At 62.1% G+C, this 110,047-nt stretch carries 118 protein-coding genes, 4 tRNA genes, 1 other RNA gene and 1 pseudogene (2 of these 124 only partly in view); 56 read left to right on the top strand and 68 right to left on the bottom strand.

The genetic code is table 11. The features are described from left to right. From DXY03_RS01205 to DXY03_RS01195, 3 genes and pseudogenes are all read right to left on the bottom strand, one after another. Positions 1-2,405 carry the 5' portion of a GH116 family glycosyl hydrolase gene (locus tag DXY03_RS01205; RefSeq protein WP_115008777.1) on the bottom strand. Its footprint begins 94 nt before the window's first position, so 2,405 of the gene's 2,499 nt are visible here — the first part of the coding sequence; its start codon is at positions 2,403-2,405; its stop codon lies beyond the left edge, outside the window. Positions 2,406-2,492: 87 nt separating this feature from the next. Then, positions 2,493-2,735 carry a hypothetical protein gene (locus tag DXY03_RS01200; RefSeq protein ID WP_114988399.1) on the bottom strand — a complete coding sequence of 81 codons (243 nt, stop codon included), beginning with the start codon at positions 2,733-2,735 and terminating at the stop codon, positions 2,493-2,495. Beyond that, positions 2,732-3,682: pseudogene (locus tag DXY03_RS01195) on the bottom strand (sulfotransferase). The gene DXY03_RS01200 and the pseudogene DXY03_RS01195 overlap by 4 nt, the downstream one beginning before the upstream one ends. A 155-nt stretch (positions 3,683-3,837) precedes the next feature. Here DXY03_RS01195 and cbiE point away from each other — a divergent pair. Next, entirely contained in the window at positions 3,838-5,121 is a 1,284-nt protein-coding gene (cbiE, locus tag DXY03_RS01190; protein ID WP_115008776.1) for a precorrin-6y C5,15-methyltransferase (decarboxylating) subunit CbiE, read from the top strand. Here the strand turns inward: cbiE and DXY03_RS01185 are convergent. The 4 genes from DXY03_RS01185 to pheS form a co-directional block, all read right to left on the bottom strand. Continuing rightward, on the bottom strand, positions 5,105-5,548 hold the full coding sequence (locus DXY03_RS01185) for a DUF192 domain-containing protein (RefSeq protein ID WP_115008775.1): 444 nt from the start codon (positions 5,546-5,548) through the stop codon (positions 5,105-5,107). The two genes, cbiE and DXY03_RS01185, sit on opposite strands and share 17 nt — an antisense overlap. A gap of 6 nt (positions 5,549-5,554) precedes the next feature. Next, positions 5,555-6,232 carry a winged helix-turn-helix domain-containing protein gene (locus tag DXY03_RS01180; RefSeq protein WP_115008774.1) on the bottom strand — a complete coding sequence of 226 codons (678 nt, stop codon included), beginning with the start codon at positions 6,230-6,232 and terminating at the stop codon, positions 5,555-5,557. Then, positions 6,229-7,137, bottom strand: a complete 909-nt coding sequence (locus tag DXY03_RS01175; RefSeq protein ID WP_006851915.1) for an NAD(+) kinase — start codon at positions 7,135-7,137, stop codon at positions 6,229-6,231. The genes DXY03_RS01180 and DXY03_RS01175 overlap by 4 nt, the downstream gene beginning before the upstream one ends. 80 nt (positions 7,138-7,217) lie before the next feature. Further along, positions 7,218-8,225 (bottom strand): phenylalanine--tRNA ligase subunit alpha, encoded by a 1,008-nt coding sequence (gene pheS / locus DXY03_RS01170; protein WP_115008773.1) that lies wholly within the window; start codon positions 8,223-8,225, stop codon positions 7,218-7,220. Positions 8,226-8,296: 71 nt separating this feature from the next. Here pheS and surE point away from each other — a divergent pair, with 71 nt between their 5' ends. Beyond that, positions 8,297-9,106: a 5'/3'-nucleotidase SurE gene (gene surE / locus DXY03_RS01165; RefSeq protein WP_114988405.1), complete on the top strand. Its 810-nt coding sequence runs from the start codon at positions 8,297-8,299 to the stop codon at positions 9,104-9,106. Here the strand turns inward: surE and DXY03_RS01160 are convergent. Then, positions 9,091-9,651, bottom strand: a complete 561-nt coding sequence (locus DXY03_RS01160) for a DUF3611 family protein (RefSeq protein WP_006849623.1) — start codon at positions 9,649-9,651, stop codon at positions 9,091-9,093. The genes surE and DXY03_RS01160 overlap by 16 nt on opposite strands. A 54-nt stretch (positions 9,652-9,705) precedes the next feature. Between DXY03_RS01160 and DXY03_RS01155 the strand changes: the two genes are divergently transcribed. From DXY03_RS01155 to DXY03_RS11980, 5 genes are all read left to right on the top strand, one after another. Continuing rightward, positions 9,706-10,647 carry a bifunctional riboflavin kinase/FAD synthetase gene (locus tag DXY03_RS01155; RefSeq protein WP_115008772.1) on the top strand — a complete coding sequence of 314 codons (942 nt, stop codon included), beginning with the start codon at positions 9,706-9,708 and terminating at the stop codon, positions 10,645-10,647. Positions 10,648-10,781: 134 nt separating this feature from the next. After that, complete coding sequence (locus tag DXY03_RS01150) at positions 10,782-11,840, top strand: thiamine phosphate synthase (protein WP_115008771.1); 1,059 nt, start codon at positions 10,782-10,784, stop codon at positions 11,838-11,840. Positions 11,841-11,843: 3 nt separating this feature from the next. Beyond that, complete coding sequence (gene thiS / locus DXY03_RS01145) at positions 11,844-12,062, top strand: sulfur carrier protein ThiS (RefSeq protein WP_115008770.1); 219 nt, start codon at positions 11,844-11,846, stop codon at positions 12,060-12,062. Positions 12,063-12,080: 18 nt separating this feature from the next. Next, positions 12,081-13,025 carry a DUF1517 domain-containing protein gene (locus DXY03_RS01140; protein WP_115008769.1) on the top strand — a complete coding sequence of 315 codons (945 nt, stop codon included), beginning with the start codon at positions 12,081-12,083 and terminating at the stop codon, positions 13,023-13,025. A 98-nt stretch (positions 13,026-13,123) separates the two neighbouring features. Further along, positions 13,124-13,282, top strand: coding sequence for a hypothetical protein (locus tag DXY03_RS11980; RefSeq protein ID WP_170951347.1), 159 nt, complete (start codon positions 13,124-13,126; stop codon positions 13,280-13,282). Positions 13,283-13,286: 4 nt separating this feature from the next. Here DXY03_RS11980 and larB read toward each other — a convergent pair whose 3' ends face one another. The 5 genes from larB to era form a co-directional block, all read right to left on the bottom strand. Next, positions 13,287-13,961, bottom strand: coding sequence for a nickel pincer cofactor biosynthesis protein LarB (gene larB / locus DXY03_RS01135; RefSeq protein ID WP_115008768.1), 675 nt, complete (start codon positions 13,959-13,961; stop codon positions 13,287-13,289). Continuing rightward, positions 13,958-14,311, bottom strand: a complete 354-nt coding sequence (locus DXY03_RS01130) for a TIGR03792 family protein (protein ID WP_371637529.1) — start codon at positions 14,309-14,311, stop codon at positions 13,958-13,960. Before DXY03_RS01130 ends, larB begins: the two co-directional genes overlap by 4 nt. A 90-nt stretch (positions 14,312-14,401) precedes the next feature. Beyond that, on the bottom strand, positions 14,402-15,607 hold the full coding sequence (gene trmD / locus DXY03_RS01125; protein WP_115008766.1) for a tRNA (guanosine(37)-N1)-methyltransferase TrmD: 1,206 nt from the start codon (positions 15,605-15,607) through the stop codon (positions 14,402-14,404). Between the two features lie 6 nt (positions 15,608-15,613). Continuing rightward, positions 15,614-16,075 (bottom strand): phycobiliprotein lyase, encoded by a 462-nt coding sequence (locus DXY03_RS01120; RefSeq protein WP_115008765.1) that lies wholly within the window; start codon positions 16,073-16,075, stop codon positions 15,614-15,616. A 37-nt stretch (positions 16,076-16,112) separates the two neighbouring features. Then, on the bottom strand, positions 16,113-17,048 hold the full coding sequence (era, locus tag DXY03_RS01115) for a GTPase Era (protein ID WP_115008764.1): 936 nt from the start codon (positions 17,046-17,048) through the stop codon (positions 16,113-16,115). A gap of 75 nt (positions 17,049-17,123) precedes the next feature. On the opposite strand from era, the gene DXY03_RS01110 reads away from it, so the two are divergent. Continuing rightward, positions 17,124-17,645: a hypothetical protein gene (locus DXY03_RS01110; RefSeq protein ID WP_115008763.1), complete on the top strand. Its 522-nt coding sequence runs from the start codon at positions 17,124-17,126 to the stop codon at positions 17,643-17,645. A 71-nt stretch (positions 17,646-17,716) separates the two neighbouring features. On the opposite strand, the gene DXY03_RS01105 is transcribed toward DXY03_RS01110, so the two are convergent. From DXY03_RS01105 to DXY03_RS01085, 5 genes are all read right to left on the bottom strand, one after another. Then, positions 17,717-18,448, bottom strand: coding sequence for a Bax inhibitor-1 family protein (locus tag DXY03_RS01105; protein ID WP_114988417.1), 732 nt, complete (start codon positions 18,446-18,448; stop codon positions 17,717-17,719). Between the two features lie 68 nt (positions 18,449-18,516). Beyond that, positions 18,517-19,512 carry a PhoH family protein gene (locus DXY03_RS01100; RefSeq protein ID WP_115008762.1) on the bottom strand — a complete coding sequence of 332 codons (996 nt, stop codon included), beginning with the start codon at positions 19,510-19,512 and terminating at the stop codon, positions 18,517-18,519. An 8-nt stretch (positions 19,513-19,520) separates the two neighbouring features. Continuing rightward, positions 19,521-19,928, bottom strand: coding sequence for a 30S ribosomal protein S16 (rpsP, locus tag DXY03_RS01095; RefSeq protein ID WP_115008761.1), 408 nt, complete (start codon positions 19,926-19,928; stop codon positions 19,521-19,523). A 79-nt stretch (positions 19,929-20,007) separates the two neighbouring features. Next, positions 20,008-21,477, bottom strand: a complete 1,470-nt coding sequence (ffh, locus tag DXY03_RS01090; protein ID WP_115008760.1) for a signal recognition particle protein — start codon at positions 21,475-21,477, stop codon at positions 20,008-20,010. Between the two features lie 68 nt (positions 21,478-21,545). Beyond that, positions 21,546-23,546, bottom strand: a complete 2,001-nt coding sequence (locus DXY03_RS01085; RefSeq protein WP_115008759.1) for an ARC6/PARC6 family protein — start codon at positions 23,544-23,546, stop codon at positions 21,546-21,548. Between the two features lie 101 nt (positions 23,547-23,647). On the opposite strand from DXY03_RS01085, the gene pdhA reads away from it, so the two are divergent. Next, positions 23,648-24,733, top strand: coding sequence for a pyruvate dehydrogenase (acetyl-transferring) E1 component subunit alpha (gene pdhA, locus DXY03_RS01080; protein WP_115008758.1), 1,086 nt, complete (start codon positions 23,648-23,650; stop codon positions 24,731-24,733). Positions 24,734-24,778: 45 nt separating this feature from the next. Here pdhA and DXY03_RS01075 read toward each other — a convergent pair whose 3' ends face one another. Further along, positions 24,779-25,708 carry an RpoD/SigA family RNA polymerase sigma factor gene (locus DXY03_RS01075; RefSeq protein WP_115008757.1) on the bottom strand — a complete coding sequence of 310 codons (930 nt, stop codon included), beginning with the start codon at positions 25,706-25,708 and terminating at the stop codon, positions 24,779-24,781. Between the two features lie 179 nt (positions 25,709-25,887). Beyond that, positions 25,888-27,363: an NAD(P)H-hydrate dehydratase gene (locus DXY03_RS01070; RefSeq protein ID WP_244272181.1), complete on the bottom strand. Its 1,476-nt coding sequence runs from the start codon at positions 27,361-27,363 to the stop codon at positions 25,888-25,890. Positions 27,364-27,461: 98 nt separating this feature from the next. Between DXY03_RS01070 and mnmA the strand changes: the two genes are divergently transcribed. Beyond that, positions 27,462-28,613: a tRNA 2-thiouridine(34) synthase MnmA gene (mnmA, locus tag DXY03_RS01065; protein WP_115008755.1), complete on the top strand. Its 1,152-nt coding sequence runs from the start codon at positions 27,462-27,464 to the stop codon at positions 28,611-28,613. On the opposite strand, the gene lnt is transcribed toward mnmA, so the two are convergent. Beyond that, positions 28,565-29,980, bottom strand: coding sequence for an apolipoprotein N-acyltransferase (gene lnt, locus DXY03_RS01060; protein WP_115008754.1), 1,416 nt, complete (start codon positions 29,978-29,980; stop codon positions 28,565-28,567). The genes mnmA and lnt overlap by 49 nt on opposite strands. Before the next feature lie 53 nt (positions 29,981-30,033). Between lnt and DXY03_RS01055 the strand changes: the two genes are divergently transcribed. Genes DXY03_RS01055 through sodX form a run of 4 tightly spaced genes read left to right on the top strand, consistent with a single transcriptional unit; the run spans position 30,034 to position 31,913 of the window. Beyond that, positions 30,034-30,363 (top strand): phasin family protein, encoded by a 330-nt coding sequence (locus DXY03_RS01055; protein WP_006850663.1) that lies wholly within the window; start codon positions 30,034-30,036, stop codon positions 30,361-30,363. Between the two features lie 51 nt (positions 30,364-30,414). Next, the gene (locus DXY03_RS01050; protein WP_115008753.1) at positions 30,415-31,014 is read left to right on the top strand and encodes an FKBP-type peptidyl-prolyl cis-trans isomerase; all 600 of its coding nucleotides are present in this window, start codon (positions 30,415-30,417) and stop codon (positions 31,012-31,014) included. A gap of 42 nt (positions 31,015-31,056) precedes the next feature. Further along, positions 31,057-31,530 carry a superoxide dismutase, Ni gene (gene sodN / locus DXY03_RS01045; RefSeq protein ID WP_115008752.1) on the top strand — a complete coding sequence of 158 codons (474 nt, stop codon included), beginning with the start codon at positions 31,057-31,059 and terminating at the stop codon, positions 31,528-31,530. Positions 31,531-31,580: 50 nt separating this feature from the next. Beyond that, positions 31,581-31,913, top strand: coding sequence for a nickel-type superoxide dismutase maturation protease (gene sodX, locus DXY03_RS01040; protein ID WP_115009235.1), 333 nt, complete (start codon positions 31,581-31,583; stop codon positions 31,911-31,913). On the opposite strand, the gene DXY03_RS01035 is transcribed toward sodX, so the two are convergent. From DXY03_RS01035 to DXY03_RS01010, 6 genes are all read right to left on the bottom strand, one after another. After that, the gene (locus tag DXY03_RS01035; protein WP_115008751.1) at positions 31,896-32,564 is read right to left on the bottom strand and encodes a hydantoin utilization protein A; all 669 of its coding nucleotides are present in this window, start codon (positions 32,562-32,564) and stop codon (positions 31,896-31,898) included. The genes sodX and DXY03_RS01035 overlap by 18 nt on opposite strands. A gap of 53 nt (positions 32,565-32,617) precedes the next feature. Beyond that, positions 32,618-33,505 (bottom strand): indole-3-glycerol phosphate synthase TrpC, encoded by an 888-nt coding sequence (gene trpC, locus DXY03_RS01030; protein WP_115008750.1) that lies wholly within the window; start codon positions 33,503-33,505, stop codon positions 32,618-32,620. A gap of 40 nt (positions 33,506-33,545) precedes the next feature. Beyond that, a complete protein-coding gene (lpdA, locus tag DXY03_RS01025; protein WP_115008749.1) occupies positions 33,546-34,988 on the bottom strand; it encodes a dihydrolipoyl dehydrogenase in 1,443 nt (480 codons plus the stop codon). After that, entirely contained in the window at positions 34,985-35,818 is an 834-nt protein-coding gene (locus tag DXY03_RS01020) for an RNA methyltransferase (protein WP_115008748.1), read from the bottom strand. The genes lpdA and DXY03_RS01020 overlap by 4 nt, the downstream gene beginning before the upstream one ends. A 26-nt stretch (positions 35,819-35,844) precedes the next feature. Next, complete coding sequence (locus DXY03_RS01015) at positions 35,845-36,093, bottom strand: hypothetical protein (protein WP_114988434.1); 249 nt, start codon at positions 36,091-36,093, stop codon at positions 35,845-35,847. Positions 36,094-36,125: 32 nt separating this feature from the next. Continuing rightward, positions 36,126-36,209: transfer RNA gene (locus DXY03_RS01010), tRNA-Leu, on the bottom strand. Positions 36,210-36,358: 149 nt separating this feature from the next. Here DXY03_RS01010 and murA point away from each other — a divergent pair. The 5 genes from murA to DXY03_RS00990 all read left to right on the top strand — a co-directional run bounded on the left by murA (position 36,359) and on the right by DXY03_RS00990 (position 40,728). After that, positions 36,359-37,660: a UDP-N-acetylglucosamine 1-carboxyvinyltransferase gene (murA, locus tag DXY03_RS01005; RefSeq protein ID WP_115008747.1), complete on the top strand. Its 1,302-nt coding sequence runs from the start codon at positions 36,359-36,361 to the stop codon at positions 37,658-37,660. A gap of 33 nt (positions 37,661-37,693) precedes the next feature. Further along, positions 37,694-37,776: transfer RNA gene (locus tag DXY03_RS01000), tRNA-Leu, on the top strand. Between the two features lie 13 nt (positions 37,777-37,789). Next, a complete protein-coding gene (locus DXY03_RS12415; RefSeq protein ID WP_179948700.1) occupies positions 37,790-38,971 on the top strand; it encodes an aspartate aminotransferase family protein in 1,182 nt (393 codons plus the stop codon). Continuing rightward, a complete protein-coding gene (locus tag DXY03_RS12410) occupies positions 38,972-40,186 on the top strand; it encodes a folylpolyglutamate synthase/dihydrofolate synthase family protein (protein WP_179948699.1) in 1,215 nt (404 codons plus the stop codon). 38 nt (positions 40,187-40,224) lie between these two features. Beyond that, positions 40,225-40,728, top strand: coding sequence for a pentapeptide repeat-containing protein (locus DXY03_RS00990; protein ID WP_244272179.1), 504 nt, complete (start codon positions 40,225-40,227; stop codon positions 40,726-40,728). A gap of 3 nt (positions 40,729-40,731) precedes the next feature. Here the strand turns inward: DXY03_RS00990 and DXY03_RS00985 are convergent, their stop codons facing one another. Genes DXY03_RS00985 through DXY03_RS00975 form a run of 3 tightly spaced genes read right to left on the bottom strand, consistent with a single transcriptional unit; the run spans position 40,732 to position 43,766 of the window. Further along, positions 40,732-42,081, bottom strand: a complete 1,350-nt coding sequence (locus DXY03_RS00985) for an FAD-binding oxidoreductase (RefSeq protein WP_115008745.1) — start codon at positions 42,079-42,081, stop codon at positions 40,732-40,734. Positions 42,082-42,099: 18 nt separating this feature from the next. Continuing rightward, the gene (locus DXY03_RS00980; RefSeq protein ID WP_115008744.1) at positions 42,100-43,377 is read right to left on the bottom strand and encodes an amidohydrolase family protein; all 1,278 of its coding nucleotides are present in this window, start codon (positions 43,375-43,377) and stop codon (positions 42,100-42,102) included. After that, positions 43,377-43,766, bottom strand: a complete 390-nt coding sequence (locus tag DXY03_RS00975; protein WP_115008743.1) for a DUF4359 domain-containing protein — start codon at positions 43,764-43,766, stop codon at positions 43,377-43,379. Before DXY03_RS00975 ends, DXY03_RS00980 begins: the two co-directional genes overlap by 1 nt. Before the next feature lie 84 nt (positions 43,767-43,850). Between DXY03_RS00975 and DXY03_RS00970 the strand changes: the two genes are divergently transcribed. Beyond that, positions 43,851-43,923: transfer RNA gene (locus DXY03_RS00970), tRNA-His, on the top strand. 3 nt (positions 43,924-43,926) lie between these two features. Here the strand turns inward: DXY03_RS00970 and DXY03_RS00965 are convergent. Both DXY03_RS00965 and DXY03_RS00960 read right to left on the bottom strand, forming a co-directional pair. Continuing rightward, the gene (locus tag DXY03_RS00965) at positions 43,927-44,973 is read right to left on the bottom strand and encodes a DUF1611 domain-containing protein (protein ID WP_170951926.1); all 1,047 of its coding nucleotides are present in this window, start codon (positions 44,971-44,973) and stop codon (positions 43,927-43,929) included. Between the two features lie 35 nt (positions 44,974-45,008). Further along, positions 45,009-46,097, bottom strand: a complete 1,089-nt coding sequence (locus DXY03_RS00960) for a dipeptide epimerase (RefSeq protein WP_170951964.1) — start codon at positions 46,095-46,097, stop codon at positions 45,009-45,011. A gap of 74 nt (positions 46,098-46,171) precedes the next feature. Here DXY03_RS00960 and miaB point away from each other — a divergent pair, with 74 nt between their 5' ends. From miaB to ftsZ, 5 genes are all read left to right on the top strand, one after another. Then, positions 46,172-47,566, top strand: coding sequence for a tRNA (N6-isopentenyl adenosine(37)-C2)-methylthiotransferase MiaB (miaB, locus tag DXY03_RS00955; RefSeq protein ID WP_115008741.1), 1,395 nt, complete (start codon positions 46,172-46,174; stop codon positions 47,564-47,566). 51 nt (positions 47,567-47,617) lie between these two features. Next, on the top strand, positions 47,618-48,670 hold the full coding sequence (locus DXY03_RS00950; protein WP_115008740.1) for a D-alanine--D-alanine ligase family protein: 1,053 nt from the start codon (positions 47,618-47,620) through the stop codon (positions 48,668-48,670). Positions 48,671-48,693: 23 nt separating this feature from the next. Then, positions 48,694-49,104, top strand: coding sequence for a hypothetical protein (locus DXY03_RS00945; RefSeq protein WP_114988446.1), 411 nt, complete (start codon positions 48,694-48,696; stop codon positions 49,102-49,104). Continuing rightward, on the top strand, positions 49,092-49,937 hold the full coding sequence (locus DXY03_RS00940) for a cell division protein FtsQ/DivIB (RefSeq protein ID WP_244272177.1): 846 nt from the start codon (positions 49,092-49,094) through the stop codon (positions 49,935-49,937). The genes DXY03_RS00945 and DXY03_RS00940 overlap by 13 nt, the downstream gene beginning before the upstream one ends. A 117-nt stretch (positions 49,938-50,054) precedes the next feature. Further along, positions 50,055-51,164, top strand: a complete 1,110-nt coding sequence (gene ftsZ, locus DXY03_RS00935; protein ID WP_115008739.1) for a cell division protein FtsZ — start codon at positions 50,055-50,057, stop codon at positions 51,162-51,164. 41 nt (positions 51,165-51,205) lie between these two features. On the opposite strand, the gene ffs is transcribed toward ftsZ, so the two are convergent. Continuing rightward, positions 51,206-51,303, bottom strand: an RNA gene (gene ffs / locus DXY03_RS00930) — signal recognition particle sRNA small type. Positions 51,304-51,346: 43 nt separating this feature from the next. Here ffs and panB point away from each other — a divergent pair. Then, complete coding sequence (gene panB / locus DXY03_RS00925) at positions 51,347-52,162, top strand: 3-methyl-2-oxobutanoate hydroxymethyltransferase (protein WP_115008738.1); 816 nt, start codon at positions 51,347-51,349, stop codon at positions 52,160-52,162. Here the strand turns inward: panB and hemW are convergent. Beyond that, positions 52,074-53,279, bottom strand: coding sequence for a radical SAM family heme chaperone HemW (gene hemW, locus DXY03_RS00920; RefSeq protein WP_115008737.1), 1,206 nt, complete (start codon positions 53,277-53,279; stop codon positions 52,074-52,076). The two genes, panB and hemW, sit on opposite strands and share 89 nt — an antisense overlap. A gap of 39 nt (positions 53,280-53,318) precedes the next feature. Between hemW and DXY03_RS00915 the strand changes: the two genes are divergently transcribed. The 6 genes from DXY03_RS00915 (at position 53,319) to DXY03_RS00890 (ending at position 58,436) form a co-directional block, all read left to right on the top strand. Next, a complete protein-coding gene (locus tag DXY03_RS00915) occupies positions 53,319-54,476 on the top strand; it encodes a PIN/TRAM domain-containing protein (protein ID WP_115008736.1) in 1,158 nt (385 codons plus the stop codon). Between the two features lie 24 nt (positions 54,477-54,500). Beyond that, positions 54,501-55,169 carry an ATP-dependent Clp protease proteolytic subunit gene (locus DXY03_RS00910; protein WP_114988632.1) on the top strand — a complete coding sequence of 223 codons (669 nt, stop codon included), beginning with the start codon at positions 54,501-54,503 and terminating at the stop codon, positions 55,167-55,169. A 53-nt stretch (positions 55,170-55,222) separates the two neighbouring features. Then, complete coding sequence (locus DXY03_RS00905; RefSeq protein WP_006851781.1) at positions 55,223-55,825, top strand: ATP-dependent Clp protease proteolytic subunit; 603 nt, start codon at positions 55,223-55,225, stop codon at positions 55,823-55,825. Positions 55,826-55,887: 62 nt separating this feature from the next. Continuing rightward, positions 55,888-56,883 (top strand): ketol-acid reductoisomerase, encoded by a 996-nt coding sequence (gene ilvC / locus DXY03_RS00900; RefSeq protein ID WP_114988451.1) that lies wholly within the window; start codon positions 55,888-55,890, stop codon positions 56,881-56,883. A gap of 119 nt (positions 56,884-57,002) precedes the next feature. Next, entirely contained in the window at positions 57,003-58,025 is a 1,023-nt protein-coding gene (gene cbiB, locus DXY03_RS00895; protein ID WP_115008735.1) for an adenosylcobinamide-phosphate synthase CbiB, read from the top strand. 153 nt (positions 58,026-58,178) lie between these two features. Next, a complete protein-coding gene (locus tag DXY03_RS00890; protein WP_115008734.1) occupies positions 58,179-58,436 on the top strand; it encodes a hypothetical protein in 258 nt (85 codons plus the stop codon). 105 nt (positions 58,437-58,541) lie between these two features. On the opposite strand, the gene DXY03_RS00885 is transcribed toward DXY03_RS00890, so the two are convergent. The 8 genes from DXY03_RS00885 to hisF form a co-directional block, all read right to left on the bottom strand. Further along, positions 58,542-59,513 carry an O-antigen ligase gene (locus DXY03_RS00885; protein ID WP_170951925.1) on the bottom strand — a complete coding sequence of 324 codons (972 nt, stop codon included), beginning with the start codon at positions 59,511-59,513 and terminating at the stop codon, positions 58,542-58,544. Positions 59,514-60,634: 1,121 nt separating this feature from the next. Then, positions 60,635-60,721: transfer RNA gene (locus DXY03_RS00880), tRNA-Ser, on the bottom strand. A gap of 25 nt (positions 60,722-60,746) precedes the next feature. After that, a complete protein-coding gene (locus DXY03_RS12525) occupies positions 60,747-61,148 on the bottom strand; it encodes a hypothetical protein (RefSeq protein WP_244272175.1) in 402 nt (133 codons plus the stop codon). 29 nt (positions 61,149-61,177) lie between these two features. Then, entirely contained in the window at positions 61,178-61,702 is a 525-nt protein-coding gene (locus tag DXY03_RS12520; RefSeq protein ID WP_244272173.1) for a ComEC/Rec2 family competence protein, read from the bottom strand. A 168-nt stretch (positions 61,703-61,870) separates the two neighbouring features. Next, entirely contained in the window at positions 61,871-62,761 is an 891-nt protein-coding gene (gene glyQ, locus DXY03_RS00870; RefSeq protein ID WP_115008732.1) for a glycine--tRNA ligase subunit alpha, read from the bottom strand. Positions 62,762-62,803: 42 nt separating this feature from the next. Beyond that, positions 62,804-63,154 (bottom strand): hypothetical protein, encoded by a 351-nt coding sequence (locus DXY03_RS00865; RefSeq protein ID WP_114988475.1) that lies wholly within the window; start codon positions 63,152-63,154, stop codon positions 62,804-62,806. Positions 63,155-63,233: 79 nt separating this feature from the next. Then, entirely contained in the window at positions 63,234-63,935 is a 702-nt protein-coding gene (gene ubiE, locus DXY03_RS00860; protein WP_115008731.1) for a bifunctional demethylmenaquinone methyltransferase/2-methoxy-6-polyprenyl-1,4-benzoquinol methylase UbiE, read from the bottom strand. Further along, positions 63,932-64,702 carry an imidazole glycerol phosphate synthase subunit HisF gene (gene hisF, locus DXY03_RS00855; RefSeq protein ID WP_115008730.1) on the bottom strand — a complete coding sequence of 257 codons (771 nt, stop codon included), beginning with the start codon at positions 64,700-64,702 and terminating at the stop codon, positions 63,932-63,934. The genes ubiE and hisF overlap by 4 nt, the downstream gene beginning before the upstream one ends. A 56-nt stretch (positions 64,703-64,758) precedes the next feature. Between hisF and DXY03_RS00850 the strand changes: the two genes are divergently transcribed. From DXY03_RS00850 to DXY03_RS00840, 3 genes are read left to right on the top strand one after another with little or no spacing between them, the layout of a single operon-like run. Further along, positions 64,759-64,974: a DUF2862 domain-containing protein gene (locus DXY03_RS00850; RefSeq protein WP_114988478.1), complete on the top strand. Its 216-nt coding sequence runs from the start codon at positions 64,759-64,761 to the stop codon at positions 64,972-64,974. An 11-nt stretch (positions 64,975-64,985) separates the two neighbouring features. Further along, positions 64,986-65,939: a chlorophyll synthase ChlG gene (gene chlG / locus DXY03_RS00845; protein WP_115008729.1), complete on the top strand. Its 954-nt coding sequence runs from the start codon at positions 64,986-64,988 to the stop codon at positions 65,937-65,939. Then, complete coding sequence (locus DXY03_RS00840; RefSeq protein WP_115008728.1) at positions 65,936-67,987, top strand: transglycosylase domain-containing protein; 2,052 nt, start codon at positions 65,936-65,938, stop codon at positions 67,985-67,987. The genes chlG and DXY03_RS00840 overlap by 4 nt, the downstream gene beginning before the upstream one ends. Positions 67,988-67,996: 9 nt before the next feature. Here DXY03_RS00840 and DXY03_RS00835 read toward each other — a convergent pair whose 3' ends face one another. Continuing rightward, complete coding sequence (locus DXY03_RS00835; RefSeq protein ID WP_170951924.1) at positions 67,997-69,334, bottom strand: 16S rRNA (cytosine(967)-C(5))-methyltransferase; 1,338 nt, start codon at positions 69,332-69,334, stop codon at positions 67,997-67,999. A gap of 3 nt (positions 69,335-69,337) precedes the next feature. Further along, the gene (locus DXY03_RS00830; protein WP_244272171.1) at positions 69,338-69,634 is read right to left on the bottom strand and encodes an MGMT family protein; all 297 of its coding nucleotides are present in this window, start codon (positions 69,632-69,634) and stop codon (positions 69,338-69,340) included. 167 nt (positions 69,635-69,801) lie between these two features. Here DXY03_RS00830 and trmH point away from each other — a divergent pair, with 167 nt between their 5' ends. Continuing rightward, positions 69,802-70,491, top strand: coding sequence for a tRNA (guanosine(18)-2'-O)-methyltransferase TrmH (gene trmH / locus DXY03_RS00825; protein ID WP_115008725.1), 690 nt, complete (start codon positions 69,802-69,804; stop codon positions 70,489-70,491). 63 nt (positions 70,492-70,554) lie between these two features. Next, on the top strand, positions 70,555-70,728 hold the full coding sequence (locus tag DXY03_RS11975; protein WP_170950570.1) for a hypothetical protein: 174 nt from the start codon (positions 70,555-70,557) through the stop codon (positions 70,726-70,728). Between the two features lie 2 nt (positions 70,729-70,730). Here DXY03_RS11975 and DXY03_RS00820 read toward each other — a convergent pair whose 3' ends face one another. Beyond that, the gene (locus DXY03_RS00820) at positions 70,731-70,946 is read right to left on the bottom strand and encodes a hypothetical protein (RefSeq protein ID WP_114988483.1); all 216 of its coding nucleotides are present in this window, start codon (positions 70,944-70,946) and stop codon (positions 70,731-70,733) included. 19 nt (positions 70,947-70,965) lie between these two features. Continuing rightward, positions 70,966-71,838, bottom strand: coding sequence for an ABC transporter permease (locus DXY03_RS00815; protein ID WP_170951923.1), 873 nt, complete (start codon positions 71,836-71,838; stop codon positions 70,966-70,968). A gap of 61 nt (positions 71,839-71,899) precedes the next feature. Here DXY03_RS00815 and DXY03_RS11970 point away from each other — a divergent pair, with 61 nt between their 5' ends. Continuing rightward, positions 71,900-72,046 carry a hypothetical protein gene (locus DXY03_RS11970; protein WP_170951922.1) on the top strand — a complete coding sequence of 49 codons (147 nt, stop codon included), beginning with the start codon at positions 71,900-71,902 and terminating at the stop codon, positions 72,044-72,046. Positions 72,047-72,074: 28 nt separating this feature from the next. On the opposite strand, the gene lepA is transcribed toward DXY03_RS11970, so the two are convergent. After that, positions 72,075-73,895 carry a translation elongation factor 4 gene (gene lepA, locus DXY03_RS00810; protein WP_115008724.1) on the bottom strand — a complete coding sequence of 607 codons (1,821 nt, stop codon included), beginning with the start codon at positions 73,893-73,895 and terminating at the stop codon, positions 72,075-72,077. A gap of 71 nt (positions 73,896-73,966) precedes the next feature. Here lepA and DXY03_RS00805 point away from each other — a divergent pair, with 71 nt between their 5' ends. Beyond that, positions 73,967-74,287, top strand: coding sequence for a multidrug efflux SMR transporter (locus tag DXY03_RS00805; RefSeq protein ID WP_136987605.1), 321 nt, complete (start codon positions 73,967-73,969; stop codon positions 74,285-74,287). A gap of 3 nt (positions 74,288-74,290) precedes the next feature. Here DXY03_RS00805 and DXY03_RS00800 read toward each other — a convergent pair whose 3' ends face one another. Continuing rightward, a complete protein-coding gene (locus tag DXY03_RS00800) occupies positions 74,291-75,799 on the bottom strand; it encodes a malate:quinone oxidoreductase (RefSeq protein ID WP_115008722.1) in 1,509 nt (502 codons plus the stop codon). An 80-nt stretch (positions 75,800-75,879) separates the two neighbouring features. On the opposite strand from DXY03_RS00800, the gene DXY03_RS00795 reads away from it, so the two are divergent. The 4 genes from DXY03_RS00795 (at position 75,880) to DXY03_RS00780 (ending at position 77,568) form a co-directional block, all read left to right on the top strand. Continuing rightward, positions 75,880-76,125 (top strand): NifU family protein, encoded by a 246-nt coding sequence (locus tag DXY03_RS00795; protein WP_011128549.1) that lies wholly within the window; start codon positions 75,880-75,882, stop codon positions 76,123-76,125. Further along, the gene (locus DXY03_RS12795; RefSeq protein WP_115008721.1) at positions 76,122-76,283 is read left to right on the top strand and encodes a gamma-glutamylcyclotransferase family protein; all 162 of its coding nucleotides are present in this window, start codon (positions 76,122-76,124) and stop codon (positions 76,281-76,283) included. The genes DXY03_RS00795 and DXY03_RS12795 overlap by 4 nt, the downstream gene beginning before the upstream one ends. Positions 76,284-76,528: 245 nt before the next feature. Further along, complete coding sequence (locus tag DXY03_RS00785) at positions 76,529-77,251, top strand: GAF domain-containing protein (protein WP_115008720.1); 723 nt, start codon at positions 76,529-76,531, stop codon at positions 77,249-77,251. An 83-nt stretch (positions 77,252-77,334) separates the two neighbouring features. After that, positions 77,335-77,568, top strand: coding sequence for a hypothetical protein (locus DXY03_RS00780; RefSeq protein WP_115008719.1), 234 nt, complete (start codon positions 77,335-77,337; stop codon positions 77,566-77,568). Between the two features lie 1,378 nt (positions 77,569-78,946). On the opposite strand, the gene DXY03_RS00775 is transcribed toward DXY03_RS00780, so the two are convergent. Beyond that, on the bottom strand, positions 78,947-79,345 hold the full coding sequence (locus DXY03_RS00775) for a glycine zipper 2TM domain-containing protein (protein WP_244272169.1): 399 nt from the start codon (positions 79,343-79,345) through the stop codon (positions 78,947-78,949). Positions 79,346-80,264: 919 nt separating this feature from the next. Between DXY03_RS00775 and DXY03_RS00770 the strand changes: the two genes are divergently transcribed. Beyond that, entirely contained in the window at positions 80,265-80,975 is a 711-nt protein-coding gene (locus DXY03_RS00770) for a hypothetical protein (RefSeq protein ID WP_115008717.1), read from the top strand. A 546-nt stretch (positions 80,976-81,521) separates the two neighbouring features. Here the strand turns inward: DXY03_RS00770 and DXY03_RS00765 are convergent. Further along, the gene (locus DXY03_RS00765) at positions 81,522-82,688 is read right to left on the bottom strand and encodes a phage integrase N-terminal SAM-like domain-containing protein (RefSeq protein ID WP_136987604.1); all 1,167 of its coding nucleotides are present in this window, start codon (positions 82,686-82,688) and stop codon (positions 81,522-81,524) included. A 71-nt stretch (positions 82,689-82,759) separates the two neighbouring features. Here DXY03_RS00765 and DXY03_RS00760 point away from each other — a divergent pair, with 71 nt between their 5' ends. Further along, positions 82,760-83,941, top strand: coding sequence for an aminotransferase class V-fold PLP-dependent enzyme (locus DXY03_RS00760; RefSeq protein ID WP_115008715.1), 1,182 nt, complete (start codon positions 82,760-82,762; stop codon positions 83,939-83,941). Positions 83,942-83,973: 32 nt separating this feature from the next. On the opposite strand, the gene DXY03_RS00755 is transcribed toward DXY03_RS00760, so the two are convergent. The 3 genes from DXY03_RS00755 to yidD are packed head-to-tail and all read right to left on the bottom strand — an operon-like array spanning position 83,974 to position 86,066. Further along, positions 83,974-85,479, bottom strand: a complete 1,506-nt coding sequence (locus DXY03_RS00755) for a UDP-N-acetylmuramoyl-L-alanyl-D-glutamate--2,6-diaminopimelate ligase (RefSeq protein WP_115008714.1) — start codon at positions 85,477-85,479, stop codon at positions 83,974-83,976. A gap of 36 nt (positions 85,480-85,515) precedes the next feature. Then, a complete protein-coding gene (locus DXY03_RS00750; protein ID WP_115008713.1) occupies positions 85,516-85,788 on the bottom strand; it encodes a glutaredoxin family protein in 273 nt (90 codons plus the stop codon). Further along, positions 85,788-86,066 carry a membrane protein insertion efficiency factor YidD gene (gene yidD, locus DXY03_RS00745; RefSeq protein ID WP_115009231.1) on the bottom strand — a complete coding sequence of 93 codons (279 nt, stop codon included), beginning with the start codon at positions 86,064-86,066 and terminating at the stop codon, positions 85,788-85,790. The genes DXY03_RS00750 and yidD overlap by 1 nt, the downstream gene beginning before the upstream one ends. Positions 86,067-86,142: 76 nt before the next feature. Here yidD and rpsD point away from each other — a divergent pair, with 76 nt between their 5' ends. Together rpsD and DXY03_RS00735 are read left to right on the top strand one after the other, a co-directional pair. Beyond that, a complete protein-coding gene (gene rpsD, locus DXY03_RS00740; RefSeq protein WP_011363781.1) occupies positions 86,143-86,751 on the top strand; it encodes a 30S ribosomal protein S4 in 609 nt (202 codons plus the stop codon). Between the two features lie 27 nt (positions 86,752-86,778). Continuing rightward, the gene (locus DXY03_RS00735; protein ID WP_170951921.1) at positions 86,779-87,432 is read left to right on the top strand and encodes a DUF4079 domain-containing protein; all 654 of its coding nucleotides are present in this window, start codon (positions 86,779-86,781) and stop codon (positions 87,430-87,432) included. Here the strand turns inward: DXY03_RS00735 and DXY03_RS00730 are convergent. After that, complete coding sequence (locus DXY03_RS00730) at positions 87,429-87,995, bottom strand: nucleoside triphosphate pyrophosphatase (RefSeq protein ID WP_115008712.1); 567 nt, start codon at positions 87,993-87,995, stop codon at positions 87,429-87,431. The genes DXY03_RS00735 and DXY03_RS00730 overlap by 4 nt on opposite strands. Between DXY03_RS00730 and DXY03_RS00725 the strand changes: the two genes are divergently transcribed. From DXY03_RS00725 to DXY03_RS00710, 4 genes are read left to right on the top strand one after another with little or no spacing between them, the layout of a single operon-like run. Then, positions 87,994-88,437, top strand: a complete 444-nt coding sequence (locus tag DXY03_RS00725; RefSeq protein WP_115008711.1) for an Npun_F0494 family protein — start codon at positions 87,994-87,996, stop codon at positions 88,435-88,437. The genes DXY03_RS00730 and DXY03_RS00725 overlap by 2 nt on opposite strands. Before the next feature lie 23 nt (positions 88,438-88,460). Continuing rightward, positions 88,461-89,930 (top strand): cobyric acid synthase, encoded by a 1,470-nt coding sequence (locus DXY03_RS00720; RefSeq protein ID WP_115009229.1) that lies wholly within the window; start codon positions 88,461-88,463, stop codon positions 89,928-89,930. Next, positions 89,927-90,166, top strand: coding sequence for a 2Fe-2S iron-sulfur cluster binding domain-containing protein (locus DXY03_RS00715; protein ID WP_115008710.1), 240 nt, complete (start codon positions 89,927-89,929; stop codon positions 90,164-90,166). The genes DXY03_RS00720 and DXY03_RS00715 overlap by 4 nt, the downstream gene beginning before the upstream one ends. Beyond that, a complete protein-coding gene (locus DXY03_RS00710; protein WP_115008709.1) occupies positions 90,163-91,389 on the top strand; it encodes a chloride channel protein in 1,227 nt (408 codons plus the stop codon). The genes DXY03_RS00715 and DXY03_RS00710 overlap by 4 nt, the downstream gene beginning before the upstream one ends. Here the strand turns inward: DXY03_RS00710 and cbbX are convergent. From cbbX to DXY03_RS00645, 13 genes are all read right to left on the bottom strand, one after another. Next, positions 91,343-92,248 (bottom strand): CbbX protein, encoded by a 906-nt coding sequence (gene cbbX / locus DXY03_RS00705; RefSeq protein ID WP_115008708.1) that lies wholly within the window; start codon positions 92,246-92,248, stop codon positions 91,343-91,345. The two genes, DXY03_RS00710 and cbbX, sit on opposite strands and share 47 nt — an antisense overlap. Next, positions 92,232-92,483, bottom strand: a complete 252-nt coding sequence (locus DXY03_RS00700) for a 4a-hydroxytetrahydrobiopterin dehydratase (protein ID WP_115008707.1) — start codon at positions 92,481-92,483, stop codon at positions 92,232-92,234. The genes cbbX and DXY03_RS00700 overlap by 17 nt, the downstream gene beginning before the upstream one ends. Positions 92,484-92,517: 34 nt before the next feature. Continuing rightward, positions 92,518-93,657: a CO2 hydration protein gene (locus tag DXY03_RS00695; RefSeq protein ID WP_115008706.1), complete on the bottom strand. Its 1,140-nt coding sequence runs from the start codon at positions 93,655-93,657 to the stop codon at positions 92,518-92,520. Beyond that, the gene (locus DXY03_RS00690; RefSeq protein ID WP_115008705.1) at positions 93,654-95,144 is read right to left on the bottom strand and encodes an NADH-quinone oxidoreductase subunit M; all 1,491 of its coding nucleotides are present in this window, start codon (positions 95,142-95,144) and stop codon (positions 93,654-93,656) included. Before DXY03_RS00690 ends, DXY03_RS00695 begins: the two co-directional genes overlap by 4 nt. A gap of 10 nt (positions 95,145-95,154) precedes the next feature. Then, a complete protein-coding gene (locus DXY03_RS00685) occupies positions 95,155-96,999 on the bottom strand; it encodes an NAD(P)H-quinone oxidoreductase subunit F (RefSeq protein ID WP_115008704.1) in 1,845 nt (614 codons plus the stop codon). Between the two features lie 111 nt (positions 97,000-97,110). Next, positions 97,111-97,647, bottom strand: a complete 537-nt coding sequence (locus DXY03_RS12785; RefSeq protein WP_115008703.1) for a BMC domain-containing protein — start codon at positions 97,645-97,647, stop codon at positions 97,111-97,113. 53 nt (positions 97,648-97,700) lie between these two features. Beyond that, positions 97,701-97,952 carry a carboxysome peptide B gene (locus tag DXY03_RS00675; RefSeq protein WP_011363752.1) on the bottom strand — a complete coding sequence of 84 codons (252 nt, stop codon included), beginning with the start codon at positions 97,950-97,952 and terminating at the stop codon, positions 97,701-97,703. Beyond that, positions 97,952-98,263 (bottom strand): carboxysome peptide A, encoded by a 312-nt coding sequence (locus tag DXY03_RS00670; RefSeq protein ID WP_006850911.1) that lies wholly within the window; start codon positions 98,261-98,263, stop codon positions 97,952-97,954. The genes DXY03_RS00675 and DXY03_RS00670 overlap by 1 nt, the downstream gene beginning before the upstream one ends. Before the next feature lie 2 nt (positions 98,264-98,265). After that, positions 98,266-100,011: a carboxysome shell carbonic anhydrase gene (locus tag DXY03_RS00665; RefSeq protein ID WP_115008702.1), complete on the bottom strand. Its 1,746-nt coding sequence runs from the start codon at positions 100,009-100,011 to the stop codon at positions 98,266-98,268. Positions 100,012-100,018: 7 nt separating this feature from the next. Then, entirely contained in the window at positions 100,019-102,379 is a 2,361-nt protein-coding gene (locus DXY03_RS00660) for a CsoS2 family carboxysome shell protein (protein WP_115008701.1), read from the bottom strand. A gap of 101 nt (positions 102,380-102,480) precedes the next feature. After that, the gene (locus DXY03_RS00655; RefSeq protein WP_006043651.1) at positions 102,481-102,822 is read right to left on the bottom strand and encodes a ribulose bisphosphate carboxylase small subunit; all 342 of its coding nucleotides are present in this window, start codon (positions 102,820-102,822) and stop codon (positions 102,481-102,483) included. A 59-nt stretch (positions 102,823-102,881) separates the two neighbouring features. After that, positions 102,882-104,297 carry a form I ribulose bisphosphate carboxylase large subunit gene (locus DXY03_RS00650; RefSeq protein ID WP_011363747.1) on the bottom strand — a complete coding sequence of 472 codons (1,416 nt, stop codon included), beginning with the start codon at positions 104,295-104,297 and terminating at the stop codon, positions 102,882-102,884. Between the two features lie 71 nt (positions 104,298-104,368). Next, positions 104,369-104,680, bottom strand: coding sequence for a BMC domain-containing protein (locus DXY03_RS00645; protein WP_006169870.1), 312 nt, complete (start codon positions 104,678-104,680; stop codon positions 104,369-104,371). A 329-nt stretch (positions 104,681-105,009) separates the two neighbouring features. Here DXY03_RS00645 and DXY03_RS00640 point away from each other — a divergent pair, with 329 nt between their 5' ends. Further along, complete coding sequence (locus DXY03_RS00640) at positions 105,010-105,618, top strand: non-canonical purine NTP pyrophosphatase (protein WP_170951918.1); 609 nt, start codon at positions 105,010-105,012, stop codon at positions 105,616-105,618. 19 nt (positions 105,619-105,637) lie between these two features. Here the strand turns inward: DXY03_RS00640 and DXY03_RS00635 are convergent, their stop codons facing one another. Then, positions 105,638-106,423, bottom strand: a complete 786-nt coding sequence (locus DXY03_RS00635; protein WP_115008700.1) for a BMC domain-containing protein — start codon at positions 106,421-106,423, stop codon at positions 105,638-105,640. 118 nt (positions 106,424-106,541) lie between these two features. Between DXY03_RS00635 and DXY03_RS00630 the strand changes: the two genes are divergently transcribed. The 4 genes from DXY03_RS00630 to bchL form a co-directional block, all read left to right on the top strand. Beyond that, the gene (locus DXY03_RS00630; protein WP_115008699.1) at positions 106,542-106,919 is read left to right on the top strand and encodes a hypothetical protein; all 378 of its coding nucleotides are present in this window, start codon (positions 106,542-106,544) and stop codon (positions 106,917-106,919) included. Between the two features lie 111 nt (positions 106,920-107,030). Further along, positions 107,031-108,308, top strand: coding sequence for a ferredoxin:protochlorophyllide reductase (ATP-dependent) subunit N (locus tag DXY03_RS00625; RefSeq protein WP_115008698.1), 1,278 nt, complete (start codon positions 107,031-107,033; stop codon positions 108,306-108,308). Between the two features lie 4 nt (positions 108,309-108,312). Continuing rightward, complete coding sequence (locus DXY03_RS00620) at positions 108,313-109,887, top strand: ferredoxin:protochlorophyllide reductase (ATP-dependent) subunit B (protein WP_115008697.1); 1,575 nt, start codon at positions 108,313-108,315, stop codon at positions 109,885-109,887. Between the two features lie 150 nt (positions 109,888-110,037). Beyond that, on the top strand, positions 110,038-110,047 hold the 5' end (the start) of the coding sequence (gene bchL / locus DXY03_RS00615) for a ferredoxin:protochlorophyllide reductase (ATP-dependent) iron-sulfur ATP-binding protein (protein ID WP_115008696.1). The gene runs 881 nt beyond the window's last position; 10 of the gene's 891 nt are visible here — the first part of the coding sequence; the start codon lies at positions 110,038-110,040; the stop codon falls past the right edge of the window.

Genomic DNA, 110,047 nt, shown 5'->3' with positions numbered 1-110,047 from the left:
AATGTGTTCACCGCAGTGATCGCCTCAGGGGTGCGGAACTGCAGACCACCGGAATACACCTGCTCGACAACCGCTGAGCAGATCGCTTGCGCCGTCTGCTTGTCTCCCATCAGGCGGTAGTAGCTAGCGATCCCGAAGTTGATCCCCGTCCACACTTCGAGCGGGTGGGTGCCATTGGGATCCAAGGGCGTGCCATCGCGGCGCAGGCCGTTGGCCACACCGAGGGATCCACCATCGAAAGCCTCGAAGCAGGACTCCTTCACGGCCTTCAAGGTGCTGCGGCTGTTGTTGTCACTCACCACCGGCGGCAGGCCCAGGAGCCGTGCGTAGAAATCGCCGCAGAGCTGATCGGCCATCACCACCGGCGTGCCGCTCTCGGCATCAATGTCGTAGTACTCGCCGTTCCAGAGCAGCTTGTCGAAATTGCCTCGGGATTGCTCCAGCCAACCGCTGAATTCCCTTTGCTCAGCGGAGGTATCGAGCCCAGTGCTGAGCTGAAGCGTCTGGGCAATGGCCAGGGCAGCCTCAAGCGCAGCAATCCAGAGGGCACCGCAGTAGGCACTGACCCCTTTGAGGGGCCAGTCGTCGAAGGTCTGGTCCGGAGCACCACCGTTGTCGGGCAGGCCGTCGTTGTTCACGTCGAACGTCTTCAGGTAGCGCAGCGCCTCCACGGCCGCCGGCCAGCAATCGGCGAGGAAGCGGATGTCTTCACCACTGGGGCCGAGCTTGAACGTGCGCCACACCTGCAGCACAAAATCACTGCCGAGGTCCTTCCAGAGGTTGCAGTCCTGATAAGCGGTGTAGTTGGTCGCATCCCAGGGGATCTCGTTGGGAGCCCCCAGGTCGTGGGGGGTGGCTCCTTTCACCTTGCGGTCAGCCTCCACCCGGCCCTTGCCCTGGGTGAAGTACCAACCGATCGGGCGCTGGGTGGCATCTGCGGCCGGAATCGCCCGGGCAAAGCTGCGCAGCACGGCCTTGTCGAGTTCCGGCCAGAGCTGCAGCAGGGCCAGGGATCCGTAGAGACGAACGTCAAGACTTTCGTACCAGGCGTAGTCGAGGCACTCGAGAACGCCGAAACGACCGTAGGGATCCTCCGGTGATGCCGCACTCCAGAGACTGCCGCCACTGCAGAGGTCGTAGAGCTCATTGAACAGAGCCATCCGCAGCGGTTCCGGCAGGTCCTGGCGTTGCAGCACCGGCTGCTGCCAGGCCTCGATCTGCTGTCGCCAACTGCGCCAGTCACGCAGCGCTTCAGCGGCAATGGCAACCGCCTGGTTGGCATCCGCAGCGAAGAAATCGGTGTAGCGGCGCAGCGCCTGGCTGCCGGTGGCAAAAGCCGTCACAGGCAGATCCCAGCTGATCACCAGCGGAATCTCAATGCTCTGCCCAGGGGCCAGCTGACACTGCACCGCCAGCGCAGCACTGAGGGGATCGTCGGATCCACTGCGTCGGTCGTTGTTGCTTTCAGGGATGGAGCCATCAGCACTGAAGCTGTCCCACAGCTCACGCCCATCACCGCTGGGATTCCAGCGACTGCAGCGCTGGATCGTGACACCGGGCTGCTCGGCTGTGGCAATGCACCACTGGCCCTCACCTTCGGCAACGGGGTTGGAGACGTTGCCCTCCAGCACCACTCCCTTGAGGGAGCCATGGTCAATGCAACGGTTGCGATGGCCGGTGGTGCTGCCGATGGCCGGGGCGTAGTTGTGCTCGGGGCTGCCGTCATCGCGGAAGTGAACCTCCGCCGAGGCATCGGTGTTGGTGAACCAGCCGGTGGTGTTGCGCCAACTCAGCAGCAACGACAAATCAAGAGGCTGATCGGTGGGATTGCGCAGCGTCCAGACGAACACCGCCACCGGGTAGCTGGTGCGCTGGTAATCACCCGGCAGGATCGGGCTGAAGGCCTCACAACGCACCTCGGCGTCATACACGCCCTCATAGCTGGTCCAGCTGAGGGGGTAACGGGCGGAATAGGTGCCGGTGCTGCGATCCGGCGTGCTGGCCGGGTACCACTCCCAGGTCTTTAGCGGCTGGCCAGCCTCCGGCCGCGAGGCATCCTGATCCGGCTGAACCGCCAGGGCGTGGGCCCGCTTGCCGCGGCCATTCCCTTCAAACAGAGCGAACTGGCAATCGGGCAGCACCCCAAACCAGTGCTCGCCACCATCGAGGTGCCAGAGGTTGATGTTGCCGTCGGGTGCCCGCCCGAAGCAGCCAGCTCCGAAGCCCCCCAGCGGCATGCCGTGGTTGGGGCCGTCGTCGAGGTTGCTGGCATAGCGAACCGTGTAGGGCTTGTCCCAGCCCAGGCCGAAGGGTCGGCTCCAGGAGGCCTCCGGTGGCTGCCAGCCCTTGGCTTGCTTTCCGCGACCCAGCAGGGAGTTCAGAGCGGACCAACCGAACGAAGCCATGCAGGGGCCGAGAGTCGCCCCAGATTGCCAGGTTTGACGCGATCAGCCAGCCGTTGCGATCAGCCTGCAGACATCAGCCCGCAGACATCAACCTGCAGAAAGTGGTGAGGGATTGTCTTCGGCATCCAGCAGGGCATCCAACGTGACCGCCGTGCGGACCAAGGCTTGATAGCGATGCAGGCTGCGGCGGTTCTGATCCAGCCAACGGCCAGGGGCCGTCCCCTCCAGGTCGGGCTGATCGGGATCGAGCAGGGGCAAATCGTCCTGCTGAGCAATCAAGGCAATCACAAGCTCGTGCAAGCGTTGGCGACGATCGTGGGCTGGGGTCATGCCTCCTCCATCAGGTCGTTCAGGCGCTGTTCCGACGCCAAGGGCAGGGTCACCGGATCAGCGGTGTAGCTGCGGGCCTGGGCAATCCGAGCCGACAGCGGGGCCTGCGCGACTGGCCAGCTGCTTAGCCCGAGTTCGTCATAGATCCGTTTCAGCGCAGCGAGGGGGTGGCGGATCAACTCCTCATAAGGCAATTCAACCAACTGCCCCGCAGGAATCCGGTGCCGAGACGCCTCAAAGGCCTCAAGCAGCTTGCGATGGGCCGCCACCGTTTCCTCCACCTGGGTGACGGCATCGGGCAGGGGCTGAAGCCCCACCAGTGAACCCAACCGCTGCTTCACCTGAACCAGCGAGCGGATCTAATCCTGCCGATCACGCCACAGGAGCACAAAGCGCGCCCTGGGGAAGTGGCGCAGCACCAACTCCACCCGGGCGGAATGAGCGCTGTTCTTGATAAGAAGTCCCGCCTTCCCATGCCCGTCATGGAGCCAGGTGAGCTTGGTGAAGTGCAGCCACTGCCGCTCGAAGGCAGCGGAGGAACCCAGAACATTGCGCCGGAAGAACCAGGGATAGGCCAGGGGGAAGGCCATGCCCGCCATGTTGGTGTCGATGCTGAGTCGGGCCAGACCGAGCTCATCCTCCTGGGGGTCATTCGGACCCCACTGCACCGCATCGATCGGCCGCTGCCGCGTCATCCACGCTTGGAGTGCCCAGCGAATCCAGGGTTTGAGCAGCAAGGCCACCTGCGGCGCCATGGTGAGCGAATTGCGGGCCGTGGCCAGCGTGGGGTCACAGGCCAGCAACTGATGCAGATAGGTGGTGCCACTGCGCCAGTGGCCAATCACCACGATCGGGTCGTCCGGCAGTTCAGCCTTCCTCAAGCGGCGAGCCCACAGCCACGACTGCAGCCAAGCCAGGGGCTCCACCAGCAGCCCACTGAGTCCCATCAAAAGGCCCACCCTCCAGCAGGAGAGGGCCGGGCGACGCAGCTGCAAGCCTCGAAGCAGCACCGCAGGACGCAGAAAGCCCCCGGCCACCAAGCGATCCACCAGCAGATCACCCCCTGCCATGGCCCCACAAACCCTCACACCAGAATGACGGGATGATCGATGTGATCGGCACCGACGCCGGGGCACCCGCCTCGTTGCCCGCTCCACAGCAGACGCTGCTGCGGGCGGCGGCCGTGATTGCAGCACCGCAGCGGTTGAAGGCTGCTCTGCAGAACTGGCTGGGGGACGCCAAGCCCGAGCTGATCAGCAGCGATGACCCGCGGGCTCTGGTGGACAGCCTGCAATCGAGGGCGGCTGAGCAAGCTGTAGTGGTGCTGGCCAGCGGCGATCCGCTCTGGTTCGGCCTGGGGCGCATCCTTTGCGACCGCATCGGGGCAGAGCGGCTGCGGTTTCATCCCGCCCCCACATCGCTACAGCTGGCCTTCTCCCGCATCGGGCGCCCCTGGCAGGACGCCGACTGGGTGAGCCTGCACGGACGGGACCCCGAAATCCTGGCCAGCACTCTGCAGAAGCGACCCGCAGCCCTGGCGGTGCTGACGGATCCGAACCAGGGGGGCGCCGGCACCGTGCAGCAGATGTTGCGCAGCAGCGGCCTGGAGGCCAGCACGGATCTGTGGCTCTGCGAAAACCTCGGCCACCCCGATGAACGGGTGCAGCTGATCGCCCCACACGCCGCACTACCAACAGATCTGCAGCCGCTGCTGATTGCACTGCTGATCGCCCGCGAACCGGCCGCACCGGATCCGCAGCAACTGCCCTTGTTCGGGCTCGATGACGGGCTCTACCTGCAGCACAGCGATCACCCCGGATTGATGACCAAGCGGGAGGTGCGCATCCAACTCCTGGCCGAACTCGCCTTGCCGCCGCAGGGCGTGCTCTGGGATCTGGGGGCCGGCACCGGCAGCGTTGGTCTGGAAGCGCTGCGCATGCGCCCAGGTCTGCAACTGCTGGCGGTGGAACGCCGCGCCGGTGGCGCGCAACTGATCCAACGCAATGCACAACGACTCGGCGTCAGCCCTGCGGCGGTGCTGGAGGCCGACGCCACCACGGTGCTGAACGGCGGGCTCCCGAGCCAGCTCAGCCAGCCCGACCGGGTTCTGCTCGGGGGCGGGGGCGCCCAACGGGAGCGCTTGCTGCAGGAGGTGCTGACGCGACTGCGATCTGGAGGTGTTGTGGTGATCCCCCTGGCGAGCATCGAGGCCTTGGCCAGCGTTCGGCCGCTGCTCGAGAACGCTGGGTTGGCCGTGCGCGTGCAGCAACTGCAGGCCTGGCGGGGACAACCTCTGGGGGATGGCACCCGCCTGGCTCCGATGAACCCCACCTTGATCGTGACGGGAACGAAGCCGGCTCAAGCTGGCTTCACGGGAAAGACTTGAGCGGGGTGATCCGAACCGGATCGCCGATGCCAATGCCAAGCCGCTGCGCCTCTCCGGCACCGATCTCAATCACCGCATCAACGAAATCAGCCCGTCCATTGCCATCGGCATCGGCGGCGAAGGAGCGACAGGGCAGGGCAGCACAGGTGGGAACGGCAGGCACCAGATCGAGCACCCGCCCATCGCGCACAAAGATCATGTCCAGAGGCGCAAGGGTGTTGAACATCCAGAAGCGCTGCGGCTGGGGGGTTGCAAAGGGAAACCACATCCCGCGCAAGGGCGGCAGAGCCGGCCTCTGCATCAAGCCCAGCCGCTGCTGCTCCGGACTGCGGGCCACCTCGAGATCAATGCAACGCTGCTGTGCCACGCACCAGCGGACCTCAACCGGCAGCCATTGCGGCGGTGACTCAGGGGGAAGAGCATCCATGGCCGCTCAAGCCTCCGGCAACACCTGCCCGAGGCAATACCCCCGGCCGCGCACGGTGTGCAGCAAACGGCGTTCTCCACCGGCCTCCAGCTTCTGGCGGAGATAGCGCACATACACCTCCACAACATTGCTGCTGGAACGCTCCCCCTGCCACACCTCCTGAAGCAGCAGCTCGCGGCTCAACACCTGGCCGCGCCGCCGCAAGAGCACCTGCAACAGCATGAATTCCCGGGCCGTCAACGCCACCACACGGTCTCCCCGCCGCACCGTTCGGTTGGCGGGATCGACACTGAGATCGTCCAGCTCAAGCAGCGCCGGTCGCTGCCCCGAGCGCTGTTGAATCGTGCGGTGCAGGCGCAGACGCAACAACAGATCGCTGGGCCCGATCTCCGAGAGCCAGAAATCATCGGCACCGCTTCCCAGGCAGGCGGCGCGAGCCTCAACGCTGTCGCGTTCCAGATCCAACAGGATCGGCATGGCCCCGAAACGGCTGCGCAGGTCTTGAATCAATGCGGCCTGATCGGCCGCCAGCACAGCGGCCACTGGAGATTCACCCGGTTCAGGGGCATGGGCCGAGGGCCCGGCACTGAGCCAATCGAGGGTGGCGTAGCCCGATGCAGCCAGACGGGGCGCCAGCGACACCGCCGAAGGGCCTGCCAACAGCAACAGGGGATCAGCGTTCATTCCCGCTCGGGCTTGGCGATGTGGGGCAGGCCCCAACCCAATTTGTTGCGCAGCACCTGGAAGAACTCATGGTCGGCGAGGCGCACAAAGCGCACGGGGTGATCGCTGCGACGGATCAGCACCCGATCTTCCGGCCAGACGTAGCAACCGGCACTACCGTCCACCACCATCATCAGCCGCTCCGGCGTGGCTGGAAAAATCGTGACGGGTTCACGGTCGCTGAACACCAGGGCGCGGGAGGCCAGGGAATGGGGCGCGATCGGGGTGAGTTGCAGCACCGGACAATCCGGCGTGATCACCGGCCCACCGGAGCTGAGGGCGTAGGCCGTCGAACCCGTCGGCGTGGAGAGGATCACACCATCAGCGGCAATATCCACCGGGGCGTGGCGGCCGATGGCGATCTCGAAGTGGCACATGCTCGTGAGCGGCTCACGGTGCAGGGCCATCTCGTTGAGAGACAGCGCCTCCCAGCGGCGCTGATCACCCCGCATCACGCTCACCACGAGGTTGCTGCGTTCCTCGATCGTCCATTGCTGGGTGAGCACCACATCGAGGGCGCGATCCAGATCATCGAGATAGGCCTCGGCCAGAAATCCCAGGTGGCCGGTGTTGATCGTGAGAATCGGAATCCCCACTGGGGCGGTCTGCCGCGCGGCGGAAAGCACCGTGCCGTCACCCCCCAGCACGATGGCCAACACCATCGATTGATCGAAGCCCTTGGGCACACAGGCGCTGTAGCCGCGCAGGCGCAGGTGCTGATCGGGGTTGGCAAAGCCCACCATGCCCCCGGAACTGCTGGCCCGCTCCACGGCATGGCCGGCAGCCTCCAGGCGCTGCTGAATCGTGTCCGCCGTCTGCACCGCCAGCGGCTTGCCGTCATTGACGATCAGTCCGATCCGGGGCACTGATCCACGACGGGTAGAGGTCAGCCTCAGCCTATGGGACGCGCGAGAACAGAACGCCGCTCAGTAACGAAGGTTCCCGATCAGAACTGCTCGAGGAAGCGCAGATCGCTGGTGTACAGCCGGCGGATGTCGTCAATGCCATGGCGCACCATGCAGAAGCGCTCCACCCCAAGGCCCGCGGCAAAACCGCTGTAGCGCTCCGGATCGAGGCCCAGCCCTTCCAGCACGGCGGGATCCACCATGCCGCAGCCCATCACCTCCAGCCAGCGGCCGCGCCACTGCACATCCACCTCGGCGGAGGGCTCGGTGAAGGGGAAATAACTGGCCCGGAAACGCACCGGCAGGTTACCGAAGAAGGCCTTGAGAAAGGCCATCACCGTGCCGCGCAGGTGGCTGAAATCGAGCCCTTCATCAATGGCCAGCACCTCCACCTGGTGGAACACCGGCGAGTGGGTGGCATCAACGGCATCACGGCGATACACCCGTCCGGGAGCCACGATCCGCACCGGCGGCGGGTTCTCTTCGAGGTGACGGATCTGCACCGGGGAGGTGTGGGTCCGCATCAGCAGGTCACCACCGAGATAAAAGGTGTCTTGCATGTCCCGGGCCGGATGGTCCTCGGGGATGTTCAGCGCAGTGAAGTTGTAGTGATCCCGCTCCACCTCAGGCCCCTCGGCCACGCTGTAGCCGAGGCCCAGGAACAGATCGACGATCTCTTCAGTGGTGGTGATCAGGGGATGGCGATGGCCCATCGGCACCCCGGAGGCCGGGGCGGTGACATCGAGGCTTTCCCTGGCGATGCGCTCCGCCATGGCCGCCTGCTTCACGGCCTGCAGCCGCTCTCCCAACAGCGACTGCACCTGCGTTTTCAGCACGTTGGCGCGCTGACCCACCAGGGGACGCTCCTCACCGGGCAACTTGCCCATCGCCCCGAGCACACCGGAAATGCGCCCCTTCTTGCCCAGCAGCCCGACCCGCAGTTGCTCCAGCGCAGCGGCATCGGCCGCCTCGGCGATCTCCGCCGCGGCCTGCTGCTCGAGGGCATCGAGTTGATCGGTGAGCTGCTGCAGGGTGACCGGTGCGCTCACAGGGATGGAACATACAGCTGCCGACTGTAAGCAGCCGTGCCGCTTAGGTTCACCTCAGTGCGTATAACCTCATGGCCCCGCTGCGGATCCTGATCAGCAATGACGATGGGGTCTTCGCCGACGGCATCCGAACCCTGGCCGCCGCAGCGGCAGCCCGCGGCCATCAGGTGACGGTGGTCTGCCCGGATCAGGAACGGTCGGCCACCGGCCATGGCCTCACCCTGCAGACCCCCATCCGCGCCGAGCGGGCCGATGAACTGTTCGCCCCAGGGGTCACCGCCTGGGCCTGCAGTGGCACCCCCGCCGACTGCATGAAGCTGGCCCTGTTCGAACTGGTGAAGGAGAAGCCAGACCTGGTGCTCTCCGGCATCAATCACGGCCCCAACCTGGGAACAGATGTGTTCTGCTCCGGCACTGTTGCCGCAGCGATGGAAGGCACCCTGGAGGGCATTCGTTCCCTGGCGGTGAGCAGCGCCTGCTTCCAGTGGCGTCAGTTTCAGGCGGCCGCCGACCTTGCCCTTGAGGTGAGTGAACAGGCCATCGCCGACCAGTGGCCCGACAACCTGCTGCTCAACCTCAACATCCCCCCCTGTGCCCGGGAGGAGATGGGAGCACTGCGCTGGACCCGTCTCTCGATCCGGCGCTACGACGAGCAATTCAGCCGTCGGGAAGACCCCCGTGGCCGCGCCTACTACTGGCTGGCCGGAGAAGCCGTGCAGGATCTGGAATCAGCCGGAGAAGGCCCAAGGGATTGGCCCAGTGATGTGGCCCAGATCCACGCCAATTCCCCCTCACTCACACCGATCCAGCCCGACCTGTTCTGGCGGGGCCCCCTCAGCGGACTGCCGCAGCTCAAGCTCAAGGATCAACTGGTGCGGTAAACCCGCTGCAGCAACCAGAGGGAGAACAACACCCCGATCAGGTGGGCGAACAGCACCTGGGTGTTGCTGAGCACAGACAGCATTTCCAGGGAGGTGATCGCCAGGTTGTCGGCCATGCCGCGGCCGCCGATGGCAATGCCCGGAGTCTGCATTGAGGCCTGCACGAACAGGCTGCCGGCGAGGGCCTGATAGCCGATGGTGGCGAAGGTGAGACCCAGAAGATCCGCCAACAGCCCCCGTTTGATCAGCCGCGCCACTTCGCCCCGACTGGGACGGGCCGCGCTGTCGATGGCCCGACCGGTGCGAACGATCAGCCAGCCCTGCCAGAGGCTGAACAGCAGCACGAGGAAGGCCAGGGATGTGAGCGAAAGGCCAGGCCCCAGACCCACGGCACGTTCGGAATTGCGGGCCAAGCTGCCGCCGATGTTGTTGAACAGCAGAACGCCCACCACAACGATGCCGAGAACCACCTGGATCCAGAATCGGATCCATCCCATCCGACGCACGCCGAACGACAACTTCTGGAAATCGAGGCGGTCTGGCATGCCCTGGTGCTCGGTCGTTCAAACTTGCCACCAAAGCGCCCCTTCTGCACCTCTTTGATTCCGCTCTGCTCTCCAGAGGAAGCCCGTCGGCCCACTGCCCTGGCGCTGGGGAGTTTCGATGGCCTGCATGCCGGCCATCGCCGCGTGATCGCCGAGGCCATCCAGGACAGCCCGGACGATGCCGTTGCCTCGGTTGTGAGCTTCTGGCCGCATCCCCGTGAGGTGCTGTTCGGGGAGGCACGCCTGAGGCTGGATCTACCCAGCGAAAAACTCACTCTGCTGGAACCGCTGGGGATCCAGCAGCTCGTGCTGGTGCCCTTCACCCGCGAGCTGGCTCAGCTGAGTGCGGAGGACTTCGTGACCAGCGTGCTGCTGAACACACTTCAGGCCCGGCGCATTGCCGTGGGCACCAACTTCCGCTTCGGTCATCAGCGGCGCGGTGACGCCGAAATGCTGGAACGGCTGGCGGCTCGCAGCGACGTTGAGGTGAAGGTGGTGCCGATTGTTGAAGACCAAGGGGGCCGGATGAGCAGCAGCCGCATCCGCGCGGCCCTCGACCAGGCCGACCTCACCACCGCCAAAGCCTTGCTGGGCCGGGCCTACCGCTTTCAGGGACGGGTGGTGCGGGGCCGAGGCCTGGGGCGTGAACTGGGCTGGCCCACCGCCAATCTCCAGGTGGATGGCCGTAAGGCCTTGCCAGGCCTTGGCGTCTACGCCGCTTGGGCCCAACTGGATGGGGATGGCGATCGGCTGCCAGCCGTGATGAACCTCGGGCCCCAACCCACGATCGATCCCACGTCCCCTTCAGCCGTGGAGGTGCACCTTCTGGATCAGAGCCTGGAACTGGGAGGCCGGCAGCTGGGCGTCGAGCCGGTGCAGCGCTTGCGCGGCCAGACCAAATTCAGCGGCCTCGAGGAGCTCAGCAGCCAGATCGGCCGCGACGCAGCCCAGGCCCGCACGATCCTTCAGACCGGTTCTCAGGCCGCGGTCGGATAGGCATTCACCAGCCCCCAGACGATGAACACGCCGATGCCGCCGAGAAGGACGATTCCCCAGACCAGAACGTGCATGGTGCTCTCAGAACCACCGTTCTCCATGACCTACGCCGAAACCGTTGCCCACAGGGTGCCATGAATCCAACCCCAAGCGATGCATACCTGGATCCACGGGTGGCACGCCTGATCGACGCCAACCTCGACCGTGCCCGGGAAGGCCTGAGGGTGGTTGAGGACTGGTGCCGCTTCGGGCTGGAGCAACAGGATCTGGTGGTGCGCCTCAAGGACTGGCGTCAACGCCTGGGTCGACTCCATCACGACACCTACAAGCAGGCCCGCTCCACCAGCACCGACACCGGCGCCGGACTGGAGCATCCGGCCCAACTCGATCGCCACAGCCCCGACCATGTGGTGGCGGCCAACTGCGCCCGGGTGCAGGAGGCGTTGCGGGTGCTGGAGGAGTACGGCCGCACCATCGATCCTGCGCTGGCCGCTGAAGCCGCAGCGATCCGCTATGGGCTTTACGACCTGGAGGTGACCTGCCTCAACGCCACCCTGGGAGCACGGCGACGCAACAAACTCAAGGACGCTCACCTCTGCCTGATCACGACCCCCTGCGATGACCTGAGCGATCGGGTGGAGGCCGCCCTGCGGAACGGCGTGGGGATGGTGCAGTACCGCTGCAAAGCGGGGAACGACCGCGAACGCCTGCGGGAGGCGCAGCAGCTCAGGCAGCTCTGCAACCGCTTCGGGGCGCTGTTGTTCATCAATGACCGTGTGGACCTGGCCCTGGCGGTGGATGCGGATGGGGTGCACCTGGGCCAGGACGACATGCCCAGCGAGGTCGCCCGCGATCTCTTGGGCGTTGATCGTCTGCTGGGCCGCAGTACCCGCAGCATCGATCAGGTTCATCAGGCTCAGCAGGAGCCAATCGACTATCTCGGATTTGGCCCGATCCATTCCACGGCCGTCAAACCCGAGCGGAAGCCTGTTGGTGTGGAGCTCCTGGCGCAGGCCACTGCGATCAGCCAACGCCCCGTCTTCGCCATCGGTGGAATCACCTCGGCCAACCTGCCGGCACTGCTCACGGCAGGTGGCCAGCGCGCGGCCGTGATCGGCGCGATCATGCACGCAGATGACAGCGGTCTGGCCTCGCGGCAACTGCTCCAACAGCTGGACCACGCCACGTTCTGAGCCATGCCTCTCACCCTGATGGTCAACGGTGAAACCCGCGTGCTGGATTCAGCACCGGATCCCGCCAGCCTGGCGGCGGTTGTTGCCTTGCTGGCCAACAACCCCCAGCTGGTGGTGGCCGAGCACAACGGTGTGATCGCACCCCGCAGCCGCTGGGACAGCATCGTTGTGAAGGATGACGACACCCTTGAGATCGTCACCATCGTTGGTGGTGGTTCCTAGAGTCGCCGGATCAATGCTGTGGGCGCTGCTGTGGCCACTCCCCGACTGTTGACACGATCCCGACGACTGCTCGCATCGCTCCTGTTGCCGCTGGTGATTGTGGGGCTCTGCCTGTTCCAGGCACAGCCGGCTGATGCCGCCCGCGGTGGGCGCATGGGAGGGGGCAGTTTCCGCGCTCCTTCGATGCCGCGATCCGGTGGGAGTTACCGGGGTGGCAGCTACGGCGGTGGCTACCGCGGCGGCGGGATGGGCTTCCCCTTCCTCATCCCCATCTTCGGCTTCGGTGGGGGCGGGCTGTTTGGTCTGCTGATCCTGATGGCTGTCGCAGGCGTGCTGGTGAACGCCCTTCGTGGCGTTGGCAATGCCCCCTCGATCGGTGGTGCTGCTGCAGCGCCGGCCATACCGCGCAACGTGAACATGATTCAGGTGCAGGTGGGCCTGCTGGCCAGTGCCAAATCCCTGCAGGAGGATCTGCGCTCCTTGGCCGCCTCTTCAGACACCAGCAGTTCCTCAGGTCTGCAGAGACTGCTGCAGGAGACAACCCTGGCCCTGCTGCGCCAACCGGACCTCTGGGTTTACGCCAATGCCGAGAGCGGCAGTGTTCCCTTCAGTTCGGCTGAATCGACGTTCAATCGCCTCTCGATGAACGAGCGCAGCAAGCTGGACGCTGAGCTCACCAGCAACGTCGGCGGACAGCGGACCACGGACACGAGCAACAGCACTGGAGACGCTGATGCCACCAACGAATTCATCGTTGTGACCTTGCTGGTGGCCTCCACGGCATCGGCCAAGCTCGCCGGAGCCGACACCGGAGAAGATCTGCGCCAGACCCTGCGCATTCTTGGTTCCACAGCCTCCAGTGAACTCATGGCCCTGGAAGTGATCTGGCAACCGGAAGGTCGCGGAGATGTGCTGAGCGCCAACGACCTGGTGACGGCTTACCCCAACCTCCAACACCTCTGAGATGCCAGAGCAATTCGTGGCTCATCTACAGGTTTTCTGAGTATTTCTCCCCAGCAATCAGGCCTAGCTTGGCCTGATCAGATTGCGCACCTCCAGCGTTGGCTCCCGACCCCCGCTCCATGCAATGGCAACAGGACGGTGAGCTGGCGCGGGCTGATCTGGATGCTCTTGTGCATGCGCTTCAGCAGGTGGAGTGCGATCACAACAGCGCTGAGCTGCAGCGTCTCGGCCAGATCGATCCTTCCGCTGCGGCTTGAAGCCTCAGCTTGCAGCGTCCGGGGCACAGCCCCTGAGCATCCGCAATGCAGCCATGGCTGCGCCGTAGCCGTTGTCGATATTCACCACCGTCAACCCTGGGGCACAGCTGGCGAGCATGCCTTCCAAAGCGGTTCGTCCCCCTGCACTGATTCCATAGCCAACCGAAACCGGGACGCCGATCACCGGTTGCGGCACCAGACCAGCCAGCACCGTCGGCAACGCACCCTCCATTCCCGCGCAGGCGATCAGGATCCGCGCTGTGGCCAGACGGGGCAGTTGATCCAACAAGCGGTGCAATCCAGCCACCCCCACATCCATCACAGGATCCACGCCGATGCCGTGGCAACGCAGGGCCAAGCTGACCTCCGCCACCACCGTGCGATCACTGCTGCCTCCGCTGAGCACCGCCACCGCAGCCGGTGACGCAGGCACAGGAGGCAATACACCCAGGGTGAGGCAGCGAGCGTCGGCATGCAGCTCCACCGCTGGCAACGCCTCACACACCCGTGCCGCCTTTTCGGGATTCACCCGGGTCACCAAACCCAGTTCTCCTGCAGCGGCAAAGCTTTCAAGGATGGCGATGATCTGATCGGCTGTCTTGTGTTCCCCCCACACGGCCTCGACCATGCCCAAGCGCTGACGGCGCCGCAGATCGAGGCGAGCATCCGGGGTGGTCACTGCGGCAACAGTTCCCCTTCAAATACCAGCGGGAATGGGTTGCCCTGGCGCTGTCCTGTTTGCTCGCGGGCCAAGGTCTCGAAGCGCTCCTGAACCGTCTCTACCTCAGCCATGGAGATCGATTTCCATGCCTTACGACTGCTCCAACGAATCAGCAGCGTTCCCTCTTCGGTGGCCGGATCCCAGAACAGATCACGGCCCAGAAAACCCGGCTGTTGCTTCAGCCAAGGCTCCCAGCTGCCGCGTTCCGCCGCCATCCACTGCTCACGGCTCTCCCGGGGGACCTGCAGCCGCAGGTGCTCCACCACAGCCACCACGTCAGCACGTGTCGGGTCGGACTCTGCTCGCACCTCTGTCTCCGAAAGCCCGCCCAACAACAGAACCAATGCCAAACAAGGTGCAATGACCCTAAGCAGAACAGACCTGAGGCGACGCACGGTTCAGCTCCGCTGCAGCAGGGCCACAGCCTGGCAACTGATGCCCTCTTCCCGTCCCTCCGGACCCAAGCCTTCATTGGTGGTGGCCTTCACACCCACTGCATCGGGGGCGATACCGATCGCAGACGCCATCCGGCTGCTCATCTCGGCGATATGCGGCTTGAGTTTGGGGCGCTCGGCGATCACCACCGCATCGATGTTCACCACCGACCAGCCGCGCTCCTTCACCAGCTTCACCACCTGATCCAGCAGCTTCAAGCTGTCGGCCCCTTTCCATTGGGGATCGGTGGGGGGGAAATACTTGCCGATGTCACCGAGGGCAAGGGCCCCAAGCAGTGCATCCATCACCGCATGCACCAGCACATCAGCATCGCTGTGGCCATCAAGGCCAAGACCATCGGGATGGTCCAGGGTCACACCCCCCAGGATGAGGGCCCGTCCGGGCACCAGCCGATGGATGTCGTATCCGTTGCCGATGCGCAGCTCCATGCCGGGATCTGAAGGGTCATTCATTGTCGCGGTCTGCCAGCGTGCAAACAGATCGGGCCGCCGCTCGCGGGTGCGCTGCTCCCGCTGCTCCTGGCGCCATCGAGCGATGGCACCATGGTCGCCACTGCGCAGCACATCCGGAACGGTCATGCCGCGGAAGTCGGCGGGGCGGGTGTAATGCGGGTGTTCCAGGAGGAGTGCACTGTGGCTTTCCTCCACCAGGGAATCGGCGGTCCCCACCGTGCCGGGCAGCAGGCGCACAACACCGTTGATCACCGTCATCGCCGGCAGCTCACCACCGGTGAGGACGAAATCACCCATCGACACCTCCTCATCGGCCAGGCCGCGAATCCGCTCGTCGAAGCCCTCGTAGTGACCGCAGAGAAAAACCAGTTGATCGTGGTCACTGGACCAACGCTGCAGATCCGCCTGCTGCAGGGGACACCCCTGCGGTGACATCAACAGCACCCGGCTGCGGGGACTGCGGGGAATCGCCTCCATCGCGGCGAACACCGGCTCGGGCTTGAGCACCATGCCGGCACCGCCCCCGTAAGGCTCGTCGTCCACCTTGCGATGGCGATCCGTGGCGAAGTCCCTGGGGTTGTGTAGATGCAACTCGGCAATGCCCGCGTTGAAGGCACGACCGATCACCCCCAGCTCCAGCAGAGGAGCAAACGCCTGCGGCGCCAGGCTCACCACATCAAGGCGGTAGAGGGCCATGCCGCCTCAGGCCGCGGGTTTGGACACCCTGCGGATGTCCGTGCAGAAACTGCCCTGCACCGGTGTTCCCTGGGCATCCACCGCCGTAGTGCTGCGCAGGCGCAGGTTGGCCCGCGTGAACCAGATCCGCTCCTGAACCTGCACGCCGTCAGCCAAGCTGAGATTCAACTCCATGCTGCCGTCAGGCCAGAACCTCCAGTTGCCTGGGGAATCACCATCGAGGATCAGCTGTCCATCAGCGGCGAAGGTGAGGGTGCTGCTGGTTCCACCAGGGGCCTGCACCTGCAGTTGGCCGAGAGCCCCCTGCTCGCTCACGCAGCGAACGGTGAGTTCACCCCGTTCGCTGCTGTGCCACTCGTCATCACCACCGGCAGCCAGCTCAAAGCAACTGCGCAGACTCATCCACTCCCCGTCGCAGAGGCTCAGAAAGGAGCCAGGGTCTTCCGGGGGAAAGGCTTGTTCACTCATGCGCCCATCATCTCAGCCGTGGGGCAGGCATTTCTCGTTATTGATCCCCCGTGTAACCCAGCTCCGCCAAGCGGGCCGGTTTGCTGCGCCAATCAGGCACCACCTTGACGAACAGCTCCAGATACACCGGGCCATCAATCAGCACCTGCATCTGCAGCCGCGCCCCCTGGCCGATCGTCTTGAGCATCGCCCCGGCTTTGCCGATCAGGATCCCCTTCTGACTCTTCCGTTCCACAAGAACCGTGGCTAACACGGCCGTGCGACCCGCACCCTTGCCCTTGGCCGGCAACTCCTCAACGCGATCAATGGTGACGGCAACGCTGTGGGGCACCTCCTCTCGCGTGTGCAGAAGCACCTGCTCGCGAATGAGTTCTCCCAGAAGTACCCGCTCCGGTTGATCACTCACCATTTCGGGCGGATACAGCTGTGGCCCCAAGGGCAACTGAGCCGCCATCGCTGCTGTGAGCTCCGCGCAGCCATCGCCTGACAGGGCGCTGCAGCGGTGCACCGGCCAATTCGTCTCCTGCAGCAGGGCGGCATAGGCCTCTTCCGCTTCAGAGCGGTGTTCCTCCGCCAACTTGTCCCACTTGTTCAGGGCCACCAGCACCGGCAGGGACTGCTGCTGCAGCAGATTCACGATGAAGGCATCACCACGCCCCGGGCGCTCGCAGCCCTCCAACAGCAACACCACCAGGTCCACTTCACCGATGGCACTGCGGGCACTCTTCACCAGCCGTTCCCCCAGCAAGTGGTGGGGTTTGTGGATGCCAGGCGTATCCACCAGAACCATCTGGGCCACCTCCGTGGTGAGAATGGCCCGCAAGCGGTTGCGGGTGGTCTGGGCCACGGGCGATGTGATTGCCACTTTCTCCCCCACCAGCTGATTCACCAGCGTGGATTTGCCCACGTTCGGGCGACCGATCAGTGCGATGAAGCCAGAACGGTAATTCTCTGGCAGTGGAGTTGCGTGCATGCTCTAAGTCTGCGCCGCCATTGGATCGACCCGTTGAATCGACCCATAGCCTTAGGGCAGGAATTGAACAGGTCCATGGCGGATCAGCAACCCACCTTCCAGCAGGCCATGGAAATCACAGCGGCCTGGCTGCAGCAGTGGGACAACGAGGAGATCAGCGATGAGGTGCTGGCCGACCGCATCGGTGAAATGGTGGCCAGCCGCGATGGTGCCCGGGGATTTTTCGTAGTGAGCCTGGCGGGCGAGAGCGTGCTGATGGATCGTTTGCCCGATGCCGTCGTGGGGCAACTGCGGGGCGCCGGGGCTGGCGTTGTGGATCTGAGCGTCCGCAATCTGGCCATGAGCACCGCCATGGCCGTGCATCACCGGCGGTCGGGAGATGAGGCCCAGCAAGCCGGCTCGGAGAGGGTCAGCAGCCGTTGCATTGAACTGCTCAGACTGCTGGAACCAGCGGAGGTGAAGGAGCGCCTGGAGCAACTGCTGGCCGCAGCCCTCGACAACCGCGGTGAGGACGTCGCCTTCCTGGAGAAGTGGGGGTACGACGCCGAGCAGAAACAAGCCATCGGAGACAGCGTCTATGCCGTGGCTGAGGGCTAAGCCACAAAAAAAACCCCGGACAGGCCGGGGCGAAGGTTGATTCGATGCGTTGGCATCGTCAGTCGCGAAGGTCAGTCGCGACGACCGCCACCGTTGAGCACGATGATCAGGCGCAGGATGAAGATGAACAGGTTGATGTAGGTGAGGTACATGCTCAGGGCACCTGCCAGGTATTGGTCATCGCGGTAGGAGCGGGGCATCGTGTAGAAGTCGACGAAGGCGGCGCCCACGAAGAGAACGGTGCCGAATCCGGCGATCATCAGCTCGAAGCTGGTGCCATGGAACATGGCAGGGGCAAAGATGCCGCCGATGAACTGGACGACCATCGCCAGGATCAAGCCGATCAATCCAAGACCCACCACTCCGGAGAGCGCCTGGCCAACGGAATCGCTCATGCGACGGCCAACGATCGAGGCAATCACGAAGGTGATTCCGGTGGCCAGTGCGGCGGTGCCGACTGCACCCACACCCGCAACGGCTCCCGCCAAAGCCACGAGACCACTCAGGGTGAAACCGGTGATCAGGCTGTAGACCGACAGCAGCGGCAAGGCTGTGGCGTTGTTGCCCTTCAAGGCGACGTTCTGCGCCACGAAGAACAGCACCAGGTTGCCGATCACAGCCACCCAGAACAGGGGCATGAACAGCGGTGTGGCCATCATCGAAAGACCACCAATCACCCCGATTGAGGTGAGCACCATGCCGCCGCCGACGTAGGGCAGCGCTTTATTGACGACGTTGGGGCCGACGAGGGCGCTCGATTGCGCCTCGCGGATCGCCTCCTGGAAATTGCTGCTTGCTGGCATGTCGACCAGGTCACCAAAGACTCATCACATCCTGCCAGCGGTGACAAGGGATTGGGGTGTGGATCTCCCTATCGACGCTGAACTTTGGGCGTTTTGCGTTCGTCCCGGCGGGCATAGGCCTCCACCACCCGCTGCACGAGGGGATGGCGCACCACATCCGCAGCGGTGAGGCGGCAGACCGCAACCCCTTCAACGCCCTCCAACACCTCGGACGCCTCCACCAAACCGCTCTGCACGGTGGACGGAAGATCCACCTGGGTGATGTCTCCGGTCACCACCATTCGCGAACGCTCCCCCAGGCGGGTGAGCACCATGCGCATCTGAGCCGGCGTGGTGTTCTGAGCCTCATCAAGGATCACAAAGGCATCGCTCAGGGTGCGGCCTCGCATGTAAGCCAGGGGAGCGACCTCGATCACGCCCTTCTCCAACAGCACAGTGGTTTTCTCCGCTCCGAGCAGGGAGTGCAAAGCGTCGTAGAGCGGACGCAGATAGGGGTCCACCTTCTGCTGCAGGTCGCCCGGCAGGAAGCCCAGGCGCTCCCCGGCTTCAACAGCCGGCCGGGTGAGAATCAAACGCTCCACCTTGCGTTCGGTGAGCATCCGAACCGCGAGAACGGTGGCGAGAAAGGTTTTGCCGGTGCCGGCAGGACCGAGGGCAAAGGTGAGGTCGTGGCGCTCCATGGCGTCCACGTATTTCTTCTGGCGCAGAGTGCGCGGGCGCAGCAGGTTGCCCTTCTGGCTTTTCGCCAACACCTGCTCGCCCATGGCGGCATGGTCATCGCCGCGGCCGGTGTTGAGCGCTCCCAGCGCTGACTGGAGGTCCACCGGTGACACCGACTGGCCGTCCTGCCAGATCGGGCGCACCAATTCCACAACCGCAGCAGCCCTCTCAATCTGCATTGGCCGCCCGGTGATCACCAGTTGAAGACCCCGCAACACCATGGAGGCTCCTGTCAGAACTTCCAGGCGATGCAGGGTTGTTTCCGCTTCACCGGCGAGGGCCAGTGCAGCATCGGGATCAGGCAGGTCGAGAACGAAACGGCCGCGTTCGCCGTCGTCAGACACCGGAATGATCAGCCCTCGGTGGATTCGGATTCTGAGGAATCAGAGGCTGCAGCTTCTGCAGCCTTCGCCTCAGCAGCTGCAGCCTTGGCCTCAGCAGCCTCCTTGGCGGCTTGCTTGGCATCAGCTTCACGCTTGGCCGCTTGCTTGGCCTTGCCCACGGTCTCTGCAGGACGCACGGTCTTTTCCAGAAGACCGCCGCGCTCGAGCAGCGTGCGAACCACATCTGTGGGTTGGGCACCCTGACCCAGACGCTCACGGATGGCCTCGGTGTCGAGGCGCGTTTCCTTCGTCCGCGGGTTATAGAAGCCCAGCTCCTGCAGGGGACGACCGTCCCGACGCGAGGTGCTGTTGCAGGCCACGAGGCGGAAGCTCGCTTCCCGCTTCTTGCCAAACCGCTTCAGGCGGAGCTTGATCATCGTGGCCCTGGAATGAAGGAAAAGAGGTGGTCCGGCGAAGCCCAAAGGCCCGCCAAACAACCACCATACCGTTCCGCCCTCACAGATCCCCGAAGCCCTTCTTCTTCTTGGCGGGTCGCTGCCGCTTCGGTGGTCCACCGCGACCGGGACGACCTCCACCCCCGGGCATGCCACCCATTCCAGGCATTCCTGGCATTCCGCCCATGCCCGGCATGCCACCCATCCCGGGCATGCCTCCCATGCCGGGCATGTTGCCCTGGCTCATCTGCTGCATGAAGCCGCGCATTTTCTGGAAGTCGGCCAGCACCTTGTCCACATCTGCGGCCTGATGGCCGCTGCCGCTGGCAATCCGGCGACGCCTTGAGGGTTGACTCGCCAGGAGGTCGGGATTTTCCCGCTCCTGCTGGGTCATCGAGCCGATCATGGCCTCGATGCGCTTGAGCTGCTGCTCCCCCTGCTTGAGCATGCCGTCATCGATCTTGTTCATGCCCGGGATCATTTTCATCAGACCCCCCAGCGAGCCCATGCGCTTGATCAAGCGCATCTGCTTCACGAAGTCCGAGAAATCAAACGTCGCCTCCTGCAGCTTCTTCTGCATCTTTTCGACGTCGGCGAGTTCGACCTCCTTCTGGGCCTTCTCCACCAGCGTCAGCACATCACCCATGCCGAGGATGCGGCTGGCCATCCGTTCGGGATGGAACGGCTGCAGGGCCTCCACCTTCTCTCCGGTGCCGATGAACTTGATCGGCTGACCGCTCACCTTGCGGATCGAAAGGGCGGCACCACCGCGGGAATCACCATCAAGCTTGGTGAGCACCGCTCCGGTGATGCCCACCTGGTCGTGGAAGGCGCGGGTGAGTTCGGCCGCTTCCTGACCGATCATCGAATCCACCACCAGCAGCACCTCATCGGGCTGCACAGCAGTGCGGATCCGCACCATCTCCTCCATCATCTCGGTGTCGATCTGGAGGCGACCGGCGGTGTCGACCAGCAGCGTGTCGAAGCCTTCCTCTTTCGCCTTGGCCAGACCAGCGGCTGCAATGTCTTCCGGTTTGGCCTCAGCACCGAGGCTGAACACCTCCACATCGATCTGAGCACCGAGCGTTTTCAACTGCTCGATGGCGGCTGGTCGGTAAACGTCGGCGCCCACCATCAGGGCTCGTCGCCCCTGATCCTTGAGGTGGAGGCCCAACTTGGCCGTTGCGGTGGTTTTACCGGCACCCTGAAGGCCGGCCATCAACACGACGGTGGGAGCTTCAGCTGCCTTGGCCAGAGGAGCGTTATCGCCCCCCATGACCTCCACGAGCTGTTCATGGACCACCTGGATGAACTTCTGATCCGGGCTGACCCCGCGCACCACCTCCGCACCAACGGCTTTGTCGCGGACCTCAGCCACGAACTCCTTCACCACCGGCAGGCTGACGTCGGCTTCCAGCAAGGCCCGACGGACGTCCTTCAGGGCTCCATCGACGTTGGTTTCGCTGATGCTGTCTTGGCCACGCAGCCCCTTGACCGCATCCTCAAAACGGGCTGAAAGCTCGTCGAACATCGGCGTTACGCCCCTGGATCAATGGGGTGATCGTAAAAAGCGACGGTCAAACAACCCGGGCAAGCAACTCATGAGCCCGGGATGTAGTCGTGCAAACGCCATTGGGTTCCATCTCTGCCGAGCACGTAAGTCACGCTGAAATCAGTCGGTGCCGTCTCATCAATGACGGTTCCATCAGCAGCCTGAAGGCGATCGCTGTAGGCCACCTGGGCCAGCAGTTCAATCCTCTGAGGCTTGCGGTCGACCACCTCGATGCTGGTGATGGAGGCATCAATCGACTTGGATCGCCCTGCAGCCTGATCAGCTTCCCTCTCCTGCTCCACGCGCTTCACCAGGGGCTCCCTGGCCACGACGGAAAGATCTGCCGGCTCACCGGAGAGCATCAACGCCTTGGCATCAAGCCATCCCTGGAGCAACGCCTGAAGCTCAGCTTGGGTGGGGGCCTCACTGAGCAGTGGTTCTGTGGGCGCTGAAGGCTCAAGGTCGGGCTTCAGGCTCGCGATGGGCTCGTCATCCACCGGAGACGAAGCAGCATCGAGCTCCTGCGTCTCGTCAACCTCGTCGCCAGCCTGCTGCTCAGCGGAGAGTGAAGCGGTTTCCGGCAACAGCGGTGCAGGATCCCAGTTGCGTCGAACCAGGCCGAAACCCGCAACGGTGATCCCAACCAGGGCCACAGCGGCAGCAGCGGGGCGGAACCAACTTTGCTGCCAGAAACGTTGTTGCCAGAGACGTTGTTGCCAGAACGGCGTGGCATCCGCGTCTTCGAAGTCAACGTCCTGGTCTAATTCAGCTGCGTCGCTCGAGGCCGCAAGGGATGCATCGCCTGCCGTTGCCCAGGCCAGGCTGATCTCTTCAGCACCGATCTGGCGCGACGCCTTGCGATCGAGACGATCAACAAAACCCTGCACGTCACGATCAGCGAACCAGGCATCCAGATCAGCACCGGAGGCATCGACGTCGCGATATCCCGGCAACACATCGCGTTCAAGCCAGGCCCGGCAGTACTCGCATTGCGCGGCCAACCGATCGCCAGGGTGGTTCAAAAACCAGGCCTGAAGATCCGGATCTCTCAGGACGGCGAAATGCCGATCCGCATCTTTGACGTTGCCCAACAGCAGATCCAGGCAGCCAAGCAGCGGCATGGGATCGAGGTCGGCATTGGCAAGCGTCTGCAGCCGGTCGCGGGCCTGCTCGAGGAACTCAGGCTTGCGCCGCGAGAACCCTGCTGCGGTGAGAGCCAGAACCGTGAGGAAACCGGCATCGGCTGCGCCCCCCTCAAACCAGCGGCTGAACAGATCGATCTGCTCCTGAACGGTGAGGAAGCGGCGGATCTGATGGAAGAACGATTCGAAATCCTCCTGGCTGAGGCTGCCGGGCTGATCACCATCAGCATCGGTGGCCTCCAGGCCACCACGGGCCACAACCAGCTCATCCAACAGCGTCAACCCCCGTTGATGGGAGTCCTGATCGCCGAGATCACGGCTGAGCAGATCCAAAATCCTGAAGGGAGTCAGCCCTTGCAAGGCGTCTTCCAACTGGCGCTGCTGGTCGGGGAGCTTGCCCATCCGTTGTTGCAGCTCAATACCGTCGATCAAAAGTTGGGCCGCCGACTCATAGCGCCGTTGGTCCTGTTCCTCCACGGCAGCATCGCGGCAGGCCAGGGCAGCCAGGAGCGTCAGGTCTGCTTCACGGCCACTGCCGAGGGCGGGGGCCTGAGGCGGTTGGAGACCCTGCCGCGCCAACTGAAAGGCCTCGAGAGCGCCATTGGCCTCCCAAAGCAGCATCAGGCCCGCCACCTCACTGCTGGTGGGAAGGTCCAAGCCCACCGTGCCGTTGGGATGGGATTCACTGAGGCGCAACAGGGCTGCTTCGTACTCGGCCCTGTCAGCGGGATCGGTCAGCAGATCGGCGGAGCGGCGCAGCAGATCGGCCCTTATGAGCAGAACCTCGTGGGTGAAGCCCTGATCCGGAGGACTGTCACAGCGGCTTTCCAAGCGGCGCAGAATCGCCTCTGGCGCTGCCGATGGACTGACGCCCAGAAGTCGGAAATGATCGATGGGCAGATCCAACAGCGCCGCTGCGAGGAGACGCGGATCTTAGTCAGTGTCAGGGGTTTTGCCCATCGCTCGTCGGTTGGCCCTTAAAGTTGATTGCAATCCCTTAGGTGGACATGGGTCAGGACCTCGCTGTCGATTCCGCTCCGATTGGCACTGCGACTGCTGGTCCCCATGCCGAACGGCTCTCCAAATTGGTGACGGCACAACGGGCCAGCGTGGACCGGGAGACCGGTCTGGAGCTGTACCGAGACATGACCCTGGGCCGGCGCTTCGAGGACAAATGCGCCGAGATGTACTACCGGGGCAAGATGTTTGGCTTCGTGCACCTCTACAACGGTCAGGAAGCGGTGAGCACCGGTGTGATCGGTGCGATGAAGCGTCAGCACGACTGGTTCTGCAGCACCTACCGCGACCACGTGCATGCCTTGAGTGCCGGCGTGCCGGCCCGCGAAGTGATGAGCGAACTCTTCGGCAAGGAGACCGGTTGCAGCAAGGGTCGTGGCGGCTCAATGCACCTGTTCTCCAAGGAGCATCACCTTCTGGGCGGGTTTGCCTTCATCGCTGAGGGCATTCCCGTGGCACTTGGATCTGCCTTCACCAGCCGCTACAAGCGCGACGCCCTCGGTGATGCCTCCAGCAACGCCGTGACAGCAGCGTTCTTCGGCGATGGAACCTGCAACAACGGTCAGTTCTTCGAGTGCATGAACATGGCGCAGCTGTGGAAGCTGCCGATCATTTTCGTGGTCGAGAACAACAAGTGGGCCATTGGTATGGCCCACGACCGGGCCACCAGTGACCCGGAGATCTGGCGCAAGGCCAGCTCCTTCGGCATGGCCGGAGAAGAAGTGGACGGCATGGACGTTCTGGCGGTGCGGGCAGCGGCCCAACGCGCGGTGGAACGGGCCAGGGCGGGTGAAGGTCCGACCTTGCTGGAGTGCCTCACCTATCGCTTCCGGGGCCACTCCCTGGCCGACCCGGACGAACTGCGGGCGGAGGAAGAGAAGCAGTTCTGGGCCAAACGTGATCCCCTCAAAGCCCTCGAGCGGGACCTGACCCAAGCGGGTCTGGTGAAGAGCGAGGAACTGCGCGCCATCGAAAAGGACATCGACGGCATCGTTCAGGACTGTGTTGACTTCGCCCTCTCCGCACCCGAGCCAGATCCCGCAGAACTCACCCGCTACATCTGGGCGGAAGACTGATTCAACCGAACGGGATCCGTTGAAACCAACTTCTCCCGGGGCGGCTCAGATGCCGCTCGGGAGACGGCGGGTCAGCTTGCGCAGCGCCTTGAGTTCAACCTGACGCACTCGCTCGCGAGACACCTCCATCAGGCGTCCGATTTCAGCCAGGGTGTGACGCTCGTTGCCCTCAAGCCCGAAGCGCATGCGCAGAACGTGCTGCTCCTGTTCGCTGAGGTGACTCAACCAGCGGCCCAGCTGCTCGTGATGAATCCGCTGTTCCACGATCTCGAGCGGTTCATCGAGGGATGAATCAGCGATCAGATCCCCAAGGAAGCTGCGCCCCTCCTCACCGTTGACGGGAGCATCCAGGCTGCTGGTGGTGAGCGCCTGACGTAGCAGCGAATCCAGCTCATCCAAGGGGATGTCCATGGCTTCGGCAATCTCCACACGGCTGGGCATTGCGCCGAGCTTGTGGGCGAGATCAAGACTCACCTTGCGGATCGTGGTGAGCCGCTCACTGAGATGAACAGGGAGCCGGATCGTGCGCGACTGGCAGGCAATGGCGCGGGTCATGCTCTGGCGGATCCACCAGAAGGCATAGGTGGAGAACTTGTACCCCCGGGTGGGATCGAACTTCTCGACAGCACGTTCCAGGCCGAGGGAACCCTCCTGAATCAGGTCGAGCAATTCCAGACCTTTGCCTTGATATTTCTTGGCAACGCTGACCACAAGACGAAGGTTCGCCTTCATCATCCGCTCTTTGGCACGGCGACCGATCCTCAGAAGACGGCGCTGTGCAGTGGTGAGTTCTCCATCCTCGAACTCACGGGAACCGTCTTCGGTGAGGGCCATCATGGCCTGCACCTGATTGCCCAGCTCGATTTCTTCAGCTGGGGTGAGGAGTGGAATTCTGCCGATGGTGGCGAGATACCAACTGACGGGGTCGCTGCTGCGCCGGCGTTGCGTCTCCAGCGGCTTGGAAGCTGTGGACACCTTGGGTGCTGCGGAAGTGAGTTGACTTTCCTACGAACAGAAAGAATGTCGAAGTGTTTTCAGCAACCCTTCAGATTCAGAACAGCAAACCGCAACATTTCAGATTTACGAAAGATTTAAAAACTAAGAAAAGCTCTTTTGGGACCTGCCAGCCGAGGCAATCAAAACGAATCATTTGTTCAGACTTCGTTGAACATCGTTGTTTGCTTTTTCTGACACCGCGCTGTATTGATTTTCAAACAATCCGCAATCGCAGAAGCATCACTGGAGCGAGCACGAACGGCCGCCAAACCGTGCAAAGCCGCAGCGGCAGTGAAGCTTTCCAGCCCAGGCTGCTGCTGTGCTGCAACCGCCTGGGCACCCCAACCGGTGGCAAAACCGGCCAGCACGTCACCCAGGCCGGTGCGGGCCACCCGTGGGGTCGTGCCGGTCAGCACCACGGCTGCACCCGATGGATCCGCCAGCACCGAATGCGCCCCCTTCAGCAAAATGCAGCAACCGCTGCAGCGGGCTGCGGACATCGCCTTTTCCAGCGCGTCACCTGCTCCACAGTCTGGAAACAACCGCGCAAACTCGGCCGCATGGGGCGTGAGCCAGGTGGGCCCCCGCCGCTTCAACAACCAAAGCCACCCCTCCGGACTGGCCGCCAGACCGTTGATGCCATCGGCATCGAGCACCAGCAAACCAGCGACGCTGAGCATCTGCTCCGACCACTGGCTCCACCAATGGCTGGACTCCCCCAGACCGGGTCCGACCAAAACCGCATCCAGCCGCTCTGGAATCACCCCGTCCTCCAGTTGCATCACCTCCGGCAACACCTGCCACAAGCCGGATTGCAGACGGGGCGGCACAACGGCCTGAACTGATCCGCAGCCACTGGCCATGGCCCCCCGCAGCGCCAGATGTGCTGCGCCGGGATAACGATCACTGCCCGCCACCACCAGGCAGCGGCCGCGTTCGTACTTCATCGCCGTGGGCGGCAGCGGCGGTAACGGGGCCGAGCAGGCCTCTGTCACCGGCAGGCGGCGCGGCAAGACCGCAGCGGCGTTGCTCATCACCGAAGGCGGCAAGCCCAGATCGATCCGCACCAGCGCACCCACCCAGGGACGGGCCGGGTCCAGACACAACCCGCGCTTGATCCAGCCAACGCTGAGGGTGACCGAGGCACAGGCTGCCTGCTCGCCCAGCACAGTTCCTTGGTCTGAACAAAGGCCTGACGGCAAATCCAGGCTGATCAACGACCCAGGCTGCAGCTGCTGCCGACGCCGGAACAAATCCGCCAAGAACTCAGGCAGCGGCCGACTCTGGCCGAGACCGAACACCGCATCAAGCCAAAGTGCGGCTCCGCCGGGTTCGGGCTCGTCAGCCAGGCGCTGCAGACCAAGCCACTCGCCATGGCGCAGATGTTCAGCGGTGAGGGACTTGCGAATCGGCAGGGGACACCACAACGACACCTCAATGCCAGCAAGGTGCAACTCCCGAGCCACCACCAAACCATCGCCACCGTTGTGACCGGGCCCCACCAGGACAACAACGCCATGGCGCAGCAGATCCCGGCGCGCCAGCAGCCAAGCCGCCATGGCCAGCCCCACCTTCTCCATCAAGGCTGCAACAGGCATGCCACTGTCGAACAACCTCTGTTCGCAGGCGGCCATGGACGCGGCATCCAGAAGCAGATGATCAGAATCAGTGGGAGGCCACACCAGTTGCGGTTGCCGGGACCTCACTATGGAGAGAACTCCCTGCGCCGCCCATGGCCGTTGGATCCATCACAACCCGCGCTGGAGAGGCTGCTCTTGAGCGCCTGCGGCAATGGCCCGGGGAGCACCGCGTGGCCGTTGGTCTCTCTGGAGGCGTCGACAGTTCCCTGACGGCGGCACTGCTGGTGGAAGCGGGCTGGCAGGTGGAAGGCCTGACCCTCTGGCTGATGAGCGGGAAAGGGGCCTGTTGCGCCGAGGGGCTGGTGGATGCAGCCGGCATCTGTGAGCAGCTCGGCATTCCCCACCACGTGGTGGACACGCGGGAGACGTTTCAACAGGAGATCGTGCAAAGGCTGGTGGATGGTTATCGCGATGGGATCACGCCATTGCCCTGCTCCCAGTGCAATCGATCGGTGAAATTCGGACCGATGCTTAATTGGGCACTGCAGGAGCGCAAGCTGCCCCGCATCGCCACCGGCCACTACGCCCGGATCCGCCATGGCGGCGATCAAGGGCGCCATCAGCTGTTGCGGGGCCTCGATACCCGCAAGGACCAGAGCTATTTCCTCTACGACCTACCCCAGGAGGTTCTGGGGCGCATCGTTTTTCCCTTGGGGGAACTGACCAAACCCGACACAAGGCTCGAAGCCGCCCGCCACGGTCTGCGCACCGCAGAAAAACCGGAAAGCCAGGATCTTTGCCTGGCCGACCACCACGGATCGATGCGGGCGTTCCTGGATGCCTATCTGCCCCCGCGGCAGGGGGAAATCGTGCTTTCGGACGGGACTGTTGTGGGCGAGCACGACGGCATCGAACACTTCACCATCGGCCAACGCAAAGGGCTCGGTGTGGCCTGGCGCGAACCGCTTCACGTCATCCGCCTTGACGCTGCGATGAATCGAGTGGTCGTCGCACCCCGGGCTGAAGCCGGCCGAGACAGCTGCGTGGTGGGGGCGGTGAACTGGGTGTCGATTGCCCCGATCGAGGCGCCACGAACCGTTGAGGTGCAAGTGCGCTACCGCAGTGCGCCGGTGCGTGCGGAGCTTTCACCCCTCCCGGCCACCGAAGCCGATCAGCAGCGGCAGCGGCCCCACCGCTGCCACCTCAGCTTCGAGGAGGAGCAGTTCTCGATCACGCCAGGCCAGGCGGCGGTTTTCTACGACGGCGACACCGTTCTGGGTGGGGGGCTGATCCAACGGGAATAGGGCGTGACGCGCTGGCGCACCAGAACGAGGGCCTCAGCGACGCCTGAAGCCTCAGGTGCAAGCAACCACTGCACCGACCCGTTGGCCGAAATCAGCGCCGTGGGGCCCGTGTTGCCAACGCTGAGCAGATCCCGTCCTGTCTCGATCGCCCGTAACTGCGCCAGGGCCAGGAACTGCTTCTGCAGCTGCAGCGGGTAGGGGTCGAGATTGGCGATGGCCAGGAGCCAGGTGGCGCCATCGGCAGCGGCCCGTGCCAAAGCCACACCATCGGCGATCTCGTAGCAGATCGCAACGGCCGCAGGGGGTTCAACCACCTCCATCGTTCTCGGGGCCGGACCGGGGGTCAATCCACCCACCGCAGACAGTCCTGCCGTCAGCCCGGCGGGCAGGGGCGGGATCCATTCCCCAATCGGCACCAGACGGTGCTTGTCAGCCAAGGGAACAGGAAAGCGGGCCGGCGGCTCGTACAGCAACAGAGAACTGCGCTGCTGACCCCGGACCCAACGAAATCCGCCACTGATCAGAGGAATGGCTGGAGCCTCAACCGGCAGCTGAAAATGCGCCGGCAGCGCTCCTTCCGGAGCCACCACAGCAGCCGGATTGGTGGGCTCCAGCTGACGCATCGCCTCCACCAGAGCTTGGGGAAGCGCCCGTTGACGCTCCAGATCGAACTTTTCTCGCGTGGGAACAGCGGGTTGCCAAACCCCCAGAGCAACGGAACCGACCGGCGGCGGCGGCGCCAACAACAGCCAGCTGCCCAAGCCATGGGCCAGAAGCACACTGGCCAATCCGAGCAAGCCCCAGCGACGCCAGGCTGCGGGTTGCTCGAACAGCGCCAGCAGGCAGCAGCCCCAGCACAACTGCAGCCAGGTCAGCCCTCCGGAACCGAACCAGCGGGCCAATCCCGCCAGGGGGCGGTCCCAGGGAAGGGTGGTGCCGCCGACGCCGATCCAGAACAACGGCGACCCCGACAGCACCAGTTCAGCCAGGGCCCAGAGCCCGGCCAGCAGCATCAGCCGCACTGGACGCGGCCAACGGCGAGGCAGCCGCCGCGACAGAACAGACCATCCGGCCAGAAGCAGAGCGGCAAGGCTCCCGCAGGCCAACCAGAGGGCCAGTGCCACAGGCAGGCTGAGCCAGGCGGGAACGCCCATCCAGGTGAGTGGATGCAGGGCCAGCAACCAGCGGTGGCTGATCAAAACAGCCAGCAGTCCCCAGGCCGCCGACCAGCGGGGACGCTCAACCACGGACCAGAGCAGCGCCAGGGCAGGGACCATCAGCAGGGGGCCGCCGAGGGAGGGAGCCACGCCGGCCAGGACGCCGCCCAACAAGGCCCGCGATCCGGCCTGCAGTTGGTGATTGCTCATGGTCAGCAGTCCCGGCCAAAGGCATCCTGGATCGGACCCGCCCACCTGTCGCCATGGATGCCGCGAATCCTCTTCAGCAACTGCTGCTCCGCGGCCTGGGCACCACCACCCTTGTTGCTGAGCGTCTGCGCGGCGTCACCCAGAACTGGGTGAGCAGTGGCCGGCTGGATCCGAACGAAGCGTCCGCATTGGTGGACGACGTGCTCAAGGCCCTGCGCGGGGAAACCCCCGAACTGGAACAGCAGATGGGGCGCAACCTGGAACGCAACCGCGACAACCTTCTCCAGGACTTCGGCGTTCCAAGCCAGAAGGAAGTGGATGAGCTGCGCGGCCGCATTGATCGCCTCGAGCAACAGCTGCGGCAGATGAACCGGCCTGAATGAACGCCGGCGCCGCGGACCGGAGGTCAGAATCAGCGCAACAGAAGCCTTTCCGTGCGCGACATCATCATCAGCACAACGGTCTGTGTGGCCTGCCTGCTCCTTGCCCTGGTCAGCCAGATCGTGGCCCCCTCCACCGTTTCCGCAGCCCCGGCGCAGCCTGCTGCCGTTCGCAGCGAGGCTTCGAAACCCCAGAAGGCGTTGAGCTTCGAACTCGACCCTGACGACCCCAACCCGACTCTTTTCGCCATGGCCAACGATTCCGCTCCAGCCGACGCCTCAGCCCTCGGCGGCCCCCTCGATGCCCCTGACACCACCATCACCGCCAGTGGTCTGAAAATCATCGAGCTGGAGGTGGGCAGCGGCGACGAGGCCACCCCCGGCCAAACGGTGGTGGTGCACTACCGCGGCACCCTGGAAGATGGACTGCAGTTCGATGCCAGCTACGACCGGGGCACCCCTTTCAGCTTCCCCCTTGGGGCTGGCCGAGTGATCAAGGGTTGGGATGAAGGCGTCGCCGGGATGAAAGTGGGTGGAAAGCGCAAGCTGGTGATCCCTTCCGACCTCGCCTACGGAAGCCGTGGCGCCGGTGGTGTGATTCCCCCAAACGCAACGTTGATCTTCGAGGTGGAACTGCTCGACGTGAAGAAGTAAGCGGGAGCTAGGCTCATCTCAAGCCAATTCCGCTCTGAACCGATGCTGCGCTCGGCCCTTTCTGCCCTTGCATGTGCCCTCCCTGCCCCTGTGGCAGAAGCCCACTGCGACGGTCCTTGTGGCGTGTACGACCCGGCTTCCGCTCGCGTGGCAGCCGAGGCCGTGCTGTCGATGACCAAAAAGCTGAAGGCGATGGAAGCTCCCGCAGCTGGTGACGCCGCTGCCCTGGCTGCTTACAACAACACCTTCGGCCGCTACGTGGCCATCAAGGAAGAGGAAGCACAGAAGACCAAGAAAGAACTTTTGATCCTCTGGACCGACTACTTCAAGCCCGATCACCTGGCCACCTTCCCCGACCTGCACGACACCTTCTGGAAAGCAGCCAAGCTCTGCAGCGCCTGCAAGGTGAACATCGATCAGGCCAAGGCTGAGGAACTGATGGCCGCCGTTGAAAAAATCCACGGCATGTTATGGCAGTCCAAGGGCCGTTCCGACGCCTGGGTCACCGCATCCTGAGTTCAAACAGAACCCATCCCCCCATCGCAGCAGCAGGTCTTCGCGACCTGTTGCTGCTTTTTTGTGGGCGACGTCTGCTGCTGCGCATCGAAGGGCGATCGATGCAACCCAGCCTTGAACCGGGAGACCGGGTTCTGGTCAGACGGCTGGGACAGAAGGCCGCACCCAGCCTGGGATCCGTGGTCGTGACCTGGCATCCCCAGCGAAGCGAGCTGCGCCTGATCAAGCGCCTCAGCCGAGTGAACAGCACAGGACTTTGGCTGCTGGGAGACAACCCCGCTGAAAGCACAGACAGCCGCCAACTCGGAGCGGTGCCAGCCAACCTGTTGATTGGTGAGGTGGTGGGCCGGCTCCCGCTCGGGGAATCAGAACAGAGCCGGTGACGTCTTCTGCAGCCAGATGGCCCCGGTGATGATTGAGAGAGCACCCGTACCGCCCACGAGGAAGGGCATCAGCCGTTCACCGCTGCGGAGGGTGAGAAACGAGACCACCGACACAACGGCCACCATGGCGCCGATGGATCCGAGCAAGTAAGCCACGAGGTAGCCCACAGCGGCGTGGGGCGGCAGGGCCAAAGCAGGGATCACAGCCAGCAGGTGACTGGCCCCCGCCAGTCCATGCAGCAAGCCCAGGCCCGAGGATGCATGGACGTGGCGACGGTGGTTGCTGGCACCGCGCACATGCAGATGGAGATGACGATGCGCCGCGGCACCATCGTGGCGGTGCTCATGGGTGTGCAGTTCCAGCCCGAACGCTGTGCGCACGGCCAGGGCACCCACCACCAGCAGGGCCACACCCACCAGAAATTCCGCCCAGGACGACATGACCTCCACATGGGCCAGGTCTTTCAGACCAATGGCGATCAACGCCAGAACCACAACTCCGGTGGAATGACCAGCACCCCAAGCCAGGGCATGACGAAAGGCGGCCCATGGCTTGCTCAGGGAGAAGGGCGCCATTGCCACCAGGTGATCAGCACCACCCACCACATGAACGGCCCCGGCTGCGACACCGGTCAAAACGCTAATCAGCACAAAGAACCGCCTGAATGTCGCAATTCTGCATCAGCAGTGAAAGAGGAACGGCCTTAACCGGGCTGGATCAACTGCACCAGACCAGCTTCAACATCTGGCTGCCGCATCAGGGCTTCCCCCACCAGCACAGCCCCGGCACCGGCGGCCTGCACACGGTCGAGATCGGCCCGACTGAACAGACCTGATTCACTCACCAGCAGCACCCCCTGTTGCTTCAACCGGTCGTTGAAGTCGACCAGCAGCCGCTCGGTCGTGGCCAGATCCGTCTCGAAGCTGGTGAGATCACGGTTGTTGATTCCGATCAGGGGGAAGCCACCAATATTCAGCACACGGTCCATTTCGGTGGCGTCGTGAACCTCCACCAACACTGTGAGGCCCAGAGCCGCCGCAGCCTTGTTGAGATAACGAAGATCCTGATCCGAAAGGATGGCAGCAATCAGCAGCACCGCGTCAGCCCCGGCCGCCCTGGCCTGGAACAGCTGATAAGGGCTCAGCACAAACTCCTTGCAGAGCAGAGGCAGGTCTACGGCCTGACGCACCTGCACCAGGACATCAAAGCCACCCTGGAAGAAGGTTTTGTCGGTGAGCACCGAGAGGCAACTTGCACCGCCAGCGGCATAGGCCTTGGCGATCGCCACCGGGTCGAAATTCTCACGGATCACCCCTTTGCTGGGGCTCGCTTTTTTCACCTCAGCGATCACCGCAGGTTTCGTGGCGGCCGCCTGAAGCGCCCCCAGGAAATCCTTGGTGGGGGGAAGCTTGGCAATCTGCTGCTTCAGGTTGTCGAGGGGAACCTTGTCGCGGGCGGCATCGATCTCACGATCTTTTTCCCAGACGATCTTCTCGAGGATGTGACGCGGTTCCTCGTCGTCATGCGGCACCGCATATTCGAGATGGGCCACCCGCACCTTGGGGTTGGGGGGACGACGGCGGATCTCCATGGAAGAGGGAAAAGACTGGAACGAAAAAAGTGGGACGGGATCAGGCGGCCAGCTGGGCGGCAGCTTGCTTGTAAGCGACCTCCACCACCTCGCTGAGGGTCGGGTGGGTGTGCACTTCGGTGGCGAGCTGACGCACGCTCTGGCGCCGGGCAACGGCATTGGCCACCTCCTGGATCAGGTCGGCGGCGTGAAGTCCATAGATGTGGGCTCCAAGCACTTCACCACTGGTTTTGTTGAACAGCAGCTTCATCAGGCCATCGCTGTCCAGCTCAGCCAGAGCTTTGGAATTGGCCTTGAAGTAGCTGCGAACGGAACCAAGCTGGAAGCCATCCTTCTCCGCCAAAGCTTTGGCATCCGCCTCAGTCAGGCCAACAGAGCTGATCTCGGGATGGGTGAAGGTGGCTGCCGGAATGCTGCGGTAATCAATCTCGCGCGCATGGCCAAGGATGTTGTCCACCGCAACGGTGCCTTGGGCAGCAGCCGTGTGGGCCAGCATCAGCTTGCCGGTCACATCGCCGACGGCCCAGAGATGGGGAACAGGTTGGCCGTTCACCAGAACGCGCATGGCGTCGTCGATCGGAACGAAGCCACGGTTCGTCTCCACATTGAGTGACTCGAGGTTGAGGCCCTTGCTGCTGGGAACACGTCCTGTGGCCACCAGAACGGCATCCACTTCAAGGGTCTCCACCAGTTCACGGCTGTTGAAATCAGCCAGTTCGATCTGCACGGGACAGCCCGGGGTGACCTTGCGGGCCAGCAGACCGGAACGCGCATCGATATCGCGACCATCAATCAGGTGACGCCCAGCGATCTTGGCGATGTCGGGATCAAAGGTGGGCATCACCTTGTCCATGGCCTCGATCATCGTCACCTCGCAACCGAGGGCGGTGTACACATCAGCGAATTCAAGGCCGATGTAACCGCTGCCGATGATGGCGATCCAACGGGGCAGCCATTCCAGGTTGATGGCTTCGTCGCTGGTGAACACCGTGCGGCCATCGGTTTCGATGCCTGGCGGCACGAAGGGATCAGACCCCGTGGCGATGATCACGTCCTTGGCGGTCAGCACCCTGTCCACCCCGCTGGGCTCCCGCAGCCCCACCTTCTGGCTGCCCTCCAGACGGCCGTGGCCTCGGAGGATCGTCACCCCTGCCCGCTCAAGGGTTTTGGTGAGATTGGCGCGAATGGTCTGAACCAGCTGATTGGCGTGATCAGCGATCTTCTGCCGCTCGAACCGCACAGGAGCAGCATGAATTCCAAAGCTCGCGAGGTGCTTGTCGTCGGCCAGTTCCCGCACTTTTCCACTGGCAGCCAGCAGCGCCTTGGAGGGAACACAGCCCCTGTTCACACAGGTGCCACCCATATCTCGGGATTCAACGATCGCCGTCCTCAGGCCGTGTTCGGCGGCATGTTTGGCAGCGTCGAAGCCGCCGTAGCCGGCTCCAATAACAATGACGTCGAAGTCGAAGCTGGCGTCGCTCACCCGAACTGCTGCGATGTGGCGGTCATTGTCGCTCTTCGCCGCTCCAGAAGGAGGGGAACAGCGGCAGACGCCACATTCAGGGATTCCACCCGGGCGCTGTGGGGGAGCGTGACGGCATGGGTGCAGCATGCCTGCAGGTCCGGATGCAGACCTGCACCCTCGGTTCCCAGCACCAGCGCCGTCGGCAGCGTCCAGTCGAGATCCCAGTAGGGAACAGGGGGGTCAGCCTTGATCGCATCGGGCACAAGGGTGGCCACCACTTGCACACCCAGGGCCACCAGCTGCTTCAGTTCCTGCTGAAGCTGTGAAATCGCCATCGCTTCGCTCGGGCCAAAGCGTTGATGCGGCAGCTGAAGCAGAGCACCAGCAGAGGCCCGCAACACCTTCGTGCCGAGGGGATCAACCCCAGCACCCATCCAGACCGCGTTGACGTCAGCCGCCAGGGCTGTGCGCAGCAATGTGCCCAGATTTCCAGGATCCTGAATCCGATCCAGGACAAGGAGAAAGTCCAGCTCTGGAGGGACAGTGGGCAGTCGATCCAGGGGACTCAGGCAGGCAACACCATCGGGTGTGACTGTTGTGAGCGCAGCCCGCAACACCTCATCGGTGACGATCCGCCATCGCGCCTGAGAACAACGTGCAGCCAGGGCAGAATGACCTTGCAACCAGGCTTCGGTCGCGATGATTTCCTCGGGCGCGTTGCCCTGCCTGAGAACTTCCTGCAACAGGTGGGTGCCCTCAAGAAGCAACAGCCCCTCGGCCTCTCGCCCCGCACGGGTGGCCAGGGTTCGAAGCCGTTTGACCAGGGGATTGCGTCGGCTGCTGATCAGGGGAGAGGAGGAATCCAGAGAACGACTCAGAAAGCTGCGTGTTTGCGCACGTTCAGGCCTTTGTGAACGCTCAGATTTTCGCCATCCAACTCAAGGCCGTTGATGGCTGCGATCTCCCCCTTGATTCCCTCCGCCGCAAGGTTTTCGATCATCTTTTTGATCACTTGATCCTCAACGGTGGTGTGATCGATGGAATCAGGAGTGAGCAGCTCAAGGAACTTGCCAACCTTGGAAGCAACAACTTCCGAAGCATTGGAGATCTTGAGAACGATCATGGTTGTCGAGAACTGCTACCCGACAAAGCTAGTGCGGATGGGGAGACTTGAACTCCCACGATGTTGCCACCACTAGTACCTGAAACTAGCGCGTCTACCAATTCCGCCACATCCGCTGGCGTGTCGTATTCGACCGAATGAACATAGGGCATCGCCGATCCGTGGCTGCCCCGGCCCCGTAACAAACTGTCCAGTTTGGACGCCGGCCGTCTAGACGGTCTCAAAGACTGTTGCCAAAATCCGGACATAGGGGATCAGCTCATCGATGATGGCCGTTGCAGAAGCGTCTCAGGAGAGTCTCAAGCAACGCCTCAATGTCAGCGGCGGACACGCTTTGAAGGGAACGCTTCGCGTCAGTGGCGCGAAGAACTCCGCCCTGGTGCTGATGACAGCCAGCCTCCTGAGTGAGGAGACCATTGAGCTGACCAACATTCCCTCTCTCACAGACATCGATGGCATGAGCGCCATCCTTGAAGCTCTGGGGGTTCAGGTCGACAGGCAGTCGGACTGCATTCGCCTCACCGCCGCCGAGCTCAATGGCTCGGCACCTCCCTACGAGCTGGTCAACAGCCTTCGCGCCAGTTTTTTCAGTATTGGCCCCCTGCTCGGACGCCTTGGACACGCGCGGGTCCCCCTTCCAGGGGGATGCCGCATCGGGGCTCGTCCCGTTGTCGAACACATCCGCGGCCTGAAAGCCCTCGGCGCCGTCGTCAACGTGGAGCACGGAATTGTCACGGCCTCAGTGCCCGGCAGCAAGAAACGCCTGACAGGCGCTCAGATCGTGCTCGACTGCCCCAGCGTTGGCGCCACCGAAACCATTCTGATGGCAGCGGTGCTGGCCGATGGGGTCTCCACCATCGAAAACGCTGCTCAGGAACCTGAAGTGCAGGACCTGGCCAACCTGCTCAACAGCATGGGCGCCCAGGTGAGCGGCGCTGGCGGCCCGGTGATCACCGTTCAAGGAGTGGAGCGGCTCCGTGGTTGCACCAACTATCCGGTGATCCCGGATCGCATCGAAGCCGGAACGTTCCTGATGGCAGCCGCCATCACCCGCTCACCACTGGTGGTGGAGCCCGTGATTCCCGAGCATCTCAGCGCTGTGATCCACAAGCTTCGCGATTGCGGCTGCTCCATCGAGGTCAAGGGGAGAGCCGTGACGATCTCCCCCGGCGAGATCACGGCCGTGGACATCACCACCCAACCGTTTCCCGGGTTTCCAACCGATCTTCAGGCACCGTTCATGGCCCTGATGTGCACCGCGAAGGGCACCAGCGTGATCAGCGAGAAGATCTACGAAAACCGGCTGCAACATGTGGCCGAGCTGCAGCGCATGGGGGCATCGATTCGGCTCAAGGGCAGCACAGCCATCGTTGAAGGCGTGGCTCAGCTGAGCGCGGCGCCCGTCACCGGCACCGACCTCCGTGCAGCCGCTGCCATGGTGCTGGCTGGCCTCTCCGCCAAAGGAATCACCGAAGTGGCTGGTCTGAAGCACCTTGATCGGGGCTACGACGACCTCGAAGCCAAGCTCAGCGCTGCCGGCGCTGAGGTGAAGCGCAACATCCTCTGAAGAGGGGCCCTTCAATCAATACAATCCCTGTGCGGGAGCCTGGCGGAATTGGTAGACGCAGCTGACTCAAAATCAGCCGGCCACTGGTCTTGGGGGTTCAAGTCCCCCGGCTCCCATCCCTCCGCCGTCATGAACACCTACGGCCGTTTCCCTTTGGCTCTGGCCAAGGGAAAGGGCTGCTGGGTCAAGGACACCCAAGGGCGGCGCTACCTGGATGCTGTTGCTGGCATTGCCACCTGCACCCTGGGCCACAGCGACAGGGCCATGCAGCGGGCTCTGCGCAAGCAGCTGGGACGGCTCCAGCATGTGTCCAACCTCTATCGGATTCCGGAACAGGAAGAGCTGGCCAGCTGGCTGGTGCGCAACAGCTGTGCCGACAGCGTCTTCTTCTGCAATTCCGGCGCCGAAGCCAATGAGGCCGCGATCAAGCTGGCGCGCAAACACGGCCATCAACGGCGCGGCATCGAACAGCCGGTGATCCTCACGGCAGCAGCCAGCTTCCACGGCCGCACGCTCGCGGCGGTCACCGCCACCGGTCAACCCAAGTACCACAAGGGTTTTGAGCCCATGGTGACCGGGTTTGATTATTTCCCTTACAACGATCTGAAGGCCCTCGAAGCCCTGATCAACCGCTACGAACAGTCCGGTCCCTCGATCGCGGCCGTTCTGGTTGAACCCCTGCAAGGGGAGGGTGGCGTCAACCCTGGAGATCGCACTTTCTTCTCACGCCTGCGCGAGATCTGCACGGAGCGAAACATCCTGCTGATCCTTGATGAGGTGCAGGTGGGCATGGGGCGGAGTGGCCGCCTCTGGGGTTATGAGCAACTGGACATCACCCCTGACGCCTTCACCCTGGCCAAGGGCCTGGGCGGTGGTCATGCCATTGGTGCCCTGCTGGTGAACGCGTCAGCTGATGTGTTTGAACCCGGCGACCATGCCAGCACCTTCGGCGGCAATCCCTTTGCCTGCCGGGCGGGGTTGACGGTGGCTACCGAAATCGAACGACGAGATCTGCTGACCAACGTCACAGCCCGAGGAGAACAACTGCGCGACGGGCTCCAGGAGCTTGTGAACTGTTTCCCCGAGCACCTGCAAGGCGTGCGGGGCTGGGGCCTGCTGCAGGGCATCGTGATCCGGGAGGGCAGCAGTTGGACGGCCCCCGCGCTGGCGAAAGCCGCCATCGACCACGGTCTGCTGCTGGTGGCGGCCGGACCCTCGGTGCTGCGCATGGTGCCCCCACTGACCATCAACAAGCGCGAGGTGCGCGAGCTGCTGCGCCGTCTTGCGGCGACCCTCTCCAGCCTCAGCTGAGTGGACGATCTGTCTGATCTGATCCCACGCTTCGACCTGCGTGGCATGGATCTGCAGTTGGATCGCATGGATGCGGCCCTGCACGAGCTCAACCATCCCTGTCGGACGATTCCCGCGATTCAGGTGCTGGGCACCAACGGGAAGGGATCCATCGTCAGCTTTCTGGAATCAGCCCTCTGTGCCGCCGGCCTCCACTGCGGGGTCACCACCTCCCCTCACCTGGTGAGCTGGTGTGAACGCATCCGGATCCAGGGGAGCCCCATTGCGATTGAAACCCTGCGCAGCCGGTTGCAGGCGCTCCAGCCCCTGAACGAACGGCATCGGCTCACCCCGTTTGAACTGCTGGTGACCGCCGCCCTGCTGGAGTTCCACCGGCACGCCTGCGACCTGCTGGTGCTGGAAGTGGGGCTGGGGGGACGGCTTGATGCCACCACGGCCCATCCCTGCCGTCCTGTGGTAGCCGTCGCCAGCATTGGGAAAGACCACTGCGAGCACCTGGGCCACAGCCTCACCGCCATCGCAACCGAAAAAGCGGCAGCGATCCCTCCTCAGGCCACCGTGATCAGTGGCGCCCAAGCCCCTGAAGTGCAGGAGGTCCTGGAAACAACCTGCCGCACTCAGCAGGCCACGCTCCACTGGGTGAAGCCGCTGAACTCAAGCTGGCAACTGGGCTTGCCCGGCACCATTCAGCGCAGCAACGCCGCTGTGGCCCTCGGTGCCTTGCAAGCCCTCTCGGGCCTGGGCTGGTCGTTGCCTGAGGCGGTGATTCAGGAGGGCTTCGCCAAAGCCCACTGGCCCGGTCGCCTGCAAACCGTGCATTGGGGCGTCCACACGCTTCGCCTCGATGGCGCCCACAATCCACCGGCCGCAGTGCAGCTGGCCGAAGAACGCAGTCAGTGGAGTGGTGCCTGCAACGGTGTTGTTTGGATCCTGGCGATTCAAGCCCATAAGGACGCTGTCGCCATGCTCCAGACGCTGGTGCAGCCCCAGGACCAGGCCTGGATCATTCCGGTGCCGAGCCACAGGAGCTGGAGCCGGTCGGCCCTCCTCCAGGATCTGCCCCAGTTCGAGCACCAGCTGCAGGAGGCCGACGGCCTCGAAAGCGCGCTGCACCAGCTCAGCAGCAATGGATGGCCGACACCGATGCCGATTGTTGCCGGATCGCTGTATCTGATCGGTGACCTGTTCGCTCGCGGCGTTGTAACGGCAGAGTGAGCACAGCTTGAGCGTGAACTGTGCTGCGAATCTCCCGGTTGCTGGGCCTTCTCCTGCCCCTCCTGCTCATAGCAACGGCGGCCCCGGCCCTGGACACCTCAGCTGGGGTGGGACTGCAGGATCGTGCCCTGTTCCAGGAAAAGGTGGACTACACGCTCACCAACCAGAGCAACGGCGACTTCGAGGGGCAGAACCTGGCCAACACATCCTTCGCCGGTGCCGTGGGCCGCGGAGCGAATTTCCGAGGCGCCAACCTGCATGGCGCGATCCTCACCCAAGGGGCCTTCGCCGAAGCTGATTTCCAGGGAGCTGACCTCTCCGACGCCCTGATGGATCGCGCCGACTTCGTCGCCACCGATCTACGCAATGCCGTGCTAACGGGGATCATTGCCTCGGGCAGCAGCTTCAGCAACGCTCAGATCGAGGGGGCCGATTTCACGGATGCCCTGCTCGATCGTGATGATCAACGCCGGCTGTGCAGCGAGGCCGATGGCATCAACCCCAGCACCGGAGTTTCCACCTTCGACAGCCTGGGTTGCTGATCCTCAGGAGCGCTCCTCCCAACCTCGAAGCTTGCCGGGATTGAGCAGGCCCTCGGGATCAAAGCGCTGCTTGGCCGCCACCTGATCGGCATCGATGACGCCAAGGCCGCCGTCTTCCACGGTGATCACGTGGGGGTTGAACAACACGGCACCAGCGGCCCTGCAGTCGTCCATCAACCGGTTCAGCTGATCTGCCCCCTGCCAACGCACGAGCGGCAGAGCCGCCAGCCGAGGACAGCCCTGCTGACGCACAAGCTCGAGATGCCAGAGCAGGGCATCACCCCAGCGCTGCTTCAAGGCCGCCATCACTGGGGCCTCCGGTTGCGGCAACAGCATCTGCAGGTAGGTCCATCCCGGCTCTGAAGCCCGCACATGCAGGGTGGTGTGGTTCCAGCTCAGCTCGCGCAACCCATTGCCCCCGGAGAGATCCTCAGGGCCGAGATCCCGCAGGTTGGCGCCGGCTGACTGCGCCATCCGTTGCAAGCTGTTGAGCCCATCGGGAGCAACGAGCAACAGCAGCCGGTGCGCCGAGACGGCAGGACCACCCCAGCTGGGCATCCGGGGCAACAGCGGCTGTTCCAGCAGGCTCGCCAAATGGAGATCCAAGGCCGAGGCAGCGATCCGTTGCATCAGCTCAATCGCCTGCTCCCAGTGCTCGCAGTCCACGCTCACCTGGTGCCAGTTGACCGCTGGAGCTGTGGCCAGGCTGAGGGCCGTGATGATGCCGTTGGTGCCGTAGGCGTGATTCAAAGCCTCCGCATCTATCTCGCCGAGTTGATGGCGCCGGGCATCGGGGCGTAGCGGCACGATCTCCAACCCGAGCAGATGGCCTGGATCCCGCAGGAAGCCCCAGCGCAGGGAACCGATGCCCCCAGAGCCCCCTGCCACAAAACCGCCAATGGTGGCGCTGCGCCAGGTGCTGGGCATCAAGCGCAGCTGGCGTCCATGGCGGCGCAACTCCTGATCCAGATCGCGCATCACACAGCCCGGTTCCACGGTCACCACCCCGGTGATCGGATCAATCGAGCGGATCTGCCGCAGGGCCGTGGTGAGCATCACCACGCCGCCCTGCAGAGGCACACACTGGCCGTAGTTCCCTGTCCCGGAGCCGCGCAGGGTTAAGGGAACCTGGTGCTCGGCGCAGGCCGAAGCCAGCCGTTCAACGGCATCCACCGTGCGCGGACGCACCACCAACTCAGCACGGCAGGCCTCCAGCCGCGGCGTCAGCACGGGGGAGTACTCAAAGGCGTCCCGGGAATGGCGCTGCAGCTCCCCCGGTTCATCCAACAACTCCAGTTCCGGATCAACGCTGAGGGCTTGCCGCAGGGCAATCAAGGCTTCGGCGCGACCCATGGCGTGGCGGAACACTGGTCAGGGTCTAGCGCCTGGCGACGACTGCCAGTGGCCGTCCACGAGAACCTGACGCTGCGGAGCAGAACGGATCAGGTCCGACCATCCCTGGCCCTCCATGCTGATCAGATCGGCAGGAGCGCCGGCCCGCAGCACCCCATCCCATTCCAGTTGAAGAATGGCCGGCGGTGCCGTGGTGAAAGGGGCCAGGCCCAGACGCTGCCAGGGCAACAACTGAGTCAACGGCATCGATGCAGCCAGCAGGGCCAAGGGGTCGAAGTCGCCTCCCGGGAACCAGGGGTCGGCCACGTTGTCACCCGCCACAGCCACCGGAACACCGGAACATTGCAACTGACGGATCGGGGCCTGCGGACGCTGAAGGGGGGTGGCATCGTCCGCCCGTGCGAGCAACCAGGCATTGGTCAGGGGCAGGGCAATCACACTGAGCTGCGCTGCTGCCATGCGCTCTGCCAACCGCGCCAGAGAGGACGCCGACAGAAGGGAAAGACTGCTGGCATGGCTGCAGGTGACGGGAACCTGCACCGGCACGCGCTGCAGGGCCTTCAACAGCTGAACGATGCCCTGCGCCGGACCGTGATCAGCCTCATCGATGTGCAGATCGACGCCGCAGTTGTGGCGATCAGCCAGGCGCAACAACACCTCCAACTGCTCCGTGACCACGGCCGATCCACAAGGAGGTGTCAGAACACCACCAAGGCAGCCGCCACTGGCGGCCACACGACGCGCCAGAGCATCCGCTTCAGCTGAACACCAGAATTCCAAGGGCACCAGCGCCACCAGCTGCAAGTCGATGCGGCGGTGCCAGCGCTGCTGCAGGGTGAGCAAGGCATCCCAGCTGGGCTCAGCGCCAGGGCCACCACTGTCCACATGGCTGCGCATGGCCCGCAGCCCATGGGCGAATGCTCTCTCCATGGCGCGTTCTCCGCGTTGAAGCACGCAGGCCACGGTTCGGGAGCTGTGCTCCCGCAGGTTGGCCTCCAGGGCACCCCCGTAGCTGCCGCTGAGGTTGGGATGCTCCTGCCAGGTGTAGGCCTTGTCCAGATGGACATGGCAGTCGACCAAGCGCGGCAACACCATTCGAGACGGTGGCACGCGTTCGGCAGAAAGGGGCTGGGGCTCCAGCAAGCGCCCCTGCTCCCAGGCCAGGCGCACGGGCGTCAGCCCTTGCTTCTCAACCTCCGGCAAGGGCGTTGAAGGGGCGAAATCCAGCAGTCCCAGGGGCGCCCAGGCCTCAAGGACGCCACTCCCCGGCTTGGACTCAAGCGACGGGACGTCCATCACCGCTCAGCACCGTTGCTGGCATCGGTGCTGAGGACCACGAAACGACCGGCCACACCAAGGCTGAGCACTTCAAAACCAGGCAGGCGCAGACCGGGCAGCATCTCCTTCCTTTCCATCCGGGTGGAGTACAGACTGGCCACCAATAAGTTTCGACGGGTGGTGAACTGACCCGCCAACGCCGCCAGTGCATCCCGCTGGGAGGCAATCAGCTCAGGGCAATTGCGAATCCAGAGACGCAGCAACATCGGCAGGGTCGGCTCGTCGCACAGTTCCTTGGTGCCCACCCGGACCAGCTGATCACCGGCGTGAGCTTGATAGTCCTCCAATGACGGGTTGGACACCACCAGCGAGAGCACCCCGACCGCTGCAATCCCCCCCGCCAACATCGCCAGAGCAGACCAACCTTGCGGACGCGATGAAGGGGACACCAGGCAGGCTGCAGCTCGTGTTGGTAGATTCTCACGGACGCGGCGGGCGTCGCCAAGTGGTTAAGGCAGCGGCTTGTGGCGCCGCTATTCGGGGGTTCGAATCCCCTCGCTCGCCCTCTCAACAATTCAATAAAGCCCTGAGAAGCGGTTCTGCTCCCCAGCGGATCGGATCTATGCAGGGCAGACCCAGCGTCTGGCGGATGCGCTCCACCTCGTCTCGAGCCTGAGCCTCATCAAGGCGGGCGGTGTTGAGGGCGACAGCGGCCACCTTGGCTGGCTCAGCAGCCCCATCAGGCCGCGCCCAGCTCGCCAGGGATTCTGTGGTGGCCACCAAGGCCTCAAGGCTTGGAAGCGGGATCTGAGGCAGTCGATCGATGGTCTGCTGTGCTGCCCGATGCACGAGCAACAGGGCCGTCGGCTGCGTGCCCCGCAACAGGGGCAACGTGGCCGTGGAGGCCGGATGGCAGAGCGATCCCTGACCCTCCACCAGCACAAGACCCTGCTCCGGCAGAGTCGTCGCCGCGCGAAGCACCGCCGCCTCCACCGCACCGGCGGCGTAATCGACGCGCACAGCATCCAGGGCGACCCCTTCTCCGCTGATCAGAATTCCGGCCTGCCCTGTGCCCACAAAGCGCGCGGGGATCCCGGAGCGCTGGGCTGCCTCCAGGAGAGACAGGCATGCGCTCATCTTGCCGACAGCCATATCGGTGCCAATCGCCAGAAGGCGCCGGCAGGGAAGCTCTGCGGCGCGTGCCTGGCCAACGTTGAGGTCTTCCGGCTCCCGGCGCAGATCCCAGATCCAACGGTCGCGCCAGCAGGCGTCTGCCAGTTCGGGATCATCGGCCAGGCGGGTGTGGAGTCCGCTGGCGAGATGAAGGCCTGCGCGCAACGCCGCCAAGGCGTCGTGGCGAACAGGATCAGGCAGCCGCCCCCCCGAAGGAGCCAGGCCCACCACAGCAACCTCAGGCTCGTAGGGCAGAGCAGCAGACAAGTCCGCCACCACCGGCACATCACGCTCGATGCCGGTGACGCGTTGCAGAGACTGGCCCGCATGGTCGGGATCAATCACCGCGACGATCGGTCCAGCACGGTGTCGGAGCATGGCCAGACCGGTCTTGCCGGTGAGGCTGGCCAAACCACCGTGTTGGAGCAGCACCAACCGCATCTCCCGAAATCCCGACGGCGCTTGAGTCCCGCTTATCACGCTGCTGTGCCTCCTGCCTGGCGGATCCCCAATCCAGCCATCGCCGAAGGCCGCAGACGATCGTCCTGCAACTCAAGGCCAACAAAGGGGTCATCCACCAAGTTGAGATGGCTGTCGAGATCCGGCCAACGAATCAGAGGCAAGATCTGGGCCGCTGCACCGTTCAACAACGAACTGTCGGAGTAGCAACCCACCATCAGGTCCAGCCCCTTCTTCTGCGCCACTTGGGCCATTAGCAAGGCCTGACTGAGCCCCCCGGTCTTGAGCAGCTTGAGATTCACACCATCCACCACTGGGGCCAGGCGCAGCAGATCCTCCAGATCCCAGCAACTTTCATCCGCCACCAAGGCCATCGGACAGTGCGGGTGCAGCGCCGCGAATCCCGCTGTGTCCTGCGTGGGATCCAGGTCTGGAGCCAGAGGCTGCTCCAGCAGCACCACCTGGTGTGCGGCCAGGGGCTCCAGCATTTGCCTGGCCTGATTCACGGTCCATCCGCCATTGGCATCCACCTGCAGTTCGATGGCCACACCCTGCCGCTGGGATCGATCCGTGATGGCCTGAGCCACCGCCCCCAACAGGCTGAGGTCGTGGTCCAAGCCGTCGGGGCTGCCCAGCTTGAGCTTCACCCGCGTCGCCGGCAGCTGCGTCCACCAGCGTTCGAGACGATCCAACACGGCATCCACTGAAGCCAGTCCCAGGGTGACGCTGGTGGCCACACCCTCGGCTGGGTCCAATCCCCAGAGCCGCCACAGCGGATGGCCGAGCCGTTGCCCATGCCAGTCCCACAAGGCCAGGTCGATGGCACAACGGGCCGGGGGACGCAGGGATGCAAGCAGGGGCTCAAACCGTTGCGGACGGTGGGGATCCAGAGCTTCCAGTTGCGGCAAAAGCCCCAGCAGTTCCTGTTCCACAGCCTCAAGGGCAAAGGCTCGGTGGCCGGTCTCAAATCCCCCGGTCTCGCCGCGCCCCACCAGCCCATCACGTTCCAACCTGAGCTCCAACCGCACCACGGCAGCTGTGGTGCCCCTGCTGATCGTGAGGGGCACGGCTTTGGTGAGCGAAAACCGTGTGAGGGCCCAGCCCATCGCCATCCGGCTGTCAATCTCCAAACTGACACAACACCGCTGTGACTCACACTGAGAAGGCTTGAGCCAGAGATTTGGTCGCCTCCGCCCCCCTCGCCACTGACGCCACCGCCAACCCCCAGCGCGGCAGCTACTGGATCACCACGTTCGGCTGCCAGATGAACAAGGCGGACTCCGAACGGATGGCGGGAATCCTGGAGGCCATGGGCTATCGGGAGGCGTCAGCCGAACTGGATGCCGATCTGGTGCTCTACAACACCTGCACCATCCGGGACAACGCCGAGCAGAAGGTTTACAGCTACCTCGGCAGACAGGCCCAGAGGAAACGCAGCAACCCCAATCTCACCCTGGTGGTGGCGGGCTGCGTTGCTCAGCAGGAGGGCGAATCCCTGCTCCGGCGGGTGCCGGAGCTGGATCTGGTGATGGGACCGCAACACGCCAATCGGCTTGAAACCCTTCTGCTGCAGGTGGACAGCGGTCAGCAGGTGGTCGCCACCGAAGACCACCACATCCTTGAAGACATCACCACAGCCCGCCGGGACAGCAGCATCTGTGGATGGGTGAACGTGATCTACGGCTGCAACGAACGTTGCACCTACTGCGTGGTGCCCTCCGTGCGGGGCAAGGAACAATCACGGCTGCCCCAGGCGATCAAGCTGGAAATGGAGGGTCTTGCCGCCCAGGGCTACAAGGAAATCACTCTGCTCGGCCAGAACATTGATGCCTACGGCCGGGATCTGCCGGGCATCACGCCGGAGGGTCGCCGCCAACACACCCTCACGGATCTGCTCCATCACGTCCACGACGTGGAGGGCATTGAACGGATCCGTTTTGCCACCAGCCATCCGCGCTACTTCACCGAGCGGCTGATCGATGCCTGTGCCGACCTGCCCAAGCTCTGCGAACACTTCCACATTCCGTTTCAGAGCGGGGACAACGACGTGTTGCAGGCCATGGCCCGGGGCTACACCGTTGAGCGCTACAGGCGGATCATCGACCGCATCCGTGAGCGCATGCCCGATGCCTCCCTTAGTGCCGATGTGATCGTTGCCTTCCCTGGAGAGACGGATGCGCAGTACCGCCGCACCCTCGATCTGATCGAGGAGATTGGCTTCGATCAGGTGAACACAGCGGCCTATTCACCCCGGCCCAATACCCCTGCAGCCCATTGGGACAACCAGCTGCCGGAGGAGGTGAAGGTGGAACGCCTTCGCGAAATTAATGCCCTGGTGGAACGCTGCGCCCGCAAGGCCAATGCCCGCTACGAGGGGCGCACGGAAGAAGTGCTGGCGGAGGGCATCAACCCCAAGGACCCATCGCAGCTGATGGGGCGAACCCGCACCAATCGCCTGACCTTCTTCAGCTCCACCCGAGCGGATGGTCGTGCCTACAAAGCGGGCGATCTCGTGCCGGTGCGCATCGATGCGGTGCGCTCCTTTTCACTCAGCGGCAGCCCCCTGCCCCACTGAGCACAACGCTGATACCTTTGGCGCTCCCACCGCTCAGGGGTCGCCGCATTCATGCCGTCCAGTCCCATCACGGTCGGGCTCGTCTTTGGAGGCCGCTCTGGAGAGCACGACGTGTCGATCCGATCTGCGGCGACCGTCGTCCGAGGCCTGCGCAGCGGGCAGAACCGAGAGCGATACACGGTGCGGCCGATGTACATCGACCGTGATGGTCGCTGGTGGGGAACGGATCTGTCCGAGGCAACCCTGGCCTCCGAAACCGCACCGGAGCTCAACCCACCTCTGCTCCCATCAGGATTCCAGGGGTTCCCGGAGGGATGTGATGCGGTCGACCTCTGGTACCCGGTACTACATGGTCCCAATGGAGAAGACGGCACCATTCAGGGGTTGTTCCAGCTGACCGGCAAACCGTTCGTTGGTGCCGGCGTGCTCGGCTCAGCCGTCAGCATGGACAAGCAGGCGATGAAATCTGCTTTCTCCAGCGCCGGGCTGTCCCAGGTGCCCTATGTGGCCCTTCACGCGTCCGAACTCGAGAACGCGATCAGCCGATCGGCCCTCATGGATCGAATTGAACGCGAACTGAACTACCCCTTCTTTGTGAAGCCCGCCAATCTCGGCTCCTCGGTGGGCATCAGCAAGGTGCGTTCCCGCCAAGAACTGGAAGCAGGCCTCAACCAGGCTGCAGCGCTCGATCCAAGGCTGGTGGTTGAGCAGGGCGTCAACGCCCGAGAGGTTGAATGCGCCGTCCTGGGGGGACGCATGCTCGAAGCGTCGGTGATCGGTGAGGTTCGTTTTGATGCGGACTGGTACGACTACGAGACGAAATACACCGCAGGGCGCAGCACCACGTTGATTCCCGCTCCTCTACCGGATGAAGTAGCTGACCGCATCCGCGCCCAGGCCCTGCAGGCCTGCGCTGCCGTGGGCGTCAACGGCATGGGTCGGGTGGATTTCTTCTACGACGACGCCAACGATCAGCTCTGGATCAACGAAATCAACACCCTGCCTGGTTTCACGGCCCAGAGCATGTTCCCGATGCTCTGGGCGGCCAGCGGCGTAACACTCGAACAGTTGGTGCACAAACTGATCCAAACCGCAGGAGAATGAACGCAGCGTCCTTTGCCTAACCCATGAGCCACGGACTGCTCTGGTTTCCTCTGCTGCTGGCCTTTGTGCTGCTGGCGTCGCTCGGATGGCTGGAACGGCGGCGCCAAAACCTGTTTCGCACCTGGGCCGAAGGCTCCGAACTCGCCAAGCTCGATGGGTGTGGTGGAGCCCGTCTGAAAGACGGAGAACTGCACTGGAGCAGCTTCGAGGCGGGAAGTTTTCAAGATCAGGGCTCGTTTGACGTCTGCAAACTCGAGCTTGTGGAACTGATGTCGCTGGCGTCCGGTGATGCGCCCCTCACCGACGAATCCCAGGGGCGTTGTCGGCTGCGCCTCATCGGGAAAGATCTGCAGATGGATGTGCCCTTCTCTGATGCCGACCGCGCGCGCAGCTGGGGTGAGCAGCTGATGGCACGGGCCCGATGCGACCTGTGAGCCGGGTCTCGACCAACAACAAATCCCCCCAACAGCCGGTTTCCGCGCAGGTCGCCCGGCGCCGGGACTTGCGCCGGCAGCGCCGCCAGACCCTGTTGCTTCAGCTCTGGCGCTTTGTGGCCTTGCTGCTGCTCAGTGGCGGATTCAGCTGGATCTTGCTGCGCCATGGCTGGACGCTGCGGAGCCCTGAGGCAGTCATCCTGACCGGAGGTGCTGCCCTTGAGACCAATCAGGTGATCGAGGCGGCCAAGCTTCGCTTTCCCTCACCCCTGCTGGAGGTCAGTCCGAGGGAGCTGGAACAACAGCTGGTCGGTGTCTTACCGGTTCACAGCGCTCACGTGCAGCGCCGGATTTTCCCCGCTCGCCTCGTCATCAGCCTGAAGCCGGAGATTCCCATCGCACGCGCTGAGCGTCGGGGACCCGCTGGACGGGAACGGGGGCTGCTCAACGCCGCAGGTGGATGGATTCCCCTGAGCGACGCCGTAGCAGATCCGCTCACGGAGATCATGGTGCGCGGCTGGAATAGCCCGCAACGCGGTCAGGTAGCTGCGCTGCTGCAACAACGGAATCGCTTCGCCGGGATGCTGAAAGCCATCGTGCTTGATCCCGACGGCAACATCAGTCTGATCACCACCGAGCTTGGCCGGATTGATCTCGGTGGCGAACCGGCCCTCTTAAACACCCAGATCGAAACGATCCTCCACCTGAACCGGACGTTGCCAAAGCACCTGCGCGGGGCCCATCACAGCAGCCTTGATCTCAGCAATCCGGACCGCCCGGAACTGCAACTGCCGGCGCCACCCGCCCCCAAGCAGCCCAAAACTGAACCCTGAAACCTTGGGGTGGAAAATCTGGAGACCACAACCTCAGCTCCTGGTTTGTGATCTGTTGAAGCCGAGACAAGGCTTCAGGGACATAATGCAACGCAACCACACGGTTCTGCCTCGACGATGGAGATGGTGAGCGGCTCAGGGTCTTTCACGGCAGCTGGTATCCAGCCCAGCCAGTCCGCCCGCATCGAGGTCATCGGCGTTGGGGGTGGCGGCAGCAATGCCGTCAACCGCATGATCCTCAGCGACCTTGAGGGGGTTGGGTACCGCGTTCTCAACACCGATGCCCAGGCCCTGATCCAGTCGCAGGCCCAGCAACGGCTGCAGTTGGGGCAGACCCTGACCCGCGGACTGGGTGCCGGCGGCAACCCCACCATCGGCCAGAAGGCAGCGGAAGAATCCCGCACGGATCTGCACGATGCACTGCAGGGCTCAGATCTGGTGTTCATTGCCGCTGGCATGGGCGGTGGAACGGGGACTGGTGCAGCACCAGTGGTGGCCGAAGTCGCCCGTGAAGTCGGTGCTCTCACCGTGGGCATCGTGACCAAGCCGTTCAGCTTCGAGGGCCGTCGTCGCATGCGTCAGGCCGACGAAGGCATCGCTCGGTTGGCGGAACACGTGGACACCCTGATCGTGATCCCCAACGACCGCCTGCGTGATGCCATCGGCGGAGCTCCCCTTCAGGAAGCCTTCCGGAGTGCGGACGACGTCCTGCGCATGGGCGTCAAAGGCATCAGCGACATCATCACCTGCCCGGGCCTGGTGAACGTTGACTTTGCTGACGTTCGCTCCGTGATGACCGAAGCAGGCACAGCACTGCTGGGCATTGGCATCGGTTCCGGTCGCTCAAGAGCCGTGGAAGCAGCCCAAGCCGCGATTGCAAGCCCGCTGCTGGAAACCGAGCGCATCGATGGCGCCAAGGGCTGTGTGATCAACATCAGCGGTGGTAAGGACATGACCCTGGAGGACATGACCACTGCTTCCGAGGTGATTTACGACGTTGTCGATCCCGAAGCCAACATCATCGTGGGCGCTGTAGTGGATGAGGCCCTCGAAGGGGAGATCCACGTGACGGTGATCGCTACAGGCTTCGAAAACAAGCAGCCGTACCGCAGCGAGCGCAGCCGCTCCGTGCCAGGAATGCTTAATCGTGGGGAGCCCGAAGAGAACGGCGCCCGCATTCCTGAGTTCCTGCGTCGCCGTCAGCAACAGGACAACGGCAGCTTGTGAGATCGCTGTCAGACCCCGCAGTCTGACAGCTCATTTGAATGTGGTGACCCGGAACCCACGCCTGCCCTGAGCATCCCGTGTGGCTGCTCCCTTCCGGTCCTGACCAGATTTGGGCGTCAGAGCCGCATGGGCCCGAATCGGCCGAATGCTAGCAATGAGCCCCCGAGGGGTTCTGAAGCTGCATGCGTCCTTCTGATCTGACCCGCTTCAAGCAGAAGGGCCAACCCATCGCCGTGCTCACCGCTTGGGACAGCCTCTCTGCAGCTCTGGCCGAGGCCGCCGGTGCAGACGTGCTGCTGATCGGTGATTCACTGGCGATGGTGGCGCTGGGCCATGCCACAACACTCCCGGTGAGCCTGGACCAGATGCTCCATCACACCCAGGCAGTCGCCCGGGGATTGACGGCCATGCCGGCCGATCAGCCCCTGCTGGTCTGTGACCTGCCCTTTCTCAGCTACCAGTGCGGCGAAGACCGCGCCGTGGCGGCTGCAGGGCGTTTGTTGAAGGAGTCCAGCGCAGCGGCGGTGAAATTGGAGGGGGCGGAACCCGAGGTTGTCGCCGTAATCGACCGTCTTGTGCGCATGGGCATTCCCGTGATGGGGCATCTGGGCCTCACCCCGCAGGCCGTGCATCGCCTGGGGTACCGGCGCCAGGCCACGGACGCCATCAGCCAGGAACGCCTGGTCGATCAGGCGCGCACCCTCGAGCAGAAGGGCTGCTTCTCCCTGGTGCTGGAACATGTTCCTGCCGAGCTGGCGTGCCGGGTGCAGCAGGCGCTGACCATCCCGGTGATCGGCATCGGGGCAGGTGACGGCTGCGACGGCCAGGTGCGCGTCACCGCAGACCTGCTGGGGCTCACGGCCAAACAACCTCCCTTCAGCCCAGCGCTGGTGGATGGCCGCCGCCTATTCATCGACGCATTGAAGGGTTGGGTCCAGCAGACCCGGAACAACACTCTTCCCACCACAGAATCACCTCAATCAGCACCTGATTGCTGAGGGCCATGCCCTCGGGGTCGGTGAGGCACCAACGGCCTGCCCGCTGCTGCAGCCATCCACGCTCAACGAACGGTTGCCAGCGGCGCACCAGGGCATCGGCATCAAGACCTTGAAGGGTCACTCCTTCCCGGCGCCGCAGACCCACCAGCAATTGATCATCCAGGGGGAGTCCAGCCTCGGCGACTGATTCCTCAGGAGGATGATCCAGCCATTCCGCGTAGGCGGCGCGGGTGCGGGGTCGCGCCAAACGCACCCCCCAGGGTGCTGATGTCGCTCCCATGCCAAAACCCCACCAGCCGGCACCGCTCCAGTACACCCGGTTGTGACGGGAGGCATGGCCCGGACGGGCGTGGTTGGAAATCTCGTAGCGACTGAGTCCAGCAGCCGACAGCCGTTGTGTGGTCCGCTCCATTAAGGCAACGGCCAGGTCGTCCTCCGGCAGCTGCAACAGGCCAAGCGTTCGTTGGCGCTCAAAAACCGTGCCCGGCTCCACCGAGAGGTCGTAAATCGAGAGATGGGGAGCCTGACTGGCAATGGCCTGATCCAACTGCGCATCCCACCCGGCCAGGGTCTGGCCCGGGAGGTTCTGGATGAGATCGAGACTCCAGGACCGAAGCGCGCCATCGCGCCAGGCCTGAACCAGCCAGTCGATCGCCGCATGGAGGTCGCTCTGGCGATGCCGACGCCCCAGCTGCTCGAGCACCGCATCATCAAAGCTCTGCCCCCCCAGGCTGATGCGGTTCACGCCATGGGCCAGAACGGAGGCCAACTGCGCGGCATCAAAGGTGGCCGGATCCATCTCCAGGGTGATTTCCGCACCCGGTTGAAGACCGAATTTGTTGGCCAAGGCATCGATCAGTGCTCCGATCTGATCGGGGCACAACAGCGATGGTGTTCCCCCGCCGATGTACACGGTGGATAAGGGAGGACCCCCTGGGGCAGAGGCGATTTCCCGATGCAGCAAGCTCAGGTACTCACGGATCGAGCGACTGCCAGGCCCGTTTTCGGCTCGGGCCTGGTCCCCCAGGGGAACCACGGCGAAATCGCAGTAGTAACAGCGCCGGTGGCAGAAGGGAATGTGGAGGTAGGCGCTGCGGGGCGGGATGGGATAAGGCATGCTTCTGGCATCCGGATCGAGCTGCCACGACCTGAACCCATGGTGGATCCGCTCATCCTGCTTCTGTTTGTGGTTTCCGGTGCAGCTGCCGGGTGGATGGGGATTCACTTGCTGCCCGACGGCCTGGTGAGTGCAACCACCAATGCTGAACAGTTGCGTCTCCAGCTCAGCGGAGCTGGCGGTGGCATTGGCTTGATCGCAGGCCTGGTGTTCAAAAAGCTGCGGGTGCGCCTGATGCAACAGGTGCGCACCATGCCCACCGATCTGCTGGTAAGCCGGGCTGTCGGCCTGATCCTGGGGTTGCTGGTGGCCAACCTGCTGCTGCTGCCTGTTCTGCTGCTTCCGTTCTCCGGAGGAATTGTTCTGCTCAAACCCCTTCTGGCGGTGGTGAGCAATGTCTTTTTTGGCATTCTCGGAAGCAACCTGGCGGAAGTTCACGGCCGCACGCTGCTGCGCCTGTTCAATCCCGCGAGCACGGAGGCGCTGCTGGTGGCTGATGGGGTGCTGACCCCCGCCACGGCCAAGATCCTGGACACCAGCGTGATCATCGATGGCCGGATCCGCGGCATGCTCGCCTGCGGATTGCTGGAAGGGCAGGTGATCGTTGCCGAATCGGTGATCGATGAGATGCAGCAGCTGTCGGATTCCACCAACATCGAAAAGCGGGCCAAGGGCCGACGTGGCCTGAAGCTTCTGAAGGATCTGCGGGAAACCTACGGGCGGCGGTTGGTGATCAACAGCACCCGTTACGACGGCAAGGGAACGGACGACCGATTGCTGCAGTTGGCATCTGACACCGGCGGCACGCTGGTGACCGCAGACTTCAACCTCGCGCAGGTGGCCCAGGTCAAAGACCTGAAGGTGATGAATCTGAGTGAGCTGGTGATCGCGTTGCGGCCTGAAGTGCAACCCGGCGACGAGCTCAAACTCAAGATCGTGCGAGAGGGCAAGGAGGACAGCCAGGGTGTCGGCTACCTCGATGACGGAACGATGGTGGTGGTCAACGAGGCGAAATCGCTGATCGGCCAACGCAAACCTGTGGTGGTGACCGGTGCCCTGCAAACCCCAACCGGCCGGATGGTGTTTGCACGGTTGGACGAGAACGATGCATCAACGGACACCAAGCCCTCATCCAAATCGAAAAGTCAGGGAAAACCGGCCAAAACCAGCAACCGCAAGCCCGCTGACCCCGGCTAGGCTCGCTCCACCGCGATGGTGGAGATGACAACTTCGGCCCCGTACTACGGCGACAGCGCCGTGATGCGCACACCACCTCCTGACCTTCCCTCACTCCTGCTCAAGGAGCGAATCGTCTACCTGGGCTTGCCCCTTTTCTCTGACGACGACGCCAAGCGTCAGATGGGCATCGATGTGACTGAGCTGATCATTGCTCAGCTGCTTTATCTGGAGTTCGACAACCCAGAGAAGCCGATCTACTTCTATATCAACTCCACAGGCACCAGCTGGTACTCGGGTGATGCCATTGGATTCGAAACCGAAGCCTTCGCCATCTGCGACACCCTTCGCTACGTGAAGCCTCCGGTGCACACCATCTGCATCGGCCAGGCCATGGGCACCGCGGCAGTAATTCTTTCGGCAGGGACCAAAGGTCAACGGGCCGCGTTACCTCACTCCTCCATCGTTCTGCACCAGCCCCGCAGCGGCGCCCGCGGCCAGGCGACGGACATCCAGATCCGGGCCAAAGAAGTGCTGCACAACAAGCAGGCGATGCTCGAGATCCTCTCCACCAACACAGGTCGTTCTGTGGAGGAGCTGAGCAAGGACTCCGACCGGATGAGCTACCTCACCCCTCAACAAGCCGTTGAGTACGGACTGATCGACCGCGTGCTCAGCAGCCGCAAGGACCTGCCTGGCAATCCCCCCGTCTGACCGACGGCATCAGACCCAACCCTCCTGCCCTTCCTTCATCAACGTTCTGAACCATGCCGATCGGTACCCCCAGCGTTCCCTACCGCCTGCCCGGCAGCCAGATGGAGCGCTGGGTCGACATCTACACCCGTCTCGGGGTGGAGAGGATCCTCTTCCTTGGCTCTGAGGTCAATGACGGCATCGCCAACAGCCTGGTTGCCCAGATGCTCTATCTGGACTCGGAAGACAGCAGCAAGCCGATCTACCTGTACATCAACTCCCCCGGCGGCTCCGTCACGGCTGGACTGGCGATCTACGACACGATCCAGTACGTCAAGAGCGAGGTGGTGACCATCTGCGTTGGCCTTGCTGCCTCCATGGGCGCCTTCCTCCTCGCCGCTGGCACCAAGGGCAAGCGGGTCGCCCTGCCCCACAGCCGGATCATGATTCACCAGCCCCTGGGCGGCACCAGCCGTCGCCAGGCCAGTGACATCGAAATCGAAGCACGGGAAATCCTGCGGATGAAGGAGATGCTGAACCGCTCCCTGGCCGACATGAGTGGCCAGAGCTTCGAGAAGATCGAGAAGGACACCGACCGGGACTACTTCCTCAGCGCCGAAGAAGCCAAGGAATACGGCCTGATCGACCGCGTCATCTCCCATCCGAACGAGGCCTGAACCGAACGGGGCAGGCCGCTGCGTAAGCTCGTCCACTGCAGTGTTCCGCAAGCCCGCCCCGGATGGCCCAGCTCTTTTACGACTCCGACGCCGATCTCGGTCTGCTGAACGGCAAGACCGTGGCCATCATTGGTTATGGCTCCCAGGGTCATGCCCACGCTCTGAACCTGAAGGATTCAGGCGTGAATGTGGTGGTGGGCCTCTATGACGGCAGCCGCTCCGCCGAGAAAGCCAAGGCGGACGGCCTTGAAGTGCTGAGCGTGGCCGATGCCTCAGCCAAGGCCGACTGGATCATGGTCTTGCTGCCCGACGAATTCCAGAAGGACGTCTACGAGAAGGAAATCGCACCCCACCTGAGTGCAGGCAAGGTGCTCAGCTTCGCCCACGGCTTCAACATCCGTTTCGAGCTGATCAAGCCCCCCGCCGATGTGGATGTGGTGATGATTGCCCCGAAGGGCCCTGGCCACACCGTGCGTTGGGAGTACCAAAACGGCCAGGGCGTGCCCGCCTTGTTCGCCATCGAACAGGACGCCTCCGGCAACGCCCGCGGCATGGCGATGGCCTACGCCAAGGGAATCGGTGGCACCCGTGCCGGCATTCTGGAGACCAACTTCAAGGAAGAGACCGAAACCGACCTGTTCGGTGAACAGGCTGTGCTGTGTGGCGGTCTGTCTGAACTCGTGAAGGCTGGTTTCGAGACCCTAGTGGAAGCGGGCTACCAGCCCGAATTGGCTTACTTCGAGTGCCTGCACGAAGTGAAGCTGATTGTGGATCTGATGGTGAAGGGAGGACTGACCTCCATGCGCGATTCAATCTCCAACACCGCGGAGTACGGCGACTACGTAAGCGGCCCCCGTCTGATCACCGCCGACACCAAGGCCGAGATGAAGCGCGTTCTGGCAGACATCCAGGACGGCACCTTCGCCAGGAACTTCGTGGCCGAATGCGAAGCCGGCAAGCCAGAGATGAAAAAGGTGCGTGACCGTGATTCACAGCATCCGATCGAGAAAGTGGGCAAAGGCCTGCGCTCGATGTTCAGCTGGCTGAAGGACGCCTGATCCAGCGCAAGCGCTGAACAGCTGGTGACATCAGACACCATCACTCAGCTCACCCCCCGCTCTGTTGCCATTACGGTGCAGAGCGGGGATTTTTGTTGGTTTCTGGTCACGCCCCTCCCATGAGTTCAGAAGCGTTGGGAGGCCTGCTGGTGATCGGGGCAGCCGTGCTTGATCGGCTGATCGGTGACCCGCGCCGGTGGCTCCACCCCGTGGTGGTTATGGGGTGGAGCATTCAGCAGTTGCGCCAATGGGTCGAGCGATGGGCGGGAGACCATCCGATCAAGCTGCGGATCGGGGGAGGCTTGATCACCCTGATCCTTGTGCTTGGCAGCGTTCTGACAGGCTGGTGTCTGGAGCGGCTGCTATGGCTTCCCTCCCCATGGGGATGGCTCAGCATTCCGGTACTGACCCTGAGCCTCGCCAGCGCTCTGGCGGCTCGCAGCCTCAAGGACAGTGTGCTCGCCGTAGTGGATGCACTGCCCTCAGCAACGGAGGGGGATCTCGAACCAGCCCGACAGAACTTGAGCTGGATCGTTGGACGCGACGTTCAGAGTCTGGATCGCACGGGACTGCTCAGAGCCGTAGCTGAAACAGCCTCAGAGAATGCCGTGGATGGCGTCTTCGCACCGCTGTTCTGGATGGGAATCGGTGCCCTGCTGTGGATGGTCCTGCCCTCTGGCCCTGGTCCGCTGGCACTGGCCTGGGGCTTCAAGGCCAGCAGCACGCTGGATTCCATGCTTGGGTACCGCAGCGGCCGGCTGCGCTGGTTGGGGACAGCCGGCGCACGCCTCGACGATCTGCTCACCTGGCTGCCCTGCCGGATGGTCATGCTGACGCTGCCCCTGGTCTGCCCACCCTGGTCGCATTGGGTGCAACGGGTGCAGGAGGCAGAGCGGGATGGCTCTGCGGATCCATCCCCCAATGCAGGTCGTTCAGAAGCGATCTACGCCCACTGCATCGGGATCCAACTTGGAGGCGAGAACAGGTATGGAGAGCGCTTGGTGCAGAAACCTGTGCTTGGGGCCGGCCAACCAACTGCAAATGCGCAGCTGGTTAGAGCTGTTCTAAAGGCATCAAGCCGACTTGAAGTCTTGTGGCTTATGACTATGGCAATAACTGAGCTCGCCTTAGCAGCTAAATAATCAACAAGCTCTACTACAACACAAAAGTATTAGGTTGAGCCGTGAGCTAGAGAAGAGTCGCCCAAAGGCAGGGGCGTTGATCCAAATTGCCGCAAACGCAACAAACTCTCTCAGCTCATTGCATCAGAAAGCTCAGCTCACGATGCTGGGAGCATGTCCAGCACAAACATCACCATCAACATCCTCCTTGAGGAGGCGTTGACCGAACCGGACATCGGAACGACAAACCGATTCCGGTGGCATGCAACAGCCGTCGGAATTGCAGCGCTATGCATTGACAACGCTCCGCCACCAACACCACCATTCGAAGATGCACTTAAAGAGGGACTAAAGCTAGGACTGGATCTCAGCCGCGAGGAGCGAGAATTCCATCAGGTAAAATATGGATTAGTGCTTTTGTTTCATTCCTAAGCAAAAGAAAATATCTTCAATAAAAAATTTGCATAAGCCTCCATATAGCCAGAGAGACAAACAACTCAGCTTATACAGCACGCGTCAATTAACCGTAAATCAATATCAATCGAAAGCATCATTAGAAGACTCAGCGGACGCCAAGGCAGAAGACTCCGCACAAGAAACAATTCCTGCAAAAAGAATCCAGCCAACTAAATTAATTCTTGCATCTAGGTAAGGCAAGTCCGTGACATGAACAATAATTAACAATAAAAACGATATTACCCAGGCCTTACTGAAAAGACTTTCTTGCAACATGCCAGAACGTATAGCTATAAAGAGCCAAACAAAAACATAAACCAAAAATACAGCCAACGCAACAAATCCATAACTCAGCCAAAGGTCTAACGGCAGAGAATGAACGTGATAAAATGGCTTATCGAAAGGTGAAAGAAGAGAAACATAGCCTATAAAACCACCAGGACCGGAACCTACTAAAAAGTTTTTAGATGCGACAAGAACCCCAAATCTCCATATCTCTAAGCGGTATTCATCAGTGAAGAATTGACCAAGGGCATCTAAAGCTGGATGCACCAAGCCAAGGTAAATACCAAAAGAGGAAACAACCGCGATCACAAACAATGTGACACTAGATCTAGAAAATTTGAAGCCACTAATCGATTGATTTACCGAAAAAATATCGGCAATCATACCTAATGTCCCAAAAATTAACGACCCAATAGCGTTTCTAGAATTAGACAATATCATAGCAAGAGAGACTGAAAACAGGGCGAGCGAAGCGACAAAACTCTTCGAAGTATTCTCATTTGAATGAGTCTCAGCACGAATTGCAGCAACAAAAAAGGGGAAACTGGCGGCTAACCATGCAGCGCATATGTTTCTGTTGTAAAACACTCCTGTAAATTCGCCATTATCAAAGAGATGCCATACGATAAAACTACCAAAGACTCTTAGCGATTCGTTAAATCCAAATATCAATTGGGAAAACCCAATTATCAGAACTGGAATCGTCCCATAAACCAAGCTCATAGCAACACACTTGATATTATTTTTATCTCGCAGGTATACAGACAAGGACCAAAAGAGCCAAAAGAAAGGGAGCCAGTTGAAGATCCCACCACAAGATTGCAGGCCAAAAGGACTAGCGAATGCAGATATCAATATCAATACAGACAATAAATACAGAGGATACATCTTTTTCACAAATAAAGCTTTAAATCCTTGCAAAGACGAACCGCAGATGCAAGCCAAAAGGATTAAAAAAGGCCCAATATAACCCGACGTAGGCAAAAGGAAACAGCCAGCGAACAACAAATTCTTGCCGAAATTATATTTATTCATTGCTTACGAAAATGAATGCATTCGCAGGAAGAAAGAAATCGTCAGATAACTCTCTTTATCATAGCCGACGATTCGCATTATATTTTTTAGATCTGGTGAAAGAAGACACTTGCCGAAGCTGCACAGCATGGCAATAAGCTCAAATGAGGGCCCAAACGCAACATTTGAAAGTAATGTCAAAGATTAATGTTGTTGTAAGCAGCACATGCTTGCAATGCATCTGGCGACCCTGAATTTGCAGTTAATTTTGATTTAACCTCAATGTGAGATTATTAATAGAATGGTTGAGAGAAGGAGCTATTGGAACAATAATGAGAGCGATTTTCATATTGAAATTGATCGCAGTCAAAATACCTATGAGGCTGACGTTCACACTATGACGCGATTTCTTTAGATATCTGAACTGAAATTTTTTTCATCCATAGTATTTTTGATCTCTATTTCATAGAGGAAATGGTAATTACAGAAGAGCCCCGATTACAGAGCTCTTCCTTCATCAAAGCCAGTTGCAAGTAGCCGTTCTTTGCGCTCATCTCCCTCTAACTTTCAATACGTGATCCCTAAGGTCTGACGCAGGCTCAGGTCATCTCACACAAAAAACCTTGCCAAAGCAGCTGGGGAATCACCAAGGGAATAAAAAGACCCTGGAGTGCCATTAATACCCCAGAGGTCCCGTCCCGTCGTTCTTCTCCCCACCAACCTCCTCCAGGTGTTCTCCCGTGAGGAGCGGCAGAACCGGCGGCACTGGCAGTGCTGACCGATCAGGGTTCGGTTGCCCGCAATCAATAAAAAGCGGCAGGGAGTGCCGCTAGCAAAAAAGGGCTGGACAAATACCTTTCAAGACTTACTCAGAACGGAGAGGGTGGGATTCGAACCCACGAGGGTGTTACCCCTACACGATTTCGAGTCGTGCGCGATCAACCGGACTCTGCCACCTCTCCAAACGCCTTCAGGCGTTCCCGAAGTTTAAAGGCCGACGAACCGAGCACCCGCTCCAGTCTTCAGAAGCCAACGGCGCTGCAGTGCGGAAGGCTTGAAGCCCAGCCATATTCCGGTGATCAACTGCAGGGGTTCTGATCGCCGCCGATGCTGCAGTGCCCACAAGACCTGAGGGCTTAGAAACAGATGCGAGCGCTGATGCCCCACTCGAATCACCAGTGCTGCATAACGATGCTGGTGGCGCTGCACCGATAGGCCATCACTCCGAAGCACCTGGCCGATGGCGATGGGAGCATGGGCTTGCTGAGGAGCCACAACGCGGTATGCCAGCGCTTGCCAGCAGGCCAGCACGTCTGTGGCCACAGGATCCAAAAGCCTCACCCAGTCCAGACGGGCGTGGCCGTGCACGGCGGCGAGTCTCTTGGCCATTCGGCAACTGCGCGCATCGCCATGGGTGCTCACCAGAGCGGCACGCCCGCTATGGCGAGCCAGCGGCGGGCCAGCATCAGCGCACTGCCGAGCAGTACGGAGAGGTGAAAACCCGATGCCGCCAGGGCATGGGACAAGCCGGCCATGCGGAACGCCGCTCGGATGTCTTCCGGGAGCTGCACCTGGGCGCTGCCCAGCACCAGAGCAGCCAGGAAACCGCCCCGCCGCGGCCCCACGGCCTGTTGCAGCCGTTGTGCAACATCGCGCCGCAGATCAGCCAACGGCTTCCATGGACGCTGCAGCACTTCGATGCTCTCGGCCCGCAGCTGACTCCAACTGCCTTGGCGGGCTAGACGTTCTGCCGATCCCGGCAACAGCGGGTGTACCGCTGGCAGCGGACGCCTCAGCACCCCCGTGGCCTGGACACGCCAGCCCTGCAACAGGGGTGCAGGGCACTCAGGCAACTGCAGCTCGGTTCGCTCGTCGACCCGACGAGCATCGATCCGATCCACCTCCAACAGACCGAAACACCCCCAAGGAATAACGGCGCACATCGGCAAGCAAGCGCCCGCTGATCGCCACGGTCGCCGGTGGCGTCTGGATCAGGAGAGATGGAGCGGCTCGGCTCGGCGTCGGCACCCCCCACAACACCCCTCGAAGCACAAGGAGCGCCAGGAGACAGAGGGCAATGGCATCAGCAGAACGACGTCGACGCAGAAACCTCAGGCCGCTGTCTCGAGAGTTCCCCCTTTCAAGAGCGGGAAACCAAGGGCTTCCCGTTCCGCCAGCCAGGCCTCGGCCACCTTGCGGGCCAGGTTGCGGATCCGACCGATGGTGGCGGTGCGCTCCGTCACGGAAATCACGCCACGGGCCTCCAGCAGGTTGAAGGTGTGGCTGCACTTCAGAACGAAATCCAAGGCCGGTGCCGGCAGCTGCTTCTCGATCAGATCTGCCGCTTCCGCTTCATAGATGGCGAACAACTGCTTGAGCCGCTCGGGATTGGAGGCCTCAAAGTTGAAGTGGCACTGCCCCTTTTCAAACGGCAGCCAGATCTCGCCGTAACTGCGCTCGCTATTCCAGCTGAGGTCCCAGATGCTTTCCACGTCTTGGAGATACATCGCCAGCCGCTCGAGCCCGTAGGTGATCTCAATCGAAACGGGCTTGCAATCGATGCCGCCGCATTGCTGGAAATAGGTGAACTGGGTCACCTCCATGCCGTCGAGCCACACTTCCCAGCCCACACCCCAGGCACCGAGGGTTGGGGACTCCCAGTTGTCTTCGACGAAACGGATGTCGTGGTCAGCGGCCTTGATGCCCAACGCCTCCAATGACGCCAGGTAGGTCTCCTGGATGCCATCTGGGGATGGCTTGATCAGCACCTGGTACTGGAAATAGTGCTGGGCCCGGTTGGGGTTGTCGCCATAACGGCCATCGGTGGGGCGACGGCAGGGTTCGGGATAGGCCACGGCCCAGGGCTCCGGGCCGATGGCCCGGAGCACCGTGTGGGGGCTCATGGTGCCGGCACCCTTTTCGGTGTCGTAGGGCTGCAGCAACAGACATCCCTGGTCTGCCCAGAACCGGTTGAGCGTGCTGATGATGTCCTGAAAATGCACTGGGCCGGGGCGTCCTGGGTTCCGATTCTGCCCAGTGGCCGGTCAGCCCTCCAAAGCCAGGCAACGGTGCAGGTGCGCGATGGCGTGATGGCGATGCGGATTGTTGCCGCTGGGACCAATCATTCCGAGCCAGAAACTGCCATCCCCCTGAAAGACCAGGACCGGCTTTGCACCGCCCTTGCCATGGCAATCCAGCAAGGACATGCACAGCTTTTCAGCGACCTCAGGGCCCTTGGGGCGCTGGCGCAGGCGACGCAACAGTGGATCCACCTGCGAGAAGGAGACGAAACAGGCGCGGTCGGAGTCGGTGATCAGGATCAGGCCATCCAGCCACTGCACTTCCTGAAGCAGCTCTTCAATGCGGGGCAGCAGCTTCGGCAGCGGAAACGCCAAACCGGAACCTCCCCTTAACGTTCTCTTCAGCTTTCCTACGTCAGTAGCGGGGTGTGTCGCAAGCGACGCAGGTGAAGATTCATGCCCTAAGGATCAAAACGCCCATCTGCCCGGCCACGAGCGAGCGGTGGTTCACTTCGGCAAATCCCGCCTGCCGTGCCAGCCGCTCCTGTTCAGGCCCCGCAGGAAAGCGCTCCAGGCTTTTCTCCAGGTAGGCGTATTCCTCCCGTAAGCCCACAGAGGCGGCAGCGGGCACCACCAGGCGACGCAGATAGAAGCGCTGAAAAGCAGCCGCCGCGCCGCTTTGGGGCAGACGGTTGAAGTCCAGCACCCCAGCACGCCCGCCGGGCTTCAACAGCCGGCGCAGTTCCTTCAGCCCCTGCAGGGGGTCAGCCAGATTGCGCAATCCGTAGGCCATCACCGCACCATCCACGCAGGCAGTGGGCAAGCCGGTTTGCAGAGCATCCCCTTGCTGGAAGGTCACCGGCAACCAGGGCTGCTGGCGCTGGCGCTGGCGGGCGCGCTCAAGCGGAGCAGCGGCGGCATCGAGACCAGTGACAGCACCAGCGGGGCGAACACATCGCCCCAGTTCCAAGGCCAGGTCCCCCGTTCCGCAGCACAGATCCAGCCAATGCTCGCCAGCCACAGGCTTGAGGGCGCGCACCAACTGACGTTTCCACTGGCGATGCAACCCGAAACTGAGCACATCGTTGAGGCGGTCGTAGCGGGGAGCGACAGCGTCAAACAGCTGTTCCACCGCCGCAGGATCACCAGGCTTCATGGACGAATCGTCAGGCCACGGGAAAGCAGATCTTGCTTGATCTGTTCCACGGTGAGAACACCGTCGTGCAGCAACGAGGCCAGCAAGGCTGCGGAAGCATGGCCTCCCTCAGGGCCCACGTCCAACGCCTCAGCGATGTGATCCAGGCAACCCGCACCACCGGAGGCGATTACCGGGATGGGAACCGCATCGGCCACGGTCCTGGTCAGGGCGAGGTCGTATCCAGCCTGGGTGCCATCACCATCCATGGAGGTGAGCAGGATCTCTCCAGCCCCGAGGCCAGCCACCCGCTGGGCCCACTCCACAACATCGAGGCCCGTGTTCTCGCGGCCTCCCTTCACGTACACATCCCAGCCGCCGGCATCGCGACGACGGGCATCAATGGCCACGACGATGCACTGGCAGCCGAACTGATCGGCCCCCTCTCGCACCAGCTCAGGCCGCCGCACCGCGGAGGAGTTGAGGCTCACCTTGTCGGCACCGGCACGCAACAACTCGGTGATTCCCTCAACGGTGCTGATGCCGCCGCCAACCGTGAAAGGAATCGTGACCGATTCAGCTGTGCGACGCACCATGTCGATCAGGGTGCCGCGCCCCTCATGGCTGGCTGCGATGTCGAGGAAAACGAGTTCATCCGCCCCTGCCCGGCTGTAACGGCAAGCCAGCTCCACTGGATCGCCGGCATCGCGCAGGCCAACGAAATTGACACCTTTCACCACCCGTCCCCGGGCGACATCCAGGCAAGGAATCAGACGCAGAGCAACCATCGATTCGGCGCAAAAGCGACTGTTAGGGTTGCGCCACTCTCCAAGCCTCGCAGGCCATGTCCCAGGCTGACGCCATTTCGATCGGCTCCAAGGTTCGCGTGACCCGCGTGCGTGATCGCATTCCCCAGGCCATGGTTGACCTTCTGAAGAAGGACGCCAACGGCACGGTGAAGGATTTCCGCACCGTCGACGGCAAAGGAATCGGTGTGGTTGTTGAGCTCAGCGATGGCTCCACCAGCTGGTTCTTCGAAGACGAAATCGCCGCCGCCTGAGGACTGTCTCTGTGAGCGACGCGCGTCAGCTGCTTGGGATGAAAGGTGCCTCAGGCACCACCAACATCTGGAAGCTGCGGCTGCAGCTTATGAAACCGGTCACCTGGATCCCCTTGATCTGGGGGGTGGTCTGTGGTGCTGCAGCCAGCGGCAACTACGAGTGGCGTGTGGATCACGTGCTCGCTGCCTTCGCCTGCATGTTGATGAGCGGCCCCTTGTTGGCGGGCTTCACCCAGACCATCAACGACTACTACGACCGAGAGATCGACGCGATCAACGAGCCGTACCGGCCAATCCCGTCGGGAGCGATTCCACTGGGCCAGGTGAAGCTGCAGATCTGGGTGCTGCTGCTCGCTGGTTTGGGCGTGTCCTACGGACTCGACCGCTGGGCCGGCCACACCACGCCTGTGGTGTTTCTTCTGGCGTTGGGTGGCTCGTTTGTGAGCTACATCTATTCAGCTCCTCCGCTGAAGCTGAAGCAAAACGGTTGGCTGGGAAACTACGCCCTAGGCGCCAGCTACATCGCTCTGCCCTGGTGGGCCGGCCAGGCCCTGTTTGGGCAGCTGACCTGGGGCACTGCACTGCTCACCCTGGCTTACAGCCTTGCGGGTCTTGGCATCGCTGTCGTCAACGATTTCAAGAGCGTTGAGGGGGACCGTGAACTCGGGCTTGAATCGTTGCCGGTGGTGTTCGGCATCAAACGCGCCAGTTGGATCAGCGCAGCGATGATCGATGTTTTTCAGCTGGCCATGGTTGCCGTCTTGATCGGGATCGGCCAGCATTTTGCAGCGGTTCTACTGGTTCTCTTGATCGTTCCCCAGATCACCTTCCAGGACATCTGGTTGCTGCGAGACCCGGTGGCTTTTGACGTGAAATATCAGGCCAGTGCTCAGCCCTTCCTGGTGCTCGGCATGTTGGTAACCGCTCTGGCCGTGGGCCACAGCCCCTTAACCCAGGTGATGTGAACCGTTCCCGCCTGCACTGGGCACTGATCGCTGGTACAGCAGCTGCAGTGGGCGTGGGCGCTGCTGTAAGCATGCGAGCCCTGACGGAACTGGTGGATGCCACGCTGCCTGATGCCCGTGGGATTGCCAGTTTCAATCGGCCGGGAACGATCACCCTGCTCTCCACCAACGGCAAGGTGATCCAGAAGCTGGGGCCAGCCACGCGGGAGAAGGTGAAGCCCGGTGCGATGCCGCCAACGGTGGCTGAGGCGTTCATCGCCGCCGAAGACCGTCGCTTCTACCAGCACGACGGTGTGGATGGCTGGGGCATCGCCAGGGCCATCGTCACCAATGTCCGCCAAGGCGCGGTTCGGGAAGGAGCAAGCACCATCACCCAGCAGCTGGCTCGAACCGTCTTTTTGAGCCAAGACCGCACCATCACCCGCAAACTCAAGGAAGCGGCTCTGGCCATGAAGCTGGAGCGCCAGCTGAGCAAGCAGCAGATCCTCGAGCAGTACCTCAACTACGTCTACCTGGGGTCCGGCGCCTATGGCGTTGCCGATGCGGCCTGGATCTACTTCTCCAAAACCCCGGAGCAGCTCACGGTTCCTGAGGCAGCCATGATCGCTGGGCTGCCGCCAGCTCCATCGATTTATTCACCCCTGGTGAACCCGGATCTGGCCAAGGAACAGCGCTCGATCGTTCTGGACCGCATGGCCCAGGCCGGATTCATCTCCGCCAGCGAGGCAGAGCGCGGTCGCAACAGCCCCCTCGCCCTGAAGCCCGCAACACCCAAGTACTTCAACAGTTCAGCGCCTTACTTCACCACCTGGATTGCCCAGGAGCTGCCCAAATTCTTAACGCCCGAACAACTGGAGGTGGGTGGGGTCAAGGTGCGCACCAGCCTGAATCTCGACTGGCAAAAGAAAGCTCAGCAGGTGATTCGAGCCAATGCCCCCTTCGACACGGAAGGTGCGATGGTTTCGATCGATCCCGGCAACGGACTGGTGCGGGTGATGGTGGGCGGCAAGGATTTCTCCAAGAGCCAGTTCAACCGCACCATCCTGGCGCTGCGTTCTCCGGGCTCAACCTTCAAGCTGTTTCCCTACGCCGCAGCCATTGATCGGGGCATGAAGCCCGAAACCAAAGTGTTTGATGCCAAGCGGTGCTGGAACGGCTACTGCCCCAAAAACTTTGGCAACAAGTACTACGGCAACATCTCCCTGGCTGATGCTCTCAAGAACTCACTCAACACGGTGGCGGTTCAACTGCAGGACATCGTTGGATTTGATGCCGTCATTGAGGTTGCCAACAACTTCAACATCGGCACCGATCGGCCTCTCGGCAAGTACTACCCCATGGCCATCGGGGCCTACGAGCAAACCATCCTCGACATGACCGCCGCCTATGCCGGCATGGCCAACCGCGGCGTGTTCTTCTCACCCAGCCCCTTTGAGGAGATCCGAGGGCCGAAGAATGAACTGCTTTGGAGCCGGCGCCTGAGCGACAACCGAGGCAAGCGAGCGATTGATAGTGATGTGGCGGACACCATGAACTGGATGCTGCAGCGGGTGGTAACCGGCGGCACCGGCATCGCCGCCAAACTCGATGATCGCCAGGTGGCCGGCAAAACGGGAACTTCAGAGAACACCCGTGATCTCTGGTTCATCGGCTCGATTCCTCAGCTCACAACAGGAGTCTGGTTCGGATACGACGACGACCGCGCCACCAAGAGCACCAGCGGCGAGGCGGCATGGGCTTGGCGACAGTTCATGCTCCAGATCAAGGACGAGATCCCCGTCCGAAACTTCCCCGACAAACCCAAGCTGAAACGCAAAGTGCGCTTGGCTGTCGACCCGAAAACGATCGCCAAGCCACCGAAGACCAAACCAGAGCAGGAGAAGGGGAATGGCAGCGGCGATCCTGATGGAGCTCAACCGATGGGTCAAACCGAGCTGCCCGCGCTCACGCCCTTGACGCCTCCGCCTCGCCAGACCCCCTATCTCTGGAGAGAGAGCTCGCCAGGCAGAAGCGTCGATCGCCAGGGACGTCGCTGGACCCGGGATTAATCCAAAGTCCTAAACCCTCTGCAGCACAGCCGAATAGAACCCATCTCCCCCGCTGGCTTGATCCGGCCAGAGCTGGCTCTCCTGCTCCAGGCAGAGCGATGGATGTCGCTTCAACAAAGCCTGGACCTGTTTCTGATTCTCATCAGGATGAATGGTGCAGGTGGCGTACACCAACACGCCTTGGGGTGCCAACAACGGCACAAGCCCGTCCAGGAGAGCTTGTTGTTGGGGCAAAAGGCCACGAATGGATTGGGGCGTCACCCGCCAACGGGCATCGGGGTGACGGGCCAGGGTTCCCAGCCCTGAGCAGGGGGCATCGATCAGGATCCGATGAAAGGATTCACGCCATTGGGGGCGCTGCTTCAAAAGATTGGCAGCATCCGCAGCCAGGGCATTGATGGAGGCGAGGCCCAGCCGGGCGGCATTGGCCGCAACGCGCTTCAGCCGTCCGGCTGAACGGTCCACAGCCCAGATCTCCGCCTGATCTCCCACCAACTCCGCCACATGCGTGGCTTTGCCCCCCGGAGCCGCGCAGGCATCGAGGATGCGATCTCCCGGCTGGGGATCGAGCAGAGGTGCAATCGATTGCGCCGAACAATCCTGCACACACCAATGGCCCTCGGCATAACCCGGCCAGTGGCGCAGATCGCCGCTGTGGCCTGAGATGCGCAGGCCGTCAGGACAACCAACGATGGGCTCACTGCTGATGCCAGCCGCGGCCAGATCCTGCTGCAACTGCGCAGGGCTCGATCGCAACCGGTTCACCCGCAAATCCAGATCTGGCACACGGTTGCAGGCGCTGGCCACCGCCGCAGCCCCCTCTGCCCCGCGCCACTCGATCAACAACTGGGTGAACCAATCCGGCAGGGAATGGGTCTGGGCCAGCTGAGCCGGCAGATCGTTGGGCAGTGGCAGGGTTTCGCCGGCCTCCCGCGCCCGCAGCGCCGCCCGCAGAACCCCATTCACCACAGGGGCCAGTCGGGCCAATCCCTTGCTGGCTTTGGCCAACTCCACGGCAGTGTTCACCGCTGCTGAATCTGGAATCCGCTCCATCAACAGCAGTTGATAGAGACCCACATGCAACAGCCAGCGCAGCTTGGGCGGTTGCTTGGCGGCAGGCACCTTGCCCAGCAGATCCAGCCAGGCATCGAGGGTGCACCGTTGGCGGATCGCGCCATAGGCCAGCTCCGTGACCAAACCCCGATCCGAAGGCTTGAGGTCCCGCTCCCGCAGCACCCGCTCCAACGCCACATCGGCATAGGCCCCTGCCGCCACCGCCTGCAACACATCCCAGGCGAGACGGCGCGGCAGCAGTCCAATCGGAGCCGAATCAGACAAGAGCGACACGCATCAGTCCCCAGCATGGGCGTCCGGGTGCCAGAGGAACTGACGCAGCGGCAAGCGTCCGTCCTCATCCACCGGAATGCCCTCAGCCAGCAGAAGATCCCGCTGGATCCAGTCACTGCCTTCGCGGCTGAGGCTCATCGAAATCCGGCCCTGAGCGTTCACCACGCGGTGCCAGGGAACGCTGGATGGGAGCTTGAGCCGCCGCAAGGCCCAACCCACCTGACGCGCACAACCAAAGGCACCGATCAAATCAGCGATCTGGCCGTAGGTCGCCAACCGACCGTAGGGAATACGAGCCACCTGGCTCCAGACACGCTGATCAAACGTGACGCCGGAGACGTACGGTTCAACGGAGGGATCCTTGGGCGGGATCTGGATGGCGACGGAAGCGCTGACTTCTTGATTGTCGTTCCAGACCCCACAGCATGGAAGGACCCCACCTGTTGCTCTCTCCCGACTGACCGCCCATGCCCCTGCTGCCGCGACGGTTTGAGCGGCTGAAATCCGTGCTCAACCACCGCATGACGGATCTCACGGTGCTGCTCGAACACGTGGAGAAACCGCACAACCTCTCCGCCATCCTGCGCAGCTGTGATGCCGTCGGGGCGCTGGAAGCCCACGCGGTGAGTTTTGACGGGCGACCACGCACGTTCAACAGCACGGCCCAGGGCAGTCAGAAATGGGTGCCTCTGCACGACCATCCCGACACCGAAACCGCCATCCGCCATCTCAAAGCGAAAGGGTTCCGGCTCTACGGGACCCATCTCGGGGTGGATGCCAAGGACTACCGGGAGTGCGACTTCACCGGGCCCACCGCCTTCGTACTCGGGGCCGAGAAATGGGGGCTGACCGATCAAGCCCGGGACCTGATGGATGAAGCGCTGTTCATCCCGATGCGCGGCATGGTGCAGTCCCTGAACGTGTCAGTGGCCACCGCGACCCTGCTGTTTGAAGCGCTGCGCCAACGCCAGGTGGCCGGACTCGCTCCAACCCAGGGCGAAGGCCTGAAGCCGGAGCAGTACCAGCAGTTGCTGTTTGAGTGGTCCTACCCCGAAGTGGCCCGCTGGTGCCGGGAGCAGGAACGGGCCTACCCCGCCTTGAGTGAGGAGGGGGAGCTGATGGAGGAGTTGCCGCGAACTGTGAAGCTGCGCTGCTGATCCAAGGGAAGACTTGTATCTAGATGAACCCTGGGCCATAACCAAAGCAGCGGATTGTCAGCAATGGACAACAAACAGCTGCACCAGTACGCGGTCACCTACCACTGCGGCAACGAATGGGGCGAAGAAATGCTCCAGTCCGACGATCTCAGCCATGCCGTGGAAGCGGCCCATGCCATCTTCCCCAGCTCCTGCCGGATTTCGATCCGTGAGGTGAAGGCACCGAAACCAGCCTGAGATCAGCGCGGTCGCCGCGGCACTCCAGGCAACTGAACCGCGGCGATTAACACCGCCGTTTCCAGCAGCAGATTTCGGCTGACCAGCACCACCACCAACATCAAGGTGGTGGCCAGGATCCGCTCGAGCAAGGCGATCACGTCATCGGTGCTGTCGCAGCTCTTTTTCCAGAGCAGCGCGGCCATGCTCAGCAACAGCAAGCTGATCCACCAGGCCATCACACCCGTGCCGATGGGATCAGTCTGACGCGGGTCGGGCTTCTGCGCCGCTCACCCAGGCCTCAATGCCTTCCCCAAGGAAAGACAGCCCCAGCACCAGCACAAACATCGCCAACCCAGGGAACAGCGCGGTCCACCACACCCCTGTGGGCACTGCGGCAAGAGCCAGGTTGAGATCACCACCCCATTCGGGCACGGTCTCCGGCAGACCCAGGCCGAGAAATCCCAATCCGCCCAGCACCAGCACCGCATCGGCGGCATTGAGGGTGAGCAACACCGGCACGGAGGTGATCACGTTGCGGAACAGGTAGCGCCGCAGGATCCAGAGCGGCCCCGCCCCGAGGCTCTGGGCGGCCTCCACAAACAGCTCGCTCTTCACCTGGGCGGTTTGATTACGCACCACGCGGAAATACTGCGGCACATACACCACACAGAGAGCGGCGGCGGCATTGGGAATGCCCTTTCCCAATAGAAAGGCCAACACCACCGAAAGCAACAACACCGGCAGCGTGTAGAGCGTGTCCATCAGCAGCACCATCAGGCGATCGACAGCGCCGCCGAAATAGCCACTCACCATGCCCAAAGGCACACCCACCAGCAGGGCCACACCCACCGCCAGGAACACCACCTGAAGCGCCACTCCACTGCCGGCCATGGTGCGCACACACACATCCCTGCCAAGCCGGTCGGTGCCGCACCAATGGGCCCAGCTGGGAGCGGAGTAGATCGGGTTCTCCAGGCCGGCATTGGCATCCGGAAGAATGCCAGCACTCACCAACAAGGGCGTGATCAAGGCCACCAGCAGGTAAATCCCCACAATCACCAGGCCCCAACGGGCCATACGGGTGGAGAGGCTGCGGGTCACGGGCAGGTTGGCCTCAGGCAGATGCATTGTCTCCCGAACCGCGGAAGAATGAAGCGATGGCGTCTCGCTATCGCTGGCCACCTATCTGGTGGTCTTCCTCGGCTTCACCGGGGCGTCATCGGTGGGGCTGTTGATCGGTCAGCACCATCTGCTGGCCAACGACCAGCAATTGGCCCGAAAAAGCATCGCGCTCTGCGACAAAGCCATCCGTGGCCTGCAAGACGAAGTGAGTTGATCCGTCCAATGGGAATGGAGGGAGGGGATCAGCTCCCACCTCCATCATTGAGCTTCAGCACAGCCATGAAGGCCTCCTGGGGCACATCCACCTTGCCCATGGCCTTCATTCGCTTCTTGCCCTTGGCCTGCTTCTTCAGCAATTTCTTCTTTCGTGAGATGTCGCCGCCGTAGCACTTGGCAAGCACATCCTTGCGGATGGCACTGATGCTGGTGGAGGCAATGATTCGGCTACCGATCGACGCCTGGATCGGAATCTTGAACTGCTGGCGGGGAATCAGTTCTTTGAGTTTCTCCACCAAGGCCTTGCCCACGTTGTAGGCCTTGTCTTGGTGAACGATCGTGGTGAGGGCATCGGCCCGCTCGCCGTTGATCAGCACATCCAGGCGCACCAACTGGTTCTTGCGATAGCCAATCAGGCTGTATTCCATCGAGGCATAGCCCTGGGTGCGCGTCTTCATCTGATCGAAGAAGTCGGTCACCACCTCGGCCAGCGGCAATTCGTAGATCAACGTCACCCGATCGGTGGTGATGTATTTCATGTCGATGTAATCCCCGCGCCGTTCCTGGCACAGGCCCATCAAGGCGCCGTTGTAGTCGTTTGGCGCATAGATCTCCATGCGCACGTAGGGCTCTTCGATCGATTCGCGCTTCTGTGGATCCGGAAGTGTGGCGGGGTTGTCCACCATCACCTCAGAGCCATCAATCATGTTCACCTTGTAGATCACCGAGGGCGCGGTGACGATCAGATCAAGGTCGTACTCGCGTTCGAGCCGTTCCTGCACGATCTCCATGTGCAGCAGACCGAGGAAGCCGCAGCGGAAGCCGAAGCCCATGGCGCTGCTGGTTTCCGGCTCGTACTTCAGTGCTGCATCGGAGAGCTGCAGCTTGTCGAGCGCATCGCGCAGATCCGGGTACTGGTCGGCCTCGGTGGGGAACAGGCCGCAGAACACCATCGGCTTGGCCTCGGTGTAGCCCGGCAAAGGCTCATCCGCCGGGGTATTCACCAGGGTGATCGTGTCGCCCACACGGGCATCCGCCACCGCCTTGATCGACGCCGCCAGGTAGCCGACCTCACCGGCGTGGAGCTCATCCACTTTCTTCTGATCCGGCGCCATGATCCCGATCTCATCGAGCTCATAGGTCTTATTGCTGGCCATCAACAGCACTTTGTCTTTGCAGTTGATCCGGCCAGTCATCACCCGGAAATAGACGATCACGCCCCGGTAGGGGTCGTAATAGGAGTCGAAGATCAGGGCCTTGGTTGGTTCCTCCACCGCATCCTTCGGCGGGGGCACCCGATCCACAACGGCCTGCAGGATCTCGGGCACACCCATGCCGGTCTTGGCCGAGCAAGGAATGGCGTTGTCGCAATCGAGGCCGATGATCGCCTCGACTTCCTCCTTGATCCGATCCGGATCCGCACCGGGCAGGTCGATCTTGTTGAGCACCGGGATGATCTCGAGATCGTTGTCCAGCGCCAGATACACGTTGGCCAGGGTCTGGGCTTCCACACCCTGGCTGGCATCCACCACCAATAGGGCCCCTTCGCAGGCCTGAAGGCTGCGGCTCACCTCATAGGAGAAGTCGACGTGCCCAGGGGTGTCGATCAGGTTGAGGACGTACTCCTCCCCATCGGCCGCCGTGTAGTTCATCCGGGCGGCCTGGAGCTTGATCGTGATCCCCCGCTCCCGTTCCAGATCCATGTTGTCCAGGAACTGATCCTGCATGTCCCGGTTGGCCACGGTGCCCGTGTCCTGCAGCAAGCGGTCGGCCAGGGTCGACTTGCCGTGGTCGATGTGGGCAATGATGCAGAAGTTGCGGATCCGTGAGACGGGGGCGTCGGTCATGCAGCGGCGGAATCCCGTCTCGGGTCCAGAAAGCGTCGTTGACACAATCCTAAGGAGCGGCACCAGTGCTCATGAGCAATCCCTGGACCCTGCTGCTGCTGGCGATCAGCGCTGAGGTGATCGGCACCTCCTGCCTGCGCTTGTCGGAAGGCATGACCCGACCACTGCCCACGCTGCTGGTGTTCAGCGCCTATGCCCTTGCGATGGCCCTGCTCTCCAAGGTGGTGCTGAGCATCCCTCTGGGGATTACGTATGCCCTCTGGAGCGGCATCGGCACCGTGGTGATCGTGCTGGTGGGGCGCTTCGCCTACAGCCAGATGCTGCAGCCAGCCCAGTTGATCGGCATCGGCCTGATCACCGCCGGAGTGGTGTTGGTGAACCTGGGGGAATGACGCTCAGGCACTGAGTCCCAGCAGGGCATCACTGCGTTCCCGCATCCGGTTCAGCACCTGCGGATCCTGCTGCGGATCTTCATGGATGCTGGGCAACAGCGCTTGCAGCCGTTGCTGCCAGGCGGCGCTGTCGAGCCGTTGCTTGAAGCAGCGCTGCAACACTTCCAACATAATCGTCACCGCTGTGCTCGCTCCCGGAGAGGCCCCCAGCAGCGCCGCCAGGGAGCCATCGCCGGAGGCCACCACCTCGGTTCCCAACTGCAGCCGTCCGCCCTGCTTGCTGCGTTTGATGATCTGCACCCGCTGGCCCGCCACCGAGAGAGTCCAGTCATCAGCACGGGCGGTGGGCATGAACTGCTGCAGCGCCTCATGCCGCTCTGCTGGGCTCTGGCGCAGCTGATTGATCAGGTACTGCACCAATTCGAAATTGGTTGCCCCCACCTGCAGCATCGGCAGCAAATTGGTGGCCCGCACGGAAGCAGGCAGATCCAGCAAGGAACCCTGCTTGAGGAACTTGCTGCTGAAGCCGGCAAAGGGGCCGAACAGCAGCGACCGCTTGCCATCGATCCAACGGGTGTCGAGGTGGGGCACCGACATCGGCGGAGCTCCCACCGCCGCCTTGCCGTAGACCTTGGCCCGCTGACGGTCGGCCAGCTGAGCATCACCGCAAACCAACCAGAGGCCGCTCACCGGGAAGCCCGCGAAATCAGCCGCCTCCGGAATCCCGGAGCGTTGCAGCAGCGGGAGAGCACCACCCCCGGCACCGAGGAAAACGAAAGGAGCACGCACTTCTTTTTTGCCCGAGGGGCCTGTAAGCACAACGCGCCAGTCGGCCTCGGTCATGTCGCTGCGACGCAGGCGTTTGAGGTCGTGCACCTGGGTGCCGTACTCCACGCTGAGCGCTCCGCTCTGCTGCAACGGCATCAGATAGGCCCGGGTGAGGGTGCCGAAATCCACGTCGGTTCCCCGATCAATCCGGGTGGCCGCCACCGGCTGCTTGAGATCGCGGCCTGCCATCACCAGGGGCATCCATTCGGTGAGCTCGCTCTGGTCTTCGCTCCAGCGCATCCGCGCAAAGGCCGGCAGGTCTTTCAGTTGGCTGAAGCGTTGACGCAAAAAGGCGATGTTCTCCGGCGTCCACACGGCGCTGATGTGAGCAGCCTGGTGGAGGAAGCTGCTGGTGTCGAGATCGCCCCGCTCTTGGAGTGAGCTCCAGAACTCCAGGCTGCGTTCAAACGAGGCATTGATGGCCACCGCTTTGGCCGTCGCGACGGTGCCATCCGCCTGCATCGGGGTGTAGTTCAGCTCACAGTTGGCGGCATGACCGGTACCGGCATTGTTCACCGCTGCGCTGCTCTCCAGGGCAGGCGCTTCTAGGCGCTCCACCAGAAGAATCCGCAGCTGCGGGTCCAGTTCATGCAGCAGCGCCGCCAGAGTGGCACTCATGATTCCGGCGCCCACCAGCACGGCGTCGTAGCGGGCCTCGGGGTTGAACGAACCGTCGTGCTGCACCGGAGCTGGAGGGTTAACCGCTCTCGTCACCCTATGGGGCCGCTCCGTAACCTTGAAGCCTTGATGTCTGGTTCATCCCGATGAGCACTGAAACCATGGCCCTCACGCTGGAGAACGTGGAGAAGGTGCTGGATGAACTGCGCCCCTTCCTGATGGCCGACGGCGGCAACGTTGAAGTGGTGGAACTGGACGGCCCGATCGTGAAGGTGCGCCTGCAGGGAGCCTGCGGCAGCTGCCCCAGCAGCACGATGACCTTGAAGATGGGCATCGAACGCAAGATGCGCGAGTCGATCCCCGAAGTGAGTGAAGTGGTGCAGGTGCTCTGAAGCGCCTTTTCGTCTACGGATCACTCAAAAGCAACGGCAGCGCCCATCACTTGCTGAAGGGCGCCAAACGAGACAGCGACGGCATCGTTGACGGGTTCATCGAGATCCAGCACCGGGGTTACCCGATGCTGCAGCGAGGCAATGGGGCCATTTCATGAGAGGTGTACTGGGTACCCGAGCCTTGTTGGCGCGCCTTGGATGATTGGGTGGAGGTGCCTGAGGTGTATCTGCGCAGCAGCGTGACCCTCAGGGATGGCCGCAGCGTGTGGCTCTATGAAGCAGCCCCAAAAATCAATTAATCAAAGAAAGTAAAATCCACAAAGCTAAATTTTTCGCACCGCACATTTACAGAAAATAAAAAAACGATGTCTTAGACCATTGGCATATCAAGTGAGGTGGGCCGATGCAGGCAGCACCCAAACCGATCAACGAAGCAGCCAGGCTGAGATCACTCAGTGAATACCGAATTCTGGGAACGAAGCCTGAAAAAGCCTTTGACAACATCACCCGGATGGCCTCAGAGATCTGCCAATCTCCGATTGCCCTGATCTCCTTGGTGGATGAAAAGCGTCAGTGGTTCAAATCGAAGGTGGGCCTTGAGGCCAGCGAAACCGACCGGGATATCTCCTTCTGTGCCCATACGATCCTCGATTCCAAACCTCTGGTGGTGGAGGACGCGCTGTTTGATGAGAAATTCCGAGACAACCCCCTCGTTCAGGAAGAACCCCACATCCGCCTTTATGCAGGCTTCCCCCTGAAAACAGACATCAACCACCGCATTGGAACGCTTTGCGTGATTGATCGCATTCCCAAATCACTCACGAATTCGCAATACAAGGTGATGGAAGGCCTGGCGGAACAGGCCACCACACTTTTGGAACTCAGACGCCGATCCCTGGCCCTGATGGATGAGTTCTGTCAGATGCATCATGCCCAAGGCTTAATCACAACCTGCAGCTACTGCAAATCGATCCGCGACAGCGAGGGGTTCTGGCAGCCGATCGAACGATTCCTGATGCAGCACAGCACGCTGAATTTCAGCCATGGCATCTGTCCCGAATGCATGAACGAGCACTTTCCCGACGAGCAAAGCAGTCGAGCGGAGTCGTCGAATAATCAGCGGTGAGGCAATGGGAACCGGGCGCTTGGTTCAGCGCAATCACAGACTTGACATCGCCGGAAAATAAAAGGTAGTTCCATTAATGCGTCATGCGAATTGCAGATTTTCTGTATCGCAAGCTCGGACTGAATATCTTCAAGGCAGCGCCACACCTGAGGACACAAACACCTGAGGTTCCAGCCCCCGCCGAGGATGAGCCGGAACTTCTGGAGCCACCAACCCCGATCAATACATCAAGCAGCGATGTGATTCACATCGGGCCACGGGGTGGTCGCTACAAGGTGGATGCCAATGGCCGCAAGGTCTACCTCAAAGCCAGCTGATATCGTCAAAACCGACAGGTTGGACGACAAGCTGAGTTGAAATACTGATTAATTTGGTTCGGTAGCAGACACAACCACCATCCATTCAGCCTGCACGACAAGTTTGATTCAGATCGGGAGCTCGAGGTGAACGCTGGTCCTGCTTGCCCCATCCGCTTTGGCACAGCGAACAATCAAAACGAATCGCTTACGGATCAATGTCTGACGGCCGCAGAAATCGAATGGCGACGTTGGTCGGGCTGGCAGATGGAACGAACCGCTGAAAAACAGTTCAGAAAAAGGTGGGTATGAGTCGTTGAGCAAGAAGCGAAGACCCTGAAGAGCGACGACGCCACTGCCAACGTGGTGACACCGATCCTTTGGCTCACGCCATTGCCGTGACCATGCGTGACATCTGCCCTGCACTGCAGAACAAGACCTACTTCAACTAGGACGCACTACTCATTGCACAAGCTCAGATCGCATGCAGCACAATGGTTTTCAAAGATGAGACAAGAAAGCTTTAGTCACACCTTTAGTCACGGAATTGATCGACACAGTCAGCCGACAACACCCTGAGCCATGACACACAAAAGTAACAAGCAATACATAATTCGAGAGGGAACGTAACCGAACGAACACGTTCACTGGGTTACAAAGAGACTGCTATTGGCTCTTCTGTCATGTTCGAAAAGCTTGTTGTCATTCAGCTTGGCGCTCTTCTCTTCGCCAACACTCATGATCACGGCACGGAATGGGTGAAGTGGGGAGGCATCGTGGTTTCTATTGCGACTGTTGTTGTGGGGGTAGCCACTGGAGGCTGATCAACAATTGATCGACCAATCCTGATCAAGCGAGCTAGGCCGTCTCTTCCACCTGGGAGAGGCGGCCCTCCTCTATGGCCCTTGTGTAGCTGGCACTGCAATCGAAGCTGGGTTGGCTTGGAGGAATGCTGGTACAGCGACTGAGCCACTACCCAGTCCTGCGAAATTTCAAAAACAGGAGGGGCATGGAGGGCTTTCAGGTCCATGCCAGTACGTAGACGGGCCTCAGAAATTTCTGCTGGAGTTTGGACGGGGTGGCGAGACGATTGAGGCGTCTTCAACTTGGTAAACGCTGATCTCATGACTCACCTCTGCACGAGGATCTGAACCGCTGGCATCATTGCCACAACGGTTGGGACAAATGTCACTCCGGAAGAGCTTTGACTCGTTCGCACCGCAGCACAAGCTGTGGGATGCACAAGAGGCGTACGCGCAGGCCGTCTAAGGCGGAGGACAGCTAACGCCTGCGCCTTGCTTTGACTTTTAAGGCTCGCTTGTTGCGCAATACGGCGAGATAACCACCGAGCCCTAAGCCAACCAGCAGGAGTAGTGGGCTCATGTGTATTCAGAGAGCATCAACCACCATCTACCTGACAGCCGACCATTGCGCCTGCTGCAGCACCAACAGGCACTCCCACCCAACGGCCTTGCTTCCTGGTCAATGCCGCTCCTAGTCCGGCTCCAAGCAGTCCACCGATCACACTCCCCTGACGGCAGTCGTTGTTGTCGGTATCAACTGCTTGTTTTTTTTGCGTAGAGTCCAGGAACAGCCCATCAGAACACGCTATCTCTACCTTTTCGGTCCAATTTTTAACATATCCAGGACTGTCTTTTGTGCCAGGAAAGTATTCCTCCTTGTAAACCTCCTGGAAGCACTGCGTGGTTTGGGAATAATCAGGCTGCGAAACAGTTTGGGCTTGGGCGGCTACAAGGCCAATAAGCGGCGTAGCCGCTGTGCCAATCAGCAGGGACACAAGGAAAGGTTGGAGCGAGGGCATCGTGATTGTTCCTCTACAGAAAAGCTACTCCCATAGAGATGCCAAGCTCAGCTGATTGGAAGACACCGAAATGGGAAGTTATGGAACGCCAATTAGCCAAGTGAAGAAAGCTGCCGAGCGCCTTTCTCATCAACCTTCAGATCTCGACTACTAAACCCAAACGGGATTAAATATTATTTCACCAAATCACTCAAGTGATGTTGCTGGGCTGGCGAACTGCAGCGCTGATGCGCCAAAGACTTGTAGGCGCTCTTCTCAACCCTGCTCAATGATCTCTATCTCCCCTGGTCTAACCATTCTCTTAAAGCCACATCGACGCAGTTTTTATATCCTTCGTCGCTGTCAAACCTCTCCCAAGCAAAAGCTGAGGGAGCCGAGATGAGCAGAACAGAAAGGAGCACCGGTAGTCGTTTCACGTAAAACCCTCGAACCACAGTTCAATATGGCTTGAAATATCCTAGGCCGAAAAAGGATCGCAACTTTCACTAAGCGCCATACAATGCCAAGGGGTGAAGAGCGGCTGAACTCCGAGTATAAGAAAAAGCTATGTCACTTTGTGTCGAACACAGCAACGGTGTACGAGCAATGGATAGACATCAGGGACTACAGCCTGGTTCTGTCCCGCCCAATTCATGTCAAGGTGATCCGCTGCAGCTCATAGAGCAGATCACCTGAGCCAAGACCGCCATTTTCCTGGCCATCTCGTCTCACTTGCATCCATAGCAATGAATCGTGAATCGCGTCTACAACACTGGCCGGAGACGCAGCTCTACATCCGCAAGCCAGAGAAGATCAATCAATAGATGGAGAAATGGGTGCTACTACAGAACCAATTGATCCTGCTGACCAAGAGGAGGTCCAGAATGAGGGATAACAAAGTGATCCGAAAACGCCGATGACCAGTAGTAGGGCCAAAAAATGGGACTGGCGAACGAACAGCAAAGAAATGCTGTCCTGGATTGCCGAGGCTGTCGTCGGTAGTTCATCAGCTTGGGATGAAACTGATGACGACGAGATCGACCCCATCGCAGTTATGGGGAGAACGGATACTCGCTCTGACTGGGTTGGTGCAACTACACCAAAAGGAAACCGTGGAACAAGATCGCCCCAGCGGCCCGATCTGGCACGGCGCTACTTCATCAGCCGTGAACAATCACCTGTAGGCAACTTCTTCGAGAAAAAGAAACCAGAGTGGACGCGCGAACAGCAGATTGATGCATACCGCGACTACGTCTGGGATGAGTGGCTCCAGAAAGGGAACATGCCCGACGGGGCTGACCGTTGGTTACGTGCGCGTGCTGCAGAGGTAATTGCAGGCAAAACCATCGACTTGATTTCCGACTCCCGCGAGTTCAGCCGAAAAAATGGAGGGGGCTTCATCGGAGAAGGAGCTCCTTATGACTGCCACGGCCATGTCGTCCGAGCCTTAATCCTGATCAAGGCTGGACGGATCACGAAAGAGGATTACTTCGCTAGCCAGGCTGAATATCTCCTGAAGATGGAAGGCGATCCGATTGGACTGGCCTGGAAGCAGGAAGCCAAGGAAATCATCGCGGCACGTGAGGCGGCCCAAGAAGAATCCAAATCGGACCCATGGTCTGAGTAAAGCTGCTCTTAAATGATCTTTGTCGGGGCTTACTTGATCTTTGATGAGCAACTTAAGTTGTCTACCTGGAAAAAAGATTAGCCTCCCACTTCCAAGTATACATAACAATATTGATCTATGAATTCACTTAGATTCGGTTTGGGAGGTGTTGCCGCAGGCTCCGCCTGTAGCACTCACTCCGCAAACACTAATCAAATGAATACCCCGTAGAGGACGATTTCACTTGAGTTCATGGTGGTGCCGCTGTGTTAGGGCGTCACGCTGACGGGATCAGATAACGGGTACTACTACAAGCTGCCTGAAGGCTTGTTCTCCCTGGCGTCTGACAACGCGGATGACGACCTACTCCCGAAGGCATTCAGAGTCACCCATTTCTTTTACGTGGCTTCCAAACCACGAGTTTTTAGTCATCTTTTCTTTGATGATGGTGGAAAGCACTGAGCTATTCCCCGTTATAATGTCCGATCACAAGAGGCCTCCAGAAGGGCCTACAGGAAGAGATAAGTGCTGCGTGATGGATTGATCATTCAGCCGCAGAGAAGGGCCTTAGAGGAGCTTTACGGCGCGTCTGAGCTCGCTCCATGGTGCAGCACCATATAACATTGAAATTGAATTGGGTGTATGCCCAAGCAATGCAACGACTACAGCTTCATTCATATTATTAGAGCGCAATACCGTTGCAGCACGGTCTCTGAAGCCTTTAGGTGTAACTCCAACTATTTTCCTGCATGGTTTTGAAAGATTGACACCCCAACGCTTGTTTGATTCCTGATACTGACCTGGCCATAAAAGGCCCTTCTTTATCCGCAGTTCTTCAGCCAAAGCCTTAAGTCTTGGATGGATCGGGATAGACCGTTCAGAGGAGGAGGTTTTCAGAGGCCTCAACTCATTAGGCCGAATAAGAATCCGGTCTTCAAGCAAGTCTTCCGCTTGCAAGCCAGCAATCTCGGCAAGACGAGCACCCGTGAAAAACAGGAACTGAAAAATCTCCATCTGCTCTCCCGCCCCGTGCCACTGCGATGGGTCGATGATGGTGATATCGGGCTTTCTAGCCTTGACAATCTTGATTCGTTTATTCAGTCCTTGAAAGACATGCGTGGAATCAGGTTTTAACTCACAAAGAACCGACCAAAGACCGCTCAGAAAAGCGAGTTGCGTTTTGACAGTTGAAGGATTGAGACGTTCCAGCAACCAGGATCGATAGGCAATGGCGTGCTCCTTGGTGGCAGAAGTCGGATGAGTGACCCCTGCGTGTTCCAAGAAACCGTCTAAAGCACTCTTCCAACTCATCTCGGTCCGCGCTGCAGGCGACTTAAGGGCCTTGGCCTGCTGGATCAGCTCGTCCTTCGAGAGGTGTTGTCGCGGCTGCTCCTCTCCCATCAGAACAGCTCTGTACCTGCTCTCTTGCTCGGAAGTAATCAGGCCTTCATCGACAGCGACATCAGAGCCTTCAAACAACAGATCGACAATTTCAGAATTTGAGAGGTCAAACCGTTGAGGAAGCGAATCAATCAACTCGTCACCGGTGAGCGAAACCTCATTTCGAGCCTCCGCGATGAGTCGATCGGTCCTAGCCGCAAAAGCCGGGGAGAGCCGCTGGGCGACCCGATAGGTCGAGCCTGCAGCCTCAACCCAAATCGTTTTGCCTATGACTGGCTGAACGTCCTTCGGGACGCCACGCTGCAACTGGTACCCATTGCGTGCTTTACGCACGTATGTCGGATGCTTCCGGAAGGGCACCTTTAGTCACAGCTTTAGTCACACCCTAGTCAGCCAAAAGCCAGATGGACACAAATGAGTTGCGATCACTGTGTCCCGCCCTGCAGAACAAGACCTACTTCAACTACGGCGGCCAAGGGCCATTGCCCAATCCATCCCTGGAGGCGATCACCGCAAGCTGGGCGCGCATTCAGGAGTTGGGGCCGTTCACAGCAGATGTTTGGCCCTACATCGCCAAGGAGGTGAACAGCACCCGCCGCCTTCTGGCCCAGTGCTGCGGTGTTCCGCCCCACCGGCTTGCCCTCACCGAAAACGTCACCAGCGGCTGCGTGCTGCCGCTCTGGGGGTTGCCGTTTACCGAAGGGGACCGGCTACTGATCGGCGACTGCGAACACCCAGGTGTTGTGAGTGCCTGTGTGGAACTGGCCCGGCGCCAGAACCTCGCCATCGACGTGCTGCCGGTGAAGCATCTGCGGGGTGATCAGGCCCACTGCGATGCCGCCATGCTCGAGGCGATCAATCAGACCATCACCCCCCACACCCGTCTGGTGGTGCTGAGCCATCTGCTCTGGAACACCGGCCAGGTGATGCCGATAGTCGCCGTCGCCAAGCAACTCCATCAGCACCCCCAACAACCTTTTCTGTTGGTGGATGCAGCCCAAAGCTTTGGACAGATCCCCGTCGAAGACGCCGCTGCAGCAGCGGACATCTACGCCTTCACCGGGCACAAGTGGGCCTGTGGAGCGGAAGGCCTGGGGGGCGTGGCGCTTTCAGAGCGTGTGGTGGCCGAGGCGTCTCCAACAGTGATCGGTTGGCGCAGCCTGCGTGATGAAAGCAAGGTGGATCTGAGCAGCACTGATCTGTTTCATCACGACAGCCGCCGCTTCGAAGTGGCAACCAGCTGCGTTCCCCTGATGGCCGGCCTGCGCTGTTCACTGCAACTGCTGGAGAAAGCAGGATCAACCCAGCAACGCTGGGACCACATCCGAGCCCTCAGCGGCAAGCTCTGGCGGGCACTCCAGGGGCTGGATCACGTCACACCCCTGCTGGAGGTGCCTCCCTCAAGCGGACTGGTGAGCTTTCAGGTCATTGGCGATATGTCCCCTGCAGAGCATGTGAAGCAGCTGGGGGCCCAGGGGCTGTGGATTCGCGATCTGGCAGACCCCAGTTGCTTGAGGGCCTGCACCCACATCACCACCACAGACGACGACATCAACGCTTTGGTGGCCGCAATCAGCACCCTTTGAGGCTCAGATCAACCACGTCAGAGCACCTTGCTTCAAGACAACCTCAAACGCAGGGCACGTTCCGCTTCCTCGCGATCGTCGAAGTGCACCTTTTCAGTTCCCAGAATCTGGTAGTCCTCGTGCCCCTTACCGGCCACCAGCACCAGATCTTTCGGCTCTGCTTCGGCGATGGCTGAGGCAATCGCCTTGGCTCGATCACCCTCCACAAGCAAATCGCTACCCGCCGGAATCCCCGCCACCACGTCATCCAGGATCTGCTGAGGATCCTCGGTTCGGGGGTTGTCGGAGGTGACCACCACGCGGTCCGACAGGCGTGCCGCAATCGCCGCCATCTGCGGACGCTTGCCACGATCCCGATCACCACCGCAACCGAACACGCAGATCAGCCGCCCGGTGCAGAACGGACGCGCTGCTGAAAGCGCGTTGTCCAAGCCATCCGGGGTGTGGGCGTAATCCACCAGCACCGGCGGCAAATTCGCTGCATCCACCCCGTTCAGGATCACCCGCTCCATGCGGCCGGGCACGCCACCGAAACGGCCGATGGCCTCCAGCAGCACCGGCAAGGGCAGCTGCTGCTGAAGCAGCACCCCCACCGCCTGGAGCAGGTTCATCAGGTTGAAGCGACCCAACAGGGGCGAACGGAAACGACCCTCGCCCACAGGACTGATCAAGCGACCCTCCACCCCAGCAGCCGTCATCTGCAGGTCACTCATGTGCAACTCGGCCGAGGGATCCTCAAGGGAGCTGCGCCAACAGGCGGCCCCAAGCCGTTCGGCCAGGCGCGCCCCCCAGGGGTCATCGCTGTTGACCACCGATCGCACGCCGTCAGCAAGCAACAAAGGATCTGAAAACAGCGACGCCTTGGCCTCGAAGTAGTCCTCCATGGAGGCGTGGTAGTCGAGGTGGTCCTGCGTGAGGTTGGTGAACACGGCGCCCGCGAAGCGGCAGCCCGCCACCCGCTGCTGCGCCAGGGCGTGGGAACTCACCTCCATCGCCGCCAGGCCGCAACCTGCGGAGGCAGCCTCGGCGAGTTGCCCCTGCAGGAGGTCGGCAAAGGCCGTGGTGTGGGTGGCCGTGATGCTGTGGCCCGGCCAGCGGTTCACCAAGGTGCCGAACAAGCCCACCGATTGGCCGGCCGAAGCGGCCAGATGCTCGATCAAATGGGTGGTGGTGGTTTTGCCATTGGTGCCGGTCACACCAATCAGGGCCATGCGCCTGCAGGGGTGATCCCAGAACGCCGCAGCAATCTCACCGATTCGCCGCGCCACCGGCTCCTGGATCACCACCACAGGGGCATCCGCGCCTGGCGGTTGTGCTGCAGCAGCTTCAGCTCCAATCACAGCAGCGGCTGCACCGGCCTCAAGGGCTTGGGCCCAGAAGCTGCCTCCATCCACCCGTTCGCCCGGGAGACCGAGAAACAGGGTTCCAGGGCCGACGCGGCGGGAATCGGTGGTTATCGCCTCCAACCCAGGGTTCACCAGCCCCGGCGGCACTGCGATGCCTGCATCACTCAACAGGGCATGCAACGCCTGCGTCATCCAATCTCCCCTGTGCTTGGGGGAGTTTTAAGCCGTTCAGAGCGCTGTGGACAGACAGCGTTGCAACCAATTCAACAGTCCCTCACCCGTGAGCCGCGGGGAAACCCGGGGAAGCTCAGATCCATCGAGCGCGAGCACAGGCACCTCAAGGTCGTAGCGCGCCTTCAGCTCCTGGGGGGTACCGGACGCATCGATATCAATGACCGTCAGCTCGATCGAGAGCCCCAAAAGATCGAGGGCGCGCAAGCGGGATTCCAAGCCTTCACACAGGCAGCAACCAGCGCGGCCGTACAGGGTGAGCTGCTTCATCAATCGGGCACTGGGTCACAGCCACAGGGGGTGAAGGGATGGCAGCGCAGCAGCCGTTTCACGGTGAGCCAGCCCCCCTTCCAGGGTCCATGCTTCTGAATGGCCTCCAGGCCATAGGCACTGCAGGTGGGCGTGAAGCGACAGCGGGGCCCGATCATCGGGGAGATGAAACGCCGATAAAAACCAATCCCTGCCAGGAGAACAGCCGCCAGAGCCTGATTGATCGCCTGTCGCAGCTTGGCCATCGGGCCGCCAGATACAATGTCCAATTCGTGCATCGCGGCAGATGCCTGGGGCTGTTTCGGTTCCAGCATGCCCAACAACCGCACGAACTCAATACACACCTTCCCACCTATGTCTCGTTACCGCGGCCCTCGCCTGAGGATCACGCGGCGCTTGGGAGACCTCCCCGGTCTCACCCGGAAGGCCGCCAAACGGTCCTATCCCCCCGGTCAGCACGGCCAAGCCCGTCGCAAGCGCTCTGAATACGCGATCCGTCTCGAAGAGAAGCAGAAGCTTCGCTTCAACTACGGAGTCTCCGAGCGTCAGCTCGTGCGCTACGTGAAGAAAGCGCGCGCCCAGGAAGGTTCCACCGGAACCAACCTGCTCAAGCTGCTCGAGAACCGTCTCGACAATGTTTGTTTCCGCCTAGGCTTCGGTCCCACCGTGCCCGGCGCCCGTCAACTGGTGAACCACGGCCACGTGACCGTTAACGGTCGTGTGACCGACATCGCCAGCTACCAGTGCAAGCCCGGCGATGTGATCGCAATCCGCGAGCGCAAGTGCAGCAAGAAGCTGGCTGAAGCCAACCTCGAGTTCCCCGGTCTGGCCAACGTGCCCAGCCACCTCGAGCTGGATAAGTCCAAGCTGAGCGCCAAGGTCACCGCCCGTTGCGAACGCGAGTGGGTTGCCCTGGAGATCAACGAACTGCTGGTGGTGGAGTACTACTCCCGCAAGGTCTGATCCAGATCCTCAGTTCACAACCCCACGATGCGCAACCCTGGGTTCAGGGTTGCGTTTTTTTTGGCTGATCCCCAGGCACTGCAGTCGCTCACCGGCCACGACTGGCTGGGATTGATCCACCCCGTGCTGATGATCCTGTTCGTCTACCCGGTGGTGGGCGCCACGATCCGGCTGGGAATCCTGGCGCGGGAAAAGCGGCTCAAGATCAACCCAATCGCCGACACGGTGCCGGTGGAGCATGCGCAGCATGGGGCCTGGGTGACCGGCGGAGTGCTGGTGGCGGTGCTGATCGGCCTGGGCTACAGCCTCTGGAGCAGCCACCCCCTGGGTCTGATCGTCACCGGCAGCGCTGTGCTGTTCAGCTTCGGGCGCCTGCTAACGACCCGGCTGGTCTGGCAGCGCTTTCTCTGGGCTATCGCCAGTGGCTGCGGCCTGCTTCTGCTGGGGCTGCATCCGGCCGTGGAGCGGTTCAGCGATGTTCCCTGGAGCCCCCTGTTCTGGCAGTCCCATTTCTGGATGGGAATGTTGCTCACCGCCCTGTTGCTGAGCTCAACGGCGCTGCAGCCCTTGATTGGTCATTCCGTGCAGGCCAGGCGCATTCACATCAGCAGCAATCTGCTGGTGGCTTTGCTGCTGGCCATGCAAGCGATCTCGGGAACGCGAAATCTGCTGCTGCACTAAGCCAACGCTGAAAGCTGCTGACGCAACCAGGGAAGGCTCAGGCCGATCACGTTGGAATAACAGCCATCCAAGCCATCGATGCAGAGGCCGCCGCGGCCCTCGAGGGCAAAGCCACCAGCGCATTGCAGCGGTTCTCCACTGGCCACATAGGCCTCGATCTCGGCCTGGCTGAGCGAGGCAAAGCGCACCACCGTTTCCACGCAGGCCATCAGCTCAGGTTGTCCGCGACGGATCAAGCAATGGCCCGTCAGCAGTGATCCGCAGCCGCCAGCCATGCGCTGCCAACGCTCGATCGCATCAGCTGGCCCTGAGGGCTTGCCGAACACCTGCCCATCAAAACTGAGCACCGAATCACAGCCCAGCACAGCCGTGATCTCGGCATCGCCCACCGGGTCAAGCGTCTGGGCAACAGCTATGGCCTTGGCCTGAGCCAGCAGTTTCACCAGCTCTGCGGGCTCCGCATGCTGGATCTGGTCTTCATCCACACCGCTGACGCGCACCTGATGCGGGATTCCCGCTTGCTCCAGCAAACGGCGACGCGCCGGCGAGGCGGAAGCAAGCATGAGCACGGGAACACACCGCAGAACAACGCTCCGTAGGCTGCCAGGGACGGAAGGCTTCGCCATCGCTCACCCCACCGACCTGCTGGATCGACGCAGCCGTGACCGGGCCTGCCGGGCCATGGGATGCCTGCCCTTCTCTGAAGCGCTCTATCGGGATCTTCAGCAGCAAGGCTTGGATGCCGGCGACCTCTGGAGCGAACCCAGCCGCTACGGCCGCAAAACACGCTGGTTCCGCAACAGCGAAGCCCTAGAAGACGACCTGCGTTGGCTGATCAGCGTGGGCGTGCTGCGCCGGGAAGTGGATGGGCAAGGGCTGACCAGCCGTTTCAGGCTCACGCCCCTGGGTCGCCAGCTGCTCGATGACGACCCCGCACTCCTGCAGCGTTCGATTCCGGTGTTGGAGCGTCTGCGTCACGGCCTGCGTCGGCACTGGCCGCTGTGACCGGCACCACGCCGCGACCCCTGATGGTGCTGGGCACCTCCAGCGGTGCCGGCAAATCGCTGATGACGGCGGCGCTGTGCCGGGTGCTCCAACGCCGTGGGGAACAGGCGCTGCCCTTCAAGGGGCAGAACATGAGCAACAACGCCTGGGTGGATGCCGATGGCGGGGAGATGGCCTACTCCCAGGCCATGCAGGCCTGGGCGGCGGGCCTTGAACCCTGCTGCGCCATGAATCCCGTGCTGCTGAAACCACGGGGAGACAGCACCAGTGAGGTGATCCATGGGGGCCAGAGCGTGGGGATCGCCCGCGCCGAGCACTACTACCGCGACTGGTTCCGCCCCGGTTGGCAGGCGATCCGCACCGGCCTGATGCAGCTCCAGCAGCAATGGCCCCAAGGCCGGCTGGTGCTGGAGGGGGCGGGAAGCCCGGTGGAAGTGAACCTGCAACGCCGCGACCTCACCAACCTGCGCCTGGCCCAGTACCTGCGGGCCAACTGCCTGCTGGTGGCCGACATTGAGCGCGGCGGTGTCTTCGCCCAGATCGTTGGGACGCTCGCTTTGCTGCGCCCGGTGGAGCGCCCGCTGATCAAAGGCATCCTGATCAACCGCTTCCGCGGCCGTCGGGAGCTGTTTGATGAGGGTCGCCAATGGCTGGAAGCCAACACCGGGGTACCGGTGCTGGGGGTAATGCCCTGGCTCAACGAGCTGTTTCCACCCGAAGATTCCCTCGATCTGCTGGAACGCAAACCCACCCGCGGGGCCACCGATCTGGAGATCGCTGTGCTGCGGTTGCCCTCCTTGAGCAACTTCTCCGATCTCGATCCGCTCGAAGCTGAAGCCAGCCTGAAGCTGCGCTGGATTGAACCAGGGGAACCCCTGGGGCAGCCGGATGCGGTGATTCTTCCGGGAAGCAAGCAGACGCTGCGGGATCTCGAAACGTTGAACAGCTGTGGACTGGCCGATCAACTCAGGGCCTACGCCAAGGCTGGGGGATCCGTCCTGGGCATCTGCGGCGGCATGCAGATGCTGGGCAAAACGTTGAACGATCCGGAGGGACTGGAGGGAACCGATCAGCGGGGACCCCAGAGCGGCCTGGGCCTCCTGCCCCTGGACACCACCTTCAGCGGCACGAAACGGCTGAGCCAGCGCAGCATCGATGGCCTCTGGCCCATGGAAACACCGCTGAACGGTTTTGAACTGCACTACGGCACCACCACCCCAGATCCCGGCCTTCGGCCGCTAAGCAGCGACGCTGGTTTGGGGTGGTGGGCTCCCGGGCCCAAGGGTTCGAGCGTGGTGGGCACCTACCTGCACGGCTTGCTCGACAACGGCCCCTGGCGACGGGCCTGGCTCAACCGGCTTCGCGAGCAACGGGGATTGCAACCGCTGGCCAACGATCCCAAGAACCACAGCGCCCACCGTGATCTGTTGCTCGATCGCCTCGCCGATGCCTTCGAGCAACATGTGAACCTTGCTCCATTGCTCCAGCCATGACGTCGATTCCTGTGCGCTGGCCCGATGGGCGCATCACCCACGAAACCATCGGCGAGGACTGGTTGGTGGCCGCCAGTGGGGCGGGCATCAGCATTCCCACCGGTTGCCTGGGGGGCAGCTGCGGGGCCTGCGAGATCGACGTCAACGGCAAGACGGTGCGCGCCTGCATCAGCACCGTTCCGGCGTCGAAATCAGCGAAACTCAGCGTTGAATTCGCCACCGACCCGCACTGGTGACTCGCCTTCGCCTCAGCCTGATGGCCCTGCTCACCGGCACCCTGAGCGGCGCCGGTGTGGCGGTTGTGATGGGCTGGATCGGCGGCATAAGCCAGCGGCTCTGGGGAGATCCGGTGCTCGAGGGCTTGGATCGCAGCCTTCCCCTGGGCTGGTCGCTGCTGATCTGCGGCGGCAGCGGCTTGATCCTCTCGCTGCTGCATAGCCCCGGCCCCACAACATTGCTACCGGAGCTGCGGGACACCCTGAGTGATGTGCGTGATCCAGACCAGGCTCCGAAACGCGATGAAGCTCGCGGCCTTCTCGGAGCGGCGCTGGCCCAGGTTGGGGGAGGTTGCATCGGACCTGAGGCCCTGATGAGCCGCATGGCCGCCCTGGTCAGTCAACGGATCTGGCGTGGTCGTGACCAGAAGCTTCAGGAAGCAACAGTTGCAGGCAGCCTCGCCTTTTTCGGAGCTCCACTGCTGGGGGGTGCTGTGGTGGGCGAGGTCACTCACCCCAAAAAACGCAAGCAGGCCTTCCTCGACCGCTGGTTGCCAGGCAGCCTCGGCGGTGTTGCCGGGTTTGCCGCCTTCAATGGCATGGGAACCGCCAGCGGTGGATCGCTACAACGGCTTCCCTACATCTGGCCCAGCAACCTGGGGGAAGATCTCGGCAGCCTCAGCGCAGGCCTGTTGGGGGGACTCATCGGTTGCGGCCTGGGTTTGTTGTTTCTGCAGTGGCGAGGCTGGCTGGAGCAGCACCAACTCCTGGCCCAATGGCCCTGGTGGCCGCTGCTGACCGGCCTGCTGTTGGGGGCCTGCATGCACTGGTTGCCGTTGGTTCCCTTCGCCGGAGAAGAGCAGCTGCGGCCCCTGCTTGAAGGCCAAAACTCAAGTGAGGCCTGGGTTCTGCTCCTCTCCTCGATCGTGAAACTGCTGATGCTCGGCCTTTGCCTGGAAACAGGCTGGCGCGGAGGGGTGTTCTTCCCCTTGTTCCTGGTGGCCTGCGCACTCGGTATGGGACTTCACCTGCTGCTGCCGGATCTCGGAAGCCTGGGCAGTTGGTGCGGCGCCCTCACGGGTGCGTTGTACCGCTGCGTGCTGCCTGCTCCCTTGGCGGTTCTGGTGCTCGGGGTTGCCCTCCTGCAGGGTCACGGCACAGCCGGCCTGCTGGTGGGCCTCGGCATGGCGCAGCTGATCAGGCGCCGTGCTGAGCGGGATGGTGGCCCTCCACTTCGCCCTTGAACACACGGCTGGCCCGGATGTCGGCCTCCTCAATCGTGATGAGATCCTGCTTGGTGAGGGCTTCTCCCATCCGCGAAAACAACCGGTTGGCCTGGCGCAGACGGGCCCGGTCCAAGGCATTGCGAACCGAGCGCGCGTTGGCGAAGAAAGGCAGCTGCCGCCGGCGCGAAACGTAGTCGGAGAACGCAGTCTCGGCCTCGGCACTGAACTGGTAGTGCTGGGCCTCGAGGAGCAGGCCTGCAATCGCCATCAGCTCGTCGTCGCTGTAGTCGGGGAAATCGAGGTGGTGCGCCACCCTTGAAGAGAGGCCTGGATTGGAGCTGTAGAAGGTCTCCATCCGATCCCTGTAGCCCGCAAAGATCACCACAACGTCGCTGCGCCGGCTCTCCATCTCCTGCAGGAGAATCTCAATCGCTTCGGCGCCGTAATCGCGTTCGTTGTCTGGCTTGTAGAGGTAATAGGCCTCATCGATGAACAGCACGCCACCCTGGGCACGCTTGAGCATCTCCTTGGTTTTTGGGGCGGTGTGACCCACGTACTGACCCACGAGATCGTCGCGGGTGGCCGTCACCACATGACCCTTGCGGAGGTAACCCAGGCGATGCAGGATTTGCGACATCCGCTGCGCCACGGTGGTCTTGCCCGTACCAGGATGGCCGGTGAACGACATGTGCAAACTGGGCGCGGTGCTGGGCAACTCCAGTTGCTGCCGCGCCTGATCCACCAGCAACAGCGCTGCGATCTCTCGGATCCGCGTCTTCACCGGCGCCAGGCCGATCAGTTCACGGTCCAGTTGGTCCAACACCTCAGCCACACCGGAGTCGGCGTAAGCCGAAGCCAGATCAACTGAGGAGGGCATCGATCTCTGCGGCAAAGGCACGATCGGCTTCGCTCAGCTGGGCCTCGGGGCCGTCATCCTCCGGCCGGATCGTGATGTTCACGTAGGTGCGCCCAAAGCTGATGTCAGGAAAGCGCTGGGTGGCCTCGCTGTGGTCGCCGAGTTTGTCGAGAAAATCCCTGGTGGCGTCGTAGCTCTCAAACTCGAAACGACACTCGAGGCATACGGGTCGTTTCCGCTCCTGCCACTGATTCATCAGAGTCCCCGTTCAGCCTGAACCTGCTGGAAACCTAGAGGAGCGCCACCCGCTGACAGCCCATCAAGCGGCCAGACCAGGCCTCGGCGTAGGCCCGATTGGCGGCCTGCTGCTCGGGGTCATCGGTGTGCAGCGGATGCGGCATCGTGCCGGCGATGGCGGCATTGGTGACGCAGAACATCGACTTCTGGAAGCTGACGCAGATCTGCACGTGCACATCCGTTTGGCCTCGACCGTTGTCGTCGTACCAGAGGCTCAGTTCCTCGGGCAGGTGGCGGTACATGTCCTGCATGCAGAGGCTGGGGGGAATGCCCGCACCCATGCTCGGAATCGGGTCGGCGTAAAGGGCGCCGTACTTGAAATCACTGATGTCCGGTGAAATCTGCCGGGCCTGGGCGTTGTAAGACACCGTTCCAAGGAAGGGCATGCCGCGGAAGAAAACGGCCTCCACGTAGGGCACCGCAACATCCACCAGAAAGGTGAGACCCGCCTCAGGGGGAAGCACCCAGATCTCTTCATCACCGATCGTCACCTTGTATTCAATCGGGCTTCCGGCCGCCGCCACCAGGCCATCGCGGATGTGATGCACCACATCGTTGACGCAGGTGACTTCCTTGATCGCGTAGCGGCGGGCCAGGTCGACAAAGATGTCGCTCATCACGCGCCAGAACAGACCGAGGCAATAAATCGTGGTGAGCGAACGGATGGCCTCGGGGGCGAAATCGGGATAAAGGCGGTTGTTGAGGGCCAGCAGTGGGTCCCGCGCCGACTTGCGCTTGATGATCCGCTGGCAGGCCTCGGCGAACTCAGGCGTGTCGAGGTAGGCATCCAACCCGCCGGTGCCATGCCAGAACATCGCCTTCTGGCAGTACTCGGCGTACTCAAAGTTGATGCGATCCCCCATCAGATGGGTCCAGAGGCGCTTGAGGTTGAACCCCTCATGGAAGAAGCGGAACACCGGGAAGGGATTGAGCATCTGCTGCTCGCCCTGATCCACCAGATTCTTGCTGTAGGCATCGAGAACCAGCCCATAGCTCTCGAGCACATTCACCACCTGCAGCAGATGGTCGGGGGTGTCCTTGAGCAGCGGCGTGTCGCTGAGCAAACGACGGATCAACTCCTCCTGATCAGGAAGCACCGGAGGTTGAACGGGGGATGCGGATGTCGGGGTCATGACAGATCTCCAGTGATCAGGCTGAGGCCCGTGGTGGCCGCCTCACTGAGGTTCGACAGCAGCTCCGGAGCAAGGCCAAGCACCAGCACACCGAGGCTGAGGGCGATGGCCGGGGCCTGTTCCCGCAGCGCCACGCGGTTGAGGATACGGGGATTCACCACCTCGCCGGGGGCGATCGCCAGGCGACCGAAGAAGGCGCGGTTCACCAACAGCAGGAAATACACCGCCGTCAGTCCCGATCCCACCATGGAAAGCAGCGTGGCCAGGGGGAAGGGCTGAAGGCTGCCGCGGAAGATCAGGAATTCGGAAATGAAGCCGGCCATACCGGGGATTCCGGCACTGGCCATCACCCCGATGATCATCAGAGATCCAGTGAGCGGCAGGCCGCGCTGGGGGTTGAGCAGGCCACGCAAGACGTTGAGGTCGCGGGTGCCGGTCTGGGCATAAACGACACCCACCACCAGGAACAGCACGCCAGAGATCAGGCCGTGGCTCACCATCTGGAACAGGGCCCCCATCAACCCAAGCGGCGTGGCGGCGGCGGCGGCCAGCAGCACGTAGCCCATGTGGCCCACCGAGCTGTAGGCCACCATGCGCTTCATGTCGGTCTGGGCAATCGCCGCAAGGGATCCGTAGAGCACTGAGATCGCAGCCCAGCCGGCCAGCCAGGGGGCAGCCACCTGCCAGGCGTCGGGGAACAAACCAAGGCAGAAACGCAGCAGGCCGTAGGTGCCCAGCTTGAGCAGCACACCTGCCAGAAGAACCGACACCGGTGTGGAAGCCTCGGTGTGGGCATCCGGCAGCCAGGTGTGGAAGGGGAAGAGGGGGATCTTGATGCCGAAGCCGATCAACAGAGCACCCATCAGCAGCAGCTGGGCGGTCATGCCCAGTTCACCGGAAAGGATCGGCCTCAGGCTGAAGTCCATGGTTCCTGTGACCAGAGCAATGCCAAGGAAGGCACCCAGGATCAGCACGCCTGAGACGGCGGTGACGATCAGAAACTTCGTGGCGGCGTAGGCCCGGTTGGCACCACCCCATACAGCGATCAGCATCCAGAGAGGGATGAGCTCCAGTTCGTAGAACAGGAAGAAGAGCAGAAGGTTCTGGGCCAAGAAGGCACCATTCACCGCTCCGGAAATCACCAGCAACAGGGCGAAGTAGACCCTGGGGCGGTTTTCGATCGTGCGCGACGCGATCGCCGCCACCAAGCAGAGCACCCCATTCATCAACACCAGCGGCAACGACAAACCGTCCAGCGCCAAGGCGTAATCCAGGCCGATGGCATGCACCCAGCGGGCCTGCTCCACCAACTGCAAACCTGCGTCGGCGGCATCGAAGGGCAGCAGCAGGGCGAAGCTCGCCAAGCACTGCACCACCAGCAGCACGATGGACACATCGCGCAGGCGTGCACTGGACGGGGATCCCGGCCAGAGGATCAGAGCCAGAGCCCCGAGGAAGGGAATCAGAAGCAGGAGGGAAAGAAGCATCTCGGGGCGATCAGGTGAGGAACCAGCTCACCGCGGTGAGGAAAAGAACGATGGCCAGGAGCACCGTCAGCACGTACGACTGGCTCTGGCCGCTGACGCTGAGCTTGAGGCTGTCGGCACTGGCCAGGGAGAAGCGCGCCACTCCATTGAGAAGACCATCCACCACATTTCGGTCGAACCAGGAGGCCAAGCGAGAGAAGCCAGCCACCACGTTGACGATGGTGAGGCGATAGAAGCGCTCGGTGTAGAAGTCGTAGGCCAGCAGGTCCTGCCACCAGCGCAGAACAGGATTCAGCGAGCGGGACCAGGCCTTGCTCAGGGGGAGAACGGCGCCAGCGAGCAGGCCCAGCAGTCCGCTTCCCACCACAAGAGCTGCTGCCCAGAGGGGGAAGGCCAACAAACCATCGAGCGATTCAAGCCGCACCAGCAACAGCGGGGTGATCAGCACGATCACGGTGAGCGCCACCATTGGGAACGCCATCTGCCAGTTCACCTCGGCAGCCCGGCGGGACTTGATCAGGGAATCCCCCATGAACACATGGCGGAACACCCGCACCAGACCCATGGCGGTGAGTGCGTTGGTGAGCAGGAAAACCGCCATGAACGGCACCGAGCGCACGCTCAGCAGCTCAATCGACTGGGCCAGGGCTAGGAAGCCACCCAGGGGCAGGAATCCCACGAGACCAGCACCACCCACCAGAAACGCCGTGGTAGTAGCCGGCATGCGGCTGCCCAATCCCCCCAGCTCGGTGATGTCCTGACAGTTGGTGGAGGCAATCACGCCGCCAATGCTCATCGACAGCAGCGCCTTGGACACGGCATGGGTGAAAAGCAGCAACAAGGCCAGAACAGGGATCTGCAGCGCAATGGCGATGAAGACAAGGCCCATGTGGGCCGTTGTGGAATACGACAGCGTGCGTTTGATGTCCACCTGAGCCAGGGCCACCAAAGAGCCACCGATCGCACTGATGCTGCCGATAACGAGCATCACGCCGATGGCGATGGGCGAGAGCTGAAGGATCGGCATCACCTTCAGCAGCACGATGGCGCCGCAGGTCACCACCACCGAGTTCCGCAGAATCGAAGCGGGGTTCGGGCCCTCCATGGCTTCGTCCAGCCAGAGGTGCATGGGGAACTGGGCGCATTTACCCGTTGGGCCAGCAACCAGGCCCAAACCCAACAGCGTTGCCGCCAATGGGGAGAGGGTGTCTTGAGCGGCCCAGGCGTAAAGGTCGTTGAACCCCATCACGCCGGAATAGCTGCAGAGCGCCACCACACCCATCAGCAGCAGCACATCACCAACGCGCTTGGTGAGGAAGGCATCCCGGGCTGCTGTGACCACCAGGGGTTGGGCGTACCAGAAACCCACCAATAAATAAGTGGAGAGCGTCAGCATCTCCAGCAGGAAATAGCTCTGGAACAGGGAGTCGCTGAGCACGACACCACTCATCGCGCCCTCGAAAAAACCAAGCAGGGCAAAGAAGCGGGCCAACGCCCATTCCTTGTCCATGTAGCCCAAGGAATACACCTGCGACAGCAAGCTGAGGCCCGTGATCAGTTCCAGGGCCACCAGGTTGGTGAGCGACAAGCTGAAGCTGATGTTCAGCTCCAGGTCAGCCACGCTGAGCCAGGGGAAGGCCAGATCCACCGGCCCTGATTGGTAAACCTCCTGCAGGATCAGGCTTCCGTGGGCGAAGGCCAGCAGGGTGAGAAGAATGTTGAGGTAGGCCGCCGGTCGATGGGCATCTCGGCGGAACAAGCCACAGGCCCAAGGGAGGGAAACCAGCATCCCGATGAACCCATAGAGCGGGATCAACCAGGCGGTCTGGATGGGAAGCGAAAGCTCCGGGGTCAAAACGGCGAGCGGGATGGTGATCGAGCTGGTCGCTGGTTGGCCGGCGAATCTAGGAGCCGGTAAGGAGCTAAAGGGCTCTTTGTGAACGGCTGTGAGGAGGGTTTTATGCCTTCAGCTGCGGCGAGCGGCGCCACTGCCGGCCAACACCGGCTCCACCTCTTTATGAGGACGGGCAATGATGTGAGCAGCGACGAGGCCGTCGCCCACGCGCTCGCAGGCATCGGCACCGGCACGAACAGCGGCATTCACTGCACCGGTTTCGCCACGCACCATCACCGTGACGTAGCCACCACCCACGTACTCACGGCAGATCAGTCTCACCTCAGCAGCCTTGGTCATCGCATCGGCTGCCTCAATGGCAGGAACCATGCCGCGGGTTTCGATCATGCCCAGTGCCACACCGGGAACGATGGGGGAAGGGGTGGCAGCGGGCTTGGTCACGGCCGAGCCACCGCCGGATCCGGTGTTGGAAGCGCTGCTGCGACGGGTTGTGGTGGACGCACGACGGGTGGTTGAAGCAGGAGCTGCCTTCGCGGGAGTCGACGCGGGAGCAGGAGTGCTGGCCACAGGCTTCACGTCCACAGTCTTGTTCGCCGCGGCGGTGCTGCGGGTGGTGCGACGACGTGGGGTGGGGGAAGGAGTAGCCATGGATTGGTAGGTGTGGAAGCGGAACGGAAACGGCGGAGGGAAATGAAGGATCCCTATCCGTCCGGATTCCAGAAATCGATGATGCCACCGATGGTGAGATCGGTGAGAACGGTGTTGTCAGGGCAGGCATGCCGGGCAGCCGAACCGCTGGCGGTGAACACCCAGTTGCCCTCACGGGCACCCACGGGGTCAACAGCCACCAGCTTCTTGCCCTTGTTGTTCTTGAGAATGCGCAGGTGCATGTGATCCAGACCGGCAACCCGGTAGGAGCAGACCAGCGTTCCCATCACCTGCATGATCTCCATCAACTGGCCTTGCCTCCCGCGGGTTTGCTGGGGCTGGGGGACGGAGAGGGAGCGGAGGTCTTCGGGGGGTCGGGTTCCCAGTGGTCAATGATCCCCACGATCGTGAGGTCACTGGGATAAGACTTGCTGCCGGCAGCTTCACGGGCGGCCGAGCTGCTGACGCAGATCACCCAGTCCCCAGGTTTCGCACCCACTGCATCGACGGCCACCTTTTTAGTGCTGCCATCCAGAACCACCTGGAGGTGTTTGTGCTCGAAATCGGGAATCCGGTTGGTGGAAACGAGCGGCTTGACGACCTTGACGATGAGCATGATCAGTGAGCCTCCGGAAGTTGCGGGTCGAGCGTGGAACCGACGACCTCGGCCGGAGCCGTCTGGTTGCGGTCGCGAATGGTGAGACAAGTGTGGAGCAGACCCTCATCAACGAGAGCTGCGTAGCGATCGGCGATGGCCTGGTTCACCCGTTGGCAATCAGCGATGGCCCGTTCCCGAGCACCGGGCACACGGCCGGAATAGTCGAAACGCACCACAACCGGAATCGGCAAATCCCGGGACACATTCAGACCCTTGAAAATTTTCACGCCCACATCGAGATCAGGGGCGCCCTCCTCGACTGTGTCGAGGTGAGCGAAATACGTGAGGTTGCGCAGATGCACCTCTTTGAAACCGATGCCAACGCCAATGAAACGCTCTGCGTGCCCGGCATCCGGGTACGTGCCCCCGTGAAGATCCTGCACGTAGTCGATCTGGGAGAAGTTATTGGCGAGCAAACGGGTCAGGAACGACACCATCCCGGCATCCATCGGTCCAGGAGCAGAGCTCTCTACGGCTTCAGCAATCTGTGCCATTGCTTGATCGGCACTCATCGATGCCGTGGCGGCATGCAGTTCCCTGGCGCAGAGCCAACGGTCGAGCACCATTTCGCTGTCACGGCTTGGGGGATGCACCCGGATCGCATCGGTGTCGGTGTCGAGGCCGATCAGCAGAAGGTCAACGGAGGCACCGCAACAGAAGCTGTTTTCCACCGACTCACGGAAATCGAGCAGGCGTTGATGACCCGCCGCTGCCGCCAGTTCGTCATTGCTGCCATGGGCAGCGCAGCCCTGATGGGAGGGATCGAGGGAACTGAAGTGGTAGGTCACCACCTTCAGGTAACGGGTCTGTTCCGTGGAGGGATTGGGTGAGCCTTCGCGGTAGCGACGGTGCTCGGTTTTGACCCAGCGGTTCACCGTGTTCTCCACGTCGAACATGGCGCCAGCGTGGGAACGGCGACGCACAGCGCTGAAGGGAATGCGCAGGGCATAGGCCACGGTGTGAGCCAACCGACCATCGGCACAGGGCGTCAGGTCGAGCAGATGGATCCCACAGTCGAGCAGGAACTGTTCGAACTCCCGTGAGGCAGCACTGCCCGTACCGGCATCCAGGGGATCGTCCTGGAAGAAGCGGTCACTGAACAGCCGGTGGCTTTCGAACACACACCATGCGAACAGGGCGCGCATGTCGAGGGGGCGAACCCAGGCCCGCTGCAGGATGTGATCCGGCAGATCAAAGCCGAGTTCGGCCCGGCACAACCGCTGGGCCTGGGGAATGAAATCAGTTTCATGCTGAAGCGCTGAAACCTGCTGAAGCAGGGGAACGATCCGATCAAAGCGGCCCTTGATCTCCTGCTCATAGGCCTGAAGACGGGCATTTGCCACTGCATCCGTCAACGGATGGCGCCGATGGGTGATCGGCAGAGAGCTGCGGCTCAGATTGAAAGGAACCGCCCGGGTAGCAGCCTTCTCACGGCGGACCCAGCCTGGCTGAGCGGGTGTGGGACGTTGAACGTCCTTGCTGGAGCGAATCCGTCCACCACTGACCGGGGCGCCGCCCAGTTGAGCAGCCTTGCCCGCGGTGGTGAGGGCACGGCGCCGATCCAGAGCGGCCTTGCGGGTGGAGGACTCCACGTCAGACGAGGTCTGAACGGAATCAGAGGTTGTTGCCAGCTGTTGAAGCTGACGTCGGGTGGGTGCCGAGGGGGCCTGAGGTCGCCCGCCACGGAGAGGCTTGGAGCGAACCATCAATGAATCAGCCCCGTGCGCCGCCGGAGACGGTGATCAGGGAACCCTTTTCGGTGTTGCCGCTTGAACCGGTCACGCGGCTCACAGGCCATTCGTTCTCCTCGTTGCGCTTGCGCTCGAAGGGGGACATAGCACTCATCGGGCCGGGACGGCTGGGGTTACGACGGCGGGCCGAGGCACCCTCAGTACCGGTCACGTGCTCACCACGATCCCAGTCATCACCAGTGATCTTGGTGGAGGAACCCTCGCCGGTCACCCGGGATGCAGGCTTCTCAGAAGGCTCGCTGACCACAGCCACGGTGGGCTGGAACTGGCGCTGCTGACGGTTCTGGAACTCGCGGTTGTCGAAGCGGAACTGCTCGGTACCGGTCACCTTGCCGCCAGCCATGTCAAAAGGGCCGGTGATGCGATTCCCCTGCTCATAGGAGGTACCCGTCACACCAGACGCAGCCTCACGTTGCTGCTGGGCAGCACGGGCGGGAGACACCACGCTGAAGCGGGTCCAGGCAGCACCCTCAGGAGCTTGGCCGTGGGTGTCGGTGCCAGCGGGAGCGTCAGCGCCGCAGGCAGCGGCCAGCTGATCAGCACCCACGTAAGGGGTGCCGGTGACTGCTTCGCATGCACCACGCTTGTCGCCGGTCATCACACCACCCACACCGGGTTGGATGCCGGTCATGGCAGCGGAGGGGGTGCCAACACGCACAGGCGTGCGCTCACGGATGGCCTGAACTGCAGGGGTGCCGCAGTGCTGGCCGGCCTGCTCAAGACCTGCATAGGGGGTTCCGGTGACGGCCTGGCAGCTGCCGGGCTCGTCGCCAGTCACGTTTTCCGAACGGCCGGTACGGGTGCCGCTCACCACCTGGTTGCGGTTGGTGATGCTGAAGCCAACCTTGGCGGCCTCGGGCTCGGGCTTGCCGCCACAGAACGCATTCACCTGCTCGGCACTCACGTACTGATCACCAGTCACGCGGTGGCAGGAGCCGAACTCATCGCCGGTCACCTGAGCGGAACGGCCGACCATGGTGCCGGTCACGCCAGTGCCGGAGAGGGTTCCGGAGAGACCCACCTTGGCGGCAGGGCGACCTTCGGGAAGAGGATCTGAACCGAGGTACTGATCGCCGGTGAGGCTGCGGTTGGCACCTGCTTCATCACCGGTAACGCTGGCGGAGCGACCCACCATCACGCCACTCACGGGGCGCCCCTGTTCGGTGAGGCTGTGGCCCACCTTGCGCGGAGAGGTCACGCCACCACCGCAGTAGGCAGCGGACTGGTTAGCGGAGATGTATTCGGTGCCAGTCACGCTCTTGCAGGTGCCGGGCTCATCGCCGGTGACCTTTTCGGAACGGCCGACTTCATTGCCGGTGACGCGGTTGCCGTGGCTAGTGGCCGTGACGCGCACCTTGGCCGGGGTGGTGGCAGCGGGAGCGGTCTGACAGAAGGTCTGGAAGACTTCGGCTCCCAGGTACTCGGTACCGGTGATCGAACGGCAGGTGCTGGCCTCATTACCGGTGGTTTTCACCGAGCGGTTGGCCTGGGTGCCGGTCACGGTCTGGCCACTGGTCGTGGTGCTTTGACCCACCTTCCAGTGGGCATCAGCGGCAGCGGCTTGCTTGGCGCCGTGGCGGTTGGGACCGGTGGGGCGGGTCACACCAGCGCTTTGCTTGTTGCGGGCACCGGCCTTGGTGCGCAGCTCACGCACCTGTTGTGCGAGCTCACGGCTGGTGAGGTCAGGGTTGGCCTGACGGGCAACGGCTGCTGCACTGGTGGGTTGCTTGCCAGCGGTTTTGCCGTGCTTCGACATGGCTTCACGGCGAGCCAGCACCAGCGCGCGGCTGGGGTTCTCGATGGCACGACGCTTGGGAATGGCCGAACGGCGCTCTGTGCGTGCAGACAACTTGGGAGCCGGTGCACTGAGGGAAGCCTTTTCAGCGGCACGCTTTCCACCGCAACCACAGCTCTTGGTGGTTTCAGCGGGTGCAGCAGCAGGAGCGGCTGCCTTGGTTTGACGGGCAACATCAGCGCGGTTGCGATCGCGGCTGGTGTCGGCGGTCTTACCGCGGCGGGACAGGGCATCACGACGGGCGAGCACCAGCTCGCGGCTTGGATCGCGATGGGGCTTGACCTGGGAGCTGCGGTTTGCGGGAGCAGCTGTGAAGGAGGTGGTCCGCTGCGGAGCTACAGCAGCGGGGGTGGCAGGTGCAGAGGCAGGCTCAGCAGCTGCGGCCGCGTTGGTGCGGGTGGGACGGGCATCAGCAACGGTGCGAACACGGTTGGCGCCATCACCAGCCGCTACCGAGGACTTCTTACCGGAAGTGGTCAGCGCCTTGCGGCGTTCGAGTGCGAGTTCGCGACTGGAGAGTCTTGCCATGTCCGCCCGAGGATGTCGTCGTGAAGTGGAAGGGCACTAGCCCCTCCGGAAAAAGCTGGAGCCCTGATCAGGTCAGGGCTCGGAACCAAGGGTTCGAAGGATCAGCGTCCTTCGAAGACCACGAAGCAGGCACCCTGGCTCTGGGTGTAGGCGTCGTAACCGACGATGCGCACGTGGTGGTCGGGGTATGCGCGGTGGCAAGCCTCGAGCTCACTGACAACGACGTTCAGATCTTTCTCACCAAAGAAGGGGAGCTTCCAATACGACCAATAGGTGGCCATGGAGTTGCTGGGGTGGACGTGCTCGACGAGCGGGCTCCAACCCTGGGCAATGATGTAGGCGATCTGGTCGTAGATCTCGTCCTGGGTCATCGGCGGGAGGAAGCCGAAGGTCTCCAGGGTGGCGACTGTTTGATAGTCACCCACGGTGCTCTGGAAAGGCATGGGGATCCTGGGTGTAAGAAAAAGGGGTGGCCGATTGCATCAACCGGCCGTTGAGACGATCAGTTCTGGACGTCGAGCTTGTCGACGGTGTCGAACTCGAACTTGATCTCCTTCCAGGTCTCGAGGGCGATGGCCAGCTCGGGGCTGTGCTTCGCGGCTTCCGTGAGGATGTCGCGGCTCTCTTTCTCGAGATGACGGCCGGCGTTGCGTGCCTTGACGCAGGCCTCGAGGGCCACACGGTTGGCAGCAGCACCTGCAGCGGAGCCCCAGGGGTGACCGTGGGTACCACCACCGAACTGAAGAACGGAGTCGTCGCCGAAGATGGTGACCAGGGCGGGCATGTGCCACACGTGGATACCGCCGGAAGCAACGGCAAACACGCCAGGCATGGAACCCCAGTCCTGATCGAAGAAGTTGCCGCGGCTGCGGTCTTCGGGCACGAAGGATTCGCGCAGCTGGTCGATGTAGCCGAGGGTGGTCTGACGATCACCTTCCAGCTTGCCGACCACGGTGCCGGTGTGGAGCTGGTCACCACCGGAGAGACGCAGACACTTCGCGAGAACGCGGAAGTGGATGCCGTGCTTGGGGTGACGGTCGATCACCGCGTGCATGGCGCGGTGGATGTGCAGCAACATGCCGTTCTTGCGGCACCACTTCGACAGACCGGTGTTGGCCGTGAAGCCACCGGTAATGAAGTCGTGCATGATGATCGGCATGCCGAGTTCCTTGGCGAACTCAGCGCGCTCGTACATCTCCTCGGGAGTGTTGGCGGTCACGTTGAGGTAGTGACCCTTGCGCTCGCCGGTCTCCTGCTCGGACAGCTTGATGGCTTCCGCAACGAATTCGAAGCGGTTCTGCCAACGCTGGAAGGGCTGGGAGTTGATGTTCTCGTCGTCCTTGGTGAAGTCCAGACCGCCACGCAGGCACTCATAGACAACACGGCCGTAGTTCTTACCGCTCAGGCCGAGCTTCGGCTTGATGGTGCAACCCAGCAGAGGACGGCCGTACTTGTTCATCCGGTCGCGCTCGACCTGGATGCCGTTCGGCGGGCCGTAGCAGCTCTTGATGAACGCCATCGGGAAGCGGATGTCTTCCAGACGGAGGTGGCGCAGAGCCTTGAAACCAAACACGTTGCCGACCAGGGAGGTCAGAACGTTGGTAATCGAACCCTCTTCGAACAGGTCGAGTGGGTAGGCGATGAAGGCATAGAAAGACTCCTTGTCACCAGGGACGTCTTCGATGCGGTAGCAACGGCCCTTGTAGAAGTCGAGATCGGTGAGGAGCTCGGACCACACAGTGGACCAGGTGCCGGTGGAGGATTCAGCAGCCACAGCAGCGGCAACTTCTTCCTTGGGGACACCTTCTTGGCCGGTGCACTTGAAGCAGGCCAGCAGGTCGGTGTCGAGGGGGACGTAATCAGGAGTCCAGTAGGTATCCCTGTACTCCTTGACCCCAGCGTCGTACTTCTTGCTCATGGGAAAACTCCGTTAGGTCGGTGAAGAGGTTGAGACGTTCGCGTGCCTCGTCAGAGGCTCAGCGGAAGATCTCAGTCCTTCTGACCAAGGAAGTTGCCGTTGCCCAGAGCAGGCTCCACTTCGCGGTGGGGGCGGGCAATGATGTGAGCGGCGACCAGGCCGTCACCGACGCGCTCGCAAGCGTCAGCGCCAGCGCGCACAGCAGCGTTGACAGCGCCAGTTTCGCCGCGAACCAGAACGGTGACGTAGCCGCCGCCGACGAACTCACGACCAATCAGGCGCACTTCGGCAGCCTTGGTCATGGCATCAGCTGCCTCGATGGCGGGGACCAGACCGCGGGTCTCGATCATGCCGAGGGCGATGCCCATGGTTTCGTTAGCCATTGCCTACCGGGAGAAGGGGTGGAATGTTCGCTGGGGACATTGCTTCGCCAGAACCCTTCCCGTCAAGCGATTTGGACGACTTTCCCGATCACTGTCCATAGTGAACCAAATAAGCCGGGCTTATCACCCTGTGCCTCACTGTTCCGGTCTGCTGTGGTGGTTCATGTGATCACATCCCCACAAGTCGTTGTCGGCAGTGGTGAAGCTCCATAAGTTCACGATGCGTCACCTTCCCAAAGCCTTGCTGCGGGGTGGAATGTTCAACCCAAATGGGTGTCGCTGGATTGGATCCAGAGATTGTTAGCTCCTAGCCCCAACCAGCCCGCACAATGGAGGCCCTCTTTAGTTGGCCCTCCTTGGCGCTTCAGCTCACCATCGCCACGGGCAACCCGATCAAGGTTGCCGAAATCGAGGCCATGCTGGGACCTCTTCCTCTGGACGTGCAGCGTCAACCTGCCGATCTGGACGTTGAAGAGACGGGGAGCACCTACCGCGAAAACGCCGAGCTGAAAGCCAGCGCTGCCGCCCTTCGCACCGGCTGCTGGGCCCTGGCTGACGATTCAGGGCTTGAGGTGGATGCGCTTCAAGGGGCACCGGGTCTGTATTCCGCCCGCTACGCCGAGGGAAACGACGCCAAGGTGCAGCGAATCCTGGAGGAACTGATGGGATCGCCTTATCGGAGTGCCTGTTTTCGCAGCACGATGGTGTTGTGTGATCCCTCCGGCAACTGTCGTGCCGCGGCGGAGGGAATCTGCTGGGGCGAACTCCTGAGTGCCCCGGCCTACGCCGGCGGCGGATTCGAATCCTTGCTTTGGGTGCGGGAAGCCCGTTGCAGCTACGGCGAACTGAATGCAGCTCAGCTCAGCCGCCTGGGCAGCCGCGGCAAGGCCGCGCGCGCTCTTGCTCCACAGCTGCGTGAGCTGCTGGACCTGAGCTGATCCGAGCTGGTCTGAGCGCTCAGCGCAGCCTTGCGTTGCTGTTGATGTGGTCGATGGCGCGCATCGCCGCCGCGGCCGCTTCCTCCACATCACCTTCCCGTCCCGCCAGGGTGAGACGTCCGAAAGCACCCACCGCTTTCACGTCCACCAAGGTGATGTTGGAGGCTTTTTCCGCTTCGTTGGCAGCGATCAACACGTATCCGGCCGGCTCCGTCTCCAGGATGAACATGCTCATCCCGGCTTCGATCATTGAGCCGCGTCGGTTCTGCCGGTTGATCAGCACGGCATGGTCGGGGGTGATCGCCCGGATCACTTCCGTCCAGCTCACATCGGCTGGAGAACGCTGATCGATGGTGCTCCCGATCGCTTCCAGCACCACATCTCCGGAATGGAGCACCGTGCTCTGGTCGCGGTGATAGAGGGCCATCGAGCCGAACGCCCGCTCCACCACCATCTGGCCGAGACGGACGTTGCTGGCCTTCAGGGCGATGTCCGTCACCCGGTGCACTGCCATGCCCGGTGACACCTCCATCCAGAGGCAGGCATCTCCGGGGATGGGCAGAAATCCCTGGCTCACAGAACCCATGTAGGCCGCCAGTTGCGGCTGGAGCGAGTCGATGAAGACGTGGGTGCGCAGTTCGATCGACTGCACATGGCTGTTCTGCCGCAACAGCCGAGGCGACTCCGAATCCGTTGTCACAACACAGCTCGCCCCCCCCTGCTGGGGGGTCACCTCAGTGCCGGTGACGAGAGCACTACCGCCGCGTCGCCGCTCCCGAGCATCGAAGCTGGCAAAACGGGTCATGGCGGGGAGTGTACCGGACGAATTCGGCTGAAACGGGCCAATAAAGAGTTAGAGCCTGCGGTCTTGCGCCTTGAAAAACAGCCGATACCGTCCGGAGAAACCCTCTAGAGATCTTGCAATGACTGAGCAGTCTTCTTTGAAGCCAGTGGATCTCAACGCTGATCAAGCCCTTGGGATGGTGAGCTTCGGCCTGATGCAACGGCTTGCGCAGGACGGCCAGGTGGATCTGCCCTGGCTGGAGGCATCAGGAAATGCAGACAGTGAGCGTCTGCGCCAGCTGCGTCAACGGCTGGAACTGACGTCGTTGGCCATCGAAACCGGTGCTCCACTCACCACCGCGGAGGTGAGCATGCTGCTGGGGGCCCGCCCCGGAACGGAACGGGTCGAACGCGGTGGCCTCGTTGCCCGCCGGGTCAGCCGCAACGTCTGGCGCTTGAGCAAAGCAGAGGAGAGCGCTCGCTCCGATCGTTACGACGGATTCCGTCGCCGCCTTTGAGCTCAAGCCGGCTCTGCCTGGTTTGGGCGATCCCGAAGAGTTTGAGCGACTTTCCACTCCTCAGCGGATTTATTCGCAGCTTGGAGAGGTTGATCATCAAGGGAGCGGCCAATGGCCGGGCCAACGCTGCTGAAGGAGTCGGGGCCGCGCGAAGTGTTCTGCGGCCTCACCTCGATTGTGTGGCTGCATCGGCGCATGCCCGATGCCTTTTTTCTTGTGGTGGGATCACGCACCTGCGCCCATCTAATCCAGAGCGCCGCAGGGGTGATGATTTTTGCCGAACCCCGTTTCGGCACAGCCATTCTCAGCGAGCGGGATCTGGCTGGCCTCGCCGATGCCCACGACGAACTCGACCGGGTCTGCAAGGAACTGCTGCAACGCCGCCCCGAAATCCGCACGCTGTTTCTGGTGGGGTCCTGCCCCAGCGAAGTGATCAAGCTGGATCTGGCCCGGGCCGCCGAACGACTCAACGAAGAACTGACAGGCCGGGTGCGGGTGGTGAACTACTCCGGCAGCGGCATTGAAACCACGTTCACCCAGGGAGAAGACGGGGCACTGGCGGCCCTCGTTCCCCTGCTCCCCGCCAGCGATGAACGGCAGTTGCTGCTGGTGGGAACCCTCGCTGATGCCGTGGAAGACCGGCAGATGCACCTGTTCCAGCGGATGGGCATCGAGACGATTCGCAGCCTGCCGCCCCGGCAATCGACCGACCTGCCCGCCGTGGGAGCAGGAACCACGGTGCTGCTGACCCAACCCTTTCTCACGGAAACCGCGCGCCTGCTCGGCGACCGCGGCGCCACGGTGCTCACGGCCCCCTTCCCGTTGGGGGCCGAGGGGAGTCGCCGCTGGATGGAGGCTGCTGCTGATGCCTTCCATCTGCCTGATGAACGGGTTGCTGCTGTGCTCGATCCGTTGATGGAGCGGGCCCAGAGCGCCCTGGCCCGCCATCGCGCCGTGCTGGAGGGCAAACGTATCTTCCTGCTTCCCGAATCCCAGCTGGAACTGCCCCTGGCCCGGTTTCTGCAACGGGAATGCGGCATGGAACTGGTGGAGGTGGGCACGCCTTATCTGAACCGCGAACAGATGGCTGCCGAGCTGGCCTTGCTCCCCGATGACGTCCCGGTGATGGAGGGGCAACACGTGGAGCAGCAACTGGACCGGGTTCGCGCCAGCCAGCCCGACCTGGTGGTGTGCGGGATGGGCCTGGCCAATCCGCTGGAGGCCGAAGGCATCGCCACCAAATGGTCGATCGAACTGGTGTTCAGCCCGATCCACGGCATCGACCAAGCCGGTGACCTGGCGGAACTGTTTTCACGGCCGTTGCGTCGCCGGCAACTGATTCGACCTGGCCTCCACCCCAGCAGCCCCGACCCAACCGTGCACGCCTGATCCCATGCAACTCACGCTCTGGACCTACGAAGGGCCACCCCATGTGGGGGCCATGCGCATCGCCGCCTCCATGCGCGGCGTTCATTACGTGCTCCATGCCCCCCAGGGGGACACCTATGCCGATCTGCTGTTCACGATGATTGAGCGGCGCGGACAGCGTCCGCCCGTCACCTACACCACCTTTCAGGCCCGGGATCTCGGCGGGGACACCGCCGAACTGGTGAAACGGCATGTGCGTGAGGCGGTGGATCGCTTCCAACCCGATGCCCTGCTGGTGGGGGAAAGCTGCACCGCGGAGTTGATTCAGGATCAGCCCGGTGCCCTGGCCCAGGGAATGGAGCTCACCATGCCGGTGGTGAGTCTGGAGCTGCCGGCCTACAGCAAAAAGGAGAACTGGGGGGCTGCGGAAACCTTCTACCAACTGGTGCGCAACCTGCTGAAGGAGCAAGCACCCGCCAACAGCCAACACGACCCCAGGGCATGGCAACACCAGGGCCGCCGGCCCCGGGTGAACCTGTTGGGCCCCTCCCTGCTGGGCTTCCGCTGCCGGGACGACGTACTGGAGGTGCAGAAACTGCTCACCCTGCACGGCATCGATGTGGGTGTGGTGGCGCCCCTCGGGGCAGGCGTAGAGGATCTGCAGCGGATCCCCGATGCCGATCTCAACGTCTGCCTTTATCCAGAGGTGGCGGAATCCAGCTGCAGCTGGCTGGAGCGCAATTTCGGCATGCCCTTCAGCCGAACAGTGCCAATTGGCGTAGGTGCCACCCACGATTTCCTCGTCGAAGTGCACGAAATGCTGGGGATGGAGCCCCCCGCCCCCGATGAGGGCTACCGGCGCTCACGCCTCCCCTGGTATTCGGAATCCGTGGACTCCACGTACCTCACGGGCAAGCGGGTGTTCATCTTTGGCGACGGCAGTCACGCCCTCGCCGCAGCCCGGATCTGCAGCGAGGAACTGGGTTTCACGGTGGTGGGGCTGGGCACCTACAGCCGGGAGATGGCCCGGCCCGTGCGGGCCGCCGCCAAAGCTCTGGGCCTGGAGGCCCTGATCAGTGACGACTACCTAGCGGTGGAAGCGGCCATGGCCGAAGCGGCACCGGAACTGGTGCTGGGAACCCAGATGGAGCGCCACAGCGCCAAGCGTCTGGGGATTCCCTGCGCGGTGATCAGCACACCCATGCACGTGCAGGACGTTCCCGCCCGAATGAGCCCCCAGATGGGCTGGGAAGGAGCAAACGTGATCTTCGACGACTGGGTGCACCCGCTGATGATGGGCCTGGAGGAACACCTGATCGGCATGTTCCGCCACGACTTCGAATTCGTGGATGGCCACCAGAGCCACCTGGGCCATGCCGGCGGTGCCGGCGCCGCCGACAGTTCCGGCTTGAGTGATATCCCAGGGGAGGGTGATGGCGCTCTGCAGTGGACGGCCGATGGGGAAGCCGAGCTGAAGAAGATCCCCTTCTTCGTAAGGGGAAAGGTGCGACGCAACACGGAGGCCTACGCGCGCGATATGGGCTGCAGAGAGATCAGCAGCGAAACGCTGTATGACGCAAAAGCCCACTTCAAGGCATGAGCATTTGCACTCATTTATTTTTATTTAATTGAAAGAAATTCTGCTCTTGCAACTCAACCAAGAACCAGATCTTTCATTTCTTGGTGAAAACCAACCACTGCACATCTGCTGCTGTTGAATGAAATCGACTTCTCTTGCACAGGTCGCTGCATGACCACAA

Source organism: Synechococcus sp. N5 (assembly GCF_900473925.1).
Classification (GTDB): Bacteria; Cyanobacteriota; Cyanobacteriia; order PCC-6307; family Cyanobiaceae; genus Parasynechococcus.
The sequence above is the reverse complement of the archived record's forward strand: the minus strand, read 5'-3'. Positions and strand labels throughout refer to the sequence as shown.

What these genes read in the sequence shown, in the direction of transcription:
- DXY03_RS01200 (WP_114988399.1), bottom strand. Translation starts at nt 2,735, where the DNA reads ATGACCCCAGCCCACGATCGTCGCCAACGCTTGCACGAGCTTGTGATT.
- cbiE (WP_115008776.1), top strand. Translation starts at nt 3,838, where the DNA reads ATGATCGATGTGATCGGCACCGACGCCGGGGCACCCGCCTCGTTGCCC.
- DXY03_RS01185 (WP_115008775.1), bottom strand. Translation starts at nt 5,548, where the DNA reads ATGGATGCTCTTCCCCCTGAGTCACCGCCGCAATGGCTGCCGGTTGAG.
- DXY03_RS01180 (WP_115008774.1), bottom strand. Translation starts at nt 6,232, where the DNA reads ATGAACGCTGATCCCCTGTTGCTGTTGGCAGGCCCTTCGGCGGTGTCG.
- surE (WP_114988405.1), top strand. Translation starts at nt 8,297, where the DNA reads ATGGCCCCGCTGCGGATCCTGATCAGCAATGACGATGGGGTCTTCGCC.
- DXY03_RS01160 (WP_006849623.1), bottom strand. Translation starts at nt 9,651, where the DNA reads ATGCCAGACCGCCTCGATTTCCAGAAGTTGTCGTTCGGCGTGCGTCGG.
- DXY03_RS01150 (WP_115008771.1), top strand. Translation starts at nt 10,782, where the DNA reads ATGAATCCAACCCCAAGCGATGCATACCTGGATCCACGGGTGGCACGC.
- thiS (WP_115008770.1), top strand. Translation starts at nt 11,844, where the DNA reads ATGCCTCTCACCCTGATGGTCAACGGTGAAACCCGCGTGCTGGATTCA.
- trmD (WP_115008766.1), bottom strand. Translation starts at nt 15,607, where the DNA reads ATGGCCCTCTACCGCCTTGATGTGGTGAGCCTGGCGCCGCAGGCGTTT.
- DXY03_RS01120 (WP_115008765.1), bottom strand. Translation starts at nt 16,075, where the DNA reads ATGAGTGAACAAGCCTTTCCCCCGGAAGACCCTGGCTCCTTTCTGAGC.
- era (WP_115008764.1), bottom strand. Translation starts at nt 17,048, where the DNA reads ATGCACGCAACTCCACTGCCAGAGAATTACCGTTCTGGCTTCATCGCA.
- DXY03_RS01110 (WP_115008763.1), top strand. Translation starts at nt 17,124, where the DNA reads ATGGCGGATCAGCAACCCACCTTCCAGCAGGCCATGGAAATCACAGCG.
- DXY03_RS01105 (WP_114988417.1), bottom strand. Translation starts at nt 18,448, where the DNA reads ATGCCAGCAAGCAGCAATTTCCAGGAGGCGATCCGCGAGGCGCAATCG.
- rpsP (WP_115008761.1), bottom strand. Translation starts at nt 19,928, where the DNA reads ATGATCAAGCTCCGCCTGAAGCGGTTTGGCAAGAAGCGGGAAGCGAGC.
- ffh (WP_115008760.1), bottom strand. Translation starts at nt 21,477, where the DNA reads ATGTTCGACGAGCTTTCAGCCCGTTTTGAGGATGCGGTCAAGGGGCTG.
- pdhA (WP_115008758.1), top strand. Translation starts at nt 23,648, where the DNA reads ATGGGTCAGGACCTCGCTGTCGATTCCGCTCCGATTGGCACTGCGACT.
- DXY03_RS01070 (WP_244272181.1), bottom strand. Translation starts at nt 27,363, where the DNA reads ATGGCCGCCTGCGAACAGAGGTTGTTCGACAGTGGCATGCCTGTTGCA.
- mnmA (WP_115008755.1), top strand. Translation starts at nt 27,462, where the DNA reads ATGGCCGTTGGATCCATCACAACCCGCGCTGGAGAGGCTGCTCTTGAG.
- lnt (WP_115008754.1), bottom strand. Translation starts at nt 29,980, where the DNA reads ATGAGCAATCACCAACTGCAGGCCGGATCGCGGGCCTTGTTGGGCGGC.
- DXY03_RS01055 (WP_006850663.1), top strand. Translation starts at nt 30,034, where the DNA reads ATGGATGCCGCGAATCCTCTTCAGCAACTGCTGCTCCGCGGCCTGGGC.
- sodN (WP_115008752.1), top strand. Translation starts at nt 31,057, where the DNA reads ATGCTGCGCTCGGCCCTTTCTGCCCTTGCATGTGCCCTCCCTGCCCCT.
- trpC (WP_115008750.1), bottom strand. Translation starts at nt 33,505, where the DNA reads ATGGAGATCCGCCGTCGTCCCCCCAACCCCAAGGTGCGGGTGGCCCAT.
- DXY03_RS01015 (WP_114988434.1), bottom strand. Translation starts at nt 36,093, where the DNA reads ATGATCGTTCTCAAGATCTCCAATGCTTCGGAAGTTGTTGCTTCCAAG.
- murA (WP_115008747.1), top strand. Translation starts at nt 36,359, where the DNA reads ATGATGGCCGTTGCAGAAGCGTCTCAGGAGAGTCTCAAGCAACGCCTC.
- DXY03_RS12415 (WP_179948700.1), top strand. Translation starts at nt 37,790, where the DNA reads ATGAACACCTACGGCCGTTTCCCTTTGGCTCTGGCCAAGGGAAAGGGC.
- DXY03_RS00985 (WP_115008745.1), bottom strand. Translation starts at nt 42,081, where the DNA reads ATGGGTCGCGCCGAAGCCTTGATTGCCCTGCGGCAAGCCCTCAGCGTT.
- DXY03_RS00980 (WP_115008744.1), bottom strand. Translation starts at nt 43,377, where the DNA reads ATGGACGTCCCGTCGCTTGAGTCCAAGCCGGGGAGTGGCGTCCTTGAG.
- DXY03_RS00975 (WP_115008743.1), bottom strand. Translation starts at nt 43,766, where the DNA reads ATGTTGGCGGGGGGGATTGCAGCGGTCGGGGTGCTCTCGCTGGTGGTG.
- DXY03_RS00965 (WP_170951926.1), bottom strand. Translation starts at nt 44,973, where the DNA reads ATGCGGTTGGTGCTGCTCCAACACGGTGGTTTGGCCAGCCTCACCGGC.
- DXY03_RS00960 (WP_170951964.1), bottom strand. Translation starts at nt 46,097, where the DNA reads ATGGGCTGGGCCCTCACACGGTTTTCGCTCACCAAAGCCGTGCCCCTC.
- DXY03_RS00950 (WP_115008740.1), top strand. Translation starts at nt 47,618, where the DNA reads ATGCCGTCCAGTCCCATCACGGTCGGGCTCGTCTTTGGAGGCCGCTCT.
- DXY03_RS00945 (WP_114988446.1), top strand. Translation starts at nt 48,694, where the DNA reads ATGAGCCACGGACTGCTCTGGTTTCCTCTGCTGCTGGCCTTTGTGCTG.
- DXY03_RS00940 (WP_244272177.1), top strand. Translation starts at nt 49,092, where the DNA reads ATGCGACCTGTGAGCCGGGTCTCGACCAACAACAAATCCCCCCAACAG.
- ftsZ (WP_115008739.1), top strand. Translation starts at nt 50,055, where the DNA reads ATGGAGATGGTGAGCGGCTCAGGGTCTTTCACGGCAGCTGGTATCCAG.
- panB (WP_115008738.1), top strand. Translation starts at nt 51,347, where the DNA reads ATGCGTCCTTCTGATCTGACCCGCTTCAAGCAGAAGGGCCAACCCATC.
- hemW (WP_115008737.1), bottom strand. Translation starts at nt 53,279, where the DNA reads ATGCCTTATCCCATCCCGCCCCGCAGCGCCTACCTCCACATTCCCTTC.
- DXY03_RS00915 (WP_115008736.1), top strand. Translation starts at nt 53,319, where the DNA reads ATGGTGGATCCGCTCATCCTGCTTCTGTTTGTGGTTTCCGGTGCAGCT.
- DXY03_RS00910 (WP_114988632.1), top strand. Translation starts at nt 54,501, where the DNA reads ATGACAACTTCGGCCCCGTACTACGGCGACAGCGCCGTGATGCGCACA.
- DXY03_RS00905 (WP_006851781.1), top strand. Translation starts at nt 55,223, where the DNA reads ATGCCGATCGGTACCCCCAGCGTTCCCTACCGCCTGCCCGGCAGCCAG.
- ilvC (WP_114988451.1), top strand. Translation starts at nt 55,888, where the DNA reads ATGGCCCAGCTCTTTTACGACTCCGACGCCGATCTCGGTCTGCTGAAC.
- cbiB (WP_115008735.1), top strand. Translation starts at nt 57,003, where the DNA reads ATGAGTTCAGAAGCGTTGGGAGGCCTGCTGGTGATCGGGGCAGCCGTG.
- DXY03_RS00890 (WP_115008734.1), top strand. Translation starts at nt 58,179, where the DNA reads ATGTCCAGCACAAACATCACCATCAACATCCTCCTTGAGGAGGCGTTG.
- DXY03_RS12525 (WP_244272175.1), bottom strand. Translation starts at nt 61,148, where the DNA reads ATGGCCAAGAGACTCGCCGCCGTGCACGGCCACGCCCGTCTGGACTGG.
- DXY03_RS12520 (WP_244272173.1), bottom strand. Translation starts at nt 61,702, where the DNA reads ATGTGCGCCGTTATTCCTTGGGGGTGTTTCGGTCTGTTGGAGGTGGAT.
- ubiE (WP_115008731.1), bottom strand. Translation starts at nt 63,935, where the DNA reads ATGAAGCCTGGTGATCCTGCGGCGGTGGAACAGCTGTTTGACGCTGTC.
- hisF (WP_115008730.1), bottom strand. Translation starts at nt 64,702, where the DNA reads ATGGTTGCTCTGCGTCTGATTCCTTGCCTGGATGTCGCCCGGGGACGG.
- DXY03_RS00850 (WP_114988478.1), top strand. Translation starts at nt 64,759, where the DNA reads ATGTCCCAGGCTGACGCCATTTCGATCGGCTCCAAGGTTCGCGTGACC.
- trmH (WP_115008725.1), top strand. Translation starts at nt 69,802, where the DNA reads ATGCCCCTGCTGCCGCGACGGTTTGAGCGGCTGAAATCCGTGCTCAAC.
- DXY03_RS11975 (WP_170950570.1), top strand. Translation starts at nt 70,555, where the DNA reads ATGGACAACAAACAGCTGCACCAGTACGCGGTCACCTACCACTGCGGC.
- DXY03_RS00820 (WP_114988483.1), bottom strand. Translation starts at nt 70,946, where the DNA reads ATGGCCTGGTGGATCAGCTTGCTGTTGCTGAGCATGGCCGCGCTGCTC.
- DXY03_RS00815 (WP_170951923.1), bottom strand. Translation starts at nt 71,838, where the DNA reads ATGCATCTGCCTGAGGCCAACCTGCCCGTGACCCGCAGCCTCTCCACC.
- lepA (WP_115008724.1), bottom strand. Translation starts at nt 73,895, where the DNA reads ATGACCGACGCCCCCGTCTCACGGATCCGCAACTTCTGCATCATTGCC.
- DXY03_RS00805 (WP_136987605.1), top strand. Translation starts at nt 73,967, where the DNA reads ATGAGCAATCCCTGGACCCTGCTGCTGCTGGCGATCAGCGCTGAGGTG.
- DXY03_RS00795 (WP_011128549.1), top strand. Translation starts at nt 75,880, where the DNA reads ATGAGCACTGAAACCATGGCCCTCACGCTGGAGAACGTGGAGAAGGTG.
- DXY03_RS00785 (WP_115008720.1), top strand. Translation starts at nt 76,529, where the DNA reads ATGCAGGCAGCACCCAAACCGATCAACGAAGCAGCCAGGCTGAGATCA.
- DXY03_RS00780 (WP_115008719.1), top strand. Translation starts at nt 77,335, where the DNA reads ATGCGAATTGCAGATTTTCTGTATCGCAAGCTCGGACTGAATATCTTC.
- DXY03_RS00770 (WP_115008717.1), top strand. Translation starts at nt 80,265, where the DNA reads ATGACCAGTAGTAGGGCCAAAAAATGGGACTGGCGAACGAACAGCAAA.
- DXY03_RS00760 (WP_115008715.1), top strand. Translation starts at nt 82,760, where the DNA reads ATGGACACAAATGAGTTGCGATCACTGTGTCCCGCCCTGCAGAACAAG.
- DXY03_RS00755 (WP_115008714.1), bottom strand. Translation starts at nt 85,479, where the DNA reads ATGACGCAGGCGTTGCATGCCCTGTTGAGTGATGCAGGCATCGCAGTG.
- DXY03_RS00750 (WP_115008713.1), bottom strand. Translation starts at nt 85,788, where the DNA reads ATGAAGCAGCTCACCCTGTACGGCCGCGCTGGTTGCTGCCTGTGTGAA.
- yidD (WP_115009231.1), bottom strand. Translation starts at nt 86,066, where the DNA reads ATGCACGAATTGGACATTGTATCTGGCGGCCCGATGGCCAAGCTGCGA.
- rpsD (WP_011363781.1), top strand. Translation starts at nt 86,143, where the DNA reads ATGTCTCGTTACCGCGGCCCTCGCCTGAGGATCACGCGGCGCTTGGGA.
- DXY03_RS00735 (WP_170951921.1), top strand. Translation starts at nt 86,779, where the DNA reads ATGCGCAACCCTGGGTTCAGGGTTGCGTTTTTTTTGGCTGATCCCCAG.
- DXY03_RS00725 (WP_115008711.1), top strand. Translation starts at nt 87,994, where the DNA reads ATGAGCACGGGAACACACCGCAGAACAACGCTCCGTAGGCTGCCAGGG.
- DXY03_RS00730 (WP_115008712.1), bottom strand. Translation starts at nt 87,995, where the DNA reads ATGCTTGCTTCCGCCTCGCCGGCGCGTCGCCGTTTGCTGGAGCAAGCG.
- DXY03_RS00720 (WP_115009229.1), top strand. Translation starts at nt 88,461, where the DNA reads ATGGTGCTGGGCACCTCCAGCGGTGCCGGCAAATCGCTGATGACGGCG.
- DXY03_RS00715 (WP_115008710.1), top strand. Translation starts at nt 89,927, where the DNA reads ATGACGTCGATTCCTGTGCGCTGGCCCGATGGGCGCATCACCCACGAA.
- cbbX (WP_115008708.1), bottom strand. Translation starts at nt 92,248, where the DNA reads ATGCCCTCCTCAGTTGATCTGGCTTCGGCTTACGCCGACTCCGGTGTG.
- DXY03_RS00700 (WP_115008707.1), bottom strand. Translation starts at nt 92,483, where the DNA reads ATGAATCAGTGGCAGGAGCGGAAACGACCCGTATGCCTCGAGTGTCGT.
- DXY03_RS00695 (WP_115008706.1), bottom strand. Translation starts at nt 93,657, where the DNA reads ATGACCCCGACATCCGCATCCCCCGTTCAACCTCCGGTGCTTCCTGAT.
- DXY03_RS00690 (WP_115008705.1), bottom strand. Translation starts at nt 95,144, where the DNA reads ATGCTTCTTTCCCTCCTGCTTCTGATTCCCTTCCTCGGGGCTCTGGCT.
- DXY03_RS12785 (WP_115008703.1), bottom strand. Translation starts at nt 97,647, where the DNA reads ATGGCTACTCCTTCCCCCACCCCACGTCGTCGCACCACCCGCAGCACC.
- DXY03_RS00675 (WP_011363752.1), bottom strand. Translation starts at nt 97,952, where the DNA reads ATGGAGATCATGCAGGTGATGGGAACGCTGGTCTGCTCCTACCGGGTT.
- DXY03_RS00670 (WP_006850911.1), bottom strand. Translation starts at nt 98,263, where the DNA reads ATGCTCATCGTCAAGGTCGTCAAGCCGCTCGTTTCCACCAACCGGATT.
- DXY03_RS00665 (WP_115008702.1), bottom strand. Translation starts at nt 100,011, where the DNA reads ATGGTTCGCTCCAAGCCTCTCCGTGGCGGGCGACCTCAGGCCCCCTCG.
- DXY03_RS00660 (WP_115008701.1), bottom strand. Translation starts at nt 102,379, where the DNA reads ATGGCAAGACTCTCCAGTCGCGAACTCGCACTCGAACGCCGCAAGGCG.
- DXY03_RS00655 (WP_006043651.1), bottom strand. Translation starts at nt 102,822, where the DNA reads ATGCCTTTCCAGAGCACCGTGGGTGACTATCAAACAGTCGCCACCCTG.
- DXY03_RS00650 (WP_011363747.1), bottom strand. Translation starts at nt 104,297, where the DNA reads ATGAGCAAGAAGTACGACGCTGGGGTCAAGGAGTACAGGGATACCTAC.
- DXY03_RS00645 (WP_006169870.1), bottom strand. Translation starts at nt 104,680, where the DNA reads ATGGCTAACGAAACCATGGGCATCGCCCTCGGCATGATCGAGACCCGC.
- DXY03_RS00640 (WP_170951918.1), top strand. Translation starts at nt 105,010, where the DNA reads ATGGAGGCCCTCTTTAGTTGGCCCTCCTTGGCGCTTCAGCTCACCATC.
- DXY03_RS00635 (WP_115008700.1), bottom strand. Translation starts at nt 106,423, where the DNA reads ATGACCCGTTTTGCCAGCTTCGATGCTCGGGAGCGGCGACGCGGCGGT.
- DXY03_RS00630 (WP_115008699.1), top strand. Translation starts at nt 106,542, where the DNA reads ATGACTGAGCAGTCTTCTTTGAAGCCAGTGGATCTCAACGCTGATCAA.
- DXY03_RS00625 (WP_115008698.1), top strand. Translation starts at nt 107,031, where the DNA reads ATGGCCGGGCCAACGCTGCTGAAGGAGTCGGGGCCGCGCGAAGTGTTC.
- DXY03_RS00620 (WP_115008697.1), top strand. Translation starts at nt 108,313, where the DNA reads ATGCAACTCACGCTCTGGACCTACGAAGGGCCACCCCATGTGGGGGCC.